105 protein-coding genes, 1 tRNA gene and 1 riboswitch (1 of these 107 cut by a window edge) are annotated in these 109,219 nt (G+C 66.1%); of the genes, 55 read left to right on the top strand and 51 right to left on the bottom strand.

Annotated features, from left to right (window positions below; all coding sequences use genetic code 11):
- Positions 1-1,673: the start of a response regulator gene (locus tag ACK4HJ_RS07695; RefSeq protein WP_409829512.1), read on the bottom strand. 1,840 nt of this gene lie to the left of the window's left edge; 1,673 of the gene's 3,513 nt are visible here — the first part of the coding sequence; its start codon is at positions 1,671-1,673; its stop codon lies beyond the left edge, outside the window.
- 160 nt (positions 1,674-1,833) lie between these two features.
- Here ACK4HJ_RS07695 and ubiA point away from each other — a divergent pair, with 160 nt between their 5' ends.
- On the top strand, positions 1,834-2,721 hold the full coding sequence (ubiA, locus tag ACK4HJ_RS07690) for a 4-hydroxybenzoate octaprenyltransferase (RefSeq protein ID WP_409829509.1): 888 nt from the start codon (positions 1,834-1,836) through the stop codon (positions 2,719-2,721).
- Positions 2,722-2,892: 171 nt separating this feature from the next.
- On the opposite strand, the gene ACK4HJ_RS07685 is transcribed toward ubiA, so the two are convergent.
- From ACK4HJ_RS07685 to ACK4HJ_RS07655, 7 genes are all read right to left on the bottom strand, one after another.
- On the bottom strand, positions 2,893-3,666 hold the full coding sequence (locus ACK4HJ_RS07685) for a thiosulfate oxidation carrier protein SoxY (RefSeq protein ID WP_409829506.1): 774 nt from the start codon (positions 3,664-3,666) through the stop codon (positions 2,893-2,895).
- Positions 3,667-3,670: 4 nt separating this feature from the next.
- Positions 3,671-4,801 (bottom strand): YeeE/YedE family protein, encoded by a 1,131-nt coding sequence (locus ACK4HJ_RS07680; RefSeq protein ID WP_409829504.1) that lies wholly within the window; start codon positions 4,799-4,801, stop codon positions 3,671-3,673.
- A 7-nt stretch (positions 4,802-4,808) separates the two neighbouring features.
- Positions 4,809-6,155 (bottom strand): NAD(P)/FAD-dependent oxidoreductase, encoded by a 1,347-nt coding sequence (locus ACK4HJ_RS07675; protein ID WP_409829501.1) that lies wholly within the window; start codon positions 6,153-6,155, stop codon positions 4,809-4,811.
- A 12-nt stretch (positions 6,156-6,167) separates the two neighbouring features.
- The gene (locus ACK4HJ_RS07670) at positions 6,168-6,536 is read right to left on the bottom strand and encodes a c-type cytochrome (RefSeq protein ID WP_409829498.1); all 369 of its coding nucleotides are present in this window, start codon (positions 6,534-6,536) and stop codon (positions 6,168-6,170) included.
- Between the two features lie 314 nt (positions 6,537-6,850).
- A complete protein-coding gene (gene proC, locus ACK4HJ_RS07665) occupies positions 6,851-7,687 on the bottom strand; it encodes a pyrroline-5-carboxylate reductase (protein ID WP_409829496.1) in 837 nt (278 codons plus the stop codon).
- A gap of 125 nt (positions 7,688-7,812) precedes the next feature.
- The gene (gene glpK / locus ACK4HJ_RS07660; protein WP_409829493.1) at positions 7,813-9,306 is read right to left on the bottom strand and encodes a glycerol kinase GlpK; all 1,494 of its coding nucleotides are present in this window, start codon (positions 9,304-9,306) and stop codon (positions 7,813-7,815) included.
- Between the two features lie 21 nt (positions 9,307-9,327).
- On the bottom strand, positions 9,328-10,092 hold the full coding sequence (locus ACK4HJ_RS07655; RefSeq protein WP_409829490.1) for a DeoR/GlpR family DNA-binding transcription regulator: 765 nt from the start codon (positions 10,090-10,092) through the stop codon (positions 9,328-9,330).
- 191 nt (positions 10,093-10,283) lie between these two features.
- On the opposite strand from ACK4HJ_RS07655, the gene ACK4HJ_RS07650 reads away from it, so the two are divergent.
- The 25 genes from ACK4HJ_RS07650 to ACK4HJ_RS07530 all read left to right on the top strand — a co-directional run bounded on the left by ACK4HJ_RS07650 (position 10,284) and on the right by ACK4HJ_RS07530 (position 27,535).
- A complete protein-coding gene (locus tag ACK4HJ_RS07650; protein ID WP_409829487.1) occupies positions 10,284-11,375 on the top strand; it encodes an ABC transporter ATP-binding protein in 1,092 nt (363 codons plus the stop codon).
- A 1-nt stretch (position 11,376) separates the two neighbouring features.
- Positions 11,377-12,465, top strand: a complete 1,089-nt coding sequence (locus ACK4HJ_RS07645; protein ID WP_409829484.1) for an ABC transporter ATP-binding protein — start codon at positions 11,377-11,379, stop codon at positions 12,463-12,465.
- Between the two features lie 133 nt (positions 12,466-12,598).
- Positions 12,599-13,492, top strand: a complete 894-nt coding sequence (locus tag ACK4HJ_RS07640) for a carbohydrate ABC transporter permease (protein ID WP_409829481.1) — start codon at positions 12,599-12,601, stop codon at positions 13,490-13,492.
- Positions 13,485-14,300, top strand: coding sequence for a carbohydrate ABC transporter permease (locus ACK4HJ_RS07635; RefSeq protein WP_409829478.1), 816 nt, complete (start codon positions 13,485-13,487; stop codon positions 14,298-14,300). The genes ACK4HJ_RS07640 and ACK4HJ_RS07635 overlap by 8 nt, the downstream gene beginning before the upstream one ends.
- A 12-nt stretch (positions 14,301-14,312) precedes the next feature.
- A complete protein-coding gene (locus tag ACK4HJ_RS07630) occupies positions 14,313-14,621 on the top strand; it encodes a DUF2160 domain-containing protein (protein WP_409829475.1) in 309 nt (102 codons plus the stop codon).
- A gap of 184 nt (positions 14,622-14,805) precedes the next feature.
- Positions 14,806-16,539, top strand: a complete 1,734-nt coding sequence (locus ACK4HJ_RS07625) for an ABC transporter substrate-binding protein (RefSeq protein WP_409829472.1) — start codon at positions 14,806-14,808, stop codon at positions 16,537-16,539.
- Between the two features lie 191 nt (positions 16,540-16,730).
- Positions 16,731-18,335, top strand: a complete 1,605-nt coding sequence (locus ACK4HJ_RS07620) for an FAD-dependent oxidoreductase (RefSeq protein WP_409829469.1) — start codon at positions 16,731-16,733, stop codon at positions 18,333-18,335.
- 218 nt (positions 18,336-18,553) lie between these two features.
- Positions 18,554-18,922 (top strand): 50S ribosomal protein L14, encoded by a 369-nt coding sequence (rplN, locus tag ACK4HJ_RS07615; protein ID WP_007861702.1) that lies wholly within the window; start codon positions 18,554-18,556, stop codon positions 18,920-18,922.
- Between the two features lie 9 nt (positions 18,923-18,931).
- Positions 18,932-19,252, top strand: a complete 321-nt coding sequence (gene rplX / locus ACK4HJ_RS07610) for a 50S ribosomal protein L24 (protein ID WP_060987447.1) — start codon at positions 18,932-18,934, stop codon at positions 19,250-19,252.
- Positions 19,253-19,261: 9 nt separating this feature from the next.
- On the top strand, positions 19,262-19,801 hold the full coding sequence (rplE, locus tag ACK4HJ_RS07605; protein ID WP_005793632.1) for a 50S ribosomal protein L5: 540 nt from the start codon (positions 19,262-19,264) through the stop codon (positions 19,799-19,801).
- 8 nt (positions 19,802-19,809) lie between these two features.
- Complete coding sequence (gene rpsN, locus ACK4HJ_RS07600) at positions 19,810-20,115, top strand: 30S ribosomal protein S14 (protein ID WP_005793633.1); 306 nt, start codon at positions 19,810-19,812, stop codon at positions 20,113-20,115.
- Positions 20,116-20,135: 20 nt separating this feature from the next.
- Entirely contained in the window at positions 20,136-20,531 is a 396-nt protein-coding gene (gene rpsH, locus ACK4HJ_RS07595; protein WP_409829465.1) for a 30S ribosomal protein S8, read from the top strand.
- 24 nt (positions 20,532-20,555) lie between these two features.
- Positions 20,556-21,089: a 50S ribosomal protein L6 gene (rplF, locus tag ACK4HJ_RS07590; RefSeq protein WP_409829462.1), complete on the top strand. Its 534-nt coding sequence runs from the start codon at positions 20,556-20,558 to the stop codon at positions 21,087-21,089.
- 11 nt (positions 21,090-21,100) lie between these two features.
- Positions 21,101-21,466, top strand: coding sequence for a 50S ribosomal protein L18 (gene rplR, locus ACK4HJ_RS07585; protein WP_005793639.1), 366 nt, complete (start codon positions 21,101-21,103; stop codon positions 21,464-21,466).
- 17 nt (positions 21,467-21,483) lie between these two features.
- Complete coding sequence (rpsE, locus tag ACK4HJ_RS07580) at positions 21,484-22,002, top strand: 30S ribosomal protein S5 (RefSeq protein ID WP_184860263.1); 519 nt, start codon at positions 21,484-21,486, stop codon at positions 22,000-22,002.
- Positions 22,003-22,013: 11 nt separating this feature from the next.
- Entirely contained in the window at positions 22,014-22,196 is a 183-nt protein-coding gene (gene rpmD / locus ACK4HJ_RS07575) for a 50S ribosomal protein L30 (RefSeq protein ID WP_005793644.1), read from the top strand.
- Positions 22,197-22,206: 10 nt separating this feature from the next.
- Positions 22,207-22,638 (top strand): 50S ribosomal protein L15, encoded by a 432-nt coding sequence (gene rplO, locus ACK4HJ_RS07570; RefSeq protein WP_409829457.1) that lies wholly within the window; start codon positions 22,207-22,209, stop codon positions 22,636-22,638.
- Positions 22,639-22,663: 25 nt separating this feature from the next.
- Complete coding sequence (gene secY, locus ACK4HJ_RS07565; protein WP_409829454.1) at positions 22,664-23,983, top strand: preprotein translocase subunit SecY; 1,320 nt, start codon at positions 22,664-22,666, stop codon at positions 23,981-23,983.
- A gap of 139 nt (positions 23,984-24,122) precedes the next feature.
- The gene (gene rpmJ / locus ACK4HJ_RS07560) at positions 24,123-24,236 is read left to right on the top strand and encodes a 50S ribosomal protein L36 (RefSeq protein WP_005793651.1); all 114 of its coding nucleotides are present in this window, start codon (positions 24,123-24,125) and stop codon (positions 24,234-24,236) included.
- A 23-nt stretch (positions 24,237-24,259) separates the two neighbouring features.
- Positions 24,260-24,625, top strand: coding sequence for a 30S ribosomal protein S13 (gene rpsM, locus ACK4HJ_RS07555; RefSeq protein WP_291489366.1), 366 nt, complete (start codon positions 24,260-24,262; stop codon positions 24,623-24,625).
- Positions 24,626-24,643: 18 nt separating this feature from the next.
- A complete protein-coding gene (gene rpsK, locus ACK4HJ_RS07550; protein WP_409829451.1) occupies positions 24,644-25,048 on the top strand; it encodes a 30S ribosomal protein S11 in 405 nt (134 codons plus the stop codon).
- Between the two features lie 91 nt (positions 25,049-25,139).
- Entirely contained in the window at positions 25,140-25,763 is a 624-nt protein-coding gene (gene rpsD / locus ACK4HJ_RS07545; RefSeq protein WP_409829448.1) for a 30S ribosomal protein S4, read from the top strand.
- Positions 25,764-25,878: 115 nt separating this feature from the next.
- A complete protein-coding gene (locus tag ACK4HJ_RS07540) occupies positions 25,879-26,871 on the top strand; it encodes a DNA-directed RNA polymerase subunit alpha (protein WP_409785284.1) in 993 nt (330 codons plus the stop codon).
- Positions 26,872-27,043: 172 nt separating this feature from the next.
- Positions 27,044-27,436: a 50S ribosomal protein L17 gene (gene rplQ, locus ACK4HJ_RS07535; protein ID WP_008906513.1), complete on the top strand. Its 393-nt coding sequence runs from the start codon at positions 27,044-27,046 to the stop codon at positions 27,434-27,436.
- A 22-nt stretch (positions 27,437-27,458) separates the two neighbouring features.
- A tRNA-Met gene (locus ACK4HJ_RS07530) sits at positions 27,459-27,535 on the top strand.
- A 122-nt stretch (positions 27,536-27,657) separates the two neighbouring features.
- Here the strand turns inward: ACK4HJ_RS07530 and nhaR are convergent.
- Positions 27,658-28,554, bottom strand: coding sequence for a transcriptional activator NhaR (nhaR, locus tag ACK4HJ_RS07525; protein WP_409829443.1), 897 nt, complete (start codon positions 28,552-28,554; stop codon positions 27,658-27,660).
- A 149-nt stretch (positions 28,555-28,703) separates the two neighbouring features.
- Here nhaR and ACK4HJ_RS07520 point away from each other — a divergent pair, with 149 nt between their 5' ends.
- Positions 28,704-29,249, top strand: a complete 546-nt coding sequence (locus ACK4HJ_RS07520; RefSeq protein ID WP_409829441.1) for an Rrf2 family transcriptional regulator — start codon at positions 28,704-28,706, stop codon at positions 29,247-29,249.
- A 122-nt stretch (positions 29,250-29,371) separates the two neighbouring features.
- Here the strand turns inward: ACK4HJ_RS07520 and ACK4HJ_RS07515 are convergent, their stop codons facing one another.
- Genes ACK4HJ_RS07515 through ACK4HJ_RS07505 form a run of 3 tightly spaced genes read right to left on the bottom strand, consistent with a single transcriptional unit; the run spans position 29,372 to position 30,963 of the window.
- Entirely contained in the window at positions 29,372-29,785 is a 414-nt protein-coding gene (locus ACK4HJ_RS07515) for a VOC family protein (RefSeq protein WP_409829438.1), read from the bottom strand.
- A 55-nt stretch (positions 29,786-29,840) separates the two neighbouring features.
- Positions 29,841-30,278 (bottom strand): TraR/DksA family transcriptional regulator, encoded by a 438-nt coding sequence (locus ACK4HJ_RS07510; protein WP_409829435.1) that lies wholly within the window; start codon positions 30,276-30,278, stop codon positions 29,841-29,843.
- A 37-nt stretch (positions 30,279-30,315) separates the two neighbouring features.
- The gene (locus ACK4HJ_RS07505) at positions 30,316-30,963 is read right to left on the bottom strand and encodes a glutathione S-transferase (RefSeq protein ID WP_409829432.1); all 648 of its coding nucleotides are present in this window, start codon (positions 30,961-30,963) and stop codon (positions 30,316-30,318) included.
- A 126-nt stretch (positions 30,964-31,089) separates the two neighbouring features.
- Between ACK4HJ_RS07505 and ACK4HJ_RS07500 the strand changes: the two genes are divergently transcribed.
- From ACK4HJ_RS07500 to ACK4HJ_RS07475, 6 genes are all read left to right on the top strand, one after another.
- Positions 31,090-31,455, top strand: a complete 366-nt coding sequence (locus ACK4HJ_RS07500; RefSeq protein WP_409829429.1) for a DUF2946 family protein — start codon at positions 31,090-31,092, stop codon at positions 31,453-31,455.
- A gap of 80 nt (positions 31,456-31,535) precedes the next feature.
- Positions 31,536-33,854, top strand: coding sequence for a TonB-dependent receptor (locus ACK4HJ_RS07495; protein ID WP_409829427.1), 2,319 nt, complete (start codon positions 31,536-31,538; stop codon positions 33,852-33,854).
- A gap of 121 nt (positions 33,855-33,975) precedes the next feature.
- The gene (locus tag ACK4HJ_RS07490) at positions 33,976-34,536 is read left to right on the top strand and encodes a YcnI family protein (protein ID WP_409829424.1); all 561 of its coding nucleotides are present in this window, start codon (positions 33,976-33,978) and stop codon (positions 34,534-34,536) included.
- Positions 34,537-34,590: 54 nt separating this feature from the next.
- A complete protein-coding gene (locus ACK4HJ_RS07485) occupies positions 34,591-35,088 on the top strand; it encodes a copper chaperone PCu(A)C (RefSeq protein ID WP_409829421.1) in 498 nt (165 codons plus the stop codon).
- A gap of 98 nt (positions 35,089-35,186) precedes the next feature.
- Entirely contained in the window at positions 35,187-36,092 is a 906-nt protein-coding gene (locus tag ACK4HJ_RS07480; protein ID WP_409829419.1) for a PhaM family polyhydroxyalkanoate granule multifunctional regulatory protein, read from the top strand.
- Positions 36,093-36,140: 48 nt separating this feature from the next.
- Positions 36,141-37,481 carry an FIST N-terminal domain-containing protein gene (locus ACK4HJ_RS07475; RefSeq protein ID WP_409829416.1) on the top strand — a complete coding sequence of 447 codons (1,341 nt, stop codon included), beginning with the start codon at positions 36,141-36,143 and terminating at the stop codon, positions 37,479-37,481.
- 57 nt (positions 37,482-37,538) lie between these two features.
- Here the strand turns inward: ACK4HJ_RS07475 and ACK4HJ_RS07470 are convergent, their stop codons facing one another.
- Positions 37,539-38,861, bottom strand: coding sequence for a hemolysin family protein (locus tag ACK4HJ_RS07470; RefSeq protein ID WP_409829415.1), 1,323 nt, complete (start codon positions 38,859-38,861; stop codon positions 37,539-37,541).
- A gap of 105 nt (positions 38,862-38,966) precedes the next feature.
- The gene (locus ACK4HJ_RS07465; protein ID WP_409829413.1) at positions 38,967-40,148 is read right to left on the bottom strand and encodes a PhnD/SsuA/transferrin family substrate-binding protein; all 1,182 of its coding nucleotides are present in this window, start codon (positions 40,146-40,148) and stop codon (positions 38,967-38,969) included.
- A 232-nt stretch (positions 40,149-40,380) separates the two neighbouring features.
- Between ACK4HJ_RS07465 and ACK4HJ_RS07460 the strand changes: the two genes are divergently transcribed.
- The gene (locus tag ACK4HJ_RS07460) at positions 40,381-41,595 is read left to right on the top strand and encodes a sulfite oxidase (RefSeq protein WP_409829410.1); all 1,215 of its coding nucleotides are present in this window, start codon (positions 40,381-40,383) and stop codon (positions 41,593-41,595) included.
- Between the two features lie 5 nt (positions 41,596-41,600).
- Positions 41,601-41,939: a c-type cytochrome gene (locus ACK4HJ_RS07455; RefSeq protein WP_409829407.1), complete on the top strand. Its 339-nt coding sequence runs from the start codon at positions 41,601-41,603 to the stop codon at positions 41,937-41,939.
- 47 nt (positions 41,940-41,986) lie between these two features.
- Here the strand turns inward: ACK4HJ_RS07455 and ACK4HJ_RS07450 are convergent, their stop codons facing one another.
- The 8 genes from ACK4HJ_RS07450 to ACK4HJ_RS07415 form a co-directional block, all read right to left on the bottom strand.
- A complete protein-coding gene (locus ACK4HJ_RS07450; protein WP_409829406.1) occupies positions 41,987-43,306 on the bottom strand; it encodes a D-amino acid dehydrogenase in 1,320 nt (439 codons plus the stop codon).
- Positions 43,307-43,400: 94 nt separating this feature from the next.
- A riboswitch (glycine riboswitch) is annotated at positions 43,401-43,512 on the bottom strand.
- Positions 43,513-43,790: 278 nt separating this feature from the next.
- Positions 43,791-44,210, bottom strand: coding sequence for a YXWGXW repeat-containing protein (locus ACK4HJ_RS07445; protein WP_409829404.1), 420 nt, complete (start codon positions 44,208-44,210; stop codon positions 43,791-43,793).
- 212 nt (positions 44,211-44,422) lie between these two features.
- Positions 44,423-44,842: a YXWGXW repeat-containing protein gene (locus ACK4HJ_RS07440; protein WP_409829401.1), complete on the bottom strand. Its 420-nt coding sequence runs from the start codon at positions 44,840-44,842 to the stop codon at positions 44,423-44,425.
- Positions 44,843-45,175: 333 nt separating this feature from the next.
- A complete protein-coding gene (locus ACK4HJ_RS07435) occupies positions 45,176-45,577 on the bottom strand; it encodes a hypothetical protein (protein WP_409829398.1) in 402 nt (133 codons plus the stop codon).
- A 15-nt stretch (positions 45,578-45,592) separates the two neighbouring features.
- Complete coding sequence (locus ACK4HJ_RS07430) at positions 45,593-46,936, bottom strand: ABC1 kinase family protein (RefSeq protein WP_409829395.1); 1,344 nt, start codon at positions 46,934-46,936, stop codon at positions 45,593-45,595.
- Entirely contained in the window at positions 46,923-47,495 is a 573-nt protein-coding gene (locus ACK4HJ_RS07425; protein WP_409829392.1) for a DUF2867 domain-containing protein, read from the bottom strand. The genes ACK4HJ_RS07430 and ACK4HJ_RS07425 overlap by 14 nt, the downstream gene beginning before the upstream one ends.
- Positions 47,492-48,358: a TetR/AcrR family transcriptional regulator gene (locus ACK4HJ_RS07420; RefSeq protein ID WP_409829390.1), complete on the bottom strand. Its 867-nt coding sequence runs from the start codon at positions 48,356-48,358 to the stop codon at positions 47,492-47,494. Before ACK4HJ_RS07420 ends, ACK4HJ_RS07425 begins: the two co-directional genes overlap by 4 nt.
- Positions 48,359-48,535: 177 nt before the next feature.
- A complete protein-coding gene (locus ACK4HJ_RS07415; RefSeq protein ID WP_409829387.1) occupies positions 48,536-49,267 on the bottom strand; it encodes a helix-turn-helix domain-containing protein in 732 nt (243 codons plus the stop codon).
- Between the two features lie 132 nt (positions 49,268-49,399).
- Here ACK4HJ_RS07415 and ACK4HJ_RS07410 point away from each other — a divergent pair, with 132 nt between their 5' ends.
- From ACK4HJ_RS07410 to ACK4HJ_RS07400, 3 genes are all read left to right on the top strand, one after another.
- On the top strand, positions 49,400-50,335 hold the full coding sequence (locus tag ACK4HJ_RS07410; protein WP_409829384.1) for a hypothetical protein: 936 nt from the start codon (positions 49,400-49,402) through the stop codon (positions 50,333-50,335).
- Between the two features lie 32 nt (positions 50,336-50,367).
- Positions 50,368-52,326: an MFS transporter gene (locus ACK4HJ_RS07405; protein WP_409829382.1), complete on the top strand. Its 1,959-nt coding sequence runs from the start codon at positions 50,368-50,370 to the stop codon at positions 52,324-52,326.
- A gap of 144 nt (positions 52,327-52,470) precedes the next feature.
- Positions 52,471-53,403: a hypothetical protein gene (locus ACK4HJ_RS07400; protein WP_409829379.1), complete on the top strand. Its 933-nt coding sequence runs from the start codon at positions 52,471-52,473 to the stop codon at positions 53,401-53,403.
- 58 nt (positions 53,404-53,461) lie between these two features.
- Here the strand turns inward: ACK4HJ_RS07400 and ACK4HJ_RS07395 are convergent, their stop codons facing one another.
- Positions 53,462-54,460 carry a Bug family tripartite tricarboxylate transporter substrate binding protein gene (locus ACK4HJ_RS07395; RefSeq protein WP_409829377.1) on the bottom strand — a complete coding sequence of 333 codons (999 nt, stop codon included), beginning with the start codon at positions 54,458-54,460 and terminating at the stop codon, positions 53,462-53,464.
- A gap of 191 nt (positions 54,461-54,651) precedes the next feature.
- The gene (locus tag ACK4HJ_RS07390) at positions 54,652-55,668 is read right to left on the bottom strand and encodes a 1-aminocyclopropane-1-carboxylate deaminase (RefSeq protein WP_409829374.1); all 1,017 of its coding nucleotides are present in this window, start codon (positions 55,666-55,668) and stop codon (positions 54,652-54,654) included.
- A 163-nt stretch (positions 55,669-55,831) separates the two neighbouring features.
- Between ACK4HJ_RS07390 and ACK4HJ_RS07385 the strand changes: the two genes are divergently transcribed.
- The gene (locus ACK4HJ_RS07385; protein WP_409829373.1) at positions 55,832-56,347 is read left to right on the top strand and encodes an Lrp/AsnC family transcriptional regulator; all 516 of its coding nucleotides are present in this window, start codon (positions 55,832-55,834) and stop codon (positions 56,345-56,347) included.
- 23 nt (positions 56,348-56,370) lie between these two features.
- Here ACK4HJ_RS07385 and ACK4HJ_RS07380 read toward each other — a convergent pair whose 3' ends face one another.
- Entirely contained in the window at positions 56,371-57,552 is a 1,182-nt protein-coding gene (locus ACK4HJ_RS07380) for a saccharopine dehydrogenase family protein (protein ID WP_409829371.1), read from the bottom strand.
- A gap of 251 nt (positions 57,553-57,803) precedes the next feature.
- Here ACK4HJ_RS07380 and ACK4HJ_RS07375 point away from each other — a divergent pair, with 251 nt between their 5' ends.
- The 4 genes from ACK4HJ_RS07375 to ACK4HJ_RS07360 all read left to right on the top strand — a co-directional run bounded on the left by ACK4HJ_RS07375 (position 57,804) and on the right by ACK4HJ_RS07360 (position 61,056).
- Entirely contained in the window at positions 57,804-58,313 is a 510-nt protein-coding gene (locus ACK4HJ_RS07375; protein WP_409829368.1) for a YiaA/YiaB family inner membrane protein, read from the top strand.
- 123 nt (positions 58,314-58,436) lie between these two features.
- Positions 58,437-58,895 (top strand): hypothetical protein, encoded by a 459-nt coding sequence (locus ACK4HJ_RS07370; RefSeq protein WP_409829365.1) that lies wholly within the window; start codon positions 58,437-58,439, stop codon positions 58,893-58,895.
- A 137-nt stretch (positions 58,896-59,032) separates the two neighbouring features.
- Positions 59,033-59,839, top strand: a complete 807-nt coding sequence (locus ACK4HJ_RS07365) for a DUF2145 domain-containing protein (protein ID WP_409829722.1) — start codon at positions 59,033-59,035, stop codon at positions 59,837-59,839.
- 158 nt (positions 59,840-59,997) lie between these two features.
- Positions 59,998-61,056, top strand: a complete 1,059-nt coding sequence (locus ACK4HJ_RS07360) for a serine endopeptidase (protein WP_409829364.1) — start codon at positions 59,998-60,000, stop codon at positions 61,054-61,056.
- A 40-nt stretch (positions 61,057-61,096) separates the two neighbouring features.
- Here the strand turns inward: ACK4HJ_RS07360 and ACK4HJ_RS07355 are convergent, their stop codons facing one another.
- The 3 genes from ACK4HJ_RS07355 to tgt all read right to left on the bottom strand — a co-directional run bounded on the left by ACK4HJ_RS07355 (position 61,097) and on the right by tgt (position 64,592).
- Complete coding sequence (locus ACK4HJ_RS07355) at positions 61,097-62,497, bottom strand: diguanylate cyclase domain-containing protein (protein WP_409829361.1); 1,401 nt, start codon at positions 62,495-62,497, stop codon at positions 61,097-61,099.
- Between the two features lie 178 nt (positions 62,498-62,675).
- The gene (locus tag ACK4HJ_RS07350) at positions 62,676-63,245 is read right to left on the bottom strand and encodes a LuxR C-terminal-related transcriptional regulator (protein ID WP_409829358.1); all 570 of its coding nucleotides are present in this window, start codon (positions 63,243-63,245) and stop codon (positions 62,676-62,678) included.
- 174 nt (positions 63,246-63,419) lie between these two features.
- Complete coding sequence (gene tgt, locus ACK4HJ_RS07345; protein WP_409829355.1) at positions 63,420-64,592, bottom strand: tRNA guanosine(34) transglycosylase Tgt; 1,173 nt, start codon at positions 64,590-64,592, stop codon at positions 63,420-63,422.
- 113 nt (positions 64,593-64,705) lie between these two features.
- Between tgt and ACK4HJ_RS07340 the strand changes: the two genes are divergently transcribed.
- Positions 64,706-65,185 carry a universal stress protein gene (locus tag ACK4HJ_RS07340; RefSeq protein ID WP_409829353.1) on the top strand — a complete coding sequence of 160 codons (480 nt, stop codon included), beginning with the start codon at positions 64,706-64,708 and terminating at the stop codon, positions 65,183-65,185.
- Positions 65,186-65,299: 114 nt separating this feature from the next.
- Here the strand turns inward: ACK4HJ_RS07340 and ACK4HJ_RS07335 are convergent, their stop codons facing one another.
- The 4 genes from ACK4HJ_RS07335 to ACK4HJ_RS07320 all read right to left on the bottom strand — a co-directional run bounded on the left by ACK4HJ_RS07335 (position 65,300) and on the right by ACK4HJ_RS07320 (position 70,121).
- Positions 65,300-65,686, bottom strand: coding sequence for a hypothetical protein (locus tag ACK4HJ_RS07335; protein ID WP_409829350.1), 387 nt, complete (start codon positions 65,684-65,686; stop codon positions 65,300-65,302).
- Positions 65,687-66,286: 600 nt separating this feature from the next.
- On the bottom strand, positions 66,287-67,543 hold the full coding sequence (locus ACK4HJ_RS07330) for a phospholipase A (RefSeq protein ID WP_409829720.1): 1,257 nt from the start codon (positions 67,541-67,543) through the stop codon (positions 66,287-66,289).
- Entirely contained in the window at positions 67,534-68,046 is a 513-nt protein-coding gene (locus ACK4HJ_RS07325; RefSeq protein WP_409829347.1) for a hypothetical protein, read from the bottom strand. The genes ACK4HJ_RS07330 and ACK4HJ_RS07325 overlap by 10 nt, the downstream gene beginning before the upstream one ends.
- On the bottom strand, positions 68,043-70,121 hold the full coding sequence (locus ACK4HJ_RS07320; RefSeq protein ID WP_409829345.1) for an ATP-dependent helicase: 2,079 nt from the start codon (positions 70,119-70,121) through the stop codon (positions 68,043-68,045). The genes ACK4HJ_RS07325 and ACK4HJ_RS07320 overlap by 4 nt, the downstream gene beginning before the upstream one ends.
- 378 nt (positions 70,122-70,499) lie before the next feature.
- On the opposite strand from ACK4HJ_RS07320, the gene ACK4HJ_RS07315 reads away from it, so the two are divergent.
- The gene (locus ACK4HJ_RS07315; protein WP_409829717.1) at positions 70,500-71,687 is read left to right on the top strand and encodes an ABC transporter substrate-binding protein; all 1,188 of its coding nucleotides are present in this window, start codon (positions 70,500-70,502) and stop codon (positions 71,685-71,687) included.
- 122 nt (positions 71,688-71,809) lie between these two features.
- Positions 71,810-72,763, top strand: coding sequence for an AEC family transporter (locus ACK4HJ_RS07310; protein WP_409829342.1), 954 nt, complete (start codon positions 71,810-71,812; stop codon positions 72,761-72,763).
- A 19-nt stretch (positions 72,764-72,782) separates the two neighbouring features.
- On the opposite strand, the gene ACK4HJ_RS07305 is transcribed toward ACK4HJ_RS07310, so the two are convergent.
- Positions 72,783-73,067, bottom strand: coding sequence for a cupin domain-containing protein (locus ACK4HJ_RS07305; protein WP_409829340.1), 285 nt, complete (start codon positions 73,065-73,067; stop codon positions 72,783-72,785).
- A gap of 311 nt (positions 73,068-73,378) precedes the next feature.
- Here ACK4HJ_RS07305 and ACK4HJ_RS07300 point away from each other — a divergent pair, with 311 nt between their 5' ends.
- Complete coding sequence (locus ACK4HJ_RS07300; protein ID WP_409829337.1) at positions 73,379-75,337, top strand: gamma-glutamyltransferase family protein; 1,959 nt, start codon at positions 73,379-73,381, stop codon at positions 75,335-75,337.
- Between the two features lie 125 nt (positions 75,338-75,462).
- Here the strand turns inward: ACK4HJ_RS07300 and ACK4HJ_RS07295 are convergent, their stop codons facing one another.
- The 6 genes from ACK4HJ_RS07295 to ACK4HJ_RS07270 all read right to left on the bottom strand — a co-directional run bounded on the left by ACK4HJ_RS07295 (position 75,463) and on the right by ACK4HJ_RS07270 (position 83,783).
- On the bottom strand, positions 75,463-76,347 hold the full coding sequence (locus ACK4HJ_RS07295) for a nucleotidyl transferase AbiEii/AbiGii toxin family protein (protein ID WP_409829335.1): 885 nt from the start codon (positions 76,345-76,347) through the stop codon (positions 75,463-75,465).
- The gene (locus tag ACK4HJ_RS07290) at positions 76,328-77,365 is read right to left on the bottom strand and encodes a type IV toxin-antitoxin system AbiEi family antitoxin (protein ID WP_409829332.1); all 1,038 of its coding nucleotides are present in this window, start codon (positions 77,363-77,365) and stop codon (positions 76,328-76,330) included. Before ACK4HJ_RS07290 ends, ACK4HJ_RS07295 begins: the two co-directional genes overlap by 20 nt.
- A gap of 111 nt (positions 77,366-77,476) precedes the next feature.
- A complete protein-coding gene (priA, locus tag ACK4HJ_RS07285; RefSeq protein WP_409829714.1) occupies positions 77,477-79,612 on the bottom strand; it encodes a primosomal protein N' in 2,136 nt (711 codons plus the stop codon).
- A gap of 688 nt (positions 79,613-80,300) precedes the next feature.
- Complete coding sequence (hemE, locus tag ACK4HJ_RS07280; protein WP_409829331.1) at positions 80,301-81,413, bottom strand: uroporphyrinogen decarboxylase; 1,113 nt, start codon at positions 81,411-81,413, stop codon at positions 80,301-80,303.
- A 100-nt stretch (positions 81,414-81,513) separates the two neighbouring features.
- On the bottom strand, positions 81,514-83,094 hold the full coding sequence (locus tag ACK4HJ_RS07275; protein WP_409829328.1) for an MFS transporter: 1,581 nt from the start codon (positions 83,092-83,094) through the stop codon (positions 81,514-81,516).
- A gap of 128 nt (positions 83,095-83,222) precedes the next feature.
- Positions 83,223-83,783, bottom strand: a complete 561-nt coding sequence (locus ACK4HJ_RS07270) for a MarR family winged helix-turn-helix transcriptional regulator (protein WP_409829325.1) — start codon at positions 83,781-83,783, stop codon at positions 83,223-83,225.
- Between the two features lie 154 nt (positions 83,784-83,937).
- On the opposite strand from ACK4HJ_RS07270, the gene ACK4HJ_RS07265 reads away from it, so the two are divergent.
- Positions 83,938-84,858 (top strand): Bug family tripartite tricarboxylate transporter substrate binding protein, encoded by a 921-nt coding sequence (locus ACK4HJ_RS07265; protein WP_409829711.1) that lies wholly within the window; start codon positions 83,938-83,940, stop codon positions 84,856-84,858.
- Positions 84,855-86,183, top strand: coding sequence for a sulfatase (locus ACK4HJ_RS07260; protein WP_409829322.1), 1,329 nt, complete (start codon positions 84,855-84,857; stop codon positions 86,181-86,183). The genes ACK4HJ_RS07265 and ACK4HJ_RS07260 overlap by 4 nt, the downstream gene beginning before the upstream one ends.
- Before the next feature lie 102 nt (positions 86,184-86,285).
- On the opposite strand, the gene ACK4HJ_RS07255 is transcribed toward ACK4HJ_RS07260, so the two are convergent.
- Positions 86,286-87,188, bottom strand: coding sequence for a LysR family transcriptional regulator (locus tag ACK4HJ_RS07255; RefSeq protein ID WP_409829319.1), 903 nt, complete (start codon positions 87,186-87,188; stop codon positions 86,286-86,288).
- A gap of 162 nt (positions 87,189-87,350) precedes the next feature.
- Here ACK4HJ_RS07255 and ACK4HJ_RS07250 point away from each other — a divergent pair, with 162 nt between their 5' ends.
- Entirely contained in the window at positions 87,351-88,331 is a 981-nt protein-coding gene (locus ACK4HJ_RS07250; protein ID WP_409829317.1) for a TerC family protein, read from the top strand.
- Positions 88,332-88,383: 52 nt separating this feature from the next.
- Here the strand turns inward: ACK4HJ_RS07250 and ACK4HJ_RS07245 are convergent, their stop codons facing one another.
- The 4 genes from ACK4HJ_RS07245 to ACK4HJ_RS07230 all read right to left on the bottom strand — a co-directional run bounded on the left by ACK4HJ_RS07245 (position 88,384) and on the right by ACK4HJ_RS07230 (position 92,369).
- Entirely contained in the window at positions 88,384-89,352 is a 969-nt protein-coding gene (locus tag ACK4HJ_RS07245; protein WP_409829314.1) for a Bug family tripartite tricarboxylate transporter substrate binding protein, read from the bottom strand.
- Between the two features lie 93 nt (positions 89,353-89,445).
- The gene (locus ACK4HJ_RS07240; RefSeq protein ID WP_015015947.1) at positions 89,446-89,703 is read right to left on the bottom strand and encodes a DUF2783 domain-containing protein; all 258 of its coding nucleotides are present in this window, start codon (positions 89,701-89,703) and stop codon (positions 89,446-89,448) included.
- 26 nt (positions 89,704-89,729) lie between these two features.
- On the bottom strand, positions 89,730-91,382 hold the full coding sequence (locus ACK4HJ_RS07235) for an FAD-dependent oxidoreductase (protein WP_409829311.1): 1,653 nt from the start codon (positions 91,380-91,382) through the stop codon (positions 89,730-89,732).
- 27 nt (positions 91,383-91,409) lie between these two features.
- A complete protein-coding gene (locus ACK4HJ_RS07230; RefSeq protein WP_409829308.1) occupies positions 91,410-92,369 on the bottom strand; it encodes an MBL fold metallo-hydrolase in 960 nt (319 codons plus the stop codon).
- Between the two features lie 142 nt (positions 92,370-92,511).
- On the opposite strand from ACK4HJ_RS07230, the gene ACK4HJ_RS07225 reads away from it, so the two are divergent.
- From ACK4HJ_RS07225 to ACK4HJ_RS07215, 3 genes are all read left to right on the top strand, one after another.
- Complete coding sequence (locus ACK4HJ_RS07225) at positions 92,512-93,324, top strand: IclR family transcriptional regulator (RefSeq protein ID WP_409829305.1); 813 nt, start codon at positions 92,512-92,514, stop codon at positions 93,322-93,324.
- A gap of 339 nt (positions 93,325-93,663) precedes the next feature.
- The gene (locus ACK4HJ_RS07220; protein WP_409829708.1) at positions 93,664-95,175 is read left to right on the top strand and encodes an ATPase domain-containing protein; all 1,512 of its coding nucleotides are present in this window, start codon (positions 93,664-93,666) and stop codon (positions 95,173-95,175) included.
- 12 nt (positions 95,176-95,187) lie between these two features.
- Positions 95,188-96,867 carry a response regulator gene (locus tag ACK4HJ_RS07215; RefSeq protein WP_409829303.1) on the top strand — a complete coding sequence of 560 codons (1,680 nt, stop codon included), beginning with the start codon at positions 95,188-95,190 and terminating at the stop codon, positions 96,865-96,867.
- 158 nt (positions 96,868-97,025) lie between these two features.
- Here the strand turns inward: ACK4HJ_RS07215 and ACK4HJ_RS07210 are convergent, their stop codons facing one another.
- Entirely contained in the window at positions 97,026-97,622 is a 597-nt protein-coding gene (locus tag ACK4HJ_RS07210) for a Crp/Fnr family transcriptional regulator (RefSeq protein WP_409829301.1), read from the bottom strand.
- Between the two features lie 91 nt (positions 97,623-97,713).
- Between ACK4HJ_RS07210 and ACK4HJ_RS07205 the strand changes: the two genes are divergently transcribed.
- Positions 97,714-98,169, top strand: coding sequence for a methyltransferase family protein (locus ACK4HJ_RS07205; RefSeq protein WP_409829298.1), 456 nt, complete (start codon positions 97,714-97,716; stop codon positions 98,167-98,169).
- On the opposite strand, the gene ACK4HJ_RS07200 is transcribed toward ACK4HJ_RS07205, so the two are convergent.
- The 6 genes from ACK4HJ_RS07200 to ACK4HJ_RS07175 all read right to left on the bottom strand — a co-directional run bounded on the left by ACK4HJ_RS07200 (position 98,166) and on the right by ACK4HJ_RS07175 (position 108,017).
- Positions 98,166-99,482, bottom strand: a complete 1,317-nt coding sequence (locus ACK4HJ_RS07200; RefSeq protein ID WP_409829295.1) for an O-acetylhomoserine aminocarboxypropyltransferase/cysteine synthase family protein — start codon at positions 99,480-99,482, stop codon at positions 98,166-98,168. The two genes, ACK4HJ_RS07205 and ACK4HJ_RS07200, sit on opposite strands and share 4 nt — an antisense overlap.
- A gap of 61 nt (positions 99,483-99,543) precedes the next feature.
- A complete protein-coding gene (locus ACK4HJ_RS07195) occupies positions 99,544-100,059 on the bottom strand; it encodes a CoA-binding protein (RefSeq protein WP_409829293.1) in 516 nt (171 codons plus the stop codon).
- Between the two features lie 37 nt (positions 100,060-100,096).
- Complete coding sequence (locus tag ACK4HJ_RS07190) at positions 100,097-100,711, bottom strand: thioredoxin family protein (RefSeq protein WP_409829290.1); 615 nt, start codon at positions 100,709-100,711, stop codon at positions 100,097-100,099.
- Positions 100,712-100,757: 46 nt separating this feature from the next.
- Positions 100,758-103,013 (bottom strand): protein-disulfide reductase DsbD family protein, encoded by a 2,256-nt coding sequence (locus ACK4HJ_RS07185; protein ID WP_409829288.1) that lies wholly within the window; start codon positions 103,011-103,013, stop codon positions 100,758-100,760.
- 128 nt (positions 103,014-103,141) lie between these two features.
- A complete protein-coding gene (locus ACK4HJ_RS07180) occupies positions 103,142-107,014 on the bottom strand; it encodes a DUF748 domain-containing protein (protein WP_409829285.1) in 3,873 nt (1,290 codons plus the stop codon).
- Between the two features lie 250 nt (positions 107,015-107,264).
- Positions 107,265-108,017: an alanyl-tRNA editing protein gene (locus ACK4HJ_RS07175; RefSeq protein WP_409829283.1), complete on the bottom strand. Its 753-nt coding sequence runs from the start codon at positions 108,015-108,017 to the stop codon at positions 107,265-107,267.
- A 44-nt stretch (positions 108,018-108,061) separates the two neighbouring features.
- Here ACK4HJ_RS07175 and ACK4HJ_RS07170 point away from each other — a divergent pair, with 44 nt between their 5' ends.
- Complete coding sequence (locus ACK4HJ_RS07170; RefSeq protein ID WP_409829280.1) at positions 108,062-108,931, top strand: creatininase family protein; 870 nt, start codon at positions 108,062-108,064, stop codon at positions 108,929-108,931.
- The last annotated feature ends 288 nt before the right edge of the window (positions 108,932-109,219 follow it).

Genomic DNA, 109,219 nt, shown 5'->3' with positions numbered 1-109,219 from the left:
AGCGCCTGGCCAATGTCCACCGGCTCCACCGACACCGTGGCCTGCCCGGCCTCGATCTTGGCGAGGTCGAGGATGTCATTGATTAGCGCGAGCAGATCGTTGCCGGCCGCGTAGATGGTTTCGGCGTACTTGACCTGGTCGCCGCTCAGGTTGCCGGGCTTGTTGTCGGCCAGCAGCTTGGCCAGGATGAGGGTGGAGTTGAGCGGCGTGCGCAGCTCGTGGCTCATGTTGGCCAGGAACTCGCTCTTGTACTGGCTGGCCTGCTCCAACTCGCGCGTCTTGTCGGTCATGGCGCTCTGGGCGCGCAGCAACTGTTCGCGCTGGTATTCCAGCTGCTGGGTCTGCTCTTCCAGGTGGGCGTTGGTCTGCTCCAGCTCGGTCTGGGCCACTTCCATCTGGGCCTGCGACTCCTGCAAGATGCGGCTTTGCTGCTCCAGCTCTTCGTTGCTTACGCGCAGCTCTTCCTGCTGCGTCTGCAGTTCTTCGGACTGGCGCTGGGTTTCCTCCAGCAGGCTCTGCAGGCGGCTGCGGTCGATGCCCGAGCGGATGGCCACGGCCAGCATCTCGGACGCGCGCTCCATCAGGCTGCGCTCGGCCTCGGTCACCGGGCGGTTGAAGCCCAGCTCGATCACGGCATACACCTCGCGGTTCTCGATGGCGGGGGCCAACAGCAGCTCGGCCGGGCTGGCCTGCCCGGTGCTGGACGACACCGGCAAATAGCCCGGCGGCACGTCGCGCACATGCATCAGCTGGCGCGACCGTGCGGCCTGCCCCACCAGGCCTTCACCGCTGAGCAGGGTTTCGGTCAGCCGCTCGCGGGGCAGCGCGTAGCCGCCAAACAGCGTGAAGCTCCCGTTGCGGTCGGCCACATACCCGGCACCCACCTGGGCCTTGAGGTAGGTAGCAAGGTATTCCAGCGCCAGCTCGCCCAGGTCTTCCAGCCGGTGGTCGCCCTGCAGGCGCTGGCCCAGCCCGGTGAGACCGGCAGACACCCAGGACTGGCTGGCCTTGGCCCGGTATTCGCGCGACGTCAGCGCGGCCGAAAGGCAGATCAGAACCAGCAGCACCACGGAGCCGGTGCTGGAGTACAGATTGGAGTTGGAGGCCGCGTTCACCCACTGCGCGCGGCGTTCCTCCAGCTGCGTGTTCTGTTGGGTGCGCAGGTTGTCCATCACATTGCGCATGCGGTCCATGATGTCCTTGCCCGCACCGCTGTGCACCAGTGCCATGGACCCCACGATGTCGCCGTTCCTGCGCAACGCGATGGTTTCATTCAGCTCCCGCAGCTTCTGCTGGGAGAGATCGTCCAGCTGCGTGACCAACTGCCGGTGGACGGGGTACTCCGCCGAGCTGGCCTTGAGGCTTTCCATGTGCTTGTTCAGCGACGCCACCGCCAATTCGTAGGGCTGCAGGTAGGCACCGTCCCCCGTCAGCAGATAGCCGCGCTGGCCGGTTTCCGCGTCCTTCATGGCCGAATTGAACAGGTTCAGCTCGCGCATGGCGAGCGTGGTCCGGTCCATGGCCCGCACGGCGGCGGTGCGCGTTTCGGCAGAGCGGAAGTTGACGATGGCAATGATCAGGGTGGCCAGGGCCGCCACCACAAAGCCCGCAAGCACGGTCCAGGGGATGGCAAAGCGGAGAGCGGCTTGGGGGCTGCTGGAAGATGCAGTCATGCGGCGGGGCGTAGGGTGTGGAAGACCGCGCGACTCTACCGGGTTTGTTGCCATTTGTACGTCAGCCGATGCCGCGTCTTGCAGGCGGCGGGGGCTGCTACATTCGGTGCGCCCCACAAGCCTCGCGGGCGCCCCGCCTTGCCCTTTTCTTGTTCCCGCCATGTCTTTCGCCTCGCCGACCAGCCGCTTCGCCCTGTACCTGGACCTCATCCGCTGGGACCGCCCCGCCGGCTGGCTGGTGTGCCTGTGGCCCACGCTGAGCGCGCTGTGGATCGCGGCTGAGGGCTTTCCGGGCTGGCACCTGCTCATTGTGTTCGTGCTGGGCACCATCCTCATGCGCAGCGCAGGCTGCTGCGTAAACGACGTGGCCGACCGGGACTTCGACAAGCACGTCAAGCGCACCGCGCAGCGGCCTGTGACCACGGGCGCGGTGAGCGTGAAGGAGGCGCTGGGCCTGGGCGCGGTGCTGGCGCTGCTGGCCTTTGGCCTGGTGCTGACCACCAATGCGGCTGCCGTGGCCTGGTCCGTGCCCGCGCTGCTGGTGGCCATCGCCTACCCCTTCACCAAGCGCATCATCGCCATGCCGCAGGCGGTGCTGGGCATCGCGTTCAACTTCGGCATCGTGATTGCCTTTGCCGCCGTGCAGGGCAGCGTGCCGGCTGTGGCCTGGTGGATGTGGCTGGGCAACCTGTTCTGGGTGCTGGCCTACGACACCGAATACGCCATGGTGGACCGCGACGACGACCTCAAGATCGGCATCAAGACCTCGGCCATCACGCTGGGGCGGTTCGATGTGGCAGGCATCGTGCTGTTCTACTTGCTTTTCATCGGTACTTGGGCGGTAGCGCTTGCTCCGTATGCGCTAGGCGCTATTTTTTATGTAGCGTTAATAGCCGCCCTGGCCCAGGCAGCCTGGCATTTTTCACTCATCCGCACCCGCACGCGCGAGGGCTGCTTTACAGCGTTCCGCGTCAACCACTGGCTGGGCGCCACAGTGTTTGCGGGCATTGCGGGCAGCTATCTGCTACGGCAGTTACTCATGAATTGATAGCTGCTAGCGCTTGCTGGATAAGCGCTAGAAGGCAATTTGGTTTGAAATGTCATGGCTTGGGCTCTTGCCCCAACCGTTCGGACGGTGTCTTTTTCAGAAGGCTTGTTGCATGCGGCGTTCCGTGCAGGCGATGGGTTTGGTGCCTGCCTCTGATCGGTCCGCTGGGCCTCACACCGGCAATGGCCGTTCTTCGCGCAGCGTGCGGCCGTTCTGGTCCGTCCAGATGAAGACGGCAGGTTCTGCGGCGGCGGGCGGCGGCAGCAAAAAACGCAGGTAGGGGTTTTCGGAAGTCCCGGTCTGGAAACGGGCGGTCAGTGCGGCGCGCTCGCCCAGGCGCAACGTGAAGTCGCGCACCAGGTTTTGCGGCAAGGGCTTGCCGTCGGTGCCAGGGCGCAGACCGGTTTCCATGGGGTGCTGCACCAGCGCCTTGACCTCAATGGGGCCACCCGCCTTGGCGTTTTTGGCCAGGGCAATGCGGGGGCTGCGCATGCCCTCGTTCGGCGTTGTCTCGCCAGCGCCCAGGCAGCCGCTGACGGTGACCTGCACCCTGCGCTGAGTCACCCATGCACTGTTCTTGCTGCCCAGCGCCACGGCGATCACCGTCTGGCTCTCGGCCAGCCGCACGCGCGTGGCAAAGTCGGGCAGCACCCGGTCGCCCGGCAGCTCAAAGCTCAGCAAGCCCGGGTTGGGGTTGCGCGTGGCCAGAAGGTGGATGGCCACCACCGTCTCGCCAGCGGGCGGTGTGCCGCGAAAGGCCACAGACAGTGGCACGGCGCCGCCGTTTTCCGACAGCGCGGGCAGATCCAGTTCCAGGCCTGTGCCCTGAAGGTTGCGCCCGCGCAGCAGTTGCTGCGCAGGGGTAAAAGCGGCGGCGTCCTGGGCGCTGGCGGTGCGTGCGGCCAGCAGCGCGCCCAGGGTCAAAAGGCAGTTTCGTCGGTGCATCGCGTTATTGTCCTTCACGGGCTGAGGTGCGCCACGCCAGCCAGGCGCCCCCCACGATGCCCGCCAGCGCGGGGTAGGTGCTCAGCGCCAGCGTCGAAAACCCGGTCAAGCCCTGTCCGATGGAGCAGCCCAGCGCCAGCACCCCGCCCACGCCCATGAGCGTGCCACCGACGATGGAGCGGCCCGTCTGCGCCGCGGTGGTGAAGCCCTGCCACTGGAACTCGCGTCGCACCAGAGCGCTGGCCAGTGCGCCCACCAGCACGCCAGCACACAGCACAGCGCCGGTGCTGGCGCCAATGCCTGTGGACAGCTGCAGGTACTGCAGGCTCTGCGCCACGGGGGCCACGAAGGTCAGCGAACCCAGCGGCAGCGGCTCGAAGTCGTCGGCGCCCAGGCGGCCGGTGATCCACCATCCCAGCGGTACCAGCAGACCGATCAGCACGCCCGGCAGCAGCGCGCGCGCGGGCGAAGCTGGGGCGCTGAGCGGGGCGGCGGCGGTGGCCGTCGTTGAAGTGGGCACGGAACGCCGCGTCAGCGCCCAGCCCAGCAAGGCAGCCAGCAGCAGCACCACGCAGGCCCAGCGCCAAGCTGCGGCAGGCACGGGCTGAGACAGCGGTAACAGCCAGGCGATCAGGGCGGGCAGGGTGGCGGCAGGCAGTTCGGTCTGGGTGGCTTCGGTCAGGCGAATGCGCAGCGGCGCGAGCACGCCCGAGAGCGTGGCAGCCGCACCCACCGCCAGGCACAACAGCGTGACCAACGAGCGCAGGTTGCCACTTCCCAGTAGCACCAGGCTGCGTGCACCGCAGGCATTGGCCAGCGCCATGCCGTAGCCAAACAGCAGGCCGCCCAGCAGCAGTGCGACGAGCGACAGCCGGCTTTGTGCGTAAAGCGACTGTCCCAGGTTCACATCGGCGGCGCCAGCCAACCACTGGCTGCCTACCAGCGCCGTGGCCATGGCCACCGCGAACAGGCGCAAGGGGCCAGGCTGGGTGCGCGCAAAGGCGGCCTGCAACGCCCGCAGAAAACAGAACCGGCTGCCTTGCGCCAGCACGCCAAAAGCCAGGCCCAGCGCGGCCGTGGCTCCCAGCACCCAGGCTTCACGCTGCCCAGCGACGATGGCGTTCCAGTCAATCATCGCGGCGTCACGCGGGCCGCGGCGTGCCCCACGTGTCCTGGCTGATCGCCTGGTACCAGCCGTGTGCGTAGGCAGCTTCAGCGCGGCGGATGCCGTCATCGGCAGTGGCACCGCTCAGGCCCCCCGAGTTGGGCACGGTGATGATCTTGTCGTTCTCAACGCGGTACACCCCCGCCACGGTCACGCCGTAGTCGGGTGCGGCCAGGCTGTAGCAGGTGTTCACCCAGATGGCCTGGGCCGGTGCACTGCCCTCCAGCGAGGCCACGATGGCCGCCGCAGCAACCTTGGCCTGGGCATTGGCCGTAAAGCCCGACTTGGGCATGGGCGCGGCAATGGTGGCGTCGCCCACCACATAGATGTCCTTTTGCAGCCGCGACTCGAAGGTGTTGGGGTTGACCGGCACCCAGCCCGACGGGTCGGTCACACCTGCGCGGTCGGCAATGAAACCGGCCTTTTGCGGCGGCACCACGTTCAGCACGGCCGCCTTGTGGCGGGTGCCAAACTCGGTCTGCACTTCACGCCGCGCAGCGTCCACGCGCACCACGCGCCCGTCCTTGGACAGGCCCACCCATTCGATGCGGTCGCCGTAGAGTTTTTTCCACGCCGCCTGGAACAGGCCCTGCTTGGAGAAGTTGTCCTTGGCGTCCAGGATCAGCACCTTGGAGCGCGGCTTGTGGCGGCTGAAGTAGTGCGCAATCAGGCTGGCCCGCTCGTAGGGGCCAGGCGGGCAGCGGAACGGATCGGGGGGCACGCTCAGCACGAACACACCACCATCCTCGATGCTTTCAAGCTGCCGGCGCAGCAGCGTAGTCTGTGGCCCGGCCCGCCAGGCGTGGGGCGCCAGCTCTGCCGCGCGTTCGTCGTAGCCCTCGATCGCGTTCCAGCGAAAGTCGATGCCAGGCGACAGCAACAGGCGGTCGTATTGCAGTGTGGTGCCCGTGGAAAGCCGCACGGTGCGCGCTGTCGGGTTCACATCTTCGGCCAGCGCGTGCACCACGCGCACGCCATAGGTGCCCTGCAGCTCGTCATACCCGTGGGAGACGGAGTCCAGCGTGCGTTCGCCAGCCAGCACCAGGTTGGACATGGGGCAGGTGTGAAAGCGCTTGCTGGGCTCTACCAGCACCACGTCCACGGCGGGGTTGGCACGTTTGATGTACTTGGCGGCTGTGGCGCCGCCAAAGCCACCGCCTACCACCACCACCCGGCCCGCAGGGGCTCGGCCTATCGTGGGGGTCGAGCAAGCGGCCAGCACGGGCAGCACGGACGCAGCGCCCAGGCCCTGCAGAAACAGTCGGCGGGAGGGCGCAATTTCAAAGCGGGTGTTGTTGCTCTGGGTGTTGTTGTCGTCGTGCATGGTCGCCCCCCTTCACGGCTTGCGGATCGATGAGAAATGCGAGGCCAGCGCACGCAGCTCCTCGTCGGTGTAGCCCTTGGCGATGCGGTCCATCACCGTGGTGCCCGCGGGTGCTCGGTGCTTGAAGTTGAGCAGTTGCGTGGACAGCACATCGGCGGGGCGCCCCGCAATCGCGGGAATCGGCCCCTGGAAGCCGCCGTCCGTGCCATGGCAGTTGGCGCACGAGGCCGACAGCAGCTTCACTTGCTGCTGCGAAAGCGGCGTGGCGGCCTGCGCCATGACCACCGTGGGCGCCAGAAGCGCCAGCGCGCCGCACAACGCGACGCGCTGCCCAAAGACCTGAAAGAGCGTGTCCTGAGAAGGGGAGTTTCGTGGTTTCATGTGATACCTCGGGTCTGGTGGGTGAATGGCGGATCCATTCCAAAATGGTTTTTCATCCGAAAAATGCGCAAACCCGCCAGACTTTTGAACACGCCAACATGAGTGGCTGATTCAAAAGGCGGTTCTCGGATGACGCAGCAGCTGTTGTCCGGGTGAAAAACCTCCGCGCCCAGTCTAGGCAGGCATGCGAGAAGATGTAACAGCATTAAATTTATAAGTTAATGCTGAAAATATGAGTGAGCCGAGTGCAGTGGGTAGTATGCTGCAAAAAAGATAGCTGCCGCCCCTTTTCTGATAAGCGATGGCGCTTTAAATCAGTTCCCAAACTCATCGCCCAGCTCCTCCGCCCGCTGCTGCGCTGCCTGCATGGCCCGGACAAAGGACTCCCCCACAGCGTCGCGCTCAAGCGACGTAAGGGCTGCGTAGGTGGTGCCACCTTTCGATGTGACGCGCTCGCGCAGCACGGCCGGGGGCTCGTCGGAGCGGCGCGCCAGCTCCGATGCGCCCACAAAGGTGCCCACGGCCAGCTGGTGCGCCTGCTGGGAACTCAGCCCCATGGCCGTGCCCGCGCGGGTCATGGCCTCCAGGAAGTAAAAGACATAGGCCGGGCCCGAGCCCGACAGCGCCGTCACGGCATCGAGCTGCTTTTCGGCGTCGACCCATAAGAATTCGCCCGTGCTGGCCAGGATGGCTTCGACCTGCGTGCGTTCCTCCGCGCTCACTGCGGGGCGGGCATAGATTGCGCTCATGCCCTTGCCCACCAGGGCTGGCGTGTTGGGCATGGTGCGCACGATGCGCTCGCTGCCCAGCCACTGCGCAAGGCTGTCCGAGCGGATGCCGGCGGCCACGCTCAGGTGCAGCGCATCGGCCGTGTGGGCGCGGGCCTGCGCGGCGGCGTCCTTGAAGGTTTGTGGCTTGACGGCCCAGACCACGATGCGCGCGCGCTGCAGGGCGGGGCCGGCCTCGGGCAACGCGGTAAGGCCGTAGTTGCGCAGCAGCGCCTCGCGCGTGGGTGCATAGGGCTCGACCACTTCGATCTGGCCGACGGGGTGGCCCTGGCGGATCAGCCCGCCAATGATGGCGCTGGCCATGTTGCCGCCCCCGATGAAGGCGACGGTGGGGAGGGAGGAGGTAGCGGCAAGGGTGCTCATGGTGCGTGGGGAACGGCAGACAACGGTCAGGGGTCCTGATGGTAGCGCCCGCACCGCGGGGCTTGCGGGCTGCGGGCGTCACTGCGCGCAGCTCTCATGGGCCGCAAGCTGCGCTACTGCGGGTGTCATTCCGCCGTGGTCTGGCGCACGGCGCGTTCCCAGTTCGCCATCAGCTCCTGCGCCCGCGCGTTGCCCAGCGTGGGCACAAAGCGCCGGTCGGCGCGCCACAGCTGGGACAGCTCGGCGGTGCTGGCGTACACGCCGCTCGACAGGCCGGCGAGGTAGGCGGCGCCCAGGGCTGTGGTCTCGATGACGGCCGGCCGCACTACCGGGATGCCCAGCAGGTCCGCCTGGAACTGCATGAGCAGATCGTTCACGCAGGCGCCGCCGTCCACCCGCAGCTCGCTCACCGGGGCGCCGCCGGCGGCCACGGCGTCGCGGCTCATGGCCTGCAGCAGGGCGGCGCTCTGGTAGGCAATGCTTTCCAGCGCGGCGCGGGCAATGTGGGCAATGGTGGTACCGCGCGTGAGGCCGGTGATGGTGCCGCGCGAGTCGGGCTTCCAGTACGGCGCGCCCAGGCCGGTGAAGGCGGGCACCATCATCACGCCGCCCGAATCCGGCACGCTTTGGGCCAGCGACTCGACCTCGCTGCTGTTGGTGATGGCGCGCAGGCCGTCGCGCAGCCACTGCACCACGGCGCCGCCCACGAACACGCTGCCTTCCATGGCGAATTCCGGGGATGCGGAAACCTGCGCTGCGCTGGTGGTGAGCAGGCCGTTTTGCGAAGTCTGGAACGCGCCGCCCGTGTGCATCAGCATGAAGCAGCCCGTGCCATACGTGTTCTTGGCCATGCCGGCCGTGAAGCAGGCCTGGCCGAACAGCGCGCTTTGCTGGTCGCCCGCCACGCCGCCCACCCGGATGCCGTGGCCCAGCAGGTCCGGATTGATGTCGCAGAAGTGCGCGCTGGAGGGCAACACCTCGGGCATCAGCGATTTGGGAATGCGCAGCAGCGCCAGCAGATCGTCGTCCCACTGGTTGGTGTGCACGTTGAACAGCATGGTGCGCGAGGCGTTGCTTACGTCCGTCACGTGCCGCTGGCCGTGGGTGAGCTGCCACATCAGCCAGCTGTCCACCGTGCCAAAGGCCAGCTCGCCACGCTCGGCGGCTTCGCGCGCGCCCGGCACGTGGTCCAGCAGCCACTGCAGCTTGGTGCCCGAGAAGTAGGCGTCGATCAGCAGGCCCGTCTTGGCCTGGATGGTGCCGGCGTGGCCCTGCTCGCGCAGCTGGGCGCAGGCGGGCTCGGCGCGCCGGTCCTGCCACACGATGGCGTGGTGCACGGGCTGGCCGGTCTTTCGGTTCCACAGCACGGTGGTCTCGCGCTGGTTGGTGATGCCCACGGCGCGCAGGGCGTTGGCGGCAATGCCGGCCTGGGCCAGCGCATAGCGCGCGGTGGCCAGCTGGGTGCGCCAGATTTCCAGCGGGTCGTGTTCCACCCAGCCGGGCTGGGGGTAGATCTGCGGCAGCTCCTGCTGCGCCTGCGCCACGATGTGGCCGCGTTCGTCGAACACGATGCTGCGGGAGCTGGAGGTGCCTTGGTCGAGTGCGAGCAGGTAGGTCATGGGGACGAAGGATAGGGGAAGCTACTGGGCCACGGTGCAGATCACGCCGGCGTCCTGCAGCAGGGCAGGGAAAGGCTCGGGCGGCGGCGCATCGGTGAACAGCCTTCCGATCTGGCCCAGCGTTGCCAGCTGCACCATCGCTGGCCGGTTGAACTTGCTGTGGTCGGCGGCCAGCCACACCTCGCGCGACTGGGCAATGATGGTCTGCGCCACCTTCACTTCGCGGTAGTCGAAGTCGCGCAGCGAGCCGTCCGGCTCGATGCCCGAGATGCCGATGAGCGCAATGTCCACCTTGAACTGGCGGATGAAGTCCACCGCCGCCTCGCCCACGATGCCCCGGTCGCGCGCGCGCACCACGCCGCCCGCCACGATGACCTCGCACTCGGGGTTGCCGCTCAGGATGGCGGCCACATTCAGGTTGTTGGTGATCACGCGCAGGCCCCGGTGGTGCAGCAGCGCCTTGGCGATGGCCTCGGTGGTGGTGCCGATGTTCAGGATCAGCGAGCAGTCGTTGGGCACCTGCTCGGCCACGGCGCGCGCAATGCGCGCCTTGCCTTCGGCATGGAGCGTTTCGCGCTGGGTGTGCGCCAGGTTCTCCACCGTGGAGCTGGGCACGCGCACGCCGCCGTGAAAGCGCGTCAGCAGGCCCGATTCGGCCAGGCGCTGCACGTCGCGGCGCACCGTCTGCAACGTGACCCCCAGGGTGTCGGCGAGCTGTTCCACCGTGGCGGACTTGCGCGCGCGCACTTCTTCGAGCAGCAGCAGTTGTCGGGGATTCGTATTCACGCGTATTAATTGGTTGGGGAGTGAGGCAACTTTAAATCGAACGAAAAGGAACCTGTTAAGGGTTAACCTTAATTCGAAACGATCAAAAAAGAACAAAAATGAACGCAATCGAAAATTTGGGAGCTGCGGCATTGGACAGGCTGCGAGCGCCCATTCATCAGGCCCTTGGGGCAACAAAGAAAGGTTGCGTGATGCAGCTGGCATTGGACAGCATCAGCAAGAAGGTGGGGGCGCAGACCTGGCTGTACGACATGAACCTGTCGCTGCAGCCCAATGCCGTGACGGTGTTGCTGGGGGCGACCCAGGCGGGCAAGACCAGCCTGATGCGCATCATGGCGGGGCTGGATGTGCCCACCACGGGCACTGTCAAGGTCGATGGGGTGGATGTGACCGGCATGCCCGTGCGCGAGCGCAATGTGGCCATGGTGTACCAGCAGTTCATCAACTACCCCTCGATGAAGGTGGCGGCCAACATTGCGTCGCCGTTGAAGTTGCGCGGCGAAAAGAACATCGACGCCCGCGTGCGCGAGATCGCCAGCCGCCTGCACATCGACATGTTCCTGGACCGCTACCCGGCCGAGCTGTCGGGCGGCCAGCAGCAGCGCGTGGCGCTGGCCCGCGCCCTGGCCAAGGGCGCGCCGCTGATGCTGCTGGACGAGCCCCTGGTGAACCTCGACTACAAGCTGCGCGAGGAACTGCGCGAAGAGCTGACCCAGCTGTTTGCCGCCGGCCAGTCCACCGTGGTCTATGCCACCACCGAGCCGGGCGAGGCCCTGCTGCTGGGCGGCTACACGGCCGTGCTGGACGAGGGCCGGCTGCTGCAGTATGGCCCCACGGCCGAGGTGTTTCACGCGCCCAATTCGCTGCGCGTGGCGCGCGCCTTCAGCGACCCGCCGATGAATCTGGTCGCCGCGACCATGACCGCCCAGGACGTGCAGCTGCAGGGCGGCGCGGTGCTTCCCATTGCGCTGCCGCAGGGCACGGCCGCGGGCAGCGTCACCGTGGGCATCCGTGCGAGCGCACTGCGCGAGCAGGCCCGGCCCGGCGATGTGAGTGTGAGCGGCGTGGTGGAGCTGGCCGAAATCTCGGGCTCCGACACCTTTGTGCACGTGGACACGCCCTGGGGCGAACTGGTGGCGCAGCTCACCGGCGTGCATTACTTTGAACTGGGCACGCCGCTGGCGCTGCACCTGGACCCGGCGCAGGCCTTTGTGTTTGGCGCCGACGACCGTCTGGTGTGGGCGCCCGCACGCCCTGCCGCGGCCGAACAAGGAGGGCGCTGAGATGGCCCGCATCAGTCTGGACCTCGCGCATTCGTACAAGCCCCACCCGCAGCAGGACAGTGACTACGCGCTGCTGCCTTTGAAGATGGAGTTCGAGGACGGCGGCGCGTATGCGCTGCTGGGCCCCTCGGGCTGCGGCAAGACCACCATGCTCAACATCATGTCGGGCCTGCTGGTGCCGTCGCACGGTAAGGTGCTGTTTGACGGCCGCGACGTGACGCGCGCCACGCCGCAGGACCGCAACATCGCCCAGGTGTTCCAGTTTCCGGTGATCTACGACACCATGACGGTGGCCGAGAACCTGGCGTTCCCGCTGAAGAACCGCAAGGTGCCCGAGGCGCAGATCAAACAGCGCGTGGGCGCCATCGCCGAAATGCTGGAGATGAGCCACCAGCTCAACATGCGCGCTGCGGGCCTGTCGGCCGACCAGAAGCAGAAGATCTCGCTGGGCCGCGGCCTGGTGCGCTCGGACGTGGCGGCCGTGCTGTTCGACGAGCCGCTCACCGTGATCGACCCGCACCTCAAGTGGCAGCTGCGGCGCAAGCTCAAGCAGATCCACCACGAACTCAAGCTCACGCTGATCTACGTGACGCACGACCAGGTGGAGGCCCTGACCTTTGCCGACCAGGTGGTGGTGATGACGCGCGGCAAGGCCGTGCAGGTGGGCTCGGCCGACGCGCTGTTCGAGCGCCCGCAGCACACCTTTGTGGGGCATTTCATCGGCTCGCCGGGCATGAACTTCCTGCCTGCGCAGGTGCAGGGCGGGGCGCTGGAGGTGGCAGGCCAAGCGTTGGCCGGCCCGGCAGCACCTCCCGGGCGCCCGCTGCCCGAGGGCGCGCTCAAGGTCGGCATCCGGCCCGAATACCTCGCCCTGGCACAGCCGCAGCAGCCCGGCGCATTGCCCTGCACGGTGGCGCAGGTGCAGGACATTGGCACCTACCTCATGCTGACCGCCAAGGTGGGCGAGCACACGCTCAAGGCGCGCCTGAGCCCCGACACGCGCCAGGTGCCCCCGGTGGGCGGCATGGTCTGGCTGCAGGTGCTGGGGGAGCACACCTGCTTCTATCAGAACGAGGAGCTCGTGGCATGACGGCCCACCCTCTGAGCCGCTGCGAGGGGGACGACGCCCTTTGCTGCGGGGTGGCCCTTGCAGGGCATCGCCCCGACGACACCATGCCCGGTGCAGATGCCGTCGGTGAATCGCCACTGTGTGGAGAACGGACATGAGTTCGACAACCAAACCGGTGAACCAGAAAGCCTGGTTCCTGATCCTGCCCGTGATTGTGTGCGTGGCCTTCTCGGCCATCCTGCCGCTGATGACGGTGGTGAACTACTCGGTGCAGGACATCATCAGCCCCGAGCGCCGCGTGTTCGTGGGCACCGAATGGTTTGCCGCCGTGATGCGCGACGAGGAGCTGCACGCCGCGCTGTGGCGCCAGCTGACCTTCTCGCTGGCCGTGCTGGCGGTGGAGATTCCGCTGGGCATCCTGCTCGCGCTGTCCATGCCCGCGCAGGGCTGGAAGTCGTCCGCCGTGCTGGTGGTGGTGGCGCTGTCGCTGCTGATCCCGTGGAACGTGGTGGGCACCATCTGGCAGATCTATGGCCGTGCCGACATCGGCCTCATGGGCCGCGCGCTGCAGGAGCTGGGCATTGACTACAGCTACACCGGCAACGCCACGCAGGCCTGGCTTACCGTGCTGCTGATGGACGTGTGGCACTGGACGCCGCTGGTGGCGCTGCTGGCGTTTGCCGGTCTGCGCAGCATTCCGGACGCGTACTACCAGGCCGCGCGCATCGACGGTGCCAGCAAGTTCGCCGTGTTCCGCTACATCCAGCTGCCCAAGATGCGCGGCGTGCTGATGATTGCCGTGCTGCTGCGCTTCATGGACAGCTTCATGATCTACACCGAGCCCTTCGTGCTGACCGGTGGCGGGCCGGGCAATGCCACCACCTTCCTCAGCCAGTACCTCACGCAGAAGGCCGTGGGCCAGTTCGACCTGGGGCCGGCGGCCGCCTTCTCGCTGATCTATTTCTTCATCATCCTGCTGCTGTGCTTCATCCTCTACAACTGGATGCAGCGCGTGGGCACTGCCGAAAAGGAGGGTGGCCATGAATAACGAGCGCCGCTTCCAGAAACGCACGCTGTTCCTGATCGCCTACCTGGTCTTCGCCGTGTTGCCCATCTACTGGATGGTCAACATGAGCTTCAAGACCAACGACGAGATCCTGTCGAGCTTCTCGCTGTGGCCGCAGAACTTCACCTGGGCCAACTACCAGACCATCTTCACCGACGCGTCCTGGTATTCGGGGTACATCAACAGCCTGATCTACGTGGCCATCAACACGGTGATCTCGCTCACCGTGGCGCTGCCGGCCGCGTACGCGTTCAGCCGCTACCAGTTTTTGGGCGACAAGCACGTGTTCTTCTGGCTGCTGACCAACCGCATGACGCCACCGGCCGTGTTTTTGCTGCCGTTCTTCCAGCTGTACACCACCGTGGGGCTGATGGACACGCACATCGCCGTGGCGCTGGCGCACCTCTTGTTCAACGTGCCCCTGGCGGTGTGGATTCTGGAAGGCTTCATGAGTGGCATCCCGCGCGAGATCGACGAGACCGCCTACATCGACGGCTACAGCTTCCCGCGCTTTTTCCTCACCATCTTCCTGCCGCTCATCAAGGCCGGCGTGGGCGTGGCGGCGTTCTTCTGCTTCATGTTCAGCTGGGTGGAGCTGCTGCTGGCCCGCACGCTCACCAGCGTGAATGCCAAGCCCATCGTGGCCACGATGACGCGCACGGTGAGCGCGAGCGGCATGGACTGGGCCACGCTCGCCGCCGCTGGCGTGCTGACCATCGTGCCCGGCGCGATCGTGATCTGGTTTGTACGGCACTACATCGCGAAGGGTTTCGCGATGGGAAGAGTGTGAGGAGACGTCGACATGTTTGACTGGATGGCCTGGACACTGCCCGTGGCGGTCTTTTTTGTCTGCATCGTGCTCATGCTGATCGGCATGACGGTGTGGGAGATCAAGTCGCCCACCACCCTGCGCAAGGGGTTCTTGCCGCTGGCCACCACGCGTGGCGACCGGCTGTTCATCGGGTTGCTGTCCGCAGCCTATGTGAACCTCATTTTTGTGGGCATCAGCGGCAAGCTGGCCCAGTGGTTCAGCCTGGAGTCCGACCCGTCGATCTGGATCAGCTTTGTGCTGTCGATGGCGCTGCTGGCGCTGATCATGCGCAAGGGTTGACGTTGGTATCAAAAAGATAGCTGGTAGCGCTTGATGAATCAGCGTTTAGGCCAAAAAACCATCTCAATGCAAGAAGCAGCAAGCGCTGGCAGCTACTGTTTTTGATGAGTTTCAAGCGCCAGCCCTATTTCCCCCGGGGCTGGTGTTGTTCTACCCAAGGGGGTTTCCATCTGAGGAGACAGCAATGAAGATGCAGTTCAAGGCGATCGCTTTCGCCGCCGCGGCCCTGGCAATGGGGCAGGCTGCCTGGGCCGGCGAGGCCGAGGCCAAGAAGTGGATCGATAGCGAGTTCCAGCCATCCACGCTGAGCAAAGACCAGCAGATGGCCGAGATGAAGTGGTTCATCGACACCGCCAAGAAGCTCCAGGCCAAGGGCGTAAAGGAGATCTCCGTCGTCTCGGAAACCATCACCACGCACGAATACGAATCCAAGACCCTGGCCAAGGCCTTCGAGGAAATCACCGGCATCAAGGTCAAGCACGACCTGATCCAGGAAGGCGACGTGGTCGAGAAGCTGCAGACCTCCATGCAGTCGGGCAAGTCCATTTATGACGGCTGGATCAGCGACTCGGACCTGATCGGCACCCACTACCGCTACGGCAAGGTCCTGAACCTGACCGACTACATGAGCGGCAACGGCAAGGAGTGGACCAACCCCGGCATCGACATCAAGGACTACATCGGCACCAAGTTCACCACGGCGCCGGATGGCAAGCTCTACCAGTTGCCCGACCAGCAATTCGCCAACCTGTACTGGTTCCGCGCCGACCTGTTTGACCGCAAGGACATCAAGGACAAGTTCAAGGCCAAGTACGGCTACGACCTGGGCGTGCCGCTGAACTGGTCTGCGTATGAAGACATCGCCGAGTTCTTCACCAACGACGTTAAGATCATCGACGGCAAGGCCATCTACGGCCACATGGACTACGGCAAGAAGGACCCGTCGCTGGGCTGGCGCTTCACCGACGCCTGGCTGTCCATGGCCGGTACAGCGGACATCGGCGCGCCCAACGGTCTGCCGATTGACGAATGGGGCATCCGCGTGGCCGACGACAAGTGCACGCCTGTGGGAGCATCGGTGGCCCGCGGTGGTGCCACCAACTCGCCCGCTGCCGTGTACGCCCTCACCAAGTACGTGGACTGGATGAAGAAGTACGCGCCCAAGGAAGCCACCGGCATGACCTTCGGCGAGGCCGGCCCCGTGCCCGCCCAGGGCCAGATCGCGCAGCAGATTTTCTGGTACACCGCCTTCACCGCCGACATGACCAAGCCCGGCCTGCCCGTGGTGAACGCAGACGGCACGCCCAAGTGGCGCATGGCCCCCGGCCCCAACGGCCCCTACTGGAAGCAGGGCATGCAAAACGGCTACCAGGACGTGGGCAGTTGGACCTTCTTCAAGGACCACGACGCCAACAAGACGGCCGCCGCCTGGCTCTATGCCCAGTTCGTGACGGCCAAGACCACCTCGCTCAAGAAGACCCTGGTGGGCCTGACGCCGATCCGCGAGAGCGACATCCAGTCCAAGGCCATGACCGACGCTGCACCCAAGCTGGGTGGCCTGGTCGAGTTCTACCGCAGCCCCGCCCGCGTGGCATGGTCGCCCACCGGTACCAACGTTCCTGACTACCCCAAGCTGGCCCAGCTGTGGTGGAAGAACGTGGCCCAGGCTGTGACCGGTGAAAAGACGCCCCAAGGTGCCATGGACACGCTGGCCGACGAAATGGACCAGGTGATGGCCCGCCTGGAGCGTGCCGGCATGGCCCACTGCGCGCCCAAGCTCAACAAGAAGGAAGACCCCAAGAAGTGGCTGTCGGACAAGCAGGCCCCGTGGGCCAAGCTGGCCAACGAAAAGCCCAAGGGCGAAACCATTGCCTATGACAAGCTGCTGCAGGCCTGGAAGGATGGCAAGGTGCGCTGAGTCCCGTCCTTTCAAGCTAGCTGTCGCTCTGTGACGGTTCTCTGGCAGCCCGGGCCCACAAGGTTCCTGGCTGCCTTTTTCGCTCCAATCCGTACCGGAGGCAGCCCCGCTTCTGCAGCGGGTCCCCCGGAAATGTCAAGAATTCAAGGGTAAACCCTTAAATTCTTGCTCCGCCCATGGACAATCCCCCCATGACCCCAGTTTCTGCTTCTGTTTCTGCCCCCCTTCCTACCCGGCGCGCCGACCTGCTGGCCCGCCTGGCCCAGCCCCACACCTACGACCTTGCCGTGATCGGCGGGGGGGCGACAGGCCTGGGGGTGGCGCTGGATGCGGCCGCGCGTGGTTTCAGCGTGGTGCTGGTGGATTCGCACGACTTTGCCAAGGGGACCTCCTCGCGCGCCACCAAGCTGGTGCACGGCGGCGTTCGCTACTTGGCCCAGGGCAACATCGCCTTGGTACGCGAAGCCCTGCACGAGCGCACCACCCTGCTGAACAACGCCCCCCATCTGGCGCAACCCCTGCCGTTCGTCATGCCGTCGTACCACGTGTGGGAGACGCCCTTCTACGGCATCGGCCTCAAGATGTACGACGCGCTGGCCGGAAAGGCCGGCCTGGGCGCTACCGAGTTTCTCGGCCGCGCCCGCACGCTGCAGTGCCTGCCCACCGCTCGCACCGAAGGGCTCAAGGGCGGAGTCAAATACTGGGACGGGCAGTTTGACGACGCGCGGCTGGCCCTGGCGCTGGCGCGGACTGCCGCCAGCCGAGGCGCGTTGCTGGTCAACTACTGCCCCGCGCGTTCCCTCATCCACGAAGGCGGCAAGGTGGCCGGCCTGGTGTGCGAGGACCAAGCCACCGGCCAGCAGTTCAGTGTGCACGCCCGCGCGGTGGTGAACGCCACCGGCGTGTGGGTGGACAGCTTGCGCCAGATGGACGGCGAGGCCATCGGCCGGCCCGTGAAGCCCATTGTGGCGCCCAGCCAGGGCGTGCACATCGTGGTGGATCGCGAGTTTTTGCCCTCCGACCACGCGCTGATGGTGCCCAAGACCGCTGATGGGCGCGTGCTGTTTGCCGTGCCCTGGCTGGGCAAGCTCATCCTGGGCACCACGGACAGCCCCCGCCAGGACATCGTGCGCGAGCCAGCGCCTTTCGGCGAAGAGGTCCGTTTCATCCTCGGCGAATCCGCCCGCTACCTGACCCGCGCCCCCCGGGTGGAAGACATCCGCAGCATCTGGGTCGGCCTGCGCCCTCTGGTAAAACCGCAGGACGACGATGGTGACAATACCAAGAAGATCAGTCGCGAACACACGGTGCTGGCCAGCAAGAGCGGCCTTATCACCGTGACGGGCGGCAAGTGGACCACCTACCGCGCCATGGCGGAGGACGTGTTGCAAAAATGCTTCAATGTCGGGTTGCTCCCGTCCAAGTCGGCGGGCGTGACCAACCAGCTGCCGTTGGTGGGTGCCCCCGCGGGCCCGGTACATCACCGCATCAGCGACGCCCCGGGGCTGCACTCGTATGGCAGCGATGCCCCGGCGGTGCAGGCCACGCCGGGCGCTGATACGCCCCTGGGCAGCGGGCTGACCGCCGCCATGGTGCGCTTTGCAGCACGCCACGAGTACGCCTGCACGGTGGAAGACGTGCTGGCCCGCCGTTCGCGCCTGCTCTTCCTCGATGCGCGCCAGGCTATTGCGCTGGCCCCGGCCGTCGCGGACATCCTGCGCGAAGAGTTGGGGGCCGACCCGCAGCTGGACGCCTTCCTGGCGCTGGCGCAACAGTACCTGCAGGTGCCTGTGTGAGCCGTCGGCGTCACAGGCGCATACAAGCCACTTGACTTTGCCAAAGCTTTTGGCAATAATCGAGGGCTTCGCGTTTCATGCGTGAAGTTTCTGCCCAGCGGGAAGTGCTGCAAATGGTTTGCGGTGCGGACGACGGGCCCAAGACTGACTGGCTGATTTGCAGCCCTTGAGAAGTTCTCTGGGGCTGTTGTCTTCTGGTGCAAGTTGGGAATATTGAAATGATCCAGACAGAATCTCGGTTAGAGGTTGCCGACAATACCGGCGCCAAGTCCGTCCTTTGCATCAAGGTGCTGGGTGGCTCGAAGCGTCGCTATGCAAGCGTTGGCGACATCATCAAGGTGAGCATCAAAGAAGCCGCTCCACGTGGCCGCGTCAAAAAAGGCGAGGTTTACAGCGCAGTGGTGGTTCGCACGGCGAAGGGTATTCGTCGTGGCGATGGCTCGCTCGTCAAATTCGATGGCAACGCAGCCGTGTTGCTGAATGCAAAGTTGGAGCCCATCGGCACCCGCATCTTTGGACCTGTGACGCGTGAACTGCGTACCGAGAAGTTCATGAAGATCGTGTCCCTGGCTCCTGAAGTTCTCTAAGGACGCGCCATGAACAAGATTCGCAAGGGCGACGAAGTCATCGTGCTGACCGGCCGTGACAAGGGCAAGCGTGGCACCGTCACGCTGCGCAAGGATGACTCCCACCTCGTCATCGACGGTATCAACCTGGTTAAGAAGCATGCCAAGCCAAACCCCATGAAGGGCACGACCGGCGGCATCATCGAAAAGGCTATGCCGATTCACCAGTCCAACGTGGCCATCTTCAATGCCGCCACCGGCAAGGCTGATCGCGTGGGCATCAAGGTGCAGGCTGACGGCACACGCGTTCGCGTGTTCAAGTCCAGCGGCGCTGAAATCAAGGCGGCCTAAGGGGTAAACATGGCACGACTCCAAGAAATCTACCGCGACAAGATCGCTCCCGAACTGACGAAGCAGTTCGGTTACACCTCGCCGATGCAGGTTCCCCGTCTGACCAAGATCACGCTGAATATGGGCGTGAGCGAGGCAGTCTCGGACAAGAAGGTGATGGACAACGCTGTGGCCGACCTGACCAAGATCGCTGGTCAGAAGCCCGTGGTGACCAAGGCCAAGAAGGCTATCGCCGGTTTCAAGATCCGCGAAGGCCAGGCCATCGGTTGCATGGTGACGCTGCGTGGCGTGCAGATGTATGAGTTCCTGGACCGTTTCGTGACCGTGGCACTGCCCCGCGTCCGTGACTTCCGTGGTATCTCCGGTCGCGCTTTTGACGGCCGTGGCAACTACAACATCGGCGTCAAAGAACAGATCATCTTCCCTGAAATTGAGTACGACAAGGTCGACGCACTGCGCGGTCTCAATATCAGCATCACCACGACGGCCAAGTCCGATGAAGAAGCCAAGGCGCTTCTCGCCGGTTTCCGTTTCCCCTTCAAGAACTGAGGCAGGGTATGGCTAAAGTAGCTTTGATCCAGCGCGAACTGAAGCGCGAAAAACTGGCCGCCAAGTACGCCGCCAAGTACGCGGAACTGAAGGCAATCGCCGGTGATGCCAAGCGCAGCGACGAAGAGCGTGACGCAGCCCGCCTGGGCCTGCAAAAGCTCCCGCGCAACGCAAACCCCACGCGTCAGCGCAACCGTTGCGAAATCACCGGTCGCCCACGCGGTACCTTCCGTCAATTCGGTCTGGCCCGCGCCAAGATCCGTGAACTGGCTTTTGCAGGCGACATCCCCGGTGTCACCAAGGCCAGCTGGTAAGCAGGCAGGAGAGATTAAACATGAGCATGAGTGATCCCATCGCTGACTTGCTGACCCGCATCCGTAACGCACAGATGGTCTCCAAGGCCACGGTGCTGGTGCCTTCTTCCAAAGTGAAGGTTGCCATCGCCCAAGTGCTGAAGGACGAAGGTTATATCGACGGCTTTCAGGTCAAGACCGAAGCCGGCAAGTCCGAACTCGAAATCGCCCTGAAGTACTACGCAGGCCGCCCCGTGATTGAGCGCATCGAGCGTGTCAGCCGTCCTGGTCTGCGTGTTTACAAGGGCCATGATTCCATCCCCCAAGTCATGAACGGCCTGGGTGTGGCTATTGTCACAACCCCCAAGGGTGTGATGACCGATCGCAAGGCGCGCGCTACCGGTGTCGGCGGCGAAGTGCTGTGCTACGTGGCCTAACCGCGGCATTGAGGAGAAACTGAAATGTCCCGAGTAGGAAAAATGCCCGTGACCATCCCCGCTGGCGTGGATGTGTCCGTCAAGAGCGACCAGATCTCCGTCAAGGGTTCTGGTGGCACTCTGTCGCTCGCCCAGAACGTGCTGGTGAAGGTTTCCAGCAACGATGGCAAGCTGAGCTTTGAGCCCGCTAACGATTCCCGTGAAGCCAACGCGATGAGTGGCACGATCCGCCAGCTGGTGAACAACATGGTGGTCGGTGTCAGCAAGGGCTTCGAAAAGAAGCTGAGCTTGGTGGGCGTGGGTTACAAGGCTGCCGCCTCCGGTTCCAAGCTGAACCTGGCTGTCGGTTATTCGCATCCGGTCAACATCGAAATGCCCGCTGGCATCACGGTGGCCACCCCCACACCCACAGAAGTGGTGATCAAGGGTGCCGACCGTCAACGCGTTGGCCAGATCGCTGCTGAGATCCGTGCTGTTCGTCCTCCCGAGCCTTACAAGGGCAAGGGCATCCGTTATGCGGACGAAAAGATCACGATCAAAGAGACCAAGAAGAAATAAGGAGCTGCAACATGTTGACCAAGAAAGAGCAGCGTCTTCGTCGTTCGCGCCAGACCCGCATCCGCATTGCACAGCAAGGCGTGGCCCGTCTGACCGTGAATCGCACGAACCTCCACATTTACGCCAGCGTGATTTCCGGCGACGGCAGCAAGGTGCTGGCCAGTGCATCCACGGCAGAAGCCGATGTGCGCAAGTCGCTCGGCGGCTCGGGCAAGGGTGGCAACGCCGCTGCAGCCCAGATCATCGGCAAGCGCATCGCTGAGAAGGCGAAGGCAGCTGGCGTCGAAAAGGTTGCATTTGATCGCGCAGGCTTTGCCTACCACGGTCGCGTCAAGGCACTCGCCGACGCAGCACGTGAAGCTGGCCTGCAGTTCTAAGCGGAGCGGAATACAAAATGGCTAAATTTCAACCCAAAGTGCAAGACGAAGGTCGTGACGACGGTCTGCGCGAAAAAATGATCGCGGTCAACCGCGTGACCAAAGTCGTGAAGGGTGGCCGTATTCTCGGTTTCGCCGCACTGACGGTGGTCGGCGACGGTGATGGCCGCGTGGGCATGGGCAAGGGCAAGTCCAAGGAAGTGCCTGCTGCCGTGCAAAAGGCAATGGAAGAAGCGCGTCGCAACATGGTGAAGGTGTCCCTCAAGAACGGCACGATTCACCACAATGTGACCGGCCACCACGGCGCTGCCGTCGTGATGATGGCTCCCGCTCCCAAGGGTACCGGCATCATCGCCGGCGGCCCGATGCGCGCCGTCTTCGAAGTGCTGGGCGTGACCGACATCGTGGCCAAGAGCCATGGTTCGTCCAACCCCTACAACATGGTCCGCGCCACGTTCGACGCGCTGGTGAACTCCACCACGCCCGCACAAGTGGCAGCCAAGCGCGGCAAAACGGTCGAAGACATCTTCGCCTGATTGGAGCTGTAATGACTACGCAACAAACCGTCAAGATTCAACTGGTGCGCAGCCCTATCGGCACCAAGGAATCGCACCGCGCCACAGTCCGTGGCCTGGGTCTGCGCAAGCTGAACAGCGTCAGCGAATTGAAGGATTCGCCCGAAGTTCGCGGCATGATTAACAAGATCAGCTACCTGGTCAAAATCGTCTGAGAGATAGATCATGGAACTCAATAGCATCAAGCCCGCCGACGGCGCCAAGCATGCCAAGCGCCGTGTAGGCCGTGGTATCGGCTCCGGCCTGGGCAAGACCGCTGGCCGTGGTCACAAGGGTCAGAAGTCGCGTTCCGGCGGCTACCACAAGGTGGGCTTCGAAGGCGGTCAAATGCCGCTGCAGCGTCGCTTGCCCAAGCGCGGCTTCAAGTCGCATTTGCTGAAGTTCAATGCCGAAGTCACGCTGACGGCGCTCGACCAACTCGGCCTGGCCGAAGTGGATGTGCTGGCGCTCAAGCAAGCTGGTGTGGTGGGCGAACTGGCCAAGGTGGTCAAGGTCATCAAGAGCGGGTCCCTGACCAAGGCAGTCAAGCTGAGCGGCATTGGTGCCACGGCTGGCGCCAAGGCGGCCATTGAAGCTGCTGGCGGCAGCGTCGCCTGAGTAGTGACTTCGAAGGAAGGCATCTGTGGCTACTAGCGCGGCTCAAATCGCAAAGACCGGCAAGTTCGGCGACCTGCGTCGTCGACTGGTTTTTCTGTTGCTTGCGCTGGTCGTGTACCGCATCGGGGCTCATATCCCTGTGCCGGGTATCGATCCAGCCCAGCTCCAGCAGCTGTTCAGTGGCCAGCAAGGCGGCATCCTGAACCTGTTCAACATGTTCTCGGGTGGAGCGCTGTCGCGTTTCACGGTGTTTGCTCTGGGGATCATGCCGTACATCTCGGCGTCGATCATCATGCAGCTGATGACATATGTGGTGCCCACGTTCGAGCAGTTGAAGAAGGAAGGCGAAGCCGGCCGCAGGAAGATCACGCAGTACACCCGTTACGGCACATTGGGCCTGGCGTTGTTCCAGTCGCTCGGTATCGCTGTGGCGCTGGAAAGCTCTGCGGGCCTGGTGCTGAGCCCGGGATTCGGTTTCCGCCTGACGGCGGTGGTCAGCCTGACCGCCGGCACGATGTTCTTGATGTGGCTGGGTGAGCAGATCACCGAGCGCGGCCTGGGCAACGGCATTTCGATCCTGATCTTTGCAGGTATTGCTGCGGGGCTGCCAAGTTCCATCGGCGGGCTGCTGGAACTGGTTCGTACCGGTGCGATGAGCATCCTGGCCGCCATCTTCATCGTTCTCGTGGTGGGTCTGGTGACTTACTTCGTGGTCTTTGTGGAGCGGGGTCAGCGCAAGATACTGGTGAACTATGCACGCCGGCAGGTGGGCAACAAGGTGTACGGCGGTCAGTCGTCTCACTTGCCGCTCAAGCTGAACATGGCGGGTGTGATTCCTCCGATCTTCGCTTCGTCGATCATTTTGCTGCCGGCAACGGTGGTCAACTGGTTCAGCGCTGGTGAATCGATGCGCTGGCTGAAGGACATCTCAGGTGCGTTGACCCCGGGTCAGCCGGTCTATGTGATGTTCTATGCCGCTGCGATCATCTTCTTCTGTTTCTTCTACACGGCGCTGGTTTTCAACAGCCGTGAGACCGCTGACAACCTGAAGAAGAGTGGTGCCTTCATCCCGGGGATTCGTCCTGGTGACCAGACCGCCCGGTACATCGACAAGATCCTGGTTCGTCTGACACTGGCAGGCGCGGTGTACATCACCTTCGTGTGCCTGTTGCCCGAGTTCCTGATCCTGAAGTACAACGTACCGTTTTACTTTGGTGGAACGTCTCTGCTGATCATTGTGGTGGTGACCATGGATTTCATGGCACAGGTCCAGAACTACATGATGTCTCAGCAGTACGAGTCCTTGCTCAAGAAAGCCAACTTCAAGGGTGGCGCGGGCGTGTGACAGAAAGGAAGGGCATACGCTCAGGCCAACATGCCCTGCAAAGCTGGATATCGTTAGTTGGCGCCCCACGTTGTAGCGGGCACAAATTGTGTTCCGTGCAATACAGCCGGGACGGATGGAAAAGTTTTAGGAGAATGCAATGAGAGTTTCGGCTTCGGTCAAAAAAATCTGCCGCAACTGCAAGATCATCCGCCGCAAGGGTGTGGTGCGCGTGATCTGCACGGATCTGCGTCACAAGCAGCGCCAAGGTTGATTGGAAAGTATTAGAGGACGCATATGGCACGTATCGCTGGCATTAACATTCCGCCGCACAAGCACGCGGAAATCGGTTTGACCGCCATCTATGGCATTGGTCGCACACGCGCTCGCAAGATCTGCGAAGCCACGGGTATCGCTTACTCCAAGAAGATCAAGGATCTGACGGACGGCGACCTGGAAAAAATTCGCGAGCAAATCGAGCAGTTCACCATCGAAGGTGATCTGCGCCGCGAAACCACGATGAACATCAAGCGTTTGATGGACATCGGCTGCTACCGTGGTTTCCGCCATCGCCGCGGTCTGCCAATGCGTGGTCAGCGCACACGTACCAATGCCCGCACTCGCAAGGGTCCGCGCAAGGGTGCAGCAGCACTGAAGAAATAAAGAGATTGAAAGATCAACATGGCTAAGTCTCCTGCCAATAACGCAGCTCAGCGCGTTCGCAAGAAGGTCCGGAAGAACGTTTCGGATGGCATCGCCCACGTGCACGCCTCGTTCAACAACACCATCATCACGATCACCGACCGCCAGGGCAACGCCCTGTCGTGGGCTTCGTCGGGTGGCCAAGGCTTCAAGGGCTCGCGCAAGTCCACTCCGTTCGCTGCCCAAGTGGCTTCCGAAGTGGCTGGCCGCGCTGCCATCGACCAAGGCATCAAGAACCTCGACGTAGAAATCAAGGGTCCTGGTCCTGGTCGTGAATCTTCGGTGCGCGCTCTGGGCGCACTGGGCATTCGCATCACGTCCATCGCCGACGTGACGCCGGTGCCCCACAACGGCTGCCGCCCTCAAAAGCGTCGTCGTATCTAAATCTCTCTAAGCCCACCGCCGCCTGTGAACGCGAAAGCGCCTCAGGCGGCTCCCGCAATGGTTTGCGGTAGATGACACAAAGGAAGCTCAAGTGGCACGTTACCTCGGCCCCAAGGCCAAACTCTCCCGCCGTGAAGGCACCGACCTGTTCCTGAAGAGCGCCCGCCGCTCGATCGCCGACAAGTCCAAGTTCGACTCCAAGCCTGGCCAGCATGGCCGCACCTCTGGCGCCCGCACCTCCGACTACGGTCTGCAGCTGCGCGAAAAGCAGAAGGTCAAGCGCATGTACGGTGTGCTCGAAAAGCAATTCCGTCGTTATTTCGAAGCTGCGGACGGCAAGAAGGGCAACACCGGCGCCAACCTGCTGTTCCTTCTGGAATCGCGTCTGGACAATGTGGTGTACCGCATGGGATTTGGCTCGACCCGCGCTGAAGCACGCCAGTTGGTGTCCCACAAGGCTATCACCGTGAATGGCAAGTCCGTGAACATCGCTTCGTACCTGGTGAAGGCCGGCGACGTGGTGGCTGTGCGTGAAAAATCCAAGAAGCAGGCCCGCGTGGTCGAGGCCCTGCAGTTGGCTGCCCAAGTCGGCATGCCTGCCTGGGTGGAAGTGAACGCCGACAAGGCTGAAGGCATCTTCAAGAAGGTGCCGGACCGCGATGAGTTCGGCGCTGACATCAACGAATCGCTGATCGTTGAGTTGTACTCGCGTTAATCGCTCGGTACTGAGTATTTCGAGAAAACCGTCCCTGAACCGCGAGGCATCGCGGTTTAGGCGCTTCACCAGCCTTACCGGTGTAACGAGCTGGGGGTATTGAGAGGAAGTCTGAATGCAAACCAATTTGCTGAAACCCAAGGCGATCAATGTCGAGCAGCTTGGCCACAACCGTGCCAAGGTCGCGCTGGAGCCGTTCGAGCGTGGTTATGGCCACACGCTGGGCAACGCCATCCGGCGCGTCCTGCTCTCGTCTATGGTGGGTTACGCAGCGACGGAAGTCACCATTGCTGGTGTTCTGCACGAGTACTCGTCCATCGACGGCGTTCAGGAAGATGTAGTCAACATCCTGCTGAACCTCAAGGGTGTGGTGTTCAAGCTCCACAACCGTGATGAAGTCACGCTGAGCCTGCGCAAGGATGGTGAAGGCGTGGTCACGGCGCGCGACATCCAGACTCCCCACGATGTCGAAATCGTGAATCCGGACCACGTGATCGCCAATCTGTCTGCCGGTGGAAAGCTGGACATGCAGATCAAGGTGGAAAAGGGCCGCGGCTACGTACCCGGCAACATGCGCCGCTACGCGGATGAATCGACAAAGTCGATTGGTCGCATCGTGCTCGACGCGTCGTTTTCTCCGGTCAAGCGCGTAAGCTACACCGTGGAAAGTGCTCGTGTGGAGCAGCGCACCGACCTGGACAAGCTGGTCGTTGAGATCGAAACCAACGGTGCCATCACCGCTGAAGATGCCGTGCGTGCATCGGCCAAGATCCTGGTGGAGCAATTGGCAGTGTTCGCACAGTTGGAAGGTGGCGAGCTGGCTGCGTTTGACGCGCCTGCAGGTCCACGCGGCAACGCGACTTTCGACCCGATCTTGCTGCGCCCTGTGGACGAGCTGGAACTGACCGTCCGTTCGGCCAACTGCCTGAAGGCCGAGAACATCTATTACATCGGCGACCTGATCCAGCGCACCGAGAACGAGCTGCTCAAGACTCCAAACCTGGGCCGCAAGTCGCTCAACGAGATCAAAGAAGTGCTCGCCTCGCGTGGCCTCACGCTGGGCATGAAGCTCGAAAACTGGCCGCCCGCGGGCCTGGACAAGCGTTAAGCTGCCGCCATATAATCGTAAGCTTCCCCCAACATGGGGAGCCCGGTTTCCTATTCCCCCGCAAGGGGGACTTTTCGTTCCCAAATGGCATGGCGCCGAAGGGAACAGTGCCTCGGCCAGTACCTGACACGGCTGCCCGATTTAATTACATAGACAGTAGAAAGAAAGCACCATGCGCCACGGACACGGCCTCCGCAAACTCAACCGCACCAGCTCGCACCGCCTCGCGATGCTGCAGAACATGATGAACTCGCTCATCGAGCACGAGGTCATCAAGACCACGGTCCCCAAGGCCAAGGAACTGCGCCGAGTGATCGAGCCCATGATCACCCTGGCCAAGGAAGACTCCGTGGCCAACCGCCGCCTGGCTTTCAACCGCCTGCGCGACCGCGACAGCGTCACCAAGCTTTTCAACGACCTGGGCCCTCGTTTTAAGGTGCGTCCTGGTGGCTACACCCGCATTCTGAAGATGGGCTTCCGCGTGGGCGACAACGCACCCATGGCACTGGTTGAGCTGGTCGATCGTGCTGCCGAAACCGAAAATAATTCGGCGGCTGCTGAATAATAGGGTATAATTTATTTCTTACCGCGCGATGGAGCAGTCTGGTAGCTCGTTGGGCTCATAACCCAAAGGTCGGAGGTTCAAATCCTTCTCGCGCAACCAAAACACTTCACCTGATCCAATCAGGCATTTTAAAACGCCCACTTAGGTGGGCGTTTTTTGTTTTTGCGGCGGTAGTTACTTACTACGCTCCACGCGTGGCGCACGACTACGGCCAAGCGACCCTAACCCGCAAACAACTCTGCCTTTGCGGCCTTGGTGATTGCCACCACGCAGGGGTGCGTGATGCGGCGCTCGACGGAGATCGCGAAAAACTCCTCCACCAGCTCGGTAGAGCGCCCTATTACCTCGACGCCAAACTGGGCCGTAGTTTCGTCATCCAGCACCGACGGCGACGTGAAGACGCCGCGGCCTTCCCGGCCAAAAGCGTTCATGAGCGCGCTGTCATCAAACTCACCCACCAGCCGCGGCTGCAGTTGGTGCTTGTTGAGCCAATGATCGAGCTGTTGCCGCACCGATGACATGGGCCCCTGGATGAGCATGGGCGCGCCGTGCAGACAGGCTGGAAAGTCGCCCCTCAGTTCGGCCCTGAGCGAAGGGGCGCAAAGAAAACTCATGCCGCTGGTGCCCAGCGGGTGGTTGAAAGCTTTGACGCCGATCTTCTTGGAGACGGGTTCGTCCGCCAGGACCAGGTCGAGCCTGTGCAGACTGAGTTGTGCAATCAGTTCGGGAAACTTGCCCTCGTGGCAGGTCATGTGCACGTTCTGCTGCATGCCCAGAGCCGGCTCCAGCAGGTGGTACGCCACGGACTTGGCGATGGAGTCGGCTACGCCGACGCGGAACTCCAGCGGCTTTTCCTGGCCGCGCGAGAGTCGCACCGCACTCTCCAGATCGTTACCCAGCGCAAAAATCTGCTCGGCATATCCCAGCGCGACCCGGCCGGCGCTGGTCAGCTCCAGGCCCCGGCCGCGTTTTCGGAACAGGTCGTGGCCCAGCCAGGATTCCAGTTGTTTGATCTGGCCTGACAAGGTTTGCGGGGTGGTGTGCAGTTGCTCGCTGGCCCTGACCACGCCACCGGCCTTGGCAACCGTCCAGAAATACCGCAGGTGCTTGAAGTTCATGGTGCTAAACCTGTCGAAAAAACCGATGAATAAACTTCGATAAATCGAATATACGCGAAGTGTCAAACTCTCTACATTGAAGGCTTGGCCCCAGTCTGCGCCGGGTTCGGGCGGCTGGATCTTTACTGTCTTCACGAGGAGTAGCAACGATGCGAATCACGACAAGAGGGCAATTGGCGGTGTCTGCCATGACGGACCTCGCAGTGCGCCAAAAAATGCGGCCCGTGGCGCTCTCCACCATCAGCGCCCGTCAGGGCACGTCGCTGTCTTACCTTGAGCAGCTGTTCAGCGCCTTGCGCCGGGCTGGCCTGGTGGCAAGCACTCGGGGGCCGGGCGGCGGCTATACGCTGGCGCGCAGGGCCGAGGACGTGTCTGTCGCCGAAATCATCTTGGCCGTGGAGAACCTCAAGGCTGACGATCTGCAGGGCATGGAGTCCACTCAGGCGGCGAGGGTGAAGTCGATGACGGGGGACCTGTGGACCACCTTCAACTCACGCGTCATGGACTACCTGCAGTCCGTAAGCCTCCAGGACCTCGTGGCGCAGCAGCTGGCCAAGGGGGTGGCGCCCGACGAGGTACCTGCCCCTGTTGCCAAGCCCAAGCTGGCGCCCAAGCCACGGCCGTTGATGGCGCGGGTAGGCGTTCCCAACTCGGTGTTCGCACTCGGGTCCATTCCTGTGCTGCAGCGGCGCTGAAGCAAGGGAGCGCCCGCATCTGGCATGCGTACCGTCTGCGGCAAGGGCGCGGGCAAGGCAGGGCGCCGGCTTGGTGCTGGCGCCAGCCGCTCGCGCCAACTCACCCAGCAAACGGTGCTTGTCTAGGCGGCGTACACCGCGTCCAATGAGCGGAATCCCTTGATCTCGATGGGATTGCCGCTGGGGTCGTGGAAGAACATGGTCCACTGCTCTCCGGGCTGTCCTTCGAAGCGGACCTGGGGTTCCAGCACAAAGGCAGTGCCGGCAGACTGCAGGCGGGCTGCCAGTGCGTGCCACTCCGGCAGTTCCAGAATGGCGCCGAAGTGGGGCATGGGCACCAAGTGGTCGCCGACATGGCCGGTGCGTGCGCTGGCAAACGGGGTGCCCAGATGCAGAGAGATCTGGTGACCGAAAAAATCGAAGTCCACCCAGGTATCGGTGCTGCGGCCTTCCTGGCAGCCTAGCACTCCGCCGTAGAAGCGGCGGGCGGCGTCGAGGTCTGTAACGTGAAAGGCAAGGTGAAAGAGGCTGCGCATCTTGCCGAGGATAGCAGCGCGCCCGCTGGGTCTAGCATCCGCTGCACAGGCTGCCTCAATGGCGCGCGGTGTGCTCAGCCTTTTCCTGGCAATGAACGCAACGGTGAGCCTCGGGATGTGCCATCAGGCGCGCTGCGGTAATGTGCGCGCCGCAGTCCGTGCAGTCGCCATAAGTACCCGCCGCGATGCGGGCGAGCGCAGCGTCGATGGCGGAGAGGTGCGCTGTTTCATGGCCGTCCAGCGCAAACTCCAGGCCCCGCTCGGCAGCAACCTGGGCGCGAGAATCTTCAGGCTGACCAAAATGGTTGGCGGCAGCTTCAGCGCGGCCAATGGTTCCGCCGCGTTGCGCGGCCAGTTGGGCCAGCAGCTCGGTCTGGGTGCGGAGAAGCTGTTGCAGAAACGGTGCGGCCTGTGTCTGGTCCATCAGGGTCTCCAGGGGCGTTGGGATGCACGCATGGTGCTCCGGCGTATCGCCCGCGTCGTTGATCGGCATCAAGCAAAACGCGCCTCGGCGAGATAAGGCCTGCCCCTCAGCGTTTGGGAGGCCGCGCCAGCATCTCCGCTGTATTGGATTTGCGGTCTGCATTCACGCGCTGCACATGGGGACGCTCACCCATGCGTGCCAGGTATTCGCGCATGGGCAGGTCCGAGAGGTAGTCGCGCCCATAGATGATCTTGGTGGCCGAGCTGACCAGCGGCAGGTGGACGATGGCCGCGCAGTCGGCCAGGGTGAAGCTGTCGCCGCCCACATACGGGCTGAATCTGGTGAGCTGGCCGAAGGCGGCGATGTTCTTGGTGAGCTGCGCACCCACTTTCTCGCGGGCCGCGTCGCTCACGGTGCCGCCGAAAAAGGCTTGCGGGTACAGATTGCGGGCCACCAACTCCAGGTGCAATTCCATGAAGGTGATCAGCTCACGCACCTTGGCGGCCTGGTACGGGTCGGCGGGGATCAGAGGGTGCTCGGGGTGGGCGGCTTCGATGTAGTCGGCGATCACGGCCGATTCGCACAGCGGGCCGTGGGGCGTGCGCAGGTAGGGCACCTTGCCCAGGGGGCTGGCGCTGCGGTCCGTCTCGCCCACCCAGGCCAGTTCTTCGGTAAACGGAAGGCCTTTTTCAAGCAGGGCTAGCTTGACCTTGTTGTAGTAGTTGCTGGCCGAAAAGCCGCAGAGTGTGAGCATGGCGTCGTCTCCGTTGTCGTGGGGGGATGAGTGCAGCGCACATCCTAGGCGTGGGCGGGCGGCATACCCGTCGCGAAGATGACCCCGGTCAGGCCGGCACATCTCTGCAGCCTACAATCCGCAGCCATGCCCTCCCTTCAAACCATCCGCCGCCTTCGCTGGCTCGCCCGCCTTGTGCTGGCATGGTTTGTAGTGTCCATGGGCGTGGCGGTGGCGTCACCGCTGGTCAACCCGCAGGCCATGGAGCTGATCTGCTCGGGTTCGGGCGCGATCAAGCTGCTGGTCAAGACCGACGACGGCGTGCAGGAGATGTCCAGCCACACGCTGGATTGCCCCCTGTGCGTGCACGTGGGAGCACCCCCCCCCGCGGCACAAGCCCGGTTGCCGGTGGCTCACCCCCTGGCGCATGCGCTGCGCCCCATCCCCGCTGCGCACATTGCTGCGCGCACTGCTGCGCCGCTGCCGCCGCGCGGGCCCCCGACCTTCTCCTGATTTTGCTATTTGTTTGATAGCTGCTTGCGCTTGTCCATCGCGCGCAAGCGGCCTATTTGGCTTGAAATTCAGGAGTTCCCATGCGCAAAAGCCGCATGGTGCTGGTCTTGGCCAGTGCCTTTCCCATCGTCCTGGGCTGCACGTTCACCGGGGCTTCCCCGGCGTTCGCCCAACCCGCTGAGCCCAGCAATGCCCCCGTCAAGGAACTGGGCGTGGTCACCATCACTGGCGGCCAGCCAACCTCGCTGCCCACGCAGATTCCCACCACCATCGAGGGCGTGACGCGCGAGCAGATCGAGCACGCGATCAACGCCACCGACAGCGAAGACGCCCTCAAGTACCTGCCCAGCCTGCTGGTGCGCAAGCGTTACATCGGCGACTACAACCATGCCGTGCTGTCCACCCGCGCCTCGGGCACGGGCAACCCGGCGCGCTCCATGGTGTTTGCCGACGGCATCCTGCTCTCCAACTACCTGGGCAACGGCCCCACCAACGCGCCGCGCTGGATGCTGGTCACGCCCGAGGAGATCGAGCGGGTGGATGTGCTCTACGGCCCCTTCTCGGCCGCCTACGCAGGAAACTCGGTGGGCGCGGTGGTGGACTACGTCACGCGCATGCCGACCCAGTTCGAGGCGCACGGCAAGGTCAGCGTCCAGCACCAGCCGTTTGACTTGTATGGCACCAACGCCACCTATGCGGGCAAGCAGGTCAGCGCCTCAGTGGGCAACAAGAATGGCGACTGGTCGTGGTTCATCAACTTCAGCAAGACCGACAGCGAGGGCCAGCCGCTGACCTTCCCCACGCGCCTCGTGTCTGCAGGCACCGTGGGCAACTCAGGCACGCCCGTCACGGGTGCCGTGCCGGGCAACAACCGCAGCAACCAGCCCTGGTACTTGCTGGGCACGGCCACGCAGTACCACACGCAGCAAGACCACATCAAGGCCAAGATCGCGTACGACTTCTCGCCTACCGTGCGCGCAGCCTATACCTTGGGCTGGTGGCACAACGAGTCCAAAGGCCGCCCCGCCAGCTACCTGCGCGACGCCAATGGCAATGCGGTCTACAGCGGCATGGTCAACATCAACGGCCGCTCGTTTGCGCTCACGCCCACGGACTTCAACGTCTCCAACGAGAACCTCACGCACTTTATGCACGGCCTGTCGGTCAAGAGCCGCACGCAAGGCACGTTCGACTGGGAGGTGGTCGCCAGCCTGTACGACTACCACACCGACACCCTGCGCGCTGCCACCGTGGCGATGCCTGTCGCGCTGAACGGCGGGGCAGGGCGCATCGTCAACAGCAAGGGCACGGGCTGGAACACGCTGGCCGCCAAGGGCACCTGGCGGCCGGGGGGCATGCAGGGCACGCACATCGTGGACTTTGGGCTGCAGCGCGACAGCTACCAGTTGCGCACGGTGGAGAACGCCACGGCGAACTGGATCAACGGCGCTGCGGGCGCCCGCAACCAGGCCTTCAACGGCGACATCCAACTGCTGGGCCTGTGGGCGCAAGATACCTGGAAGATTGCGCCCCAATGGAAAGCCGTGCTGGGCGCCCGCGCCGAGCGCTGGAGTGCCAGCAACGGCCAGACCGGCAACGCCACCACCACGCTGAGCCATCCCGGGCGCAACGAAACCTACTTCTCGCCCAAGGCTGCCGTGGCCTACCAGGCAAATGACCTGTGGGTGCTCAAGGCCTCTACCGGCCGTGCGGTGCGCATGCCTACCGTGTCCGAGCTGTACCAGGGTGGCATCAGTGGTAGCGGCACGCTCATCAACAACGATCCGAATCTGCGGCCCGAAAAGAGCTGGACGACGGAGCTGACGGCGGAGCGCGACATGGGCAACGGGCTGCTGCGCCTGACCGCGTTTTTTGAGCGCACCAAAGACGCGCTGTACTCCCAGACCAACGTGCTCGTCACGCCCAACGTGACCAATGTGCAGAACGTGGACGCCATCCGCACCAAGGGGCTGGAGCTGTCGTACCAAGCCGCCAACGTCTTCGTGCGCGGGCTGGAGCTGGGCAGCAGCCTGACATGGACGGATTCCAAGATCACCCGCAACGACAAGTTCCCCGCCAGCGTGGGCAAGTGGCAGCCGCGCATCCCTGAATGGCGCGCCACCGCCGTGGCCACCTACCGCCCCGACGACCAATGGTCGTACACCCTGGGCGCGCGTTACAGCGGCAAGCAATACAGCACGCTCGACAACACCGACGTGAACGGCTTTGCCTACCAGGGCGCGAGCCGCTACTTCACCACCGATGTGCGGGTGCGCTACCAGATCACCAAGCAGGTCAGTGCTGCCGTGGGCATCGACAACCTCAACAACTACCAGTTCTGGAATTTCCATCCCTACCCGCAGCGCACCTACATGGCCGAGCTGAAAGTTAGTTTGTGACTCCCCTGAGCGGCTTCGCCGCATACCCCAAGGGAGACGCCCCGGCCGTTGCGCGGGGGGCACTGGCGCGGTGGGGCGCCAGTTTGAAAGCAATGAATCGTTCAAACGAAAAGGTTGAAATATGAAAACGAATACTATGAAAAAGATAGCTGCTTGCGCTTTTCTGATAAGCGCTACAGCCCATTTTGGCACTGCATCTGCGCATGTGGTGCTGGAATACCAGGTCGCCCCGGCGGGCGCCAGCTACAAGGCCACGTTCAAGGTCGGCCATGGCTGCGGCGGCTCGCCCACGCGGCAGATCGCGGTGGACATCCCCGCGAGCATGCGCGGCGCACGCCCCATGCCCAAGCCGGGCTGGGCGCTGGAGGTGCAGCGCGAAAAACTCACCCAGCCGTACACCAGCCACGGCCGCAGCATCACCGAAGACGTGGTGCGCGTGACCTGGACGGCCAAGACCGCGGAGGACATGCTGCCCAATGCCCACTACGACGAGTTCGTGCTGGTCGCCGCCACGCCCGAGCAGGCCGGCACCGTGTACTGGCCTGTGCGCCAGGCCTGCGCCGAAGGGCGCAATGATTGGGTTGAGCTTCCGAAGCCCGGCCAAAAACTCTCGGACCTGAAGTCCCCTGCCGCCGCGCTGGAAATCCTGCCCGGCGCCGGCGCGGGTACCCACAATCACTGACCCGATCTGCGATCTGTTGCCTCCCGCCTCTCCGTTAAACAAGGAATATTTGCCATGACAAAACTGCTTCGCACCACTGCCCTCACCGCCACGCTGGTGGCCGCATTCGCCTCCACCTCAGCCTGGGCGCAGACCGCCGCCGTCAAGGTCGAAGGCGCCTGGGCCCGCGCCACTGTGCAGGGCCAGAAGGGCACCGGCGCCTTCATGCGCCTCACCGCACCTGAGGGCGCCCGCCTGGTGCGCGCCGAATCGCCCGCTGCAGGCGTGACCGAAGTGCACGAGATGAAGATGGAAGGCGACGTAATGAAGATGCGCGCCATCCCAGCGCTGGACCTGCCCGCCGGCAAGCCGGTGGAACTCAAGCCCGGCGGTTACCACGTCATGCTGCTGGACCTGAAGGCCCCGCTCGCCAAGGACACGGTGGTGCCTCTGACGCTGGTCTTCCAGGACGCCAAGGGGGCTGAGAGCAAGCTCAACCTCAGCGTGCCCGTCGCCACCACGCCGCCGGGCGGCGGCGCAGCGGCTGGCCACGGGCACGGGCACAAGCACTGACAGGATGAGCGCGACGGGGCGGGAATCTGCCCGTTCCGGCGGCGACGCATTGGAGTAAGCTGTGCCCTCACCACAGACCCACCTCTTGCGGAGCGGCCATGAGCGACACATCCAACAACTTCGGTTTCGGCAAATTCGTCCCCGGTTTTGACTTTCTGCAAAGCCTGGCCAAGGGGGCGTCCAGCAGCATTCCGCAGTTGCCCAACCTCTCCAACTGGGTGGCGCCCACCATCAGCGTGGAAGAGCTTGAAAAGCGCATCGAAGAGCTCAAGGCTGTGCAGTTCTGGCTGGAGCAGAACTCGCGCGCGCTGGCCGCCACCATCCAGGCGCTGGAGGTGCAGAAGATGACCCTGGCCACGCTCAAGGGCATGAACTTCAGCATGGGCGACGTGGCCAACGCCTTCAAGCTCAAGACCGCCGATACGGTGATGAGCGGCGTGCAGAAAGCCGCCGACACCGTGACCGGCGCCGCAGAGGCCGTGACCAGCGCTGCCGCCCGCGTGACGGGCCGTGCCGCTGCTGAAGAAGAAACCCCGGAAGAGATAGAGGCCGACGCCGAACCGGCACCCGCTGCGAAAGCCAAGCCCAAAGCCAAGGGCAAGACTGCGGCGGCGGCCGAGCCCGCCGTGGTGGACCCGATGCAGTGGTGGGGGGCGCTCACCAGCCAGTTCCAGCAGATCGCCGCCAACGCCATGAAGGACGCGGCCAAGCAGACCGCCATCGACACCACCAAGAACATGGCCACGGGCTTGGCCAAGGAAGCCTTCAAGACGGCCAGCGGCATGGCCAGCCAGTTTGCGACCAAGGGCATGCAGACCATGCAAGGCGGCGCCAAGCGGTCTGCCGCTTCGGGCACCTCCAAAAAGACCACTGCAGCGAAGAAGCCTGCTGCATCAACCCGCAAAGCCGCGGCCAAACCTGCTGCCAAACGCGCCGCTCAATCCGTACGTCAACCCGCTGCCAAAAAGGCCGGCAGCAGCGCCGCCCGCAAGCGAGCGGGCTGACCGCCGCGCACGCAAGGGCGCGCTGCACCCGGCACGGAGACTCCCACCATGAAACTCTTTCCCACCGGGCACGCTACCCATCCGCAGTGGCGCATGGCGGCCGCGCTGGTGCTGGCGCAATTGCGCGCGCAAATGGCTCTGCCCGACTACGCTGCGGCGCCCACGCTGGGCCTTCTGTACATCACCGACCACTACGCGAACGATGCTCAGGCGCTGCTGGACTACCTGAGCGTCGAACTGCCCGAGGTGACCGACTGGAGCGGCACCGTGGGCGTGGGCGTGTCGGCCAACAACGCCGAATACTTTGACGAGCCCGCGCTGTCGGTGATGCTGCTGGACGTGCCGGCCGACCAGTACCGTGTGTTCTCGGGCGTGGCACCGCTGCCCAGCCACACACCCAGCCCGGGCAACGGTTTTGTGGCCCACACGGCCCTGGTGCATGCGGATGGGCACACGCCCGAGCTGGCCGAGTTGTTGGCCGAAGTGGCCGCGCGCACCGACGCGGGTTACCTGTTTGGTGGCCTCAGCGCCAGCCGCACGGCCAGCGTTCAGTTTGCCGTGGGCGGCAACGGCAACATCGCCGGGCAGGGCGCCGCGGGCGGCGTGTTCCACGGCGGGCTCTCGGGCGTGGCGTTCGGGGCTGGCGTGGCGTTGCTGTCGCGGGTCACGCAGGGTTGCCAGCCTGTGGGCGCGCTGCACACCATCACGCAGGCGCAGGACAACGTCGTGCTGCAGCTGGATGGCGATGCGGCCCTGGATGTGCTGCTGGATACGCTGGAGGTGTCGCTCGACGGCGACCCGCAGCCCGCGCTGCGCAAGGTGCGGTCTACGCTGGCCGGCCTGGTGAACGCGGGCGAGCAAGCTCAAGGCCTGCGCCGCACGGGCCACTTTGGCACCAACACGCGCGTGCGTCACATCGTGGGCCTGGACGGCAGCCGCCGCGGTGTAGCGCTGGCCGAGCATGTGCAGGAGGGCATGCGTCTGGCCTTCTGCCAGCGCAACGTGGCCGCCGCGCGGGCGGACCTGACGCGAATTTGCGCCGAGATCCGTGAGGAACTGGCGCCTGAAGAGCTGGAACCGGCGCCGCTGATGTCCGCATCGGGCGATGGATTGCTGCGCGCGGCGGCAGATGCCACGCGGGACACCGCACACGGCGCTCGCCCACCCCCGAGGTCGGCGCGGCGCATCTGCGGTGCGATCTACGTCAGCTGTTCCGGCCGGGGCGGTCCGCATTTTGGCGGCCCCAGTGCAGAGTTGCAGATCGTGCGGCATGCGCTGGGCGATGTGCCGTTGACCGGGTTCTTTGCGGGCGGCGAAATTGCCCACCACCACCTGTACGGCTACACGGGTGTGCTGACCGTGTTCGTGGACGCTGAGCCCTCGCCGTAGTGAGATTGAAAAGGGCTTGCTGGCTAGAGCACAGCAAGCCCCCCCCGGCAGGGCCGGTCAGCCCGCGCCGTTCTCGTCGGACTCGGCTTTTTCCTCGGGTGTCAGCCGCGTGGCCAGGATCTTGTCGATCGTCTTGCCATCCATGTCCACCACTTCCAGCTTCCAGTCCTCCCACTGCACCGTGTCGGTCACCTTGGGCAGGCGGCCCGTCAGCAGCATGATCATGCCGCTGAGCGTGTGGTAGCGCCCGCGTTCTTCCTCAGGCACGGTGTCCAGGTTCAGGCGGTCCTTCAGCTCGGGCACGGGGATGTGCCCATCCAGCAGCCAGCTTCCATCCTCGCGCTGCAGCGCCCAAGATGTCTCTGGGTCGCGCGGCTGGAACTCGCCGGTGATCGCCTCGATGAGGTCCTGCAGCGTGACGATGCCCTGCACCTCGCCGTACTCGTCGATCACAAAGGCCATGTGCACGTCCGACAGGCGGAAGTTGTCCAGCAGCTCCATGCCCGTGATCGTTTCGGGCACATACAGCGCCGTCTGCAGCGGCTGATCCGCCAGGTTGTGGGCATCGTCGCGCAGGCGGCGCGACAGCCACTGGCGCGCATTGATCACGCCCAGGATGTTGTCCATGCCCCCGCGCACCACCGGAAACCGCGCATGGTCCGACTCCTCGATGCACCGCAGGTTGTCCTCAAAGGGCGCATCCACGTCCAGGCACACCACGTCGCCGCGCGGCACCATGAGTGAGCCGATCTGGCGGTCGTCCAGACGGAACACGTTACGCACCATCGTGTGCTCGTGCGACTCGATCACACCGGCCGTGGTGCCCTCCACCAGCATGGCGTGGATCTCTTCTTCGGTCACCGGGCTGCCGCTGGTCTCCTTGACCCCCAACAGGCGCAGCAGCGTGCGCGTGGAGGTGGACAAGAGCAGCACGAAGGGCTTGGTCGCCAAAGCCAGCAGGTTGATGGGGCGCGCCACCAGGCGGGCAAAGGTCTCGGGGTAGGACTGGCCGATGCGCTTGGGCACCAGCTCGCCCACCACGATGGAGAAATAGGTGATCAGCACCACCACCAGGCCGGTGGCCGCGTAGCTGCCAAAGGGCATGGGCACCCCCAGCGCTTCCAGCCACAGGGCCAGGGGGCCGGCCAAGGCGGCCTCGCCCACGATACCGTTCAGCACGCCGATCGACGTGATGCCGATCTGGATGGTGGAGAGAAAACGCGTGGGGTCTTCGCCCAGCTTCACGGCGGCGGCGGCGCCGCTATCGCCCTCATCAATCAGCTTTTGCAACCGCGCCTTGCGGGCCGTGACCAGAGCGATCTCTGACATGGCAAACAGGCCGTTGAGGAAGATGAGGGCGAACAGTATTGCTATTTCCATACAAAGGGCGCCTTGCGCGCCCTTGGGTGTTGAGAAGCGGGCCATTGTACGGAAGGGGGTGGCGCCCCCTGGCAGTCCCTCGCCGGGCGACAGCGCCAGCTACCTTCACCCGCCTTCGGTGGGCAGGCCGGCGGCATCCCATTCCGGCAGGCCGCCTCTGAACCAGTACACCGATTTGAAGCCCTTTTCGGCTGCCACCTTGGCGGCCTTGTATGACTTCCAGCACTCGGCGCCATTGCACGCAAAGATCACCGGCTTGGCCTTGTCCAGGTTGGGCAACTTGTCCAGCGCCTGGAAGTCGTCCTGCCCCGCATTGAAGGCCACGTCCTTAAGGCTTTTTTCCACATAGGCCGCAAACACAGCGCCGCGGATGCGCTTGGTCTTGAATTCCTTTTCGGTGCGCGTATCCACCAGCATGGCGCCCTTCGCCAGCAGGCTCTGGGCTTCTTGCGCCGTGATGCGGCTCACGCCGGGCAGGCTGGTGGGCGTGAACAGGCCCAGCTCGGCCACCCGGCGGTACTCCGTCGCCTCGGGCCGGACGGTGGCCGACGGCATGCCCGTGCTGGAGGCCGACGTGGCAAACCACTGCGCCAGGCGGGCGCGTGTTTCTGCGGGCAGGTCCTTCTTCACCACCACCGAGAACCCGCCGGGCACGGGCTGCGAGGTGCCCAGCACACGCACATTGCCAGCCTGCGCGGCCGACCACTCAGCCCAATCGTCCTCGCGCACCACAGTGGCATCGGCCGTGCCCAGGGTGAGGGCGGACAGCCCGGCCTGCGGAAACTTTTCATACTGCACCGCGCGCAGGTCCTGGAACGACAGGCCTGCCTCGTTGAGCATGCCGCGCGCCATGTAGGTGTAGAGCGAATCCTGCTGCGGCAGGTACAACCTGCGCCCCTTCATCGCTGGCACGGCGTCGATCTGCTGCAGGCCCACCAACAGGTACTTGTCGGACTTCTGGGTAGAGCCCACCAGCTCATAGCCCCGCTGCAGTGCGGACGCGGCCACCTGGGCGGGGCCGATGAAGATGTCATAGCCCGCGCTGCGAGTGGCGCGCATGGCATCGGCCAGGTCGTCGCTGGTGGTCAGCGCCACGGGCTGCCCAGCGGCCTTGCTCAGTCCCGCCTCGGCAGAAGCGCGCAGGATGGAATGGGCGGCCTTGCGTGCCGTGGGCTCCACCGCCACCAGCGCTGTCAACTGAGCGGCCGCTGGACCTGTTGCCAGGCACAGTCCCAGCAGCGCCAAGGCTGCGGGCCGGCTGAATATGTTGTTTTTTGATGCTGTCATGGCGCTTCTCCTGCATGTCCGATCAGCGCGAATATGACCACCGGGCGCGAATCTCCGTACGGGTCTTTCTCTGTTTTTGCGTTTTTTACGTTTGTTAACGAAATGTTGCGGGCTGTGCGGCAAGCCAGAGCCACAGAATGCGGTCTGGCCCTGCTGCTGGCCTTCCTCTCTGCGCGCACCGTGCCTACCGCCGCGCGTCTGTCGGTCAATCCCTCATTTCGGAGATATCCCCATGAAAGATTCCACGACTCTGCCACGCCGCCACATGCTTGCAGGCAGCGCAGCCGCGTTGAGCGCCCTGGGCCTAGCAGGCTGGGCCGGCAGCGCCCGGGCGCAGCAGGCAGCAGCCCCCGCAGCCAAGCCGCTGCCCGCGTATGCCGGCTGGAAGACACCCGAGGCGCTGATCGTGCACAGCACGAGCACGCTGGAGACACGGCGCTCTGCCTTTGGCACCAGCGTTATCACGCCGTCCAACCAGCTATACGTACGCAACAACCTCCCTGCGCCCGACGCTGCCATCCTGGACAACCGCGACGCATGGACGGTGTCCATCGAGGGGGTCAAGAGCCCGCGCAGCCTGACGTTGGCCGAACTCAAGACGCTGGGCGTGGAAACCGTGGCCACCGTGCTGCAGTGCTCCGGCAACGGGCGCGGATTCTTCCCCAGCAAGCCCAGCGGAACGCCCTGGACGGTGGGCGCGGCCGGCTGCGTAGTCTGGAGCGGTGTGCCGCTGCGCAACGTGGTGGCGGCCTTGGGTGGGCTGGCCGACGGTGCGGCCTACCTGACCGGCACGGGCGGCGAGAAGCTGCCCGAAGGCGTGGACCCGCTCACGGTGCTGGTGGAGCGCTCCGTGCCCGTGAAGGCGCTGGACGACGCGCTGCTGGCCTGGGAGATGAATGGCGAGCCGCTGTCGCTGGCGCACGGCGGCCCGCTGCGCCTGGTGGTGCCCGGCTACCAGGGCGTGAACAACATCAAGTACGTCAAGCGCGTGGCCTTCACCAGCGCACAGTCCCAGGCGCGCATCATGTCGCACGGCTACCGGATGTCGCCCCCTGGCAGCAAGGCCAGCCCCGACCAGCCCTCGGTGTGGGAGATGGGCGTGAAGTCCTGGATCAACGGCCCGCTCCCCGACAAGGGCGCGCTCAAGCCCGGACAGGTGCAGGTGCACGGCGTGGCCTTTGGCGGCACGCGCGGCATCAAGGGTGTGGAAGTGTCGGCAGACGGCGGCAAGACCTGGCAGGCCGCCAAGCTGATCGGCCCGGACCTGGGCCCCTTTGCGTGGCGGCAGTTTGCGCTGCCCGTGCGACTGGAGGCGGGCACGCATGTGCTGGCCAGCCGCGCCACGGACACGGCAGGCAATGTGCAAGGCGAGGAGCGTGAGGAAAACGTTGGCGGCTACAACAACGCCAGCTGGCGCGACCATGCCGTCACGCTGACTGTGGCTTGATGGAGATGACATGGTTTGACCGGGCGTGTCGCCCTGTGTTGGCGCTGTGTGCTGCCAGCGCCTGCTCGGTGGGCTGGGCCACCGACCCTGCCGAGCTGGCGCGGGGCAAGGAACTGTTCACCAAGATCCAACCCGCCTGCGCTGTGTGCCACACCTTGCAGGCCGCTGGTGCCGAAGGGCAGGTCGGCCCGGTGCTCGATGAGCTCAAGCCCGATGCGGGCCGTGTGCTGCGCGCGTTGAAGAATGGCATCGGGTCGATGCCGTCCTATTCCGAACGCATGAGCGAGAAAGACATGCAGGCCGTGGCGCGTTTTGTGGCGCAGGCCACGGGTGCGGCCAAGTAGGCGCGCGCGGGCCGGCTTGAAGGCGGGCTGAGCGCCAGGGGCGTACTTCAGGCCGGCGTTCGCGCTGGCTGCGGCAAGGCCCCGGCGGCCTTTCCCTCCATGCCCTGGAACGCAAAGTCCACCTCCGGCACCCGGCCGCTCACGATGTCGGCCAGCGCCTTGCCCGAGCCGCAGGCGTGCGTCCAGCCCAGCGTGCCGTGGCCGGTGTTGAGGAACAGGTTGCCCACTTTCGTCTTGCCGATCAGCGGCACGTTGCTGGGCGTGGCGGGGCGCAGGCCGCTCCAGAACTGCGCCTGGGTGGTGTCGCCCGCGCCGGGGAAGAGCTGCTCCACGCGCCGCACGATGGCCTCGCAGCGCACCTGGTTCAGGTGGCGGTCGTAGCCGTTCAGCTCGGCGGTGCCGGCAATGCGCAGGCGATCACCGCCCCGTTCGCTGGTGTAGCGCGAGAACACGAGCTTGAACTCATCGTCCGTCAGGCTCACCTGGTGCGCCTTGCTGGCGTCCTTCACCGGCATGGTCACCGAGTAGCCCTTGGCCGGGTAAATGGGCAGCTGGATACCCAGCGGCTGCGCCAGCAGCGGGCTGAACGAGCCCATGGCCAGCACAAACGCGTCGCCACGCACACGCTCGAAGCGGCCTTCGGCATGGGTCACTTCCACATGGTCGATGCGGCCACCGGCCTCGCGCAGTGCGGTGATGTGGTGGCCCATGCGGAATTGCACGCCCGCGGCCTCGCACAGTTCGGCCAGCTCGCGCGTGAACTGGTTGGCGTCGCCGGATTCGTCCTCGGCCGTGAAGGTGGCGCCAGCGAGCTGCGGGCGGATGTGGGCCAGCGCGGGTTCAAGGCGCACGGCCTCGTCGGCGCTGATGACCTGGCGCTCGCAGCCCAGCGCGCGCATCTGCTCGGCCGGGGCCAGGGCGCTGTCAAACTCCTTCTGGTTCGTATAGAAGTGCAGGATGCCCTGCGTGCGCTGGTCGTACTGGATGCCCGTGGCGGCGCGCAGCTGCTGCAGTGTGTCGCGGCTGTAGGTGCCCAGCCGCACGATCTGCTCGATGTTGTGGCGCGTGCGCGCGGGCGTGCAGTTGCGCAAAAAGGACAGGCCCCACAGCCACTGCCGCATGTCGGCGCGCAGGCGGAACAGCAGAGGCGCGTCTTCCTTGCCCAGCCACTGCAGCACCTTGAGTGGCGCGCTGGGGTTGGCCCAGGGCTCGGCGTGGCTTACCGAGATCTGGCCGCCGTTGGCAAAGCTGGTTTCGGCGCCGGGCGCGCCCTGGCGGTCGATGACAGTCACCTCGTGGCCAAGTTGCGAGAGGAAATAAGCCGAAGTCACGCCGAGCAAGCCGGCGCCCAAAACGATCACGCGCATGATTTTCAAAGCCTTTCTGGGCTCTGGCGCTTGATGGACGGGCGCTGAAAGCTATTGAATCAATAGCAAGCAGCTGGCGCACGTCTGCCAAGCTGCCGCTCCCCCTGTCCTTGGTACCTGAGAGATTCACCGCCACCCACCCGGGTTGCGGCTTGCTCCTTCGGTGCGCTTCGCGTTGCGCGAAGCGGCTCTCCAGACGGCTTTGATGAATGGTGCAGTACGGGACCTGAGCGTGTATGGGAGTTTGCGCCTTCGGTGCAGCACGTCGGCCAGTGTGGCGCGGCGGGCTGCTCTCCTGCAGCGCTGAAGTCTACGCGCGTCACCCCGCTGCCCGCGCGCAAAAGCGGGCTTATGGGTCGCAACAAATGCTGATGCAAGAAAAAAACGGCGGCCGGTGCATCTGCTGCAGCGGCCGCCGGGCTGGCGTCTGGGCCTGGAGGTCACCGCTTCACGACGACCTTTGAACCCGAGCTTAACGTTGGCTTTATCGGCGATAGGGATCGTTGGGGCGATTGTCGTAACGGTTGGGTACGCCGTCACCGTCGCGGTCCCAGCCGCCGCGCTGGATTTCCCAGCGGCCGTCACGCTGCTCCCAGCGGGGCTCGCGGTAGCGGTAGCCGGGGCGCGCCTTTTCCCAGTGGCCCTTCACCCACACGTGGCGGTTGCCACGCCAGTCCCAGTAGCCGGGCACCCATACCTGGCCGCGTCGCGCCTGGGGCACGGCTTCGCGGCGGGGTGGTGGCGGGGCGGGGATGACGTAGCCGGGCTGGCCCACTTGCACGGTGACGGTGGCAGGTGGCGCGGCATGTGCAGGGGCCGCGGTGCCCATCAGCGCCGCCAGTGCCAAAGCGGCAGCAGCCAGCGGGGTGCGAAGCGTCGAAGAGGTCTTGGTATCAGCAGCCATGATGAAACTCCTTGTTGGACTGGTTTTGCAGCGGCGGCCGGTACGGGGCGCGCTCTGCTGCGGGGCTGAGGTTTGACAGGGCCACATCGTCTGACGAGGTGAGGTGGGCGGGCTGTCGGCCCCGCACAGTGCGCGGTGTAGGTCGACGTGCCTCTGCCCTGTGCACCTCGCGGCCGTCTGGCCGTGTGGCGATGGCCGGCGATCGGCCGTGATCAGCGGCGGTAGGGGTTGTCCGGACGGCGGTCGTGGCGGTTGGGCACACCGTCGCCATCGCGGTCCCATCCGCCGGGTTGCATGTTCCAGCGGCCGCCGTGTTCCACCCAGCGCGGCTGGCGGTAGTGGTGGCCTGGGCGGGCCTTCACCCAGTGGCCTTGCATCCACACATGGCGGTGGCCGCGCCATTCCCAGTGGCCTGGCACCCACACCATGCCGCGGCGGGGGTGGGGCGCGGCTTCATAGCGCGGAGGGGGTGGGGCGCGGTGGTATTGCACCTGCACGGGGGCCGGGGTGCGATATTGGGGGGCGCCAGTCTGGATGACGACGGTTGCGCTGGTCTGCGCCTGCGCCACGCCAGCGGCGCCCAGCGATGACAGCAAGGCGATGGAAACTGCAGCGAGTGCATTGCGGGCCATGGTGTTCTCCTCAAAAGTGATTCCTTGCGGAACCGGGAGACTTCATGGTGCGGGTGCTGCGTCAAGCCGGCGTAGTGGTATTGCGAAGTCTTGTGAAGTTGTGTTTCGGCCTGGGGAGGCGCCTGGCGCAGGTGTGATTTTTTTCACGCCAGTGTCCCGAGTTAGAAGTTCGCTGAAAAAATAAAGATGTCGAAATCGTTGTCAGGCAAGGCGCAAACCACAGCGATAGCAGTAGCTATCGCGAGGATTTGCAACGCCGCATGGCGGCGATTCTCGATATCTTTATGCAACGAATTGCCAACTCGGGACACTAGGCACGCGCATGGGCCGCGCTCAGCTCCACCACACCAGCGCGGCAATCAGCATCAGCGCGAACCACGCAGGGTGCGCGCCCCGCGTGGCACCAAAAACCAGCACGCCGCTGGTCAGCGTGGCGAGGCCCACCACGTCCACCACCCACATCGCCAGCGCCGCATCGGGCGCAGCCGTGCCCAGCCGCCACAGCAACGCGCTCAGCGCCCAGCCCAGCAGCGTGACCACATGCCAGGTGCCCCACAGGATGCGCACCTGCCGCTCGCGCAGAACGGGGTGCCCGCCCGTGGGCACCAGGCCCCGCGTGCGGCGCAGTTGGCGAAACACCAGGATCTCGCCCAGCACCGAATGCGCAAGCCCCACCAGGGCCAGGCCTGCGGCGGCCAGCAGCAGTGTCGTGTTCATGCTCGTGCTCGGGTCCATGGCGATGTGTCCTTTTCATTCAGAAGATGCCGGGTGCGGCCTCTGCACCCACGGCGTTGGGGTATGCACCCGCGCGCCCAGTTGCGTGAGCAGGTGCATGAGCCCCATCCACATGCGCTCGAACGCGGGCATTTCTCCGGGCACCTGCTGCAGGTGCCTGCCTAGCACGCGCTGGTCGGCGGGAGGCGTCAGCGGCGGCGGGCGCTTGGCGGCAAAGTCAAACACCGCCTGCGTGAAGGGCTCGACCTGCCATGCCTGCGCCTCGGCCAATGCAGGCGCCACCTCGGTGCGGTAGGTGTGCAGGCCCACGTCGGCGCGGGCCAGGCCCAGGGCCTGGTAGGCCTGCAGCACCTGCGCGTCGCGCTCCGGGTCGCCCGCAGGCCGCAGGAGGGCCGACCACGCCCGGCCCACCTGCTCGCGAAACGCGGGCGACAGGCTGCGCGTGCAGCCAAAGTCCAGCACGCCCACCGTGCCATCGGGCGCAAACACAAAGTTGCCCGGGTGCGGGTCGGCATGAACCCGGCCGAGCACAAAGATGCAGTGCATGAACCAGTCCCACAGGTGCTGCCCGGTCTGGTCGCGCTGAGCCTGCGTGGGCCCTGTGGCCAGCCAGGCCTGCAGCGGCTGGCCTGGCAGAAACTGCTGCGTAAGCACCTGGGTGCGGGTGTGGGAGAGGATGGGCTGCGCCATCACCACGCCCGGCCGTGCCGCGTGCTGCGCAAACCACTGCAGCTGCTCGGCCTCCTGCAGGTAGTCCACCTCGCGCAGCAGCGTGGTCTCGATTTCGGCCATCACACCGTCCACCACCGTGTTGGCGGGCAGGGGCAGATCGGTGTGGGCCAGTGCGCGCAGTGTGGTGCGCATGAGCTGCATGTCGCTGGCGATGGTGGCGGCAATGCCGGGGTACTGCACTTTCACAGCCACCGTGCCGTGGCCCGCCAGCTGTGCACGGTGCACCTGGCCCAGGCTGGCGGCCGCAAACGCCGTGGGCTCGAAGTGGTCGAACAGCGCCTCGGGCTCTTGCCCGAAGGCCTGGCGGAACACACGGCCTACCAGCGCGCGGTTGAGCGGCGGGGCCTGGTGGTGCGCGCGCGCCAGCTCGCGCCGCACGCCCTCGGGCAGCAGCTGCGGGTGCATGCTCAGCAGCTGCGACACCTTGAGTGCCGACCCACGCAGTTGCCCCATCGCGCCAAACAAAATGCGGCCCAGCGCGGCCTCGTGCTCGGCCTGCGCCTGGGGCGAGCGCTTGCGTGTGCGGTGCGAGAGTTCTGCCATGCCAATGCGCGCCGCTGCCAGCCCGGTGATGGCGCTGCGCGCCAGTTTGCCGGTGCGCGGGGCCTCCGCTTTAGCTTTGGTCATGGCCTGCCAGGCGTTGCGCCGTGCCGCGTGCAATCACGCGGTGGAACGGCGTGACCACCGCCATGTACGCATGGCCCAGCGTGTTGTGGATGTGCACCACCGTGCTCAGCACCACGGTTGGCGCAGCGCCCGCAGCGGCAGGCGGCTGCTTGCAGATGGATACCTGCACGTCCAGGTGCTTGTCGTCCTGGCCCATCACCACTTCCATGTCGCTGAGGTGGCGGATGCGGAAGATGCCCACTCGGTCGCCCACCTGGTAGCTGCGCGCGTCCCGCAGGACGCGGCCGCTGGCGGGCGGGTTGCCGTCGTGCAGCTGGCCCAGGTCTTTCAGGCCCACAAGACGCACCGCTTTGTTCCGCACGCCCATGAGGGCGCGCGTCCACAGCGGCGTGCGGCACGCCACATCCAGCCACGACTGCAGGGCAGAACGCGCGGGGTGTTGGTCGGCCACCTCATAGGCATTGGAGAAGTGGGCGCCCGGCAGGGTGGCGTGGATGGCCGTGCCGGGTGGCACGTGGGTGGTGCGTGCGGAGGACGGCACGGTGGGTGACGTCTTCATGGCGCACTCTTGCGGGGTTTGCGAGCGGGTGCTGGGGTGGCGGCCGGAGCGGCCTTGGCGCGCGCGGCGCGGGCTGGTCGTGGCGCAGCAGGGGGCGATGAGGCGGATGGCGGGGAGGACCGGGGCGCTGAGGGCGGCACCGTGCCCAGCGTGTGCCGCGCCAGCTGCAGCAGCCCCAGCAGGCTGCTGCGGTGATGCGCCATGCGCGCCATCTGGCTGCGCAGCACAAAGCCGCCCAGCTCCAGCACACGTTGGACGAGCCCGCTGCGCAGCATTTGCACCAGCACACCCAGCGACAGGTCCACCAGCTGTGTGGTGTCGGCAAACTCGTCGGACGTGTCGCCCAGCCAATACGTCACAACGCCCGCCAAATAGTCCGTGTACAGACTGCCGGCCGCACCTTTGAAGTCGCAGGGCTCGATCTCGCCGCTGGTCTCGGCGGCTTCCAGAAAGCCCATCACCACCTCGCGCAGGCGTTGGCGGGCCGCCAGGGGCTCGGCCAGCATGGACAGCGGCGAGCGCTGCGCCAGCCCGCGCACCTGGGCCACAAACTCGCGGTCGGCCAGCAGGCGCTCCAGCACGGCGTCGGTCAGGCGCTGCAGCTTCTCCTGCAACGCATAGCCGTCAAAGCCGGGCGTCTGCAGCGCGTCGTCCAGCGCCTGCTGCACCGTGTCGTCCAGGTAGCCCACCACGATGCGGTCCTTGGTGGGGAAGTACTTGTAGATCGTGGCGTCGCCAATACCGGCAGCGCGCGCGATGTCCTTCATCGTCGTACCGTCAAAGCCGTGGCGGGTCATCAGGTCCACCGCGCTGGCCACGATCTGGCGGCGCGTGGCGTCTTGCTGCTGGCGGGTTTTTTTCATCTGACTATCCTTAAATCGGATCTGAATGTGATTTAAAGAATAGTAATTTTTGTTAAAGGCGTCAAGCAAGCATGCTCTTGCGGGCGGGGTTGTACTCTCGCCTGTATCGCCAGTTTTAGATATTTTTGGCCTCTAACGCTTGCCTATCAAGCGCTGGCAGCTATACAAAGAATAGCATCAGCGGCGCATCTGCGAAAACGCTTCGAACTCCCAGCTGCGCATGGCCAGCAGCAGGGTGTAGCCCTCGCGCTCCCTCTCGGGCAGCTTCTGGTCGGCCAGGTGCTGCTGGGCAAAGTCCTGGGCCACGCGCTGCATGCGCTCCATGAAGGCAGGCGCCAGGCTGCGGCTGATGTTGCCGTGCACCAGCAGCACGCCTTCGCCCGCGCCGTCAAAACCTCCGGCAAAGTAGTCCAGCAGCGCGTGCTCGCGGAAGTAGTTCATCACCGGCCCGTGCGGACGCCAGCGGAAGGTCTTGGCCAGCTTCAATCGGTACCGGTTGAGTGGGCGTAGCTCGATGATGCCGATGCGGTCGAGCTGCGCCAGGTACTTGATGCCCTCGGCCTCGGTGAGCCGGTAGTTGGCGTTTACCTGCTCCAGCGTCCACTGGCTCAGCACGCAAATCGCCATCAGCAGCAGCTTCTTGTCGCCCACCACGGCTTTTTCCTGCTCCTGGCTCAGTTCCTTGAGCAGCGGCTGCGCATCGGCCACGCGCCGTGCCAAGTCGGCAAAGTCCAGCGCAAGCGCGCGGCAGATTGCGTCGATGCGCGACAGTGGCATGTCGCCCTTGGCCAGCATGCGCTTGACGCTGGACTCCGCCATGCCCAGGGCCTGCGCCAGGTCGGCATAAGTCATCTGCGCGTTCTTGAGTTCCTTTTTCAGGGCGGCAACGAGGTCGGCGGTGGTGCTCATGGGTATCGATTATCGATACCCCAGGTGTGCAGGGTTGCGCCTGAGGCGACTTTTGCTGGAGCAGGGGGGTGGGGATTCGCACACTGCGCCGCACCCGGCCCTTTTGCAGCCGGGACCAAGGAGCTTTCATCCATGCATCCTCCCAGCCTGATTTCCGCCCCCGCGCCGCGGCCGCACGTGGCGCGCGCCGAGTGGGCCCTGCTGCTGGCAGCCGCCGCGCTGCTGGCACTGGCCGTGGGCGGCCCGCCATTGCCGGGCAGCCTGCACCAGCATGCGTTTGCCGATCACCGCACCCTGTGGGGCCTGCCCTGCGCGCTGGACGTGCTGAGCAACCTGCCGTTTGCCGTGGCGGGCTTGTGGGGGCTGGTGCTGCTGCACCGCGTGCCTGCCGCCGGTGGCCAGCAGGCGCCGCAGCCGCCCCAGCCCCACCTCGATGGTGTGTCGCGCGCGCTGGCCGCGCTGTTCTTTGGCGGCCTGGTGTGCACCGCCGCGGGCTCCGCGCTGTACCACCTGCGGCCGGACGACGCGGGCCTGCTGTGGGACCGGCTGGGCATGGTGCTGCCGTTTGCGGGCCTGCTGGGCCTGGCCGCGCACAGCCGCGTCAGCGCCCGCGCCGGCCTGGCCGCCGCCGCCGTGGTGCTGGCAGGCGGTGCGGCGGCTGTGCTGTGGTGGGCCCGCACAGGCCACCTGCTGCCCTGGGCCGTGGTGCAGCTGGGGGGCATGCTGGTGGTGCTGGCGCTGGCCGCGCTGCCGCGCCGCGCGGGCACGCTGGCACCGCACCTGGGTGTGGTGATTGGGCTGTATGGAGCGGCCAAACTGTTTGAGGCGGCCGACCATGCGGTGTTTGAAGCCACCGCGCAATGGCTGTCGGGCCACAGCATCAAGCACGTGCTGGCTGCGGCGGCTGCGTGGCCGGTGTTGCAGGCACTGTCGGCCTGGGCCCCACGCGGCACGGTTTCCGGTGTCGCCCCGGCCGCCCCACCTGCTACTCCGTTTGTCACGACATCCGGGCAGAATGACGCCCACACCGTGAGGGCGGCGGCCCGCAGCCAGGGTCCTACGGCTTGATTGAACAGACCAAAGAAAACGAGGAGAAACGCATGCAACCCGACTCTGCCGCTGCACGCGCACAAACAGCACCCGTGCAGGGCCCGCAGGCCACGCACGAAGATCCCAACCAGTTCGCCCTGCTGCGCCAGCGGCGCTTTGCACCCTTCTTCTGGACGCAGTTCTCCGGCGCGGCCAACGACAACCTGTTCAAGTTCGCGCTCACCGTGATGGTGACCTACCAACTCAGCGTGTCGTGGCTGCCATCCGAGATGGCGGGGCTGGTGATCGGCGCGGTGTTCATCCTGCCCTTTGTGCTGTTCTCGGCCACCAGCGGCCAGCTGGCCGACAAGTACGACAAGAAGCGGCTCATCCGCTTCTTGAAGCGGCTGGAGATCGGCATCATGGTGCTGGCGGCGTGGGGCTTCTTCAACGCCAATGTGCCGGTGTTGTTGGTATGCGTGTTTCTCATGGGCCTGCAGTCCACGGTGTTCGGTCCGGTCAAGTTTGCCTACATGCCGCAGGTGCTCAGCGAGCGTGAACTCACGGGCGGCAACGGCATGGTGGAGATGGGCACCTTCGTGGCCATCCTGCTGGGCAACGTGGCGGGCGGGCTGATCATTGCCGTGCCCGAAATCGGCGCGCACCATGTGGGCTTTGCCTGCGTGGGCATGGCCATCCTGGGGCGCATCGCGGCCGAGTACATCCCCACCGTGCCCAGCACCGACCCGGGGCTCACCATCAACTGGAACCCCTTCACCGAAACCTGGCGCAACCTGAAGCTCGCGCACGAGAACATCGTGGTGTTCCGCTCGCTCCTGGGCATCAGCTGGATGTGGTTCTTCGGCGCGGTGTTCTTGAGCCAGTTCCCGAGCCTTGCCAAGGACGTGTTGCACGGGAACGAGCAGGTGGCGTCGCTGCTGCTGGTGGTGTTCTCGGTGGGCATTGGCATTGGCTCGCTGCTGTGCGAGGTGCTCTCGCGCCGGCATGTGGAGATCGGCCTCGTGCCGCTGGGTGCCATCGGCATGAGTGTGTTCTCCATCGATCTGTACTTCGCTTCGCGCAGCTTGCCGCCGGCCGAGATGATGGGCGTGTCCGCCTTCCTGGCGTACAGCGCGCACTGGCGCGTGATGCTGGACCTGGGCCTGCTCAGCCTGTTCGCGGGCCTGTACAGCGTGCCCATGTATGCGCTGATCCAGATGCGCAGCCAGCCCACGCACCGCGCACGCATCATTGCCGCCAACAACATCCTGAACGCGCTGTTCATGATTGCCAGCTCGCTGCTGGCGGGCGCGCTGCTGGCCGCGGGCTTCACCGTGCCGCAGATCTTCCTGTTCACCGGCATCGCCAATGCCATTGTGGCGTTCTACATCTTCATGCTGGTGCCCGAGTACATGCTGCGGTTTGTTGCGTGGATGTCCTCACGCTTCGTGTACCGCTTCAAGGTGCAGGGTGACGAGAATCTGCCCGCCCAGGGCGCGGCCATCCTGGCCTGCAACCACGTGAGCTTTGTCGATGCCGTGCTGCTCATGGCCGCCAGCCCGCGCCCCATCTACTTCGTGATGGACCACCGCATCTTCCGCGTGCCGGTGCTGGGCTGGCTGTTCCGCCTGGCCAAGGCGATTCCCATCGCGCCCTACAAGGAAGACCCGGCCACCTACGAAGCCGCGTTCGAGCGCGCCGCCCAGGTGCTGCGCGAAGGCGACCTGCTGGCGATCTTTCCTGAAGGCGGCATCACCAAGGACGGGCAGCTGCAGGAGTTCAAGGGCGGCATCATGAAGATCATCGAGCGCGCCCGGGCCGAGGGCATCGAGGCGCCGGTGATCCCCATGGCGCTGACCAACCTGTGGGGCTCGTACTTCAGCCGCATCGAAAAGGGTGGGGCCATGGTGCGGCCCTTCCGCCGCGGCATGTTCAGCCGCGTGGGCTTGAACGTGGGCCACCCCGTGGCCCCTGCGGAAGTGCAGCCCACGCTGCTGCGCGAAAAGGTGCGCACATTGTTGGCGGCGTAGGGTGATTCGTCGGCGCGCCGCTGTGGGGCCAATCCGCGCGGCGCAACGTTCCCCTGTCCGACACCACATTGCGCGCTGTGGGGTTACGGTGGCGGCTCCGGCGGTGCGTTGCGCACCGCGTCACCCACTGAAAGGAGACTGCCCATGGCCTATAGCATCACCCAGGCCCGCCCCCTTCTGAACGCCGCCGAGCTGGAGCTTTTTGACCAAAGCCGCGCCGCACCCATCAAAAGCCTCACGCTGGCGCGGCTGCGCACCAAGGTAACTCGGGTGCGCGCGCTGCGTGACAAGTACCGCGACCTTTTCCGCCGCCAGACCGTCGCCGTGCGCAAGGCTCCGGCCACCAAGGGCCGGTCCCCGGTCGGCGCCGACAACGAGCGCACCCAGCGCAAGGCCGACATCCTGCAGGAGGTGCTGGACCGGTTTGAAGCCCGCATCTCGCAGCTGGATGCACAAGAAGCACGTGGCGCGGCAGAGGCTGCTTCTGCCAAAGCCGCCGCAAAGCGTCCAAAGGCCGGCTCTTCGTCATCCCCCCGCAAGACGACTGCGGACCGCAGTGGCGCGACCACCGCTAACGTCGCCGCTAAAAAGTCCGCAGCAGCAAAAAAGTCTGTTGCAAGCAAGAAGCCTGCAGCGGTGAAGAAGCCCACGCGCGCCGCCAGCGCTGGGGATTCGGACGGGGCGGGCAAGGGCAAGGCCGCGCCCGCGGGCAGGGGCTCTCGCGCCAAGTCCAACGCAGCAGCGCCGGTCGCGGCTCCCGCTGCGCGCACCCCGCGCGCTGTTCCCTCTGCCAAGACGAAGGCCACGGTGACCGCCCTGCCACCCGCGGCCCCCGTGCTTCAGCCCGTGCTGGCCGAGGTGCTCAACCAGCACGCCACCCGCTCGCCCAAGGCCCCCTCAGACATGGCGCCCACCGCCAACGGCAAAGCACAGGCGCCTCAGCCGCCGGCGCCTATCAGCATTGTCCCGGCAGCTTTGCGGGGCAACCCACTCAAGCAGGCGCCGGGGCAGATTGCCATTCACGCCCACCAGGGGTCCAGCGTGCGCAGGGCGCAAGGCAAGCGCGACAGCCGCTGAGGCGGTTCTGTCCGTGCCACCGCGCGCTGCTCGCACACGCGGCGCGCGGTCTTTGCATTCACTCCGCGCGGATGTTCGCGCGCTGCGCAATCGCGCGCATGCGTGGCAGTTCGTCTTCGATCTGCGCCTGCACTGCGTCGCCCGGTGCGTGCGCCTGCTCCAGGCCGCTCGCTATGAGCTTGCTGCGAATCTCGGCGTCGGCCATGGTCTCGGCAAGCGCTTTTCCGAGCTTGGCCTTTGCGTCGGCCGGCAGCCCGCGCGGCGCCACCACCGCCAGCCAGGAGTCCGCTGCAAAACCCGCATAGCCGCTTTCTGCCACGGTAGGCACGTCGGGCAACTGCGCGGCGCGCGTGGCGCCGGTGACTACGATGGGTTTGACCTTGCCGCCTTTGAGCTGGGGCAGCGCCGCCGCCACCGTATCGATGGTGAACGGGATCTGCCCGCCGATCAGATCGCTCACGGCCGGCGCGCTGCCCCGGTACGGCACGTGCATCAGCTTGATGCCTGCTGCAGACCACATCAGCTCCGCCGCAAAGTGGCCTGTCGTGCCCGCGCCGAAGGAGCCGTACACATACTTGTCCGGCGCGCGGGTCACGGCCGCGGTCAGCTGCTTCAGGTTGTTGACCGGAACGTCGGGATGCGCCAGCAGGATCAGTGGCACGCGCGCCACCATGCCGATGGGTTCGTAGCTTTTCACCGGGTCGTACGGCAGCTTGTTGTTGAGCGCGGGATTCACCGTGAAGGTTGAGCCCGAGCTGATCAGCAGCGTGTAGCCGTCCGCTGGTGCACTGGCGACGTAGGACGCACCCACAATGGTGCCGGCCCCTGCCTTGTTCTCGATCACCACCGCCTGGCCCAGGCGCTCACCCAGCTTCTTGCTGATCAGCCGGCCCACGATGTCCACCGCCCCGCCGGGCGGGAACGGCACCACCAGTTGAACGGGCTTGGCAGGGTAGCCATCGGCGTGCGCCGTGGCCGCCCCTCCCAGACCCCAGGCAGCCACTGCGGCCACGGCCAGCATGACGCTCATGCGCCGGTTGGGTTGCAAGCACTTCATGGGGCGATCCTTCCGTTGGGAATTGGTCACGCAGCGTGGTGGCTGCGGGGAGGCGATTGGAAAGCGCGCTCAGAAGGTGTGAATGAATCCGGCCTGCTCGGGCATGGTGGGGACGTTCACATCCTTCTCAGATCAGAGACAGCCCCGCCAGCCGAAGAAGGCGCTGCTGCTCCGTCTCCTCGCCCGGCGCGTCAGCCGTTGCGAAAAAGAAAGCTGTAGGCGTTGAGCGCCGGCACCCCTCCCAGGTGCGCATACAGCACGCGGGAGCCTTCGGGGAATTCGCCCTTGCGCACCATGTCGATCATCCCGTGCATGGACTTGCCCTCGTACACCGGGTCGGTCAGCATGCCCTCCTGGCGCGCGCACAGGCGAATGGCCTCCAGCGTGCCCTCGTTGGGCAGGCCGTATTCGAGGCCGCCGTAGCGCGTGTCCAGCACCACATCCTCGGCCGTGATCTCCTGTCCCAGCTCGACGAGCTTTGCAGTGTTCTGGGCAATGCGCAGGATCTGCGCATGGGTCTTCTCGGGCTTGGCCGATGCGTCGATGCCGATCACCTTGCGCGCCCGGCCGTCGGCCGCAAAACCCACCACCATGCCGGCCTGCGTGCTGCCCGTGACCGAGCACACGACGATGTAGTCAAACTGGAAACCCAATTCTTTTTCCTGTTGCCGCACCTCTTCGGCAAAGCCCACAAAGCCCAGGCCGCCGTACGGGTGCTCCGAGCAGCCTGCAGGGATGGGAAAGGGCTTGCCGCCCGCCTTCTTCACGTCGTCCATGGCCTGCTCCCAGCTGGGGCGGATGCCGATGTCGAAGCCCGCGGCGTCCAGGCGCACGTCGGCGCCCATGATGCGGCTCATCTCGATGTTGCCCACGCGGTCGTACACCGCGTCGGAGTAGTTCACCCAGTTCTCCTGCACCAGCACGCACTTCATGCCCAGGTGCGCGGCCACGGCAGCCACCTGGCGCGTCTGGTTGGACTGGATGCCGCCGATGGACACCAGCGTGTCGTAGCCGCCTGCAATGGCTTCGGGGATGAGGTATTCGAGCTTGCGCGTCTTGTTGCCGCCAAAGGCCAGGCCCGAGTTGCAGTCCTCACGCTTGGCATACAGGTGCACCTTGCCGCCCAGGTGGGCCGACAGCCGCTTGAGCGGCGTGATCGGCGAGGGGCCAAAGGTGAGGGGGTGGCGGGCAAATTTTTGCAGGTTCATGGTGGTGTTCCGGTCGATGAAGGGGGGGAGCGCAAGCGCGGGGCTTGCAATGCCTTCATCGTAGAAAAACACGGCCATCAAGTGGTTGCAAAAATGGTAGAAATTTCAGTGTATAAGTTCTCTGAAAGAGAATGGATGCCAAAATTATTTCTTCATAACAAATATGTGCGCAACAAAAGTTCGTTCCAAGAATGCACCCCAGCCCGATGTTTCCGCCGAGCTGGACCGCACCGACAAGGCCATCCTGCGGCAACTGCAGCGCGACGCGTCGCTGTCCAACGTCGCGCTGGCCGAGAAGGTGCATCTGAGCCCGCCCGCCTGCCTGCGCCGCGTGGAGCGCCTGCGGCGCCAGGGGCTCATCGACAAGGTGGTGGCGCTGCTCAACCCCCAGGCCGTGGGCGCGGGCATGCTGGTCATGATTGGCGTGGTGCTGGACCGCTCCACGCCCGAGTCGTTTGCCGAGTTTGAAAAGGCGGCGGCCAAGGTGTCGGGCTGCATGGAATGCCATGTGGTCACCGGCGAGTTCGACTACTTCATGCTGGTGCGCACGCGCGACAACGATAGCTTCAACCGCTTGCACGCCGAGCAGTTGCTCTACCTGCCGGGGGTGCGGCAGGTGCGCTCGTTCATGGTGCTGCGCAATGTGTTGTCGACGACGGAGCTGCCGCTGGCGCTGTAGAGCGCGCCGGTCAAAGCGCGCTTTTATTCCACGGCAAAGCTCAACCCGGCATTTGCCTGCAGCCGCGCAATCAGCCTGTCACCCAGCGCGGGCGCGGTGGTCCAGATGCCACCTGCCGTGTCGGTGGCCTCCAGCAGAAGGCACACCGCTGCCTCGGCGATCATTTTGGATGTGGAGCCATAGCCTGGGTCGCGGTCGCCCTTCACCCCAACGCGCAGGGTGTTGCCTGCGTCGTCTGTGCCCAAAAACAGCACGTCGTAAAAGCCGTTCTCGCGTTCCTCGCGCGAAGGGCCTTCGCCCGGCTTGGGGCCTTTGTCCGAGCCCAGCGACTTGTCGGCCGCCACCGCATTGGCGATGGCCTCGCCCTTCTCGCCAGGGCCGGTGATGAGCATTTCGTCGTACACAAAGTCGGTGCCGTAGGCGTGTTGCAGCAGGAAGTTGGACCGGTGCACGTTGCGGGTGTTGATGGCCGCCATCACGAACGGCGCGACCCAGACGCCATCACCGAGGGCCTCGTCCACCATGGGCTTGTTGCCCGAGGGCTGGCGCGGGCCTTCAAACCCGGGGGTCAGCGAGAAGGGGTTCTTCAGCAAGTCCAGCACACCGGGCTGGGTCGCAGCGGCCGCCATGGTGGCCTTGAGACTGGCGGCGGTACCGCCCGAGAAGGTGCCCTTCATCTTGCGCACCCGGCCGCGCACGCGCGGGGCGGGGTGGCCGAAGCGGTGGCGGAACTCCTTTTGCAGCAGGAACACGCCCAGGTCGAACGGAATGGAGTCGAACCCGCACGAGAACACGATCCGCGCGCCGCTGGCCTTGGCCGCAGCTTCGTGCGCGTCGATCATCTGGCGCATCCAGGCGGGCTCGCCGCACAGGTCCACATAGTCCACCCCGGCCTTGGCGCAGGCGGCGACGAGTTCGTTGCCATACAGCTGGTAGGGGCCCACGGTGGTCAGCACCAGGCGTGTGGCGTCCATCAGTGCCTGCAGGCTGGCGGGGTTGTGGGTGTCGGTCACGACCAGCGGAGTGTCGGCCGGGGCACCCAGCTCGTCGCGCACGGCGGCGAGCTTGTCGGCATTGCGGCCTCCCATGGCCCAGCGCAGGCCGCTGCCCGCGGGGTAGCGTTGCAGCAGGTACTCGACCACCAGACGGCCGGTGAAGCCGGTGGCGCCGTGGACGACGAGGTCAAAGGGTTTCTGGGTGCTCATAGAGGTGTCTCGGTGCGGGCAATAAATGGGGCGATGGGCGGGATTGTGGGAGACAAGCGCAGTGGTGTCTGTCGCGCACGTGCGGTCGTTCTGCGCTGCATGGGGGTGCTGATGGCGCGGAAAGTATCGAATGGCGATACCGTTGAGCCGGTTCTTTGCCACTGCGCCACTGTGATCCAGACGGCAAGACGGCGGGCGCCGACCATTCGCTCCGTGTTCAACCACGGGCCTGTGTGGCCCACCCCTTCGATATGTCATCCCACCCTTCCTTCATCGTTCAGCGTGACACCCGGGCCTGGCAGCTGCAGGTGTGGGTCTCATTCGGCATCGCCGTATTTCTGTGCGCGGTAGGGTTGGCCTGGCTGCCAGGCGCGCAATTGGAGCAGGCGTTCATGGTGATGGGTTATGTGTTCTGCCTGTCGGCCGCGTTTGTGCTGGCCAAGTTTGTGCGGGACAACGAAAGCGCTTCGCGCCGAGGGGGTGGCGACACCCCTCTGTGGAAGCTGGTGGTGTGGGGCGGCTTTGCAGTGGCCATGGGCCTCACGGGCTGGGGCCTGCTGGGCATGGAGATCAACAGCACCTACAAGGCCTTTCTCGGCGTGAGCTGGCTGTACCTGATCACCACCGCCTTTACGCTGGCCAAGATGCTGCGCGACCGCCACGAGGCGGACCTGGCCGAAGCCCGACTGCAGGGCCGCCGCGAAGCTGCCGCTACCGCATCGTCCGCCAACGCGGCAACGTCTGGTAACAACCTGCCGTGAGGTTTGGGCGTGCGCCGGACTGCGATGGCGGATGCTCGCGGGTTTGCAGTGAACAAGTAAAGAACCAAAGAACCGGTGCTACGCCCGATGCGGGCAGCACTTTATCGAGAGGAGTGAAAAACCATGAAGACGCATTGTTCGAAGATCTTGGGCCTGGCGCTGGCTGCCGGCCTGCTCTGCGCAGTGGCCACCGCGCCCGCCCGAGCGCAAAGTGAGGCTTCGGCCGCGCTGTCGATGTTGCCGGTGGCCTCGGTGGTGGGCACTGCAGCCGTCGCATCTACTGCGGCGGGTGCCGTGGTGGCGGTCCCGGCGGCATTGTCGGTGGCGGGGGCGGTGCTCACCGTCAAGACAGTGGAAGCCTCGGCCGTGGGCACGGTGTACCTGCTGGAGCGCGCATCCGACGGGGCGCAGGTGAGTGTCGAAGTGGCAGGCCGTGGCTTGGGCGCATCGGCCCATGGGGTGGGTACGGTGGTGGCCTGCAGCGTGATCGGCACGGGCGTGGTGCTGTCGGTGGCGGGGGAGGTCATTGCCTTCATCCCCAACGCGGTAGGCCGCGCGCTGCTGCACAACGAGCGTCTTTGAACATGAAGTACATCCCCCTGAGCCGCTCCGCGGCTTCCCCCTTCTCTCTTCGCGCTGCGCGCTCCGGGAAGGGGGACGATGCCCTCGCTGCGGGGCGGCCCTTGCTTGGCATCCCTCGCCTGGGCCGCGCCCCTTGGATGTGCTGCTTGTTCGCCACGCTGGCGGTCGCCGCAGCGTTGACATCCACGCCTACATATGCCGGCCGCTCGTGCGAGCCGCGCAAGACCACGCCCCAGGTGGTGGAGCGCGGCATGAACCTGGCCGAGCAGACCGCTGCGGCGCTGGATGCCGAGCACGCGCGTTCGGGCACCCGGGTGGTGGTGCTGGCCCGTGCGGGGCAGGACCTGTCCAAATACGGGCTGCGCTACTCGCACCTGGGCTGGGCCTACAAGACGGCCGAAGGCCCCTGGCGCGTGGCGCACAAGCTCAACGATTGCGGTACGGCCGTGGGCCACCTGTACCGGCAGGGCCTGGGCGAGTTCTTTCTGGACGACCTGTGGCGCTACGAGGCCGTGTACGCCGTGCCCACGCCAGAAGTGCAGCAGCGCCTGCTGGCCGTGCTGCAGGATGCCGGCCGCACCCGCACGCTGCAACAGCCGGCCTACAGCATGGTCAGCTATGTGTGGGGGCGCAAATACCAGCAGTCCAACCAGTGGGCGCTGGAGACCCTGGCCCTGGCCATGGAGCCCGCCACGGTGCGGTCGCGCGAGCAGGCGCAGGCTTGGCTGCAGTTCAAGGGGTACACACCCACCACGCTCAAGCTCGGGCCGCTCACGCGCATGGGCGGACGGGTCGGGTCGGCCAACATCGCGTTTGACGACCACCCCAGTGACAAGCGGTTCTCGGACCGCATCGAAACCGTGACCGTGGACTCGGTGATGGCCTGGTTGCAGCAGGCTCAACTGGCTGCCCCGCCCGTGGTGTTAGCGCTAAAAAGTAAGTGAAAAAAGCCGCTGGCGCTTGATAGGAAAGCGCTGGAAGCTATAAAAATTGAAGCAAACACCTGGCGATGGGTGCGGGTCGGGCCGCATCCGCCAGCCTGTGGCGGGCGTGCGCGCGGCCGTTCGTTCCGCGCAGCCGCAATTTTTCTGAGGAGAAGACCGTGAGCAAATCCCTGCGTTTGTCCGAAAAATGGTTCCGGCGCGGCTTGTGGCTGGTGGCGCTGGTGTTTGCCGGCTTTCTCATTGGGCTGGGCGGCACCATCGTGGGCGACCTTCCCAAGATGGAGCGTCCGCTGCAGCTGGATGATTTTCTGGACAAGCCCACCGCCGACACCCTGCGTCAGCAGGTGCGCACGGCCCGCCAGGCCGAGCAGGACGCGCAGACCGCATTGGAGCAGGCCCAGCTGCAGCGCAGCAAGGCGTTGAGCGAAAGCCGCACCGCGCGCGACAGCTTCAACAGCTGGTTGGCCACGCGCAGCGTTACCCAGCGTGCCGACCACGACCCCGAAGTGGTGGCGCGCAACCAGGGCTTGGACGCCCTGCGCGTGAACGAGCGCCGGGCACAGCAGGCCGTGGAGCAACAGGAGCAGGCTGCGCTCGACGCACGGCAGGCCGCTGCTGCCGCCGCGCAGCGCCTGGGCCAGCTGGAGTCCGATGGCTACGAGCGCCTGCGCGTCGAGCAGCGCAAGGTGGAGCTGCGCGTGTTCCTGTACCGCCTGGCCCTTACCCTGCCGCTGCTGGCCGTGGCGGGCTGGTTGTTTGTGAAGAAGCGCAAGAGCACCTACTGGCCGTTTGTGTGGGGCTTCATCTTCTTTGCGCTGTTCGCGTTTTTTGTAGAACTCGTGCCCTACCTGCCCAGCTACGGCGGCTACGTGCGCTACGTGGTGGGCATTGCCATCACCGCCCTGGTGGGGCGCTACGCCATCCTGGCGCTCAACCGCTACCTGGAGCGCCAGAAGCTGGCCGAGACCCTGCCCGACCCGGAACGCCGCAAGGAGCTCAGCTACGACGTGGCCCTGGCCCGACTGGCCAAGAGTGTCTGCCCCGGCTGCGAGCGGCCGGTGGATCTGAAGAACGACAAGATCGACTTCTGCCCGCACTGCGGCATCGGCCTGTTCAACCACTGCGGCGCCTGCAGCACCCGCAAGAGCGCCTTTGCACGCTTTTGCCATGCCTGCGGCACAGGCGCCGGCGTGAAGCTCGCGCGCGAAGAGGCCTAGACCGGACCGTCCCTCGGCGGAGCAGCGGGGCCTTCGCCCCTCAGCCCGGCTCCACCCGGTTGCGCCCGTCCGTCTTGGCACGGTACAGGGCGGCGTCGGCGGCCAGCAGCAGGGTGTCGATGTCGGCCTCGCCGCTCATGGAGGCGCTGTGCACCAGGCCGATGCTGACGGTGGCGTGCAGGGGCTCGCCCCGCGGCGTGGAGATGACGGCCTGCTGGGCCACGGCGGTGCGCAGGCGCTCGGCAACGGCCTGGGCTTCAGCGTGCGACACCTCCGGCAGCACCACGCCAAATTCCTCGCCGCCCATGCGGCCCAAGGCGTCCTGCGCGCGCAGGGTGGTGGCCAGCGCCTGGGTGATGGCCACCAGCAGGCGGTCGCCCGTGGCGTGCCCATGCTGGTCGTTCACCTGCTTGAAGTGGTCCACGTCCAGCATCAGCACGGCCACGCCCGAGGTCTCGCGCCCATAGCGCGTGAGCAGGCGCTGCCCCTGGCGCATGAAGGCGCGGCGGGCCAGCACGCCCGTGAGGTCGTCGTGGCGTACCGCGTGGTCCAGACGGCGCAGCGTCTCGGCCCGGGCGGCGCTGGCGCAGGCCACGGCCAGCGGCCCCAGGGCCAGCAGCGTGACGCCCACCCGCAGCGACAGCACGTCGCTGGCATGCGCGGGGGTGAAGTTGAGCACCCCCATGGCCACGCCCGCCATGGTCCACAGGCACACCACCAGCGACAGCAGACAGGCCACGAAGGTGCTGTAGCTCAGCGCGCACCAGAGCAGGCCCGGCACCGCGAATGCCAGCACGCCCGGCCCGCCCACCACGCTGCGGATCGCCTCGGCCAGCAGCAGCGAGCCCACCGGCGCCACGCGCCAGAAAAGCGGCGCGCCGTGCACGGCCGAGGGCGGATCGTCGTCGCGCGGCATGGCCAGCACCACGGGCACGATCAGCATGTAGTTCATGAGTTCGGTGCTGAACCACAGCGAGAGCAGGTCGGTCCAGGGCGAATGGAAGTACACCGGCGCGGCGCCGCTGCCGGCCAGCGCCCCCACCGCACTGGCAGCCAGGGCGGTGAGCAGCAGGTACATGGCCGACACCGTGCGCCGCAGGCGCAGCACGGGTTCGCTCAGCCGACGCAGGATGAGCCAGCCCACCGTGACGCCCAGCAGGTTGGCGCCGTTGAGCCACAGCGCCATGCCCCAGGAGCTGCCAGTGATGAGGTCGGCCGCCACGTAGCCCACGGCCGCCGCACCCCAGGCGGCCGGGCGCGCCAGCGCGGGAAAGCGCACCAGCAAGCCCAGCAGCAGGGCATTGGCGGGCCAGAAGGCGGAAAGAAAGCCGATGGGCCGCGCAAAGATGCCCACCAGACAGGCCGCAAAGATGATCGCCCCCAGGCCCAGCCAGAGCCAGTGCCGTGCGGACGACCGGGGAAGCGCGACGGAAAAGGGCATAGGCAGGCAGCTGCGATGTGAGGGGCCGGTAAAGCACGGCGGAATTGATAGCGATTGTCATCGCGTGCAACTCTTTGCAACCAATTGGGCCTATGCCAAAAAAACATTTGTTGACAATCGCCGCACACCTGCAGCCGATGCCGACGGGGCGGACGGGATGTGAGAGATGCGGCCCGGTTCAGCGACCCAGCAGCAGGGCCACCAGTTCGCCCGTGGTAGTGGCGCCCAGCTTGCGCATGAGCCGGCCCCGGTGGGCCTCCACGGTACGGTGACTGATCTGGAGGTCGCGCGCGATCTGTTTGCTGGTGGCGCCGGTCACGATGTGCTGAGCGATCTCCCGCTCACGCACCGTGAGCGGTGTGCTGACGGGGCGGCGCGGGGAGATGTCTTCAAACATCCACACCGCACGGGCAAACGGGTCGGCGCGGTCCAGCGTGCGGCCCACCACGTGGCACCAGAACAGCGTGCCGTCGCGGCGCCGCATGATCCGCTCGTCGCCGTAGCTGCCGGTGTCCTGCATCGCGGGCAGCCCCCGCTGCCCCGTGTGATCAAATTCATCCAGCGACGGGTACAACGGCGCAAGCGGCTGGCCTAGCAACTCGGCCTGCTCGTAGCCGAACATCTGCGCAAACGCAGGGTTGCAGATCTCGATGGAGCGCTCTCGCGTCACGCACATGCCCACGGGGGACAGATTGAAAGCCAGTTCCAGGGCTTCGTGCAGCGCGGAGGGCAGGGGGGTGGGCGGCATGGGCCGATTCTGCAGCAGCACCACGGCACTGCGGCGCGTGCCTGGCGCTTTCGCTGCAGCGGCTTGCCGGATACGCGGGTGGTCGAGAAATTCCGGTGATTTTGGGTGCTAGCGCTTATCCAGAAAGCGCTAGCAGCTATCAAATTTGGAGCTTTGGGTCGTGCGCGTTGTGGACTACACCCCACGCGCCCGGTCGGCCTTGAACTGCGCGCGGAACTGGCCGAAGGTGCCAGCTTCCAGCGACTCGCGAATCTCGCGCATCAGGTTCAGGTAGTAATGCAGGTTGTGCACGGTGGTGAGCATGGGGCCCAGCATTTCGCCGCAGCGGTCCAGGTGGTGCAGGTAGGCACGGCTGAAGCCGCCGCGCCCGCCCTGGTCCCAGGCCACGCCGTCCTTGCCTGCACAGGCGTGGCAGGTGCAGCTGGTGTCCAGGGGCTGGTGGTCGGTTTTGTGCCGTGCGTTGCGGATCTTGAGGTCTCCATAACGTGTGAAAAGCGTGCCGTTGCGCGCATTGCGCGTGGGCATCACGCAGTCGAACATGTCCACGCCCTGGGCCACGCCTTCCACCAGGTCTTCAGGCGTGCCCACGCCCATCAGGTAGCGGGGCTTGTGCGCGGGCAGGCGGTGCGGCGTGTGGGCCATGATGTCCAGCATTTCGTCCTTGGGCTCGCCCACGCTCACGCCGCCGACGGCGTAGCCAGGGAAGTCCATCTCCACCAGGGCCTCCAGCGATTCCTGGCGCAGGTTCTTGTACATGCCGCCCTGCACGATGCCGAACAGGGCATTGGGGTTGCCCAGCCGCTCGAACTCGGCCTTGGACCGCACCGCCCAGCGGCGGCTCATCTCCATGCTCTTGCGGGCTTCGGCCTCGGTGGTGAGGTGGCCGTTGGTTTCGTACGGCGTGCACTCATCCAGTTGCATCACGATGTCGGAGTTGAGCGTGGTCTGGATCTGCATGCTCACCTCGGGCGACATGAAGAGCTTGTCGCCGTTGACGGGGCTGGCAAAGGTCACGCCTTCTTCGGTGATCTTGCGCATGGCGCCCAAGCTCCACACCTGAAAGCCGCCCGAGTCTGTGAGGATGGGCTTGTCCCATTTTTCAAAGCCGTGCAGGCCGCCAAAGCTCTGCATCACATCCAGGCCGGGGCGCATCCACAGGTGAAAGGTGTTGCCCAGGATGATCTGCGCGCCCATGTCGTGCAGGCTTTGGGGCATGACGCCCTTGACCGTGCCATAGGTGCCCACGGGCATGAAGATGGGGGTCTGCACCACGCCGTGGTTCAGCGTGAGCGTGCCGCGCCGTGCGTGGCTGGTGGGGTCGGTGTGAAGGAGTTCGAACTGCAGCATGATGGGTCGATTGTCCCAGACGCACTACCCTGACCTGGCTCAAGGTTAAGGGTGGGAGCGGGCGGCGCCCGTAGCTACACTGAACCGAGGTACTACTACAAGGAGAACACACCATGCTCAAGATCCTCATCGCCGTGGACGGCTCAGAACTCTCCCTGGACGGTGTGCACCACGCGCTGGCGCTGGTCCGCCAGGGCCTGCGGGCCAGCGTGGTGCTGGCCAACGTGCAGGAGCCCGCCACGCTTTACGAGCTGGTCACCACCCGCGACCCCGACCTGATCGCCGCCGCCAGCCTGGAAGCCGGCGAGCACCTGATGGCCCCCGCGCGCGCGCTGCTGGACGCGGCTGGCGTGGCCTATGAAACCGATGTGGGCGTGGGCGATGTGGCCCACACGTTGGTGGACATGATCGAGCGCTCGGGCTGCGACATGGTCGTCATCGGCGCCAAGGGGCAGGGCGCCATCACCAGCGCACTGCTGGGCTCTGTATCGCAAGAAGTGGCCCACGCGAGCCCCGTGCCCGTGACCATCGTCAAGCATGCCGAGGCGCTGGAGGCGGTGGAAGGGGATCTGGCCGAAGACACCCCGGCCTGAACGCGCCGTTTCTGCGGGCGAGCCCAGGCACCGCCGCAAGAGGAAAGGGCCGCTGAGTGCGGCCCTTTCGATTTGACGGAATGTGGGCGACGGATGTGCCCTCGGGCGCGACGATCACGCCGCCTGGCGGAACGGCTCTGCCGGGCGCTGCAGCTTGCCGTGTGGCAGCGTGGCCAGGCGCGAGAACATGCGGCGCACATAGCCGCGCACCCACAGGCACTTGTTGAGTTCGTCCACCGGCAGCGGGCCCGACACCACCACGATGTCATTGGCTGCCGCCTGCGCACCGGCCGCGCGCAGGCGCCGGCGGGTGTTGTTGGCCCAGGACTGGATGCGCGTGGGGCTGCCATGCTGGTGCACCTCGCCCGTATGTACGTCAAACGCAATGGCCACCGTGTCGGTCTTGAGCTTGAACCGCCGCTCACCCGTCACGGCGCTGGGCGCCTCGCGCATGTCATACAGGTAATAGCTTCCGGCCTTGAGCTGGTATTGCATGTCCATGGGTGTCTTCCTCTCTGTGGGCATTTTGGAGGGTGCACCCTATGGGCAATGGCAGGTAAAACGGCAGGAAAACCGCTCTTATCCACCGCGTGTTTTCCCCGGCCAGGCCGGTGTGAGTGCGCGTGCCATTGTGGCGGCGCGTCGGCGCCATTCCGCAAAACTTTAGGATGATCTCGTAACGAGTTGTGAGCGAGCGGACGGCCTGCTCTCGAAACTCGCTTTGCTCGCGCTCTTCGAAACTGACGCAGCTCAGGCCAGGGTAGCCTAGCAACGGCCGCCCCGCAGCGAGGGCTGCGTCCCCCCGCATTCACATCGCACAGCGATGTGAATGCGGGGGCTGAGGGCCGCGGCTCCGAGCCCGCCGGCGCAGGCTTGGACGGCCCGAAGAGCTGCCGCCTCTGGAGGCAAGCACCGCGGCCCGCAGGGCCTCCACCAGGCTCACGCTTCGCTCGCGCTCTTGGAAACTGACGCGGCCAAGGCCAGGGCAGCTCAGCAAGGGCCGCCCCGCAGCGAGGGCTGCGTCCCCCTGCCCACATCGCACAGCGATGTGAGTGCGGGGGGAAGGCCCGCAGGGCCTCAGGGGGGTGTTCTTTATCTTCTCTAGAAATCCACCAGGCTGAGCCCCACGCTGAACACCGTGCGCTTGCGGTTGTAGTCGATCATGCTGTCGCCATAGCCGCTGAACAGCGCGGTGTGCAGGCGCAGATTGCTCTTGCCGCCAAAGATGCCCGTGCCCAGGCTCTGAAGCCATTCCACACGCACCGAGCCGCGGTCGCTGCGGGCCAGCGAATGGCGCAGTGTGGCGCCCAGCGTGTTGTTCTGGTCGTAGTTCCAGAAGGCGGACAGCTCGCCGCGGCCGATGTAGTCGCTGATGCCCGGGTTGTCGTCGCTGCCCGAGCTTTCGGGGATGCGCTTCCAGATGCGCGCGTTCACGCTGAAGCGGTTGCCCAGTTCCATGCCCGTCATCAGGTACACGCGGTTCCAGCTGCGCGACAGGGGTTTGCTCTGGCCGTTGGACTGGTGCACCAAGCCCACGCCGCTGTAGCGCCACTTCCAGCCAAACGGCAGCTCGGCCGTGGTCGGGTAGACGTACATCACCTCAGGCTCGTGGTCGGTGGCACGGAAGGGGCGCGAAATCTCGGGCGTGAACAGCTGCCAGTACGACTGCTGTGTGTAGCCAAACCACACCGAATCCTTGAGCGTGGGGTGGCCCTGCGTCAGCAGGCCCTGAGCCACCTTGGTGCGCACGGACAGCTGGATGCGGTTTTCAGCGCGGCGGTAGGGCGTGGATTCCGTAGCCGAATTGCCTTCAGCGTCCGACGTCGGCTGGCGGTTGACGTTGCTCGCGCCCACCACCGACACCGTAATGGGCCGGTAGCCGCGGAAGCTGAACGTGCCGCAGTCGCTACCGGATTCCAGCTCCCAGAAGCGCGAGAGGTCGCTGTATTGTGTGTCGCGGCAGCCGTCCACGCGGGCCACGTCGATGACGCGGGTGGCGGGCAGCGTGGTATCCACGGGCGGGGGTACAGCAGCCTCGGTAGATTGCGCGGACGCGCCGGGTGCCTGCCATGCCTGCCGTGCCGTCTGTTCGGAGGCCCACTGGTCAAAACATGCCAGGCGGGCCTGGTTGTCTGTGGTCATGGCGGTGCATCGGCGCAGGGCGCTGTCGGCTCCGGCACCCGACCCCGCGCCAGCCGAGGCCGCCGTAGCGCCCGTACCCGCAGGCACCTGCGTGGGCACCACGGGGGTGGACGGCTGGGCCAGCGCGCCGCTGGCAGATGCCGCCAGGGCCGCTGCCAGCACCCAGCCGGCGGGGGCACGCGAGGGGGCGGCGGGCGCCGTTGTGTTCACTGCCAGCCGGCCTGCTTGCGCAGCACAAAGGGCGCCGAGGGGGCTGTGGGGGTGGGGTGTGCGTTGTTCCATGTTCCGCGTATTTCCTTGCCGCAGCTGCCATCCACCACCCGGCCGATCCAGGTGGCGCTGATGTTGGTGCCGTTGTTCGATTCTTCCAGGGTCAGGTCGCCGTCATCCACGTCCCCGCTGACCTGTGCCGTCGCGCCGCCCCGCTGCACGCTGCCTCGCACGCTCTGTGCCAGCTCCGGATGGGGGCCCAATTGCAGTAGCGCGGTGGTAGCGGGCGCACTTCCCGTAGCGGCCAGTTCGGCCCGCCAGCGGCCTTGCAGATGGCGGTGGTCCGTCTCGGCTGCCGCGGGGCAGGCGGCGGTGGATTTTGGGTCTTTTTGGGGTTGAGCGCTTGTAGGACAAGCGCTGGCAGCTATGAAAACAAAAGCGCACATTGACACCCACGCTGGGGTGTTGCTGCGGATGCGCAGGGGATGGGGCGCGATCGTAATGGTCATGGCGCGGGCTGGGGGTTGGCGGCGGCCTGCGCCTTGCGGGCTGCGAACTCGGCGCGCAATGCTTTGAGCTTCTCGCGCGGGTCTTCGCGGGCGGTGGTCTTGTCCAGGCCCATCTCGGCGATGAAGCGGCTGGGCTGGGCCGCCACCATCTCACGGCCCTTCTTGCGGCGCTTGGTCCAGCTCACGGCCAGCGTGCGCTGGGCGCGGGTGATGCCCACGTACATCAGGCGGCGCTCTTCCTGCAGGCGCTGCAGCACATCGTCAGTCACCTTCTGCTGGCGGCCTTCGTCGTCGTCGAGCTTGAAGGGCAGCATGCCTTCGGTCACGCCCACCAGCACCACATGGGGCCACTCCAGCCCCTTGCTGGCGTGCAGGGTGGAGAGCACGACCATGTCCTGCTCCTGTTCGCGCTCGCTGATGGTGGAGAGCAGGGCAATGGTCTGCGACACCTCCAGCAGGCTCTTGGTCTCCTTGGCCACCACGGCGCCTGCGGTGTCGTCAATCTGCCCGCCCGCGCGCTGGGCCATCCAGTCGCAGAACTCCATCACGTTGCTCCAGCGGGCGGCGGCCACCTTCTCGCTGTCTTCGTTGTCGTACAGGTGTTGTTCGTAGCCGATTTCTTTCAGCCAGTCGTTCAGGAAGGTGCGCGCCTCCTCAGCGCCGTGCACGCGGCGGGCGCTGTACTCCAGGTAATTGATGTAGCGGCCAAACTCATGCAGGCCGTCCATGGCGCGCTTGGGCACGGCGGCCGGCAGCATGCCGTTGAACAGCGCACCGAACATGCTCTGCTTGTGCTGCGTGGCAAACGCGCCCAGCGCCGCGAGCGTGGTGTGGCCAATGCCGCGCTTGGGCGTGGTGATGGCGCGCAAAAATGCCGGGTCATCGTCGTTGTTGATCCACAGCCGGAACCAGGCGCACAGGTCCTTGATTTCCGCCCGGTCAAAAAAACTGGTGCCGCCTGAGACCTTGTACGGAATGTTGGCCTTGCGCAGCGCCTTCTCGAACGGCTTGGCCTGGTGGTTGGCGCGGTACAGGATGGCAAAGCTCTTCCAGTCCGGCGGCGGGTTGCTGGCGGCGCGCAGGCTCTGGATGCGGGCCACGGCACGCTCGGCTTCGTGTTCTTCGTTGTCGGCATCGACCACGCGCACGGGTTCGCCCTCGCCCAGTTCGCTGAACAGCGTCTTGGGGAACAGCTTGGGGTTGGGCCCGATCACGTTGTTGGCCGCGCGCAGGATGGCGCTGGTGGAGCGGTAGTTCTGCTCCAGCTTGATGACCTTGAGGTGGGGGTAGTCCACCGGCAGTTTCTTGAGGTTGTCCAGCGTGGCGCCACGCCAGCCGTAGATGGACTGGTCATCGTCGCCCACGGCCGTGAAGTGGCCGCGCTCGCCCACCAGCAGCTTGAGCAGCTCGTACTGCGTGGCGTTGGTGTCCTGGTACTCGTCCACCAGCACATGGCCCAGCGCGGCCTGCCACTTGGCGCGCACTTCCGGGAAGTCCCGCAGCAGGCGCAGCGGCATGCCGATCAGGTCGTCAAAGTCCACGCTCTGGTAGGCCGCCAGGCGCTCTTCGTAGCGGGCCATCAGCGTGGCGATGATGCGTTCGTTGTCATCCGCCGCCTGGGCCAGGGCCTGCTCGGAGGTCAGACCCATGTTCTTCCACTTGCTGATCACCCACTGCCACTGGCGCGCCGTGGCCATGTCGGTGGTGCCACCCGAGGCTTCCTTCAGGATGCCCGTCACGTCGTCGGCATCCAGGATGCTGAACTGCGGCTTGAGGCCCAGCACATGGCCGTCTTCGCGCACCATGCGAACGCCCAGTGCGTGGAAGGTGCAGATCAGCACGTCCTTGGCCCGTTTGCCGATCAGGTGCCCGGCGCGCTCGCGCATTTCAGACGCCGCCTTGTTCGTGAAGGTGATGGCCGCGATGCGCTTGGGGTCCATGCCTTTTTCGATCATGTGGGCGATCTTCATGGTGATCACCCGCGTCTTGCCCGAGCCCGCGCCGGCCAGCACCAGGCAGGCGCCATCGGTGTAGTGAACAGCCTGGAGCTGGGCGAGATTGAGACCGGCAGACATGGAAGCGAGAGAGTGAGGAAGAGAGAGGGGAGAGCGCGCAGGAGGGAGGCTGGCGGGTGCATGAAGGGGGGACCGCCGCCGAAGCGCGCAATGATACCGGCGCGCCCCCCCGCTGCCTCCGCCTGGCCTGACCACCCAGCGGGCTGACACGGCCCTGACAGGTTCGCGCCCGGCGCCGCCCGGTGCGGGAAACCCCGCTAGGGAAGCGCCCAGGCCCACCTCAATACTCGCGTTACACCGGCTTACAAACCCCACGCTGCGGGCCCGCCCGGCCTGTGGTCGATGTATGGAGACCTCCCCATGGAACATCCGCATTCCCTCGTTGACCTCCCGCTACTACACGGCCGCGCGCTGGTCTCTGCCCGCAAGGCGCTGGCCATGGCCGGAGCGGCCCTGCTGTGGGCTGCCGCGGTCGCCCTGCCAGCGCAGGCGCAGCTGGGCAGCACCACGCCCGTGCGCATTGGCGTGGTGGGGCCATTTACCGGCCCCTCGGCCGACTTTGGCGTGCCCATGCTCAACGGCATCCAGCTCGCGGTGGACGAAATCAACGCCGTGGGCGGCTATCTGGGCCGCCCGCTGGAGCTGGTGGTGAAGGACGACAAGGCCAACCCCGACGAGGGCCGCAAGGTGAGCCAGGAGCTGCTGGGCGAGAAAGTGGTCGCGGCCATCGGCTTTTGCAACACCGGCGTGGCGATGAAGGCCATCGACCTGTTCCAGGACGCGAAGACGCCACTCATCGTGCCCTGCTCGTCGGGCACGGCCGTCACGTCCAAGTACCCGGCGGCAGAAAGCTTCATCTTTCGCGTGCAGGCGCGCGATGCGCTGCAGGCGCCTTTCATGGTGGACGACATCCTGAAGCGCGGCTGGGACAAGGTGGCGATCTTTGCCGACACCACGGGCTACGGCGAAGGCGGCTTCAACGACGTGGTGGCCGCGCTGGCCGCCAAGAACCTTAAGCCCGTGCACGTGGCCCGCTTTGATCTGGGCGTGAAGGACCTCACCGCCGAGCTCACGGCCGCCCGCAACGCAGGCGCCAATGTGGTGTACAGCTACACCGTCGGGCCTGAGAACGCCGTCATCGCCAACGGCAAGAAGGCCCTGGGCTGGAAGGTGCCCCAGGTGGGCGCCTGGCCGCTGTCGTTCCCCAATTTCATCGAAGGCGCCAAGGACGCGGCCGAGGGCGCGCTGATGGTACAGACCTTCATTGCCGAGCCCAGCAACGAGCGGCGCGCGTCCTTTCTCTCCAGCTACACGCGCAAGTACCAGCGCAAGGTGGCCGTGCCCATGGCGGCGGCCAATGCGTACGACGCGACCTATCTGCTGATGTACTCGTTCCTCGGCATCCGCGACGGTAACCTCAACGGCCGGGCCATCAAGGAATCGTTGGAAGGCAAGATGAAGACCTACTACGGTGTGGTCTCCACGTACGAAAAGCCGTTCAGCCTGCAAGACAAGGACGCCATCACGCGCAACATGCTGGTCATCGGTCAAGTGAAGAACGGCGCCATCACCTTTGCCTACCCCGAGGACGCCAAGCGCAACCTCATCATCCAGCGCAAGCAGTAGCCGCAGCGTCCGGCCCGCCGTTCTGCCGCCTCGCCGTCCGCGACGGCGCCCGCCTGACTTTGTGCTGACCGCTGGTTGCACCCGCGGCCGGTTGCGCGGTGTGCTGCACAGACAATAGCCCCGTGCTTTCCGTCCTCCTCATCACCTTTCCCTTCTTTGCGCTGGTGCTCTGCGGCTATCTGGCCGCACGGCGCGGCGTGCTGCCGCAGCCGGCCATCCCGGGCCTCAACGCCTTTGTGCTGTATTTCGCACTGCCTTGCATGCTGTACCGCTTTGGCGCCAGCACGCCCATCGGCCAGCTGCTGGACCCGGCCGTGGCCGGCGTGTACGGGCTGTGCGCGCTCATCATGGTGGGCGGCACCGTGGCGTTCACGCGCAACGCGCGCATTGGCTGGAACGACGCGGCCTTTGGCGCCCTGGTGGCCGCCTTCCCCAATACCGGCTTCATGGGCGTGCCGCTGCTGGTGGCGCTACTGGGCGCCCAAAGCGCGGGCCCGGCCATCGTCACCATCGTGGTGGACATGGTGCTCACCAGCTCGCTGTGCATTGCGCTGTCGCGCCTGGACGGAGCTGGCACGCACGGCGTGGGCGTGGCGCTTAAGAACGCCTTCAAGGGCATGGCGACCAACCCCATGCCTTGGGCGATCGCACTGGGTGCCGTGGCCTCGGCGCTGCAGTTCCAACTGCCCGGCCCGGTGGACAAGACGGTGGCCATGCTGGCCGATGCGGCATCGCCCGTGGCGCTGTTCACCATCGGCGCGGTGCTGGCACGTTCGCAGATGAACCAGCACGAGCAGGTGCCCGCACGCGACTATGTGCCGGTGGCGCTGGCCAAGCTGCTGGTGCACCCGCTGCTGGTATGGGGGGTGGGCCTAGCGGCCATTGCGCTGGGAGTGCCGCTGTCGCCGTTTGCACTCACGGTGCTGGTGCTGCTGGCGGCGCTGCCCAGCGCCAGCAACGTTTCGCTGTTGGCCGAAAAATTCGGCGCCAACAACGGCCGCGTGGCGCGCATCATCCTGGTGTCCACGGCGCTCGCGTTTCTCAGCTTCTCCGCCGCCGTCGCGCTGCTGGCCTGAGAGGCAAACCCGGACTGGGTCAGGCTGCGGGAGTCGGCGTCTTGCGTCCCACCAGGTACTGCACGCCAAACAGGCCATAGAACTCCGAGTGCGGTTCGCCCGCTGCCAGGTGAAAGACGTCGCCCACTTCATACACGCGCTCTAACGTGGGCGTGGCGATGCGGATGTCGCCCGAGAGGACCAGCGCCTTGGCTTCAAACGGATGCGTGTGGTCGCCCAGCATGCCGCCCGCTTCGCGCGTCACCGTGACGGCAGGCTCGAAGCCTTCGCGGGCCAGTTCCAGGGCAAATTGTTCGGGGGTCATGTGGCATCTCCTGCGGTCAGCGCGTGAGTGTAGGGGCAGGGCGTAATGCAGAGGGGATGGTCAGCTACTTTATTGATAGCTGTAAGCGCTTACCCATAAAGCGCTAGAGGCGGATTTTGTTCATATTCTCCGCCGGTGGCGTGAACTCCGCTGCGGCAGGGCGCTGCGGGCAGCGTTGCCTTTGTGTGATGACAGCCGTGTGAAAACGGCATGGCAAACCCCTGGTCACGGCATGCTTGTTGCGCCGACGATGGGCGGCGGCCTGCGGGCTGCCCATGACAGCACACACCAACCAACAACAGGAGTATTGAATGCGCACAACAAGCCCGCTCTGGGTGCTGACGCCCCTGGCCTTCGCTCTGGCCCTTTCCGGCTGCGGCAGCGGTTCGGACAACGACCTTGCCGTGGACAACAACGCTCAGAGCTGCTCGGTGGTCTCCAGTACCGGGGCACCCGTAGTGGTGGGCTCCGGCGTGTCGGGCGATCCGGCCGCACCCGAGGCCGCCTCCGGCTACCGCCTGGGCTACAAGGCCAAGCAGTCCAGCAAGTACATGGTGGTGGCCAACACGCCCCTGGCCACCAAGGCCGGCTGCGATGTGCTCAAGGCCGGCGGCACGGCGGTGGACGCCGCGGTGGCCGTGCAGGCCGTGCTGGGCCTGGTCGAGCCGCAGTCCAGCACGCTGGCCGGCAGCGCCTTCATGATGTATTACGACGCCAAGACCCAGAAGGTCGTCGCGTACGACGGCCGCGAAACCGCTCCCGCCGCCGCCACCGGCTACTACCTGGTGCGCCAGGACCAGGGAGATGCGTCGTCCCCCGCGCCCGTGCCCAACGCGCGGCGCAGCGGGCGCTCCATCGGCGTGCCGGGTGTCATGCGCATGCTGGACATGGCGCACAAGGAGCACGGCAAGCTGGGCTGGGACAAGCTGTTTGGCGAAGGCATCCAGCTGGCCACCAACGGCTACCGGATCCCGGGCCGCATGGGCGATGCCATCCGCAGCAACGCCGCCAGCCTGGCGCTGGACGCCAATGCCATGGCCGCCTTCTTCAACGCCGACGGCTCCCCCAAGGCCACCGGCACGCTGACCACCAACCTGCCTTATGCGCAGACCCTGCGCGCGCTGGCCAGCGGCGGCGCGGACGCCATGTACAGCGGCCCCCTGGCCGAAGCCATCGTGGCCAAGGCCGCGCAGTCGGTGGGCGACGATGCGGCCAAGACGCCCATCACCCCCAGCCTGATGACGGTGAACGACCTCAAAAACTACCAGGCCAAGAAGCGCGAGCCCGTGTGCACCACCTACCGCGCGGCCTACTACGTGTGCACCATGTCGCCCCCGTCGTCGGGCGGCATCGCCATTGCGCAGTCGCTGGGCATTCTGGAGAACTTCGACCTCTCCAAGCATGGCCCCACCAACCCCGCCAACGAAGGCGGCGTGCCCAGCGTGATGGGCGTGCACCTGGTGTCCGAAGCCGAGCGCCTGGCCTACGCCGACCGCGACAAGTACGTGGCCGACACCGACTTCATCCCGCTGCCCGGCAAGGGCGTGTCCACCATGCTGGGCAAGGCCTACCTCAAGCAGCGCGCGGCGCTGATCCAGCCTGATGGCAGGTCCATGGGCGTGGCGCCGGCCGGCGCTTTGGGCGATGTGCCGCTGGGCGTGGACAAGACCATCGAATACGGCACCACGCACTTCTCCATCGTCGATGCGTACGGCAATGTGGTCTCCATGACCTCCACCGTGGAGTCCAGCATGGGCTCGTACCACATGGTGGGCGGCTTCCTGCTGACCAACCAGCTCACCGACTTCTCGGCCCAGCCCGCCGACAGCGCTGGCGTGCCCATTGCCAACCGCGTGGCGCCCGGCAAGCGCCCCCGCAGCACCATGGCGCCCACGCTGGTGTTCAAGGGCACGCAGCCTGGCGACTTCCTGATGGCCACGGGCTCGCCCGGCGGCGGCACCATCATTCAGTACGTGCTCAAGACCGTCGTCGGTGCCGTGGACTGGGGCCTGGATGCGCAGCAAGCCACTTCGCTGGTGAACTTTGGCGCCACCAACAGCGCCACCACCAACGTGGACGGCGCCAACACGTCGCTCGACCTCACCGGCCTCATCGCCGGCCTGCAGGCCAAGGGCCACACGGTGAACAGCGGCGCGCAGTCGAGCGGCGTGTCCACCATCCTGCGGGTCAACCGCAACGGCCAGACCAAGCTGGAAGGTGGCGTGGACCCGCGCCGTGAAGGCATCGTGCTGGGGGATGGGGCGCTGTAGTCTGCGTTCCGCATCTCTGTTCATGCGCCGCGGCAGCGGCGCGAGCTATGGGGTGGGAGGGCTGTGCACAGGCGCAGCCCTTTTTGATGGTGCTGTCGGACCGCGTTCTGGTGGTTGAGGGCCGTTCAGGCTCCGGGACGGGTAGATAGCGCGAGTCCGTCTGCAAACGCATCCACAAGGCGCACAGGGTTCATGCCTCGCGCATCGAAGGCACCGCCGATCTGCAGCGCTCTTTGCAGTTGGTCATCAAGCCGTTGTCTTAAGCGGCCGGTTTTGACGAGGATGGATTCCACCGCGTGGGCGGTCGGTTCTTGCATCGATGCGGCTGCATCCTTGCCCAGCAACATCGCGCCCGCCAGGTCCGGGTCGAAATCGCAGTTTTGAAGAAGGACGGTCTCCGTGTCGTACAGCCGGTCCAGGTTTCCGGCCTCTGCGTAGCGGAGGGCGATCAACAGGAAGTCGGTTGCGTCCTTGGATGTTTCCAGGTGCCGGTCACGCCATGCGATGAGCTTGAGGATTGCCAGCGAGGGCAGCGATGCCACACGCACTTTCAAGCTGCGGTTCAGGTCAATGGACATGGCCGTGTGGTGCGCTTCGACAAAGCCGGCCACATTCATCACCACGGCGTGTTCTGGCGGCCAAGTGATGGTGGCTTCATGGGTTTGCACGGCGCCAAAGGGGAGTAGATCCAGTGGGATGCCATGCACCGTACCCGATGGGCGGTACAGCAGGCGATGGGCGACACCTGGCTGAAGCTCGAAAGCGCCTTCTTCGACGAGTCGGGCCTTGAGGGCACTGAAGGCGGTCCAGTTGTTCACGTGCAGGCCCAAGTCCACATCGCGCGTAGCACGGCCTGTGCGCTGCCCGTGAACATGCCATAGCACCAGATCCCGCGCCAATGCGCCGCCGACGAAGAAATCGATGCCCAGGCTGTGCGCCGCCTCGCTCGCCCGTTGCAGGATTGCGAGCAGCAGCGGATCGACGGGGCGGTCAGGGGCTGTCTGGAGCATCGTTGCCCACGTCTAGGTATTGGGTGCGGATGCGTTGTGCGGTGTCGATGTTGCGAGGGTCGGTGGTGGCCATCAGGTCGGCGTATACAAGCAGGGGGTGCACAGTCTCGCTGCCCGTGGCGGCATCCTCCGCAAGGGGCCAGAAGGTGTCGAGCAATTTCACAGCGCCGTCGGGGTCGGGGCGGAGCCTGTGTTTCAGGATCAGAGGCTCGGGCGCTGCAGTGTAGATGGTGATCTGCTCCGGCTCCAGGTATCCGGTGAGGTGGTGCGCGGCTACTTCACCGCCCCATGCTGCGTTGAGGGGCTGCAGGTTTAGACCTTTCCACCAGTTCGGGGCCGGGGCTGTAAATCGCCGGGCCTGCAACTGGGGCCGCAGTGTGACCGGGAAGTGGGTGGCCCATTCCTCCTGCAGGGCGGCAGTGGCCAGAATGCGGCGGGGCTCCCTGGGTGCGAGATGGCCGCGCGCTTGCAGGTCTGCGAGCACGTCGCCCACACTGCCCAGTGCCACGCCCGCAGCGGCTGCGATCTCCCGGTAGGGCGCCGCAACCAGGCCGGGGCGCGTCAGCAGGGCGAAGACAATGCGCAACCCCGCTGGCGTCAGTGATTTGAAGCGCCCTGCGGGCCGCGCGGCAACGGTGCGTGCGCGGCCGGTGACATACACGAAGCACCCCGGCACGTTGAGGTATGCGTTGCCTGCTGCGTCAATGAAGTTCAGGCCCAGACTGCGGCACTGCCGCGCGGCCTCTGCGGTGACAAAGGGGGCCACAAGCAAAGGCGGCTCTGCCCAGTGGCGTGCGCGGGCATGAAGGGCGCCCAGGGCGGTAAATCTGTCGATCACCTTGATCTCTGCAGCGAACCGCACCGGATGGCCTTGTGGGGGAGCGATATCTATCCAGGCGTCTGGGGGGGTGCCGCCCGGTGCGCTCTCCCTCTCACGTTGCGCTACGTTCGTGGCAAGCAGGCCGGTTTCAGCCCTCAGCGCGGAAATCGCCTGGGTCAACGTAGCGTTGTTGTTCATTTGGCAATTCCTGTTCACTTTGGGTGAACGCTGAGAATAGTTGAACGTTTAGATTTGTTCAAATAGTTTGTTTGTTCGCGCGACGTGAACGGCAATAAATTTTGAACAAAGTCAGATCACCAGCGGGTCCACATCCACCAGCCAACGCACCAGCCCCTTGTGCTCGGGCTGGCTGCGCGTGGCCTGCAGCACAGGTTGCCAGGCGGCCAGAAAGCGCTGCAGGGTGGCACGGCTGCCACTTTCCATCAGCATCTGGGCGCGTTCGACATTGGCCACGCGCTGGATGGTGAGGGGCACGGGTGGAAAGAGGATCAGGGTGCCGTCGTCCAGCCCCGGCAGGGCGGCGGCGTGCGCCGCTGCGGTGGCGGCGGTGAGGAAGCCCTGGGCCACCTCTTGCGTGCGCGCGTCGGCCCGCACCAGGGCCTGGTAGGCAAAGGGGGGCATGGTGGCCTCGGCGCGCTCGGCCAGCTGCTGGGCGGCAAAGGCTTCGTAGTCGTGTTTGCGAAGCGCTTCGTACACGGCGTGCTGGGGGTGATAGGTCTGCACCCACATCTCGCTTTGCGTGCCCTGCGCCGCCACGTAGGCTGCGTCGCGCCCAGCACGGCCGGCGGCCTGCATCAGCAGGGCGAACAGGCGCTCTGGCGCTCGGAAGTCGCTGCTGAAAAGCGCGCCATCGGGCTGCACTGCGGCCACCAGGGTGATACGGCGGAAGTCATGGCCCTTGGCGATCATCTGCGTGCCCACCAGCACGTCCACCTCGCCCGAATGCACCTGGGCCAGCTGCGCCTCGAGCGCGCCCTTGGCCTTGGTGGTGTCGGCGTCGATGCGGGTTACGCGGGCGGCCTGGCCGTCGGGCCGGACCACGTTGCGCAGCAGGGCGGCCAATTGCTCCTCCAGCTGCTCGGTGCCCCGGCCCATGGGGTGGATGTCGGCGCTGCCGCAGCTGGGGCAGTGGCGGGGCACCCGCACCGTATAGCCGCAGTGGTGGCAGCGCAGAGTGCGGTCGGTCTTGTGGAACACCTGGTGCGCGCTGCAGTGCGGGCAGTCGCTTTTCCAGCCGCAGTCCACGCAGTGCAGCACGGGCGCATACCCGCGGCGGTTGAGCAGCACCATGCTTTGCTCGCCGCGCGCCACGCGTTCGGTAATGGCCTGCAGCAGTGGCGCGCTGAACACGGTGCGGCGGGGCTGCTGGTTCATGTCCACCCGGCGCACGCGCGCCAGGGCGCCCACGCCAATGCCTGAACCTATGCGACTTGGCATGTGCAGGCGCAGGTAGCGGCCGCCCTCGGGGTCTTCGGCGGTGGGCGGGCGGCTGGCATGCCAGCTTTCCAGCGATGGGGTGGCCGAGCCCAGGATGACCTTGGCCCCCTGCTCGCGCCCGCGCCAGATGGCCAGGTCGCGGGCCGAATAGCGGGCACCCTCCTGCTGCTTGTAGCTGGGGTCGTGCTCTTCATCCACCACGATGAGTTTGAGCCCCGGCAGGCTGGCAAACACCGCCATGCGGGTGCCCAGCACGATGCGGGCTGCGCCGCTGTGCGCGGCCAGCCAGCTTTTGAGGCGCTGGGGATTGGTCATGCCGCTGTGCAGCGAGACCACGGCCTGGCTGCCAAAGCGCGGCGCGAAGCGGGTGGTGAAGCGTTCTTCGAGCTGGGGGGTGAGGTTGATCTCGGGCACCATCACCAGCGCTTGGGCGGCGGGGTCGGACTCCAGCGCCTCCTGCACGCAGCGCAGGTACACCTCGGTCTTGCCGCTGCCGGTGCTGCCGAACAGCAGGAAGGGGCCGGGTTGAGAGGAAATTTGGGCTCTAGCGCTTTCCTGCTCTGCGCTGAGCGCTATTGTTTGAATAGCATCAACGCAGTCCTCTGCTGCAGGGGTGGGGCGGCGCAGGCGGCGGGCCAGCTGTTCGGGCCGCAGGTCGCGCAGCTGCGGCGGCAGGGCGGCCAGCGCCACCTCGCCCAGCGCGCGCTGGTAGTAGCGCGCGGCAAACGCTACCAGGCGGCGCCAGGGGCGGTCCAGCGGAGCGATACCGTCGAGCACACCGGCGATTGGCCGCAGGCTGGCCCCCTCCGGAAGCTCGCCCGTGCCCTCGTCCGCATCCCACACCACGCCCAGCACCTCGCGCGCGCCCAGCGGCACACGCACCGGGGTGCCTGGGGGCAAGGGGTCGTTGCTGGTGTAGCTCAGCAGGTCGCCCACGCCACTGTGCGAGGGCGTGTGCAGGGCGACGGGGACGATGAAAGGGGGCATAGGCACAGACTATGTGGGTTGTTTCGGTGTTAGACGATGCAGTGAAGGTGGTGTGGAGGTTTGAGTGCTAAGTACTTGATTTGTAGCGCTATGCCAAGCTGTCCCGGCTTTCTGTGGATAACTTTGTTGACATCCTGCCGCAATGCCCGCCGAACCCGCATGAACCTTGGCTTGCAACACTTTGCCCGCAAAAACGGCACACCCCAAAAATCGTTATGAATCAATGATCTGAGGATTTTTTGCTGTAATTTTTGTGCTAGGCCGGAAGCGTCGGCTCATGTTGCGCCGCATCAAGTTTTGTGTGCATAAGTCGAACACGGCGGGCGCGTCAAGGGGGTGCGGAGCCCCAAATCTGTGCTAGCGCCTGAAGCTGCATGTTCAGCGATTTCTCTGGTGTAGCCTGCAAGTGCTTGATTTGCTTCGGGAAATGGCAGAAATCCAGAATTTCTGTGGATAACTTTGTTGATATCCCCTGTGTTTGGCGCGCAAGCCCTTGAAAATCCGTGTTTTGGCTGGATTGCCTGTCAAAAAAGCAGGGGTAAAAATCTTATAAAAATCAATCACTTAGCGTTGCGGAAAAGTTTTTGAAGAAACTACTTCAGCAACGGCCTTGCGCCGGCTTCATGCTCCAGTTTTGTGCATAAGTCATGGCTCAGCACGGGCCGATAGCGTTGGCCAGCGGTCGCAGTCAGCGCTGGCGCTGCGCGCGCGAGTACCCGTGCACCGCTTCCACTAGCGCTGCCACGTGTTCGGGCGGGGTGAACTGGCTGATGCCATGGCCCAGGTTGAAGATGTGCGTGGGGCCGGTGGTGCTGCGGTCGGTGTGGGGTGTGCCAAAGCTGTCGAGCACATGGCGCACCTGTTGTTCGATCTGCGCGGGCGGCGCAAACAGCACGTTGGGGTCGATGTTGCCCTGCAGCGCCTTGCCGGGGCCGCCGACCTGGCCGCCGACGATGGCGCGCGCCTTGCCCAGGTTGGCCGTCCAGTCCAGGCCCAGCGCTTCGCAGTCGAGGTCCTTCATGTCAGGCAGCCAGATGCCGCCGCCTTTGGTGAAGACGATGCGCGGCACATCGGTGCCGTCAGCGCCAGTGCGCTTCAATTGCGCCAGCACGCGCTTGGTGTACGCCAGGCTGAATTCCTGGAAGGCGCCATCGGCCAGCACGCCGCCCCAGCTGTCAAACACCATCACGGCCTGGGCTCCTGCGTCGATCTGGGCGTTCAGGTAGGCGGCCACGCTGTCGGCGTTGATAGCCAGGATGCGGTGCATCAGGTCGGGGCGCGCGTACATCAGGCTCTTGACCAGGCGGTAGTCGTCCGACCCCTTGCCCTCGACCATGTAGCAGGCCAGCGTCCAGGGGCTGCCCGAGAAGCCGATCAACGGAACACGCCCATTGAGCGCCTTGCGGATGCTGGTGACGGCGTCAAACACGTAGCGCAGCTTGTCCATGTCGGGCACGGCCAGTGCATTCACCGCAGCTTCGTCGCGCACGACCTTGGCAAAGCGCGGGCCCTCGCCCTCGGCGAACGACAGGCCCAGGCCCATGGCGTCAGGCACGGTGAGGATGTCGCTGAACAGGATGGCCGCATCGAGCGGAAAACGCTCCAGCGGCTGCAAGGTCACTTCGGTGGCGAAGTCCACGTTCGTGGCGAGGCCCATGAAGCTGCCCGCCCGGGCGCGCGTGGCCTTGTATTCCGGCAGATAGCGTCCCGCCTGGCGCATAAGCCACAGGGGCGTGTAGTCGGTGGCTTGGCGGCGGCAGGCGCGCAGGAAGGTGTCGTTGGCAAGGGGGGCGAAGGTCATCGTGCGATTGTCGCAGGCCGACCGCCGCTGTCGGTGCCCGATGCGGCGGCGGAACTTGACGCGCGTCAAGCCGAAACCACGGTAGCGGGGCTCAGTGCTCCTACCGTTCCGCGATGTAATGCGACATGCGGACCACCTCCCCCGGCGCCAGAAACGCCCGCACTTCAGTCTCCAGCGCTTGGTCGGCCATGGTGGCGCGGGCGCGTTGGTGCAGGTAGTCGGCCCAGGACTCCACGATGAAGCGCTCCACATAGTGCGAGGGGTCGCCCAGGTCCTTGTACACGCGCCAGAAGGTGGCTCCGTCTCGCCGGCGCGGGGCCTTCATGCGGCTGATGGTGTCGAGGAAGGCGGCATCGGTGCCGGGCGCGATGCGGTAGCCCACTTCCACCGCAACAGGGCCGGCCTCGGGCAAGGGCTCGGCCTCGATGAATAGCTCGTCCCACGGCGTGGCCTGGGTCACCTCATGCAGGCCGCCCATGCGCAGCGGCATGGGGCGCGCCAGCAGCAGCCCGGCCACCATCAGCGCTGCAGCGGCACACAGGGTGGGCGCCAAGCCCACGATGTCCGACGCTGCCCCCCAGAACGCCGAGCCCATGGCAAACGCTCCCAGCGCCGCCACCATGTGCATGGCCACGGCGCGCGAGCGCACCCACTGCGGCGCGCTTGCCTGGGTCGCCGTGTTGAAGGTGGACATGGCCGACATCCAAGCCGCACCCGCAAACAGCATGGCGATGTAGACCACCCAGGCGATCTGGGTGAGCGCCGCCACCAGCATGGCAATGCCAAACACGACGCCGCCCACGCCCACGATGGCTTCCATGCCAAAACGCGCGCGCAGCCGCCCCAGCACCAGGCCCACGCCCACAGCGCCCGTGCCCAGGCAGCCCATCAGCAGCCCAAAGCCCGGTGCGCCCGTGCCCAGGCGCTGGGCAATCACCGGCAGCAGCGCCCACAGGGCCGAGCCCGCCGCGCTGAAAGCCATCACGCGCACCAGTTGCGCCAGGATCATGCGGGAGTGCCAGGCAAAACGCAGCCCGCTCAGGGTGCCGCCCCACAGGCGTTCGGCGGGCAGCTTGGAAGGCGGGTGCGCCTTGGGCGGCCAGCGGCGGATGGACTCCCACATCACCAGCGTGGTGGTGACGGTTATGGCAAACACCCAGCCCGCCCCGAGCTGCGCAAACACCAGGCCGGCCAGCGTGGGGCCCACGGCGCGGGCCGCGTTGTAGGCAATGCTCACGGCGGTGATGGCCTGGGGCCATTCGTCGCGCGGCACGGGGTCGATGACCGAGGAGTTCCACGCGGGCGTCAGCACCGCCGTGCAGCAGCCGCACACAAACACCAGCAGCAGCACGGCGCCGGGCCCGCCCCAGCCGCCCAGCACCAGCAGGGTGAGCAATGCGCACGCCGCCACTTGCGCCAGCAGCGCGCCAGAGATCAGCCGCCGCCGGTCAGTGGTGTCGGCCAGCACGCCCGCAGGCAGGGCGAGCAGAAACATGGGCATGAAGACGGCCGTCTGCACCAGCGCCGCCAGAAAGGACGACCCCGTCAACTCCACCATCAGCCAGGCCGCCGCCATGCTCTGCATGCCGCTGCCCACAAAGAAGATTCCGCCACAGATCCACAGGCCGCGGAATGCGGGTTGGCGCAGGGGGCTCCACAGAGAGGTTGAGGGCTGGGACATGGGCGACGTGGCTACAGGTTTCGGGGTGCGCTGTGAAGGGGATGGAGCGGAGGGTTGGCGCAGGGCGGCTGCAGGCCAGGTGTGTGGGGAGGATATCGCCGGATGTCCGCGCCGGGGCAACGTGCGGACTAAGCCCCTGCATCCATGTGCCGCCCACCGCGCAAGCGGTAGGTGCGCGGCACGTCGGTGCGGGTTGTGACCAGCGCCTCGGCGCGCCGCTGCATGTCGGCCAGCGCCTGGTCCAGTGTGCGCACGGCCTCGGCATCCAGGCCTGCGAGCAAGTCCTGGTTGAGCGCTTTCACCTGCGGGAACAAATCCCCATGCAACGCCTGGCCGGCAGATGTGAGGCTCAGCACTGCTTGGCGCCGGTCGCCGGGCATGGCATCGCGCGTGATGAGCTTCTTGGCCAGCAGCGAGGTGATGGCGCGCGAGGTGCGGGCCCGGTCCAGTCCCAGGCGCTGGGCCAGCTCGGCCGGGGGCATGCCGGGGTGGTGCGACAGCATCAGCAGCAGCCCCCACTCGCGGCGGGTGATGCCGTAGCCGCCTTCACACAGCCGCACTACGAGACTGCCCGCCACCGCCAACAGGCGGTTGAGGCGGTACATCAGCAGGTCGTTGGCGGCCTGCGGGTGGGTCAGCCGCTCGCCGGGCGCGGCGGGCGGGTTGGGGGCCGGTGCTGGCGCGGGCATCAGGGTATTTCCGGGCAATGATTGATTAGATCAATTGATTGTGTGGCCAATACATTGCGGCCATCAACCCGGGCAGCCCCGCGGCCGGGTCCCTCTGTCCACCCAGGAGAAACCGATCATGTGGAAATCCTTTGCCACGTCTGTCCTGACCGCCATGCTGGCCCTGTGCGCCACCCTGGCCCAGGCGCAGGACACCCCGCTGCGCATCGTGGTGGGCTACGCCCCCGGCGGCGCAACCGACCGCGTGGCCCGTATCGTGGCCGACAAGCTGGGCGCCAAGCTTGGCACGCCCGTGATCGTGGAGAACAAGACCGGCGCGGGCGGCCGCCTGTCGGCCCAGGCTGTCAAAGCCGCGCCCGCCAACCAGCCCACATTGCTGCTGGCCAACCCCGCCGTGATGCTGGTGGCGCCGCTGGTGTTCCCCGATGCGGGCTATGACCCCGAGCGCGACTTTCGCCCTGTGAGCCACGTCAACAGCTACGAATTTGGCGTGGCCGTGGCCAGTGCCGTGCCGGTCAAGGAGCTGCCGCACCTGATGGCCTGGCTCAAGGCCAACCCGGACAAGGCCAACTTCGGCGTACCTGCCACCGGCAGCCTGCCGCACTTTTTTGGCCTGATGGTGGGCGACGCCGCCAAGGTGCGCGCCGAGGTGGTGGGCTACCGGGGCTCGGCCCCCCTGCTCAACGACCTGCTGGGCGGCCAGGTGCCTGTGGCGTTCGATACGTTTGACACCCTGCTGCCCCAGCACGAAGCCGGCAAGATCCGCATCCTGGCCGTGTCGAGCGCCAAGCGCAGCGCGCTGGCGCCCCAGATTCCCACCTTCAAGGAAGCTGGCATGGACCTGGCCGCCACTGGCTGGAACACCTTCTTTGCGCCCATGAGCATGCCCAAGGCGCAGGCCGAGCGTCTGGCCAGCCTGATCCATGAGGTGATGAAGGACCCCGACACCCAGCGCAAGTTCGCAACCGCCAAGATGGAGCCCGTGGTGGCGACCATGGCGCAGACCGAAGCCATGCTCAAGGCCTACCGCGCGCAATGGGCACCCGTCGTACAGCGCTCGGGCTTCAAGCCATGACCACCCGCCCCAACATCATCTTCATCGTTGCCGACGACCTCGGCTATGCCGACCTGGGCTGCTATGGCGGCCGCGAAGCGGCCTTTGGCCCAGTGTCGCCGGTGCTCGACCAGCTGGCGGCCAACGGCCTCAAGCTCACGCAGGGCTATTCCAATTCGCCCGTCTGCTCGCCCACACGTTTCGCGCTGATGACGGCGCGCTACCAGTACCGCCTGCGCGGCGCGGCCGAGGAGCCCATCAACAGCAAGAGCCGGGGCAGCACCACGCTGGGCCTGCCGCCCGAGCACCCCACGCTGCCGTCGCTACTGCGCGCATCGGGTTACCGCACGGCACTGATGGGCAAGTGGCACCTGGGCTACCCGCCCGCGTTCGGGCCGCTGCGCTCGGGTTACGAAGAGTTCTTTGGACCCATGTCGGGCGGGGTGGACTACTTCACCCACTGCAGTTCCAACGGCGCGCACGACCTGTACCTGGGCGAGGAAGAACAGCAGCAGGACGGCTACCTGACTGACCTCATCACCGACCACGCGCTCGACTATGTGCAGCGCATGGCGCCGGGCGCACAGGCCGGCACGCCGTTCTTCCTGAGCCTGCACTACACCGCGCCCCACTGGCCCTGGGAGACCCGCGACGACGAGGCGCTGGCGCAGGAAGTCAAGGGCAACCTGTTCCACCTGCACGGCGGCAACATCGAGACCTACCGCCGCATGATCCACCACATGGACGAGGGCATCGGCCGCATCATGGCGCTGCTGGAGGCAAAGGGCCTGGCGCGCGATACGCTGGTGGTGTTCACCAGCGACAACGGTGGCGAGCGCTTCTCGGACAACTGGCCGCTGGTGGGCGGCAAGATGGACCTGACCGAAGGCGGCATCCGCGTGCCCTGGATCGCCCACTGGCCTGCGGTGATTGCGCCGGGCGGCGTGAGCGCGCAGACCTGCATGACCATGGACTGGTCCACCACCATGCTCGACGCAGCAGGCGCCGCCGCGCATGCGGACTACCCGCTGGACGGCCGATCGCTGATGCCGCTGCTGCGCGATGCCAGCCTGCACGACGAGCCCCCGCTGTTCTGGCGCATGAACCACCGGGGCCAGCGTGCCATGCGCCAGGGCGTGTGGAAGTACCTGCGGGTGGATGGCAACGATTACCTGTTCAACCTGGCCGACGACGAACGTGAGCGCGCCAACCGCGCGCCCCTGGAGCCCGAACGCCTGCAGGCCATGCGCGCCGCGTGGGAGGCGTGGAATGCGTCCATGCCCGCCATCCCCGACGATGCGACCGTGAGCCTGGGTTATTCAGTCAAGGACATGCCCGGCCGCTAAAACGGTAGCCGGATCAAGCCGTGCCGGGCCAGATACCGGTTGTCCGACGGAATTTTGAGTGATTTTGGCCTCTAGCGCTTGATGGGTAAGCGCTAACAGCTATCAATTCAGAAGCATTCCACCCTTGCCCGCCTCCAGCAGCCGCGTCAGCAGCGGGTGCATCACCTTGCGCGCGTTGTAGATCAGGTGAAACTGCTCCTGCACGTCCGGTGTGGTGCCCACCTGCACCAGTCCGTGCGTCTGCGCCAGGTGCGCGCCCAGCGACACGGGCGCGGGCATCACGCCCATGCCGGTGGACGCAAACGTACTCAGCAGCGCGCTGTCTTCAAACTCGCCGGCGATGTGCGGGCGGATGCGCTCGCGCTCCAGCCACTGGTCGATGCGCGCGCGCATGGCGGCGTGGTCGGTGGGCAGCAGCACCGGCACGCTGGCCAGGCTGCGCGGAAACCCCTGAGCGGCCGCGGCGGCCCATGCAGGCGGCGCGTACCAGGCCAGGGGGCTCGTGCCCAGCAGCTCGCTCGTCGTCTTGAGGGCTGGGTTGGGCGGCGCGGGCCGGTCGGCCAGTACGGCGTCCAGCTTGTGCAGCGCCAGCTCGGCCAGCAGGGGCTGGAACTCGCCCTCGTGGCACAGCAGGCGCAGGTGGGGCTCGCCCAGTACGGGCGTCAGCAGCCGGTGCATGGCCAGCTTGGCAATGCCGTCCGAAATGCCCAGACTCAGCCGCACGGTCTGGCCCGACGCGGCCTCGCGCACGCGGTGCGGCAGCTGCTCGCCCAGGGCAAAGATGTGGTCGGCCTCGTGCAGCGCGGCCACACCGGCCTCCGTCAGCACCAGGCTGCGCCCTTCCGTGCGCAGCAGCGTCACGCCCAGGGATTTTTCCAGCTCGCGCACCTGGGCGCTGATGGTCTGCACCGCCATGTCCAGCCGCTCGGCGGCCCGGGCGATGCCCCCTTCCTTGGCCACCACCCAGAAGTAAAAAAGATGGCGGTAGTTGAAGCTCTGGCTCATCGGGTCCTCAGTGCAGCATGCGCATTTTTTAAGATCAGTTCGTAAAAACCGAACCCATCCTACCAATAAGGCAGGTTTTTAAGAATCGCTCGCGTCCCTACAGTGCGGGGCTTCGGCCGGATGGACACCGGCCACGGTGTTTCAAATTAGGGAGCAAGCAGCATGGAAACGATAGGCACTTGGTGGATGTGGACGGGGTTTGCCGTCTTTGTGGTGGTGGCCATCGCCATCGACCTGCTGGTCATGGAGCGCCAGGGCGCGCACCGGGTCACGATGAAGGAGGCCCTGAACTGGAGCCTGATGTGGTTCTCGCTGGCCTTTGTGTTTGTGGCCATCCTGTGGTGGTATCTGGACGGCAGCCAGGGGCGCGAGGTGGCGAACACGGTGTCCATGCAGTTCATCACCGGCTATCTGGTGGAAAAGAGCCTGTCGGTGGACAACATCTTTGTCTTTCTGATGCTGTTCAGCTACTTTGCCGTGCCGCCGCAGTACCAGAAGCGCGCCCTCATCATCGGCATCATCGGCGCCATCGTGCTGCGCACACTGCTGATCCTGGCAGGCGCCTGGTTGCTGGCCACCTTCCACTGGCTGCTGTACGTGTTTGGCGCCTTCCTGATCGTCACCGGCGTGAAGATGTGGTTTGCGGCCGGGCAGGAGCCGGAGATTTCGTCCAACCCCGTGCTGAAGTTCTTGAAGAAGCGCATCCGCATCACCGACCAGTTTGACGGGGAGAAGCTCTCCACCATGGTCAATGGCGTCAAGCATTTCACGCCCCTGTTCGCGGTGCTGGTGTTGATCGGCACCACCGACATCATCTTTGCGGTGGACAGCATCCCGGCGATCTTTGCAATCACCACCGACCCGTTCATCGTTCTCACGGCCAACATCTTCGCCATCCTGGGTCTGCGGGCGCTGTACTTTCTGCTGGCGGACTTGGCCAGCCGCTTCCACCTGCTCGCCTACGGCCTGGCGCTGGTGCTGGTGTTCATTGGCAGCAAGATGCTGCTCATCGACTTGGTGAAGATCCCGATCGGCTATGCATTGCTGGTGACGGCCACGCTGATCGCCGGCTCCATCCTGCTGTCGCTGCGCAATTCGAGCGAGAGTGGGCACGGCGGCCCGGCCCTCGACCGCAAGAAGTGAGTGAGTGCGCGCTGGGCAGGCGGGCGGTGCCGCCCCGCGCAGCGCGCAGCTGTCAGTCCAGCTTCACCCCCACCTTGGTGATCACGCGGCCCCACTTCTCGCGCTCGGCGCGCGCAAAACTGCCCATCTGGGCAGCGGTGCCGGGCATGGGCTCCACGCCCAGGGCCTGCAGGCGGGCCTTGGTGCGCGTGTCCGCCAACGCTGTCTGCAGCGCCTTGCTGAAGCTGGCCGCCACATCGGCCGGTGCGCCCGTGGGCACGACCAGGCCTTGCCAGGCAAAGCCTTCAAACCCTTGCAGTCCCTGTTCGGAAATCGTGGGCACATCCGGCATGGTGGCTACCCGCTGAGGGCTGGCCACGCCAATCGCGCGCACCTTGTTGCCCGCGAGGAACGGGTACACCGTGGCGCTGTCGATCCACATCGCGGGCACCTGGCCGCCGATTACATCCTGGATGGCCGGTGCTGCGCCGCGATACGGCACATGCGTGAGCTTGAGTCCGCTCTGTTCGCGGAACAGCTCGCCCACCAGGTGGTGCGGGCTGCCCGGCCCGGCGGACGCCCAGTTCACCCCATCGGGCATCCCTTTGGCCCAGGCCATGAACTCCTTCAAGTTCTTGGCGGGCACGTTGTTGGACACCACCAGGAACATCGGAAAGCGCACCAGCAGGCCCACGGGCTGGAAGTCCTTCTCGGCGTTGTAGCTCAGCTTGCTGAGCAAAAACGGGTTGGCCGCCAGCGTGGCGAAGTCGGCCGAGAAAATGAGGTTGCCGTAGTCCTTGTTGCGCGCGCTGTATTCAGCGGCGATGTTGGTGCCCGCGCCGGGCTTGTTGTTGATGACGATGGGGCGGCCCAGCGTGGCCGACATCGATTCGGCAATCGTGCGCGCCACGATGTCCGAGCCGCCGCCAGCGGCGTAGCCCACCACCCATTCGAGCGGTTTGGTGTCCTGGGCATGGGCCAGGGGGAGGGCGGTGGCCAGGGCCAGCCCGGCCAGGGTGGTGAGGAAATGTTTGCGCTGCATGGTGGTGTTGTCTCCGTGGTTGTGAAAGTTCAAGTCGAGTCGGACCCCGCACCGTCTGCGCGGTGCTGTCGTGGTGATTGCAGAAGGGACGGGCTAGGCCGCCACCGCGTGGGTGGGCACCACCGGCGTGATCGCCGGGGTGGTGCGCCGGTCGGCCGTGGGCACGGCACTGCCGCGCGCCAGCTGCAGCGCGTGCTGCAGCGTGGCCTGGTCGCCGATGTGGTTGGCCAGCAGCAGCACCAGGCGTGCGTTCATGGCGTGGCTCTCGGGCGTGGACAAGCCCTGGTGCGCCGCAATCAGCGCTTCATAAAAGTCGTCGCAGGCCTGCAGGTTGGGTTGGGTGTTCAGCATGGGCATGTTCCTTGTCGTCTTCCTCGTCAGGCGGCTGCGACCGTGGCGCGTGCCAGTGCGCTGCGCACGGCGACTTCGGTAGGCGTGCGCCAGCGCGCGCACACGTGCTGGTCGGGCCGCACCAGGTACACGGTGCGCGGCAGCGCATCCAGCCGCTGGGCGGCCAGTGCCTGGTGGTCGATCACGTCGATGCCGATCTGCAGCACCTTCACACCGTGCAGGTCACGGGCCCAAGCTGGGGCCGGGCCAAACACCAGCAGCGTGAAGTCCGGCCCCAGCTCGCGCAGCAGCCAGGTGGGCTGGCCCTGCTTCGTCAACGGTGCATCCAGCAGCACGGCACCGGGCACCTGGGTGCCTGCGAAGTGATCGGTATCCGGCGTGTTCAGCGGCGACTGGTGCAGCGTGGCAGGCACCGACAAGCGGCCGCTGTTGACGATGCGCCTTGCAAACGCATGTTCGCGCGCCAGGTGCAGTGCCGCGTCGCGGAACAGGCGGCTCACCTCGCTCTTGGGCGTGATGAAGTCGGTGGCGCGCGTGGAGTTGCACAGGTTCTCATCGGCCGCGTATTCACGCTCGGGGCCATAGGTGCTCGCCAGCGCTGCGCTGGCGCGACCCTTCAGAACCCAGTCCAGCTTCCAGGCCAGGTTTTCGGCGTCCTGCACGCCGCTGTTGGCGCCACGGGCGCCGAAGGGTGACACACCATGCGCGCTGTCCCCCGCAAAGATGACGCGGCCGTGCACAAACTGGTCCATGCGCAGGCAGGCAAAGGTGTAGACGCTCGCCCAGTCCAGCTCAAACTGTGCATCCGCACCCAGCAGCGCCTTCACGCGCGGGATGATGTTCTCGGGCTTCTTTTCTTCTTCGGGGTCAGCGTCCCAGCCCAGCTGGAAGTCGATGCGCCAGACGTTGTCGGGCTGGCGGTGCAGCAGCACGCTTTGGCCGGGGTGGAAGGGCGGGTCGAACCAGAACCAGCGCTCGGTCGGGAAGTCCGCATCGCCCGCCAGCTTCACATCGGCGATCAAAAAGCGGTCTTGAAAAATACGCCCCTTGCTCTCCAGCCCCAGCATCTGCCGCGTGGGCGAGCGCGCGCCATCGCAGGCCACCAGCCATTGCGCGTCGATCTGGTAAGCGCCCTCGGGCGTGTCGATGCTCAGCAGCGCGCTGTCCGCGCGGCTTTGCACGGAAGTGACCTTGTTTTGCCAGCGGATGTCGATGCCCGGCAGCTGCAGCGCACGCTCCACCAGGTAGGCCTCGGCGTAATACTGCTGCAGGTTGATGAAGGCGGGGCGCTCGTGGCCCTCTTCGGGCAGCAGGTTGAATTCGTACAGCTGCTCGTCTTTGAGGAACACCTTGCCCAGGTTCCACGACACGCCCTTGTCCACCATGCGCTGGCCCACACCCAGACGGTCCCAGATCTCCAGCGTGCGCTTGGCAAAGCAGATGGCGCGCGAGCCGATGGAGAGCTTGTGGTCGTTGTCCAGCACCACCACACGCTGCCCGCGCTGGGCCAGGTCGATGGCGAGCGACAGGCCCACGGGGCCCGCGCCAATGACCACGATGGGGTGCTGCGCGGGCGTGGTGCGGTCCTGGTCGGGCGAGCGTACATAACCAAAATCGAGGGCCTGCACCTCGGCGCCGCTGGCGTGGAAGGCCTCTGGGGGGATGTCTCTGGGGTTCATTGTTGTGTCTCCTCCGACCTCAGCGGCCTAGCCTTCCAGGGCTTTCCACATTTGAATGTCGCGCTCGGCGGTCCAGATGCGTGGGTCGGGGTATTGCGTGGCCTCGTCGTACGCACGGGTCACGTCAAACGGCATGCAGTGGTTGAAGATCACCCAGTGGCCGTACTTGGGCTGCAGCTTGGCAAACGTGGCCTCGTACACCTTGCGCAGGTCTTCGCCTTTGGCCGCACTGGCCTTCACGCTCTCGTACAGGTCGCTGATGAAGGCGCGTGTGCCCGCCAGGCCCGCCTGCACCTGCTCAGGCGTCTGCAGCGCGGCGCCCCGGCCGGGCACCAGCTTTTCGGGCTGGAGGGCTGCGATGTTGTCCAGGGTCTGCGGCCAGTCCTGGAAATACGCGTCGCCCGCATACGGCGTGGCGTCGAACTCCACAAGGTCGCCGCTGAACAAAATATTTTCCTGCGGCAGCCAGGCCACCGTGTCGCCCTTGGTGTGGCCCCGGCCCAGTTGCAGGATCTGCACCTCCAGCTTGCCCAGCCACAGGGTCATCTTTTGGTTGAAGGTCATGGTCGGCCAGGTCAGGCCGTCGGGCACGCTCTCTACGTTCTGGAACAGGCGCGGAAAGCGGCCGATCTCGCTGTCCTTGTCGAACTGGCCGCGCTCCACGATCAGGTCGCGCGTGTCCTCGCTGGAAATGATGTGCTCGGCACCGTAAGCGCTGGCCCCCAGCACGCGCACGGCGTGGTAGTGGGAGAGCAGCACGTACTTGATGGGCTTGTCCGTCACCTCGCGGATGCGGCGGATCACGTCCTGTGCCATCACGGGCGTGGCCTGGGTGTCGATGACCATCACCGCGTCGTCGCCAATGATGATGCCGGTGTTGGGGTCGCCCTCGGCGGTGTAGGCATAGGCGTGGTCGGAGAGCTTGTCGAAGCTCACCTTCTTCACTTCGAGGTCGGCGGCGGAGGCAAAGTTTTTGACGGTGCTCATGGTGGTGATTTGTTAATGGTGAATTCGTTTATCTAAACGGAATGTGTTGATGTTAGGCAACAAATTCGTTAATGTCTAACGCATTTGTTTAGGTGTAAACCCGAAGTGCGTATGGATGCTGCGCTGCGTGGACAATCGCCCCATGCCCACGACGACCCCCGACCTGCCCCCCGCCGACGATGAAGACACGCCCCGCAGCCCGCGCGGCATCCAGAGCGTGGAGGTGGGCGGCCAGCTGCTGAAGGTGCTGGCACGCACCGGCCGGCGCATGGCACTCAAGGACCTGGCCCGTGCGGCCGACATGACGGCGGCCAAGGCCCACCCCTACCTGGTGAGCTTTGGCAAGCTGGGCCTCATCGAGCAGGACGCCGTGAGCGGCCACTACGGCCTGGGCCCCTTGGCCATGCAGCTGGGCCTGATCAGCCTGCAGCAGGTGGACCCGGTGCGCCTGGCCATTGCCGAGCTGCCCGCGCTGGCCCAGCGCATTGGCTACACCGTGTCGGCCTCGGTCTGGGGCGACAACGGCCCGACCATCATCCGTGTAGAAGAAGGCCCCACCGCCGTGTATGTGGCCATGCGCCACGGCACCACGGCCTCGGTGCGGCACACGGCCACGGGCAAGGTGTTTGCAGCCTTCGGCCCGCGCGAGCGCGCTGCCGCCGCGCTGGCGGCCGAAGGGTTTGCGGGTGCGCTGGATGAGCCCGCGTTTGCGGCCGAGCTGGAGTCGGTGCGCCAGCACCAGATCAGCGAGGTGACCGACCAGCTCCTGCCCGGCATCAGCGCGCTGGCCACGCCGGTGTTTGACGGGTTTGGGCAGCTGGTGCTGTGCATCGCGGTGATCGGCCCCAGCGCCACACTGCGCACAGGCCCTGGCAGCGATGCCGCTCGGCTGCTTTGCGAGGCGGGCCAGGCGCTGTCGCGACGACTGGGTGTGATGCAGGACAACGGCCGTTGAACCAGCCTCTGCCCTTCATGCAACAGGGGAAGCGGGCTCTGCAAACCACACATTGCGATGCGGGCCGCGTGTGTAGGACCTGTTGCCCACACATCCATCGGCCTCGGCTGACCTTGCAGACTGCCGCGGATTTCTAGAATTCGGCAAGACTAATACGCCGCATAAAAAATATCTGCCGTGACCACCGGCTGCCGCGCTCCCTCCACGGGGCTGCTGCAAGGTTTCACGCCCCTCTTTCCTGAGACCCTTCGGATATCTTTATGCCCGCACTGCCCCTTGCACGCCAGGGGCCGAACGCCGAAAGGACCGCCCTTGCCAAACACTTCCCCCCAACCCCCTATGCCGCAGGAGCCGGCACACCCGCCTCAGGCCCTTGCCTCCACCGGCATCAGCGGACTGGACAACGTGCTCTTTGGCGGCCTGTCTGCGCAGCACCTTTACCTGGTCGAGGGCAGTCCGGGCACCGGCAAAACCACCCTGGCGCTGCAGTTCCTGCTGGCAGGTCGCGACCAGGGCGAGCGCGGGCTGTACATCACCTTGTCAGAAACTTCGGAAGAGCTTGCGCAGGTCGCGCAGTCGCACGGCTGGACTTTGAGCGGCATCGAGGTGTACGACCTGGTCAGTGACGAGGGCCTGAGCGAAGAGGCCGAGCAGACCATCCTGCATCCGTCCGAGTTCGAACTGGGCGAAACCACGCGCGATGTGATGCAGCTGGTAGACAAGCTCAAGCCCCACAGGGTGGTGTTCGACAGCCTTTCCGAACTCCGGATGCTCGCCCAAAGCCCGCTGCGTTACCGTCGCCAGATCCTGGCGCTCAAGCGGTTCTTCTCGCAGAGAGGTTGCACGGTGCTGATGCTGGACGATAAATCGTCCGGCGAGGGCGACCAGCAGCTGCACAGCATTGCGCACGGGGTGATTCATTTGAACCAGAACGCGCACGACTATGGTCCTGACAAACGCTCGCTGCGTGTGGTCAAGCTGCGCGGCGTGCGGTTTCGCAGCGGTGACCACGACTTTGATCTGGACCGTGGTGGCATCGTCGTCTTCCCTCGGCTCGCTGCGGGCGAACACCACCGCGATTTCGACCCGCGCCCCCTGTCCACCGGCAACGCTGCGTTCGACGCCATGCTGGGCGGCGGGCTCACACCCGGCAGCAACCTGCTATTTGCAGGGCCCGCCGGCGTGGGCAAGTCCACCACGACCATCAGCTGTGCCGTGGCCGCCATTCAGCGCGGCCAGAGGGTGGCGTACTACCTGTTTGACGAGGGCAAGCACACGCTGCGCCAGCGCTCGCAGGCTCTGGGTCTCGACATTGAGCCCTACCTCGCATCGGGGCAACTGCTGCTGCGCTCTTTTGACCCCGCCGAAGTCTCGCCCGGACAGTTCGCGCAGGCGGTGCGCGACGCGGTGGAGCGCGAAGGCGTGAAACTGGTGGTCATCGACAGCCTGAACTCGTACATGCAGGCCATGCCCGGCGGCCAGTTCCTGCTGCTGCAGATGCACGAGCTGCTGGCTTACCTCAACCAGCAGGGCGTCATTACATTGATCATTCTTTCGCTGCACGGCACGGTGGGAGAGATCCGCACGGACATAGACCTGAGCTATCTCAGCGACGCGATGGTGTACTACCGCTACTTCGAATCGGGTGGGGCCTTGCGCAAAGCCATCGCAGTCATTAAAAGCCGGACACTGCCGCACGAGACCACCATTCGCGAGTTCCGGCTGGGGCAGTCGGGCGTTGAGATCGGTGAACCGCTGACCGACTTCCAGGGCATTCTGGCCGGCGCGGTGCACTACGCCGGGAGGCAGGCGCTGCTGGGCGATGGCGACATCCTCGCCCCGGGTGTTTGAAGAAGGGGTTGCATGGAAAGCCGTGTCCTGATCCTGGCGCCGCATGGCCGCGATGCGCAGGTGATTGCAACGGTGCTGCAAGGGGCCAGCATTCGCAGCATGGTCTGCCCCGACGCCCCGTGCCTGCTGGCCGAACTGGAAAACTCCGCCGCCACTGCCATCGTGACGGAAGAAGTGCTGGGCCGCGGCCTGGACCAAGCCCTGCGGCAGTACTTGGTGCAGCAGCCTGCATGGTCTGATTTTCCGTTCGTGGTGCTCACCACGCGCCGCGCCAGCCGCCGGTCGGCCCAGGCTGCGGCGTCTCTGCAGGCGCTGGGCAACGTCGTGCTGCTGGAGCGGCCGGTTCACCCCGAAACTCTGGTGAGCGCCGTGCAGTCGGCCCTGCGAGCGCGCGCGCGGCAATACGCTTCGCGCCGGCACCTGGCCGACATCGAGGCTGCCAAGCAGACGGTGGAGCAGCTCAATGCCGCGTTGGAGACCCGCATTGCCGAGCGCACCAGCGACCTGGCCGGCGCCAACGATTTGCTGATGCGGGAGATCGCCGAAAAGGAGCGCATCCAGAACAAGGTGGTGCAAAGCCAGAAGCTCGAAGCCATCGGGCGGCTCACGGGCGGCATCGCGCACGACTTCAACAACCTGCTGCATGCGGTGAGCCTGAACCTGCAGCTCATCACCCGCCTGGGCACCGATGCCCGCACCACCGACTTTGCTCGGCGCGCCAAGGAGTCGGTGGACCGCGGCGCGCGGCTCACCGCGCAGCTGCTGTCGTTTGCGCGCGCCCAAAGCTTGTTGCCCCGCATGCAAGACGTGAACGCTCTGGTGAGTAACCTGCGCGAGCTGATCGAGGTGTCGGTGGGCTCCAAAGTGCAGGTGCATATGGAGCTGGCCAAGGGCGAGGCCTGGGCGCTGCTGGATGGCGCGCAGCTGGAGATGGCGCTGCTCAACATGGCCGTCAACTCGCGCGACGCCATGCCCGACGGCGGCCAGCTCACCATCCGTACCAAGGTGTTGCCCCCGGCGGACGGGCACAGCGCGCCGCGCGTGCACATCAGCGTGCAGGACACCGGCTGCGGTATCCCCGAGGCTTTGCAGGCCAAAGTGTTCGATCCCTTCTTTACCACCAAGGGCGACGGCGAGGGCACGGGACTGGGGCTGAGCCAGGTCTACGGCTTTGCGCGTCAGTCGGGCGGCAGCGCAGAGATCCACAGCGTGGAAGGCGAAGGCACCACGGTTTCACTCCAGTTCCCGCAGGTCGCGCAAGACCCTCAGGACACTGCCCAAGGCCAGGCGAACAATGGCAACGGCGCCGCCAACGGCCACGGGGAAAAGCGCGTGGAACTGCTGGTGGTGGAAGACGACGAGGCCGTGCGCCAAGGCATTGCCGAGGGCTTGCGCCTGTTGAAATACAGCGTGCGTGAGGCCTGCGACGGCGAAGCCGGACTGCGCGAACTGCGCCGCAACAAGCCCGACCTCGTCATGGTCGACTACCTGATGCCCGGCATGAATGGCGCCGAATTCATCATCGCCGCCCGCGACCTGTACCCGCAGATCCCCGTGCTGGTCGCCACCGGCTACGCCGACATGGCCGAGGTGGAGCGGCTGGTGGGAGCTCAGTCCATCCTGAAAAAGCCGTTTGATCTGGAAACGTTGAACGCTGCGGTGGGGGCGGAGTTGGCGCGGCGGCGGGGGTAGCACGCACGTCGGCCGGAGCCGTGCGCGAGCACGTGCTGGAGCTGATTTTTATGTATTTTTGGCGTCTAGCGCTTATCGATCAAGCGCTGCTAGCTATTAATATGTGAGCGTTGCGTTGCGTGGCTGGCCTGCGCTGGGTGGCGCCGGTGTGCGCCGCGTCACCCACCACGTATCACGCGCGCCTTGATGCGGCTGAGTGCTACTGGTGTCACGCGCACATAGCTTGCAATGTCGCGCTGGCGCACCTGGGCAGCGATCTGCGGGTACTGCTGCAGAAAGCGCCGGTAGCGCTCTTCGGGCGACAAGGTGAGTAGCTCCATCTCGCGCTGTTCCTTGCGCTGGCCGTACAGGCGGTAGGCGTTGCTCAACGCACGCTGCCACAGGCTGTGGCGCGCGGCCAGCGTTTCCAGCGCCGCGTGGTCGATCTGCTCCACCATGCAGGGGCCGCCCTCGGCCAGAGCGGTATAGCTGGTCACACCGCCCGGTTGCAGCGCAGTGAGGCTGGCAAAGCACAGGCCGGCGGGCACAAACCCCTTGACCCAGGTGTCTCCGTCCGCTGTTTCGTACACCATCTTGATGAGCCCTTCGTTCACTACAAACACGCGGGGCTGAACCTCGCCCGCGTGGAAAAGCACTTCGCCGCGCCGCAGCGGCCGCACCGTGGTGACGCGGGCCAGCATCTCCCAATCGGGCAGCGGGGCTTGCGCCAGCTGCTCCAGCACCGCGCGGGAGGAATGGTAGGCAAAGGTTGGCAAAAGGAAGACTCCGTTAACCCAGGTTATCGCCAGCATGGAGTGTCGTCGGCAGACTGCGGCTCCTGTCTTGATTGTGCAAGGAGAAGCCTGAATGAAACGTTTGCTGCTGCCCCCCGTGGTCTGGTTCGCGTCCGTGGGCGCGATGGTGATTTTGCAGCGCACTTGGCCGGTGGCTGCGGTGCCTGCCGAGGTGCGCGTGCTGGCGTGGATGGCAGGGGGCATGCTCGTGCTGGTGGGCATTGCCATGGCCCAGTGGCACGCAGGCCTCTTCAAGCGCATCGGGACCAACATCAACACTTTTGGCGAGCCCGGCATGCTGACCACTGCGGGCCTGTTTGCCTACACACGCAACCCCATGTACCTGGGTATGCTGCTGGCCCTCGCTGGGGTGGCGCTGGCGCTGGGCGCGCTGTCGCCGTGGCTCCTGGTACTGCTGTTCTTCGTGCTGGCGCAGTGGTGGTATATCCCGCTCGAAGAACGCAAGCTGGCTGCGCGCTTTGGGCAGCGGTACGTGGACTACTGCCGGGACGTGCGGCGCTGGGTTTAGGTCCGCGCCAGCGCCTGGTCGATGTCCCAGAGGATGTCGTCCAGGTCCTCGATGCCCACCGACAGCCGCACCATGTCTGCGCTCACGCCTGCGCGGGCCAGTTCTTCTTCGTTCAGCTGGCGATGCGTGGTCGATGCGGGGTGGATCACCAGCGTCTTCGCATCGCCGATGTTGGCCAGGTGGCTCAAGAACTCGCACGCGTCGATGAACTTCTCGCCCGCCGCCGCACCGCCCTTCACGCCAAACGTGAGGATGCCCGAGGCACCCGGCGTGCCATCCACCGCGCGGAACTGCTTTTGCGCGAGAGCGAAATACGGCGAATCCGTCAGACCGGGATAGTTGACCCACGCCACCTGCGGGTGGCTCTGCAAGAACTTCGCCACGGCCAGCGCGTTGCGGCAGTGCTCGCGCATGCGCAGGTGCAGGGTTTCGGCGCCCTGCAGCAGCTGCCACGCGTTCATGGGCGAGAGCACGCCGCCGAAGGTGCGGTTGACCTCCATGCGCGCCTTCATGGTGTAGCCGAAGTCGCCAAAGGTCTCGTAGAACTTCACGCCGTGGTAGGCGCGGCTGGGCTCCACCATCTCGGGGAATTTGCCGTTGTCCCATGGGAATTTGCCGCCCTCCACCACCACCCCGCCCATCGTGGTGCCATGCCCCCCGATGTACTTGGTGGCGCTGTGCACCACGACGTCGGCGCCGAGCTGCAACGGGTTGCACAGGTAGGGGCTGGCCACCGTGTTGTCGATGATGAGCGGCACGCCATGCGCATGCGCCACGTCGGCCACGGCGGCGATGTCGAGCACGTTCACCAGCGGGTTGCCGATGGTCTCGCCATACACCGCGCGGGTGGTGGGGCGCATGGCGCGTGCAAAGTTCTCGGGGTCGGCCGGGTCCACAAACGTGGTCTCGATGCCCAGGCGCGCAAAGCCCACGCCCAGCTGCCCCACCGTGCCGCCATACAGCGTGCTGGCGGCCACGATGTGGTCGCCGGTTTTCAAAATGGCCAGCAGTGCCGCCATCTGCGCGGCCATGCCGCTGGCGCAGGCCAGTGCGGCGCGGCCGTTTTCCAGGCTCGCGATGCGCTCCTCCAGCACTGCCACCGTGGGGTTGCTGATGCGGCTGTAGACGTTGCCAAAGGTCTGCAGGTTGAACAGGCTGCTGGCGTGTTCGGCGTTGTCGAACACAAAGCTGGTGGTCTGGTGGATGGGCGTGGCGCGGGCGCCGGTCACGGGGTCGGGCTGCGCTCCGGCGTGGATGGCGCGGGTGCCAAAGCCAAACATGCGGTCGGCGCCGGAGGAAGGGTCTGTGGACATGGTTTTTGTATAAAACAGGCCGCTAGCGCTTGCTGGATAAGCGCTGGCAGCTATGAATTTGCTAGTAAGGCAGTTGCCGCAGGCGCTTGGCGCTGATGACCTTGGTGTTCACGCCCATCCAGCCCAGGCCCCCAAAGAGGCGCGCATGCTCGATCTTCACGCAGCGGTTTTGTATGACTTGCAGGCCAGCCGCCTGGGCGCGCAGCCCGGCCGCCTCGTTGAACACGCCCAGTTGCAGCCACAGGCACCGTGCGCCGATAGCGATGGCCTCGTCGGCCAGTGGGGGGATGTCCTCGCTCTTGCGAAAGCAGTCCACCAGGTCGATCTTCTGGCCCTGGGCGGCCAGGGCGGCAGCTGCCTCGGTCACGCTGGCGTAGGCCGTCTGGCCCAGGATCTTCCCGCCGTCCCGCGCCACCAGCGGGTTCACGGGCACGATGCGGTAGCCATGTGCCTGCATGTACTTGGCGGCAAAGTAACTGGGGCGGTGCCACTGGGGCGAGAGGCCCACCACCGCAAGGGTGCGGCAGTGGGTCAGCACGTGGCGCAGGGTGCTGATGGTGTCGGGGGTGTGGAGCATGCGGACAGTGTACGGATGCTTGCCCCGGTGCGCGTTCTCAGGCCGGCGACTTGTACTTGATGCTGCAGCCATACGGCTGCGTGGTGGCGGCCGAGATGGGCTTGCCCGCCAGGGCCTCGCCCAGCCCCACCTTCACATAGTTGGTCGCCTTTTCGATGTCGGCCGGGCGGGCCGAGGGAATGCTGTCGATGCCGCCCGCGTAGATCAGCTGGCCCTGCGGGTTGACGATGTACATGTGCGGCGTGGTGCGCGCGCCGTAGCTTTTGCCCACGGTGCCTTCCTCGTCCATCAGCACGGCGGTGGGGGCGGACTTGCGCTCGGTTTTCCAGGCCATGAGCTTGGCGGGCTCCATGTAGTCGCTGCTGGCTTTTTCGGTGGAGTTGATGGCCAGCCACACCACGCCTTTGCCGGTGGCGTCCTTTTGCGTGGCGGGCATGTTGCCGCTGTCATAGTGCTTGCGCACAAACGGGCAGCCGGGGTTGGTCCATTCCAGCACCACATGCTTGCCCTTGAAGTCGGACAGGCGCACGGTCTTTCCGCTGGTGTCCTTGAGCGTGAAGTCGGGCGCGGGCTGGCCCACGGTGGCGGCGGCCTGGGCACCCAGCGCGACCAGGGCAGCGGTGGCAATCAACGTACGGCGAAGCAGCTTCATGGCAGGGTCTCCTGAAGGGTTGGCGGGTTGATGAAAACGGAGCAACTCACAGCCGGGCAATCGTGGCGCGCACCTCGTCCACGCTCAGCACCTCGGTCAGCACCACGGGCGGCTTGCCGGCCTGGTAGAACACATACACAGGCACGCCGCTGCGGCCCAGCGCGGCCAGGGCCGCGGTGATGGCAGGGTCGCGGCGCGTCCAGTCGGCGCGCAGCAGGGCCACGTTCTTGGCCTGCAGGTCGGCCAGCACGTCGGCGTTGGCCAGCGTGGTCTTCTTGTTGTACTGGCAGGTCACGCACCAGGCGGCGGTGAAGTCCACAAACACGGGGCGGCCGCTGGCCACGATCTGCTCGGCGGCGCCCGGCGCCCAAGGCTGCCAGCCAACCGCCCCCGCCTGTGTGGAGGACGTGGCGGCCGCCTGCTCGGCTGGCAGGTTGGTGATGTGCGGCGCAAAGGCCCACACCAGCAACGCCATGGCCGCCAGCGACACGCTGGCCATCCACACCCGCGCACGCCCGGCCAGCGACAGGGCCCACACCACCAGCGACAGGCCCACGAGCAGGATCAGCAGCGCACCCGCGCCGTCGATGCCGCTTTGCTGGCCCAGCACCCACACCAGCCAGACCACGGTGGCCAGCATGGGGAAGGCCATGAGCTTGCGGAAGGTGTCCATCCACGCGCCAGGGCGGGGTAGGGCGCGGGCGACGGCGGGGATGAAGCTGGCCGCCAGGTACGGCAGTGCCAGCCCCAGGCCCAGCGCCGCAAACACGGCCAGCGCCTGCGGCGCAGGCAGCGTGGCCGTGAGGCCCAGGGACGCGCCCATGAACGGCGCCGTGCACGGCGAGGCCACGGCCACGGCCAGCACGCCGGTGAGAAAACTGTCGGCCACCGGGTGGCGCGCCTGCAGACTGGCCACCGACGAGGGCAGGAAATGCCCGAACTCGAACACGCCCGCGAGGTTCAGCGCGATCAGCGTGAACAGTGCCGCGAGCGATGCCACCACAGCGGGCGACTGCAGCTGAAAGCCCCATCCCACCGCCTCGCCCGCCGCACGCAGGCCCAGCATGAGGGCGCCCAGGGCGATGAACGACAGCACCACGCCCGCTGTGTAGGCGAGGCCGCTGATGCGGTGCGTGCGCCGGTTTTGCGCATGCTGGGTAAAGCCCACCACCTTGATCGCCAGCACCGGGAACACGCAGGGCATGAGGTTGAGGATGAGGCCACCGAGCAAGGCGCCCAGCAGCGCGGCGGCAAGGGTGAGGGACGAGGCGCCCGAACCCGATGTGCCCGACGCCCCCGGGCCTGCTGCCTGCGCTGCGTTGGCCTTGAGCGCGGCTTCGAGTGCGGGCGACACGGTGGCCATGGAAGCTGCTTGAGGCCAAGTGCCCAGCACTTTCAGCTCGGCCCGGTAGCCGGTGCGCGTGTCGGGGCCTGTGGCATGTGCAGGCGCTTGTTCGGCCAGCACCACGGGCATCAGGCTGGGGCTGGCGCTGCGCTGGTCGGCCAGCGGAATCTGCGCGGTCCACACGCTGCCGTTCCAGGCCTGCTTCCACTGCGCGGCGTTATTGATCACCTCGGCGGTTTCCGGGAAGAGGTCCAGCGCCCGGCCACGCAGCGCCACGGGCAGGCCGTGCACGCTGACGTTGAGAAAATTGCCGTCCGCAATCTGCGCCACGCTGTCGGGCACGATGCCGTTGGTGCCTGCCAGCAGGGGCTGGGGGCGGGCCTTGGCGGCGGCTTCAAAGGCTGCGGCGTGCAGCGCCGTGGTGCTCTGGATGGGCAGCTGCAGCGTGAACTCGCCTTCTTCGGGAATGCATTCCTTGCGGCACACCAGCCAGGACGCGTGCAGCTTGATGGTGGCTTCCTTGGGCAGCGGCCCGGGTGCGTAGGTGCTTGCTACGGTGACCGGCACTGGCAGCAGCACCGTGCCTTCATAGCCGTAGTTGGCCAGCGTGCCGATGGGAATCTTCTTGGGCAGGGGCCAGGCGATCTCGCCCGCATCCAGTCCGGCGGGCAGCGTCCAGGCCAGGTCGGTGGGCAGGCCGGAGTCGCCGGGGTTCTTCCAGTAGGTGTGCCACTCGGGCTGGTGGGTGATTTGCAGGCCCAGCCACAGCGGCTGGCCCGGGGCCACGCCCTGGGGCGCATGGGCCAGCAGTTCGGCCCGCACGTAGGGTGTGGTGACCACGTTGGTGCCTGCAGCGCCAGATTTGGTCCCAAATTGGGCGCTAGCGCTTGTCCATAAAGCGCTGGCAGCTATCAAAAAAAGAGTAGCCGCAAGGCGGCGGAGCAGGCGAATGGGCATGGTTGCGGTGTGGGAGCGGGCGCGGCGCCGTTGGTTCCGGCGCCCCGCGCGGCAGGGCGCCGGGTGCGCCATTGTGCGGCGGGGTGCCAAACCCCCGCTGGCCGTGCCCCTTCTGCCGGGGGCGGCTCTTAGCGCGTGGCCAGGCTCAGCTCGGCGCGCGGCATCCAGGGCTCCGGGCGGGGGCCGGACTTGGGCGCGGCCACGAACAGGCGTTCGGCCGGCAGCTGGCGTTGCTGCGTGAGGTAGTCGCGCACGGCCTGGGCGCGCTGCGCGGCCAGCTCGGCGGCCTGGGCCTCGGTGGCGCTGAACTGGGCCAGCAGCAGGGCCTCCATCTCCGGCTCGCTCAGCTCCTTGGCCAGCCCGACCAGGTTGCGCGGCTTGGGCATGTCGGCGCGGCGGTACACCGCGCGCAGCAGGGCGGGGACCTCGTGCGGCTGCACGGGCGTGGCGTCGGCCGGCGTGGCGCGGCGCTTTTCGGCAAGCAGTTGCTGGGCCAGGCGCGCGCGCAGCAGGCCTTCGCGCTCCTGCGCCGCGCTGGCCGTGCCGGTCACCGTCAGCTGCAGGCTGGGGCGCTCTGCCAGGGCCTGCGCCACCTTGTCCAGGTTCTGCCGCGCTTCGTCGGTCAGCACGGCGCTGCCGGGCGCAAACGCCACATGGCCCAGCGCGGCGTCGCTGCCGCCCAGCGCGCCCGCCAGCAGGCTGAAGGGCGAGGTCAGCGCCTTGCCGATCAGGTTGAGCACCAGCTTGCCGATCACCGGCCCCAGGCGGAACTGCGGGTCGTTGAGCGAGCCGCTGATGGGCAACTCCAGGTCGATCACACCGTTGCGGTCGGCCAGCAGGGACACGGCCAGCTTCACCGGCAGGCTGGCGGGGGCGCCCGCCACCGGTTCGCCAAACGTCAGCTGGTTGAGCACGAGCCGGTTGCTGGCGGTGAGCTGGCCATTCGGGAGCACCTGGTAGTTCACGTCCATGCTGAGCTTGCCCCGCTCAATGCCATGGCCCGCGTACTTGACCGCGTAGGGCGACAGCGGCGGCAGCTCCAGGCCCTGCACCTTGCCGGTGATGTCGAGCGCCAGGGTCCGCGCCAGCGGGTTGAGCCGGCCGGTGATTTCGAGCGCGGCGGAGCCTTCGGCGCGGCCGCGCAGCTCCAGGTCGGCCAGGGCGGGCTCGCCCGTGTTGCCAGCCAGAGGCGCATCCGAGCGGAAAGCGCCCAGCCGGCCAGTCAGTTCGCTGAGGTTGGCCGTGTAGTTGGGCTGCACGAAGAAGTCCGAAAACAGCACCTTGCCGTTGACCAGGCTGACTGGGCCCCAGGCCACTACGGGAGACAGCGGGTCGGACGGGGCGGGTGGCTGCACGGCTGGCTGAGCAGGCGCGGGTGTGGGGGCGGAGGCCGGGGCTGCCGCAAGGGCTGCCGCCGTGGCCGCGGCCTGCGCCGGGGGCTGGGCGATGTCGGACAGGTTCAGGCGCCCAGCTTCGTTCACCGTCACGCGGGCAAAGAAGTCGGACAAGCTGGTTTCGCGCACCTCCACGCGCGGGGCGGTGCCGGGCGCGGTGGCCACGCTCAGGCCGCGCAGGCTCAGGTTCTTCCAGGACAGCAGCTCCTGGTCCACCTGCGCGGCGGTCTTGGGGGTGGAAGCGGCCGTGCTGAGGGCGCGCAGGTCGTCCAGCGCGGCATCGCCCTGCAAGCGCAGGCGCGGGCCCTGGGCGGTGTGCGCCCACGCGGCCTGGCCGCGGAAGCTGGCGTCGGCCCGCAGAACCTCGATGGACCACTGGCCGGCCAAGTAGCCGTCCAGGGCCTGCAGGGGCAGGCGCGTGGCGTTGAGCTGGCCTTCCAGCGCCAGCGGCTGCAGTCCCAGCGTGCCCTGAAAGTCCAGCCGGCCGGGCTCGCCCGCACCGCCTGCATGTCCCGGACGGCCTGGGGCGGCCATGCGGGTGGACAGGCTGAAGGCCTGGGGCGCGCCGCCGTCGCTGGCCAGGTTGCGCGCGGCCAGGGTCAGGCCGGCCAGCTGCACGGCCACGGGGCGGGGTTGGCTGTGGTCGGCCAGCGCCACGCTGCCGCCTTGCACGGCCAGATCCTCGATGCGCCACTGCCAGGGCGCGTCGGCCGGGAGGGCTGTGGCGGAAGCTTCGGAGGCCACGGGCGCCGCCGCGTCGGGCGCTAGCGGGAGTTGCGCGGGCGCGGGTCCGGCAGCGCGCAGCCAACGCTCCACCATCCAGCGGCCCTGCGCATCGCGCTCCACCTGCACGCGGGGCTGGGCCAGGGCCAGGCGCTGCAGCGCAGCGGTGCGGCGGGCGGGGTCCATCGCTAGGCCGGCCAGCTCCAGCCGGTCCCAGGCGGCCAGCACGTCGCGGCCCCGGCGTAGGGCGAACTGATCGATGGTGAGCGGGCCTGCCAACCAGGTCAGGCCGGGGCGCTGGGCGGGGTTGGAGGGTTCGGCGGTAGCGGGCGGGGCGGGCTCGGATGCGGCCTGCACGGTGGGGGACGTGGCGGCAGATGCGGCCGGCAACGGTGCCACTGCCGGTGCCGGAGCACCTGCGCCTGCACGCCCCTCGGCCACCCAGCGCAGGCCCAGCGCGCCATTCACCCGGCCGGCCACAGTGGGCTCCAGCACCGTGGCCAGGTAGGGCGCGGCCAGGCCCAGGTCCAGGGCGTCGGCGGTCAGCGTCAGCTCGGCCTGCCGGTCGGTGCCGCTGCCGGCCAGCGCCAGGCGGCCGCCGCCCGGCAACTCCAGCGCGCCGCGCAGCGTGGCCGGGGTGGGTGTCAGCGGCCAGGCCAGATGGCGCAGCTGCAGCGACGCCACCTGCACCGGCAGCTGCAGGGCAGGGCGGGTGGTGGCGTCGGCCCAGTGCAGCGTGCTGCCCTGCACGGCCACTTCGTCCACAGCCACCGACCAGGCGGGCGTGGGCCGGGCGGAGGGCGCAGCGCCAGTGGGAGCGGCTGGTGCCAGCCGCTGCGCCCAGTTCAGGTTGCCAGCCGCATCGCGCCGGGCATGCAGGTGCGCGCCGGAGAGCGCCACTTTGCTCAGGTGCACTTTGCGGTGCAGAGGGCGCAGGTCGGCAATGTCCACGCGCAATCTGTCCAGCGCGAGCAGATCCTGTCCTTGCGAATCGGCCAGATTCACTTGGCGGGCCTGCACCCAGCCGCTGAAGGCTGCTGCCATCTGCGGGCGCTGCTGGAAGTCCACCTTCACATCCAGGTCCAGCGTGGCCGACCGCAGCTTGACCGGCACGCTGGCGGGCAGGTAGGCCAGGTAGGGCTGCAGGTCCAGGCCTTCCCAGCGCACCCGGGCATCGGCATCGCCCGTCTGGGCAAACGGCGTGCCTTCAGCGGCGGTGTCAAAACGGCTGCCGTTGAGTATGAATGCCAGGTGGGGGCGCACCTGCACCTCGCGCTGCGACGGCAGGGTGCTGATGAACGGCACCGTCAGGTCCAGCCCGCGCACCTCATGCCGCACGTTCACCGTGCGGTCGTCAAAGTCCACCTGCCCGCCATGCAGGGCCAGGTTGTACAGCGCCAGCCGGGCAGGCCCGTTGTCGGGCTGGGGCGCGGGCGCCGCCAGGCGCGCCAGCACGTCGTCCGCGTCATAGCGGCCATCGCCCAGGTGCGCCAGGCGCAGGTGGGGCGCGTCCACCTGCAACGCATCCACCACTGGGGCCCAGCGCAGCAGCGACTGCAATTCGCCATCGGCATAGATGCGCGCAATGGTCAGCTGCGGCGGCGCGCCTTCGGCACCGGCCACCACCACATCGCGCAGGGTCAGCTCCAGGCTCCACGGCCGAAAGTCGAGCGCGCCCACCGTTACCGCGCGGCCCAGCTGCGCGCTGGCCATGCGCTCCAGCGGCCCCTTGGCCAGCAACGGCACCAGCGCCCAGGCAAGCAGCCACACGCCCAGCAACCCCGCCAGTGCGCGGGCGGCGGGGCGAAACCAGCGGCGCTGGCGCAGGGAAGCAAGGAGATGCAAAACGGGAACGTTGCGCAGGCGGGAGAGCGAGGGCGGCATGGAAACGGCTTGGATCAGGGAACGCATTGCAGCGCCGCCCCGGCAGGGGGCGAAGTGCTGCGGACCGCTATTGTCCGGGCTGCCGACGGCCCGGGGTAAGCCAATGCAACAACAACGGGTGGCGCGTCCGAGCGGGGCAAAGCCCAGCACGATCCTGCGGGTGGTGGGGCAGAACCACGTCTTCCGGTGCGGCCTCACTTGCACTGCGTGCAAATGACTCCGCCCCAAAGAAAAGCGCTTTTCGCTTCGCTCACTGGGCAAAGCCCAGCACCACCCTGCGGGTGGTGGCGCTTTTCTTCTCAATCTTCGTAACGACAATGCCGCCGATCTCTGCCGTATTGGCCACATGCGTGCCCCCGCAGGGCTGCAGGTCGATCAGCGGCGCATCGCCTTCGCCGCCGATGCGAATGGTGCGGATGCGCCCCGTGCCGCGCGGGGGCTGCACGCTCATGCTCTTGACCAGGGCGGGGTTGGCGTCCAGTTCTTCGTCGCTGATCGAGGCCACGGTGAGCGGGTGCGCCGCGGCGACCAAGGTGGCGATGGCGGCACTCAGCTGTTCCTTGTCCAGCGGGTCGGTCATCGCAAAGTCCAGCCGCGCGTAGTCGGGCGTGATGGAGCAGCCGTTGACCAGCTGCGGCACCACATGGCACAGCAGGTGGCTGGTGGTGTGCAGGCGCATCATGCGGTGGCGGCGCTCCCAGTCGATGCGGGCGGTGACGGCCGTGCCCGGCGCGAGCTGCGCCACGCGGTCTTCCTGGCCGGCCGCGGGAACGTGGACGATGTCGCTGGTGGGGTTGCCGTCGGCGTCCTTGCCCTTGCGCGTGTCGGCAATGGTGATCTCGCTGCCGTCGGCCAGCACGAGCACGCCGCTGTCACCGGCCTGGCCGCCGCCCAAGGGGTAGAACACGGTCTGGTCCAGCACGATGCCGGTGTCGTTGATGGCGGTGATGTGGGCGCTGCATTCGCGCAGGTAGGCGTCTTGGCGGAACAGGTCGGTGGTCATGCGGTGATGGTAGCCGGGGCCCGCACGCCGCTACCATCGCGGGCATGATCACCGCCGCCACACCTGCCCCTGCCAGCTCGCCTGCGCTGCCCTCGCGCTTTTGGGCCGACCTGTCCACCCGCGACTTTGCCGCGCTGCAGGCCAGCGGCCAGGCCGACCAGGTGGTGGCCGTGCTGCCCGTGGCCGCCGTGGAGCAGCATGGCCCGCACCTTCCGCTGTCGGTGGATGCGACGCTGCTGCAAGGCGTGATCGAAGTCGCGCTGCCGCAGCTGCCCGCCGACCTGCCCGTGCTGTTTTTGCCCCCGCAGAACGTGGGCCTGAGCCCCGAGCACATCCGCTACCCCGGCACGCTCACGCTGTCGCCCGCCACGGTGATCGCGCTGTGGACCGAGATCGGCGAATGCGTGGCGCGCGCGGGCATCAAGAAGCTGCTGCTCTTGAACGGCCACGGCGGCCAGGTGAGCGTGATGGACATCGTGGCGCGCGAGCTGCGCACGCGCTGCGGCCTGCTCGTGTACAGCGCCAGCTGGTTCAGCCTGCCGCTGCCCGACTCTGTGGCCGGCCAGTTCAGCGCCGAGGAGCACCGCTTTGGCATCCATGCGGGCGAGATCGAGACATCGATGATGTTGCACCTGGCGCCCGGCACCGTGCGCATGGAGCATGCGCAAAACTTCCGCTCCACTTCGCAGTACCGGTCGGAGCGCTACGCCATTCTGGGCAACGGCAAGAGCGCCAAGCTGGGCTGGCAGATGCAGGACTACCACCCGGCCGGCGCCGTGGGGAACGCGGCTGCGGCCACGGCCGAGAAGGGGCGTGCGGTGGTGGAGGCTGCCAGCGCGCAACTCGCCGCGCTGCTGCAGGAACTGGCAGCCCTGCCGCTCGACACGCTGCGCGACGCATCGCCGGGTGCCTGATCGGCGGCGCACCCCCAAGTAACCCTCTGCACGAATCGTCGCGCCGTGGGCATCTGCGGCCTCGGGCGGTCTGCCGCGTTGCCAATGCTCGCAATAGCTACGGCTATTGCTGTGCTTGTCGCCTTGCAGCCCATCCCGATCCGCAGCGCCCACTTACCGCTCGATTCGTGCAGATGGCATGGACGTCTCCACCTACACCGCCGTTGATGGCGCAGGCCCCTGACTACATTGCAAGGTGGGGCCTCGCGGTAACGGCATCAAAGTGCCAAAGTGGAAGTTCGTCGCAAC

It is taken from the genome of Acidovorax sp. (genome assembly GCF_046294525.1).
GTDB lineage: Bacteria > Pseudomonadota > Gammaproteobacteria > Burkholderiales > Burkholderiaceae_C > Acidovorax.
The sequence above is the reverse complement of the archived record's forward strand: the minus strand, read 5'-3'. Positions and strand labels throughout refer to the sequence as shown.

What these genes read in the sequence shown, in the direction of transcription:
- ACK4HJ_RS07620 (WP_409829469.1), top strand. Translation starts at nt 16,731, where the DNA reads ATGACCCCAGTTTCTGCTTCTGTTTCTGCCCCCCTTCCTACCCGGCGC.
- ACK4HJ_RS07505 (WP_409829432.1), bottom strand. Translation starts at nt 30,963, where the DNA reads ATGCTCACACTCTGCGGCTTTTCGGCCAGCAACTACTACAACAAGGTC.
- ACK4HJ_RS07320 (WP_409829345.1), bottom strand. Translation starts at nt 70,121, where the DNA reads ATGTCTGCCGGTCTCAATCTCGCCCAGCTCCAGGCTGTTCACTACACC.
- ACK4HJ_RS07260 (WP_409829322.1), top strand. Translation starts at nt 84,855, where the DNA reads ATGACCACCCGCCCCAACATCATCTTCATCGTTGCCGACGACCTCGGC.
- ACK4HJ_RS07480 (WP_409829419.1), top strand. Translation starts at nt 35,187, where the DNA reads ATGAGCGACACATCCAACAACTTCGGTTTCGGCAAATTCGTCCCCGGT.
- ACK4HJ_RS07235 (WP_409829311.1), bottom strand. Translation starts at nt 91,382, where the DNA reads ATGAACCCCAGAGACATCCCCCCAGAGGCCTTCCACGCCAGCGGCGCC.
- ACK4HJ_RS07510 (WP_409829435.1), bottom strand. Translation starts at nt 30,278, where the DNA reads ATGCCGATCAACGACGCGGGCGATACGCCGGAGCACCATGCGTGCATC.
- tgt (WP_409829355.1), bottom strand. Translation starts at nt 64,592, where the DNA reads ATGCTGCAGTTCGAACTCCTTCACACCGACCCCACCAGCCACGCACGG.
- ACK4HJ_RS07265 (WP_409829711.1), top strand. Translation starts at nt 83,938, where the DNA reads ATGCTGGCCCTGTGCGCCACCCTGGCCCAGGCGCAGGACACCCCGCTG.
- ACK4HJ_RS07195 (WP_409829293.1), bottom strand. Translation starts at nt 100,059, where the DNA reads ATGCTCCACACCCCCGACACCATCAGCACCCTGCGCCACGTGCTGACC.
- rplQ (WP_008906513.1), top strand. Translation starts at nt 27,044, where the DNA reads ATGCGCCACGGACACGGCCTCCGCAAACTCAACCGCACCAGCTCGCAC.
- ACK4HJ_RS07175 (WP_409829283.1), bottom strand. Translation starts at nt 108,017, where the DNA reads ATGACCACCGACCTGTTCCGCCAAGACGCCTACCTGCGCGAATGCAGC.
- ACK4HJ_RS07445 (WP_409829404.1), bottom strand. Translation starts at nt 44,210, where the DNA reads ATGGCTGCTGATACCAAGACCTCTTCGACGCTTCGCACCCCGCTGGCT.
- rpsM (WP_291489366.1), top strand. Translation starts at nt 24,260, where the DNA reads ATGGCACGTATCGCTGGCATTAACATTCCGCCGCACAAGCACGCGGAA.
- ACK4HJ_RS07680 (WP_409829504.1), bottom strand. Translation starts at nt 4,801, where the DNA reads ATGATTGACTGGAACGCCATCGTCGCTGGGCAGCGTGAAGCCTGGGTG.
- ACK4HJ_RS07270 (WP_409829325.1), bottom strand. Translation starts at nt 83,783, where the DNA reads ATGCCCGCGCCAGCACCGGCCCCCAACCCGCCCGCCGCGCCCGGCGAG.
- nhaR (WP_409829443.1), bottom strand. Translation starts at nt 28,554, where the DNA reads ATGAACTTCAAGCACCTGCGGTATTTCTGGACGGTTGCCAAGGCCGGT.
- ACK4HJ_RS07355 (WP_409829361.1), bottom strand. Translation starts at nt 62,497, where the DNA reads ATGCCCTTTTCCGTCGCGCTTCCCCGGTCGTCCGCACGGCACTGGCTC.
- ACK4HJ_RS07385 (WP_409829373.1), top strand. Translation starts at nt 55,832, where the DNA reads ATGTGCGCAACAAAAGTTCGTTCCAAGAATGCACCCCAGCCCGATGTT.
- ACK4HJ_RS07640 (WP_409829481.1), top strand. Translation starts at nt 12,599, where the DNA reads ATGAGTTCGACAACCAAACCGGTGAACCAGAAAGCCTGGTTCCTGATC.
- rpmJ (WP_005793651.1), top strand. Translation starts at nt 24,123, where the DNA reads ATGAGAGTTTCGGCTTCGGTCAAAAAAATCTGCCGCAACTGCAAGATC.
- proC (WP_409829496.1), bottom strand. Translation starts at nt 7,687, where the DNA reads ATGAGCACCCTTGCCGCTACCTCCTCCCTCCCCACCGTCGCCTTCATC.
- ACK4HJ_RS07515 (WP_409829438.1), bottom strand. Translation starts at nt 29,785, where the DNA reads ATGCGCAGCCTCTTTCACCTTGCCTTTCACGTTACAGACCTCGACGCC.
- rpsH (WP_409829465.1), top strand. Translation starts at nt 20,136, where the DNA reads ATGAGCATGAGTGATCCCATCGCTGACTTGCTGACCCGCATCCGTAAC.
- rplX (WP_060987447.1), top strand. Translation starts at nt 18,932, where the DNA reads ATGAACAAGATTCGCAAGGGCGACGAAGTCATCGTGCTGACCGGCCGT.
- ACK4HJ_RS07475 (WP_409829416.1), top strand. Translation starts at nt 36,141, where the DNA reads ATGAAACTCTTTCCCACCGGGCACGCTACCCATCCGCAGTGGCGCATG.
- ACK4HJ_RS07300 (WP_409829337.1), top strand. Translation starts at nt 73,379, where the DNA reads ATGCGCACAACAAGCCCGCTCTGGGTGCTGACGCCCCTGGCCTTCGCT.
- ACK4HJ_RS07410 (WP_409829384.1), top strand. Translation starts at nt 49,400, where the DNA reads ATGCATCCTCCCAGCCTGATTTCCGCCCCCGCGCCGCGGCCGCACGTG.
- ACK4HJ_RS07540 (WP_409785284.1), top strand. Translation starts at nt 25,879, where the DNA reads ATGCAAACCAATTTGCTGAAACCCAAGGCGATCAATGTCGAGCAGCTT.
- ACK4HJ_RS07420 (WP_409829390.1), bottom strand. Translation starts at nt 48,358, where the DNA reads ATGAAAAAAACCCGCCAGCAGCAAGACGCCACGCGCCGCCAGATCGTG.
- ACK4HJ_RS07215 (WP_409829303.1), top strand. Translation starts at nt 95,188, where the DNA reads ATGGAAAGCCGTGTCCTGATCCTGGCGCCGCATGGCCGCGATGCGCAG.
- ACK4HJ_RS07375 (WP_409829368.1), top strand. Translation starts at nt 57,804, where the DNA reads ATGTCATCCCACCCTTCCTTCATCGTTCAGCGTGACACCCGGGCCTGG.
- ACK4HJ_RS07490 (WP_409829424.1), top strand. Translation starts at nt 33,976, where the DNA reads ATGAAAACGAATACTATGAAAAAGATAGCTGCTTGCGCTTTTCTGATA.
- rplE (WP_005793632.1), top strand. Translation starts at nt 19,262, where the DNA reads ATGGCACGACTCCAAGAAATCTACCGCGACAAGATCGCTCCCGAACTG.
- ACK4HJ_RS07460 (WP_409829410.1), top strand. Translation starts at nt 40,381, where the DNA reads ATGAAAGATTCCACGACTCTGCCACGCCGCCACATGCTTGCAGGCAGC.
- ACK4HJ_RS07255 (WP_409829319.1), bottom strand. Translation starts at nt 87,188, where the DNA reads ATGAGCCAGAGCTTCAACTACCGCCATCTTTTTTACTTCTGGGTGGTG.
- rpsK (WP_409829451.1), top strand. Translation starts at nt 24,644, where the DNA reads ATGGCTAAGTCTCCTGCCAATAACGCAGCTCAGCGCGTTCGCAAGAAG.
- ACK4HJ_RS07305 (WP_409829340.1), bottom strand. Translation starts at nt 73,067, where the DNA reads ATGACCCCCGAACAATTTGCCCTGGAACTGGCCCGCGAAGGCTTCGAG.
- ACK4HJ_RS07405 (WP_409829382.1), top strand. Translation starts at nt 50,368, where the DNA reads ATGCAACCCGACTCTGCCGCTGCACGCGCACAAACAGCACCCGTGCAG.
- ACK4HJ_RS07370 (WP_409829365.1), top strand. Translation starts at nt 58,437, where the DNA reads ATGAAGACGCATTGTTCGAAGATCTTGGGCCTGGCGCTGGCTGCCGGC.
- ACK4HJ_RS07290 (WP_409829332.1), bottom strand. Translation starts at nt 77,365, where the DNA reads ATGAACAACAACGCTACGTTGACCCAGGCGATTTCCGCGCTGAGGGCT.
- ACK4HJ_RS07485 (WP_409829421.1), top strand. Translation starts at nt 34,591, where the DNA reads ATGACAAAACTGCTTCGCACCACTGCCCTCACCGCCACGCTGGTGGCC.
- ubiA (WP_409829509.1), top strand. Translation starts at nt 1,834, where the DNA reads ATGTCTTTCGCCTCGCCGACCAGCCGCTTCGCCCTGTACCTGGACCTC.
- ACK4HJ_RS07365 (WP_409829722.1), top strand. Translation starts at nt 59,033, where the DNA reads ATGTGCTGCTTGTTCGCCACGCTGGCGGTCGCCGCAGCGTTGACATCC.
- ACK4HJ_RS07220 (WP_409829708.1), top strand. Translation starts at nt 93,664, where the DNA reads ATGCCGCAGGAGCCGGCACACCCGCCTCAGGCCCTTGCCTCCACCGGC.
- rpsN (WP_005793633.1), top strand. Translation starts at nt 19,810, where the DNA reads ATGGCTAAAGTAGCTTTGATCCAGCGCGAACTGAAGCGCGAAAAACTG.
- ACK4HJ_RS07440 (WP_409829401.1), bottom strand. Translation starts at nt 44,842, where the DNA reads ATGGCCCGCAATGCACTCGCTGCAGTTTCCATCGCCTTGCTGTCATCG.
- ACK4HJ_RS07430 (WP_409829395.1), bottom strand. Translation starts at nt 46,936, where the DNA reads ATGACCAAAGCTAAAGCGGAGGCCCCGCGCACCGGCAAACTGGCGCGC.
- ACK4HJ_RS07245 (WP_409829314.1), bottom strand. Translation starts at nt 89,352, where the DNA reads ATGCAGCGCAAACATTTCCTCACCACCCTGGCCGGGCTGGCCCTGGCC.
- ACK4HJ_RS07635 (WP_409829478.1), top strand. Translation starts at nt 13,485, where the DNA reads ATGAATAACGAGCGCCGCTTCCAGAAACGCACGCTGTTCCTGATCGCC.
- rpmD (WP_005793644.1), top strand. Translation starts at nt 22,014, where the DNA reads ATGACTACGCAACAAACCGTCAAGATTCAACTGGTGCGCAGCCCTATC.
- rplN (WP_007861702.1), top strand. Translation starts at nt 18,554, where the DNA reads ATGATCCAGACAGAATCTCGGTTAGAGGTTGCCGACAATACCGGCGCC.
- rplR (WP_005793639.1), top strand. Translation starts at nt 21,101, where the DNA reads ATGTTGACCAAGAAAGAGCAGCGTCTTCGTCGTTCGCGCCAGACCCGC.
- ACK4HJ_RS07495 (WP_409829427.1), top strand. Translation starts at nt 31,536, where the DNA reads ATGCGCAAAAGCCGCATGGTGCTGGTCTTGGCCAGTGCCTTTCCCATC.
- ACK4HJ_RS07630 (WP_409829475.1), top strand. Translation starts at nt 14,313, where the DNA reads ATGTTTGACTGGATGGCCTGGACACTGCCCGTGGCGGTCTTTTTTGTC.
- rpsE (WP_184860263.1), top strand. Translation starts at nt 21,484, where the DNA reads ATGGCTAAATTTCAACCCAAAGTGCAAGACGAAGGTCGTGACGACGGT.
- ACK4HJ_RS07435 (WP_409829398.1), bottom strand. Translation starts at nt 45,577, where the DNA reads ATGGACCCGAGCACGAGCATGAACACGACACTGCTGCTGGCCGCCGCA.
- ACK4HJ_RS07390 (WP_409829374.1), bottom strand. Translation starts at nt 55,668, where the DNA reads ATGAACCTGCAAAAATTTGCCCGCCACCCCCTCACCTTTGGCCCCTCG.
- ACK4HJ_RS07340 (WP_409829353.1), top strand. Translation starts at nt 64,706, where the DNA reads ATGCTCAAGATCCTCATCGCCGTGGACGGCTCAGAACTCTCCCTGGAC.
- ACK4HJ_RS07625 (WP_409829472.1), top strand. Translation starts at nt 14,806, where the DNA reads ATGAAGATGCAGTTCAAGGCGATCGCTTTCGCCGCCGCGGCCCTGGCA.
- ACK4HJ_RS07675 (WP_409829501.1), bottom strand. Translation starts at nt 6,155, where the DNA reads ATGCACGACGACAACAACACCCAGAGCAACAACACCCGCTTTGAAATT.
- rplO (WP_409829457.1), top strand. Translation starts at nt 22,207, where the DNA reads ATGGAACTCAATAGCATCAAGCCCGCCGACGGCGCCAAGCATGCCAAG.
- ACK4HJ_RS07225 (WP_409829305.1), top strand. Translation starts at nt 92,512, where the DNA reads ATGCCCACGACGACCCCCGACCTGCCCCCCGCCGACGATGAAGACACG.
- ACK4HJ_RS07295 (WP_409829335.1), bottom strand. Translation starts at nt 76,347, where the DNA reads ATGCTCCAGACAGCCCCTGACCGCCCCGTCGATCCGCTGCTGCTCGCA.
- ACK4HJ_RS07465 (WP_409829413.1), bottom strand. Translation starts at nt 40,148, where the DNA reads ATGACAGCATCAAAAAACAACATATTCAGCCGGCCCGCAGCCTTGGCG.
- ACK4HJ_RS07670 (WP_409829498.1), bottom strand. Translation starts at nt 6,536, where the DNA reads ATGAAACCACGAAACTCCCCTTCTCAGGACACGCTCTTTCAGGTCTTT.
- ACK4HJ_RS07170 (WP_409829280.1), top strand. Translation starts at nt 108,062, where the DNA reads ATGATCACCGCCGCCACACCTGCCCCTGCCAGCTCGCCTGCGCTGCCC.
- priA (WP_409829714.1), bottom strand. Translation starts at nt 79,612, where the DNA reads ATGCCCCCTTTCATCGTCCCCGTCGCCCTGCACACGCCCTCGCACAGT.
- ACK4HJ_RS07425 (WP_409829392.1), bottom strand. Translation starts at nt 47,495, where the DNA reads ATGAAGACGTCACCCACCGTGCCGTCCTCCGCACGCACCACCCACGTG.
- ACK4HJ_RS07395 (WP_409829377.1), bottom strand. Translation starts at nt 54,460, where the DNA reads ATGAAGTGCTTGCAACCCAACCGGCGCATGAGCGTCATGCTGGCCGTG.
- glpK (WP_409829493.1), bottom strand. Translation starts at nt 9,306, where the DNA reads ATGACCTACCTGCTCGCACTCGACCAAGGCACCTCCAGCTCCCGCAGC.
- ACK4HJ_RS07200 (WP_409829295.1), bottom strand. Translation starts at nt 99,482, where the DNA reads ATGTCCACAGACCCTTCCTCCGGCGCCGACCGCATGTTTGGCTTTGGC.
- ACK4HJ_RS07380 (WP_409829371.1), bottom strand. Translation starts at nt 57,552, where the DNA reads ATGAGCACCCAGAAACCCTTTGACCTCGTCGTCCACGGCGCCACCGGC.
- ACK4HJ_RS07415 (WP_409829387.1), bottom strand. Translation starts at nt 49,267, where the DNA reads ATGAGCACCACCGCCGACCTCGTTGCCGCCCTGAAAAAGGAACTCAAG.
- rplF (WP_409829462.1), top strand. Translation starts at nt 20,556, where the DNA reads ATGTCCCGAGTAGGAAAAATGCCCGTGACCATCCCCGCTGGCGTGGAT.
- ACK4HJ_RS07645 (WP_409829484.1), top strand. Translation starts at nt 11,377, where the DNA reads ATGGCCCGCATCAGTCTGGACCTCGCGCATTCGTACAAGCCCCACCCG.
- ACK4HJ_RS07250 (WP_409829317.1), top strand. Translation starts at nt 87,351, where the DNA reads ATGGAAACGATAGGCACTTGGTGGATGTGGACGGGGTTTGCCGTCTTT.
- ACK4HJ_RS07275 (WP_409829328.1), bottom strand. Translation starts at nt 83,094, where the DNA reads ATGTCCCAGCCCTCAACCTCTCTGTGGAGCCCCCTGCGCCAACCCGCA.
- ACK4HJ_RS07240 (WP_015015947.1), bottom strand. Translation starts at nt 89,703, where the DNA reads ATGCTGAACACCCAACCCAACCTGCAGGCCTGCGACGACTTTTATGAA.
- ACK4HJ_RS07470 (WP_409829415.1), bottom strand. Translation starts at nt 38,861, where the DNA reads ATGGAAATAGCAATACTGTTCGCCCTCATCTTCCTCAACGGCCTGTTT.
- ACK4HJ_RS07180 (WP_409829285.1), bottom strand. Translation starts at nt 107,014, where the DNA reads ATGCCGCCCTCGCTCTCCCGCCTGCGCAACGTTCCCGTTTTGCATCTC.
- hemE (WP_409829331.1), bottom strand. Translation starts at nt 81,413, where the DNA reads ATGACCTTCGCCCCCCTTGCCAACGACACCTTCCTGCGCGCCTGCCGC.
- ACK4HJ_RS07450 (WP_409829406.1), bottom strand. Translation starts at nt 43,306, where the DNA reads ATGCGCGTGATCGTTTTGGGCGCCGGCTTGCTCGGCGTGACTTCGGCT.
- ACK4HJ_RS07500 (WP_409829429.1), top strand. Translation starts at nt 31,090, where the DNA reads ATGCCCTCCCTTCAAACCATCCGCCGCCTTCGCTGGCTCGCCCGCCTT.
- ACK4HJ_RS07325 (WP_409829347.1), bottom strand. Translation starts at nt 68,046, where the DNA reads ATGACCATTACGATCGCGCCCCATCCCCTGCGCATCCGCAGCAACACC.
- ACK4HJ_RS07190 (WP_409829290.1), bottom strand. Translation starts at nt 100,711, where the DNA reads ATGAAGCTGCTTCGCCGTACGTTGATTGCCACCGCTGCCCTGGTCGCG.
- ACK4HJ_RS07400 (WP_409829379.1), top strand. Translation starts at nt 52,471, where the DNA reads ATGGCCTATAGCATCACCCAGGCCCGCCCCCTTCTGAACGCCGCCGAG.
- ACK4HJ_RS07520 (WP_409829441.1), top strand. Translation starts at nt 28,704, where the DNA reads ATGCGAATCACGACAAGAGGGCAATTGGCGGTGTCTGCCATGACGGAC.
- ACK4HJ_RS07185 (WP_409829288.1), bottom strand. Translation starts at nt 103,013, where the DNA reads ATGCCCATTCGCCTGCTCCGCCGCCTTGCGGCTACTCTTTTTTTGATA.
- ACK4HJ_RS07205 (WP_409829298.1), top strand. Translation starts at nt 97,714, where the DNA reads ATGAAACGTTTGCTGCTGCCCCCCGTGGTCTGGTTCGCGTCCGTGGGC.
- ACK4HJ_RS07350 (WP_409829358.1), bottom strand. Translation starts at nt 63,245, where the DNA reads ATGCCGCCCACCCCCCTGCCCTCCGCGCTGCACGAAGCCCTGGAACTG.
- ACK4HJ_RS07455 (WP_409829407.1), top strand. Translation starts at nt 41,601, where the DNA reads ATGACATGGTTTGACCGGGCGTGTCGCCCTGTGTTGGCGCTGTGTGCT.
- ACK4HJ_RS07650 (WP_409829487.1), top strand. Translation starts at nt 10,284, where the DNA reads ATGCAGCTGGCATTGGACAGCATCAGCAAGAAGGTGGGGGCGCAGACC.
- ACK4HJ_RS07315 (WP_409829717.1), top strand. Translation starts at nt 70,500, where the DNA reads ATGGCCGGAGCGGCCCTGCTGTGGGCTGCCGCGGTCGCCCTGCCAGCG.
- ACK4HJ_RS07335 (WP_409829350.1), bottom strand. Translation starts at nt 65,686, where the DNA reads ATGGACATGCAATACCAGCTCAAGGCCGGAAGCTATTACCTGTATGAC.
- ACK4HJ_RS07230 (WP_409829308.1), bottom strand. Translation starts at nt 92,369, where the DNA reads ATGAGCACCGTCAAAAACTTTGCCTCCGCCGCCGACCTCGAAGTGAAG.
- ACK4HJ_RS07685 (WP_409829506.1), bottom strand. Translation starts at nt 3,666, where the DNA reads ATGCACCGACGAAACTGCCTTTTGACCCTGGGCGCGCTGCTGGCCGCA.